At 65.0% G+C, this 108,404-nt stretch carries 93 protein-coding genes and 1 tRNA gene; 47 read left to right on the forward strand and 47 right to left on the reverse strand.

Features of this window, described 5'->3' with window-relative positions; translation table 11 throughout:
* The 5 genes from groL to AC4FIJ_RS06395 all read left to right on the forward strand — a co-directional run.
* On the forward strand, positions 1-1,405 hold a 1,405-nt coding region (groL, locus tag AC4FIJ_RS06375), incomplete at its 5' end, for a chaperonin GroEL (protein ID WP_490335878.1).
* A gap of 168 nt (positions 1,406-1,573) precedes the next feature.
* The gene (locus AC4FIJ_RS06380; protein ID WP_490335879.1) at positions 1,574-1,981 is read left to right on the forward strand and encodes a baeRF12 domain-containing protein; all 408 of its coding nucleotides are present in this window, start codon (positions 1,574-1,576) and stop codon (positions 1,979-1,981) included.
* Positions 1,982-2,000: 19 nt separating this feature from the next.
* Complete coding sequence (locus AC4FIJ_RS06385) at positions 2,001-2,648, forward strand: biliverdin-producing heme oxygenase (RefSeq protein WP_490335880.1); 648 nt, start codon at positions 2,001-2,003, stop codon at positions 2,646-2,648.
* Complete coding sequence (locus AC4FIJ_RS06390) at positions 2,645-5,233, forward strand: HWE histidine kinase domain-containing protein (protein ID WP_490335881.1); 2,589 nt, start codon at positions 2,645-2,647, stop codon at positions 5,231-5,233. The genes AC4FIJ_RS06385 and AC4FIJ_RS06390 overlap by 4 nt, the downstream gene beginning before the upstream one ends.
* A gap of 43 nt (positions 5,234-5,276) precedes the next feature.
* Complete coding sequence (locus AC4FIJ_RS06395) at positions 5,277-5,786, forward strand: hypothetical protein (protein WP_490335882.1); 510 nt, start codon at positions 5,277-5,279, stop codon at positions 5,784-5,786.
* Here the strand turns inward: AC4FIJ_RS06395 and AC4FIJ_RS06400 are convergent.
* Positions 5,783-6,778: an agmatine deiminase family protein gene (locus tag AC4FIJ_RS06400; RefSeq protein WP_490335883.1), complete on the reverse strand. Its 996-nt coding sequence runs from the start codon at positions 6,776-6,778 to the stop codon at positions 5,783-5,785. The genes AC4FIJ_RS06395 and AC4FIJ_RS06400 overlap by 4 nt on opposite strands.
* An 89-nt stretch (positions 6,779-6,867) precedes the next feature.
* Between AC4FIJ_RS06400 and AC4FIJ_RS06405 the strand changes: the two genes are divergently transcribed.
* Together AC4FIJ_RS06405 and AC4FIJ_RS06410 are read left to right on the forward strand one after the other, a co-directional pair.
* Positions 6,868-7,389 (forward strand): COG3650 family protein, encoded by a 522-nt coding sequence (locus AC4FIJ_RS06405; RefSeq protein ID WP_490335884.1) that lies wholly within the window; start codon positions 6,868-6,870, stop codon positions 7,387-7,389.
* Positions 7,390-7,792: 403 nt separating this feature from the next.
* The gene (locus AC4FIJ_RS06410) at positions 7,793-10,108 is read left to right on the forward strand and encodes a CDC48 family AAA ATPase (protein ID WP_490335885.1); all 2,316 of its coding nucleotides are present in this window, start codon (positions 7,793-7,795) and stop codon (positions 10,106-10,108) included.
* A gap of 47 nt (positions 10,109-10,155) precedes the next feature.
* Here the strand turns inward: AC4FIJ_RS06410 and AC4FIJ_RS06415 are convergent, their stop codons facing one another.
* Together AC4FIJ_RS06415 and AC4FIJ_RS06420 are read right to left on the reverse strand one after the other, a co-directional pair.
* Positions 10,156-11,274 carry a mechanosensitive ion channel family protein gene (locus AC4FIJ_RS06415; RefSeq protein ID WP_490335886.1) on the reverse strand — a complete coding sequence of 373 codons (1,119 nt, stop codon included), beginning with the start codon at positions 11,272-11,274 and terminating at the stop codon, positions 10,156-10,158.
* Positions 11,275-11,364: 90 nt separating this feature from the next.
* Entirely contained in the window at positions 11,365-12,738 is a 1,374-nt protein-coding gene (locus AC4FIJ_RS06420; RefSeq protein WP_490335887.1) for a sensor histidine kinase, read from the reverse strand.
* 137 nt (positions 12,739-12,875) lie between these two features.
* Here AC4FIJ_RS06420 and AC4FIJ_RS06425 point away from each other — a divergent pair, with 137 nt between their 5' ends.
* Positions 12,876-14,462 carry a helicase HerA-like domain-containing protein gene (locus AC4FIJ_RS06425; protein ID WP_490335888.1) on the forward strand — a complete coding sequence of 529 codons (1,587 nt, stop codon included), beginning with the start codon at positions 12,876-12,878 and terminating at the stop codon, positions 14,460-14,462.
* A gap of 264 nt (positions 14,463-14,726) precedes the next feature.
* On the opposite strand, the gene AC4FIJ_RS06430 is transcribed toward AC4FIJ_RS06425, so the two are convergent.
* The 4 genes from AC4FIJ_RS06430 to AC4FIJ_RS06445 form a co-directional block, all read right to left on the reverse strand.
* A complete protein-coding gene (locus AC4FIJ_RS06430; protein WP_490335889.1) occupies positions 14,727-16,196 on the reverse strand; it encodes an ATP-binding protein in 1,470 nt (489 codons plus the stop codon).
* The gene (locus tag AC4FIJ_RS06435) at positions 16,193-16,942 is read right to left on the reverse strand and encodes a response regulator (protein WP_490335890.1); all 750 of its coding nucleotides are present in this window, start codon (positions 16,940-16,942) and stop codon (positions 16,193-16,195) included. Before AC4FIJ_RS06435 ends, AC4FIJ_RS06430 begins: the two co-directional genes overlap by 4 nt.
* 39 nt (positions 16,943-16,981) lie before the next feature.
* The gene (locus AC4FIJ_RS06440) at positions 16,982-17,494 is read right to left on the reverse strand and encodes an EF-hand domain-containing protein (RefSeq protein WP_490335891.1); all 513 of its coding nucleotides are present in this window, start codon (positions 17,492-17,494) and stop codon (positions 16,982-16,984) included.
* 244 nt (positions 17,495-17,738) lie between these two features.
* Positions 17,739-19,541 carry an aminopeptidase P family protein gene (locus AC4FIJ_RS06445; RefSeq protein ID WP_490335967.1) on the reverse strand — a complete coding sequence of 601 codons (1,803 nt, stop codon included), beginning with the start codon at positions 19,539-19,541 and terminating at the stop codon, positions 17,739-17,741.
* 96 nt (positions 19,542-19,637) lie between these two features.
* On the opposite strand from AC4FIJ_RS06445, the gene AC4FIJ_RS06450 reads away from it, so the two are divergent.
* Together AC4FIJ_RS06450 and AC4FIJ_RS06455 are read left to right on the forward strand one after the other, a co-directional pair.
* Entirely contained in the window at positions 19,638-21,785 is a 2,148-nt protein-coding gene (locus AC4FIJ_RS06450; RefSeq protein WP_490335892.1) for a S9 family peptidase, read from the forward strand.
* A 23-nt stretch (positions 21,786-21,808) separates the two neighbouring features.
* Positions 21,809-22,219: an acyl-CoA thioesterase gene (locus AC4FIJ_RS06455; protein WP_490335893.1), complete on the forward strand. Its 411-nt coding sequence runs from the start codon at positions 21,809-21,811 to the stop codon at positions 22,217-22,219.
* 24 nt (positions 22,220-22,243) lie between these two features.
* Here the strand turns inward: AC4FIJ_RS06455 and AC4FIJ_RS06460 are convergent, their stop codons facing one another.
* Both AC4FIJ_RS06460 and AC4FIJ_RS06465 read right to left on the reverse strand, forming a co-directional pair.
* Positions 22,244-22,891 carry a CPBP family intramembrane glutamic endopeptidase gene (locus AC4FIJ_RS06460; RefSeq protein ID WP_490335894.1) on the reverse strand — a complete coding sequence of 216 codons (648 nt, stop codon included), beginning with the start codon at positions 22,889-22,891 and terminating at the stop codon, positions 22,244-22,246.
* Between the two features lie 152 nt (positions 22,892-23,043).
* Entirely contained in the window at positions 23,044-24,762 is a 1,719-nt protein-coding gene (locus tag AC4FIJ_RS06465; RefSeq protein ID WP_490335895.1) for a sensor domain-containing diguanylate cyclase, read from the reverse strand.
* A 201-nt stretch (positions 24,763-24,963) separates the two neighbouring features.
* Between AC4FIJ_RS06465 and AC4FIJ_RS06470 the strand changes: the two genes are divergently transcribed.
* Positions 24,964-25,584, forward strand: a complete 621-nt coding sequence (locus AC4FIJ_RS06470) for a flavin reductase family protein (protein ID WP_490335896.1) — start codon at positions 24,964-24,966, stop codon at positions 25,582-25,584.
* A gap of 30 nt (positions 25,585-25,614) precedes the next feature.
* Here AC4FIJ_RS06470 and AC4FIJ_RS06475 read toward each other — a convergent pair whose 3' ends face one another.
* A complete protein-coding gene (locus AC4FIJ_RS06475) occupies positions 25,615-27,063 on the reverse strand; it encodes a DUF1593 domain-containing protein (RefSeq protein WP_490335897.1) in 1,449 nt (482 codons plus the stop codon).
* Between the two features lie 193 nt (positions 27,064-27,256).
* Here AC4FIJ_RS06475 and AC4FIJ_RS06480 point away from each other — a divergent pair, with 193 nt between their 5' ends.
* The gene (locus AC4FIJ_RS06480; protein ID WP_490335898.1) at positions 27,257-27,811 is read left to right on the forward strand and encodes a fasciclin domain-containing protein; all 555 of its coding nucleotides are present in this window, start codon (positions 27,257-27,259) and stop codon (positions 27,809-27,811) included.
* Positions 27,812-28,066: 255 nt separating this feature from the next.
* On the opposite strand, the gene AC4FIJ_RS06485 is transcribed toward AC4FIJ_RS06480, so the two are convergent.
* Positions 28,067-30,451, reverse strand: coding sequence for an FtsK/SpoIIIE family DNA translocase (locus AC4FIJ_RS06485; RefSeq protein WP_490335899.1), 2,385 nt, complete (start codon positions 30,449-30,451; stop codon positions 28,067-28,069).
* A gap of 158 nt (positions 30,452-30,609) precedes the next feature.
* Complete coding sequence (locus AC4FIJ_RS06490) at positions 30,610-31,200, reverse strand: thiamine phosphate synthase (RefSeq protein ID WP_490335900.1); 591 nt, start codon at positions 31,198-31,200, stop codon at positions 30,610-30,612.
* Between AC4FIJ_RS06490 and AC4FIJ_RS06495 the strand changes: the two genes are divergently transcribed.
* Positions 31,199-31,855, forward strand: a complete 657-nt coding sequence (locus tag AC4FIJ_RS06495) for a YggS family pyridoxal phosphate-dependent enzyme (protein ID WP_490335901.1) — start codon at positions 31,199-31,201, stop codon at positions 31,853-31,855. The two genes, AC4FIJ_RS06490 and AC4FIJ_RS06495, sit on opposite strands and share 2 nt — an antisense overlap.
* An 81-nt stretch (positions 31,856-31,936) precedes the next feature.
* Positions 31,937-32,227: a GNAT family N-acetyltransferase gene (locus AC4FIJ_RS06500; RefSeq protein ID WP_490335902.1), complete on the forward strand. Its 291-nt coding sequence runs from the start codon at positions 31,937-31,939 to the stop codon at positions 32,225-32,227.
* Positions 32,228-32,313: 86 nt separating this feature from the next.
* On the opposite strand, the gene AC4FIJ_RS06505 is transcribed toward AC4FIJ_RS06500, so the two are convergent.
* Together AC4FIJ_RS06505 and AC4FIJ_RS06510 are read right to left on the reverse strand one after the other, a co-directional pair.
* Positions 32,314-32,643 (reverse strand): Flp family type IVb pilin, encoded by a 330-nt coding sequence (locus AC4FIJ_RS06505; protein ID WP_490335903.1) that lies wholly within the window; start codon positions 32,641-32,643, stop codon positions 32,314-32,316.
* A gap of 225 nt (positions 32,644-32,868) precedes the next feature.
* Positions 32,869-32,943: transfer RNA gene (locus AC4FIJ_RS06510), tRNA-Thr, on the reverse strand.
* Positions 32,944-33,069: 126 nt separating this feature from the next.
* Here AC4FIJ_RS06510 and AC4FIJ_RS06515 point away from each other — a divergent pair.
* Together AC4FIJ_RS06515 and bla are read left to right on the forward strand one after the other, a co-directional pair.
* The gene (locus AC4FIJ_RS06515) at positions 33,070-33,249 is read left to right on the forward strand and encodes a hypothetical protein (RefSeq protein WP_490335904.1); all 180 of its coding nucleotides are present in this window, start codon (positions 33,070-33,072) and stop codon (positions 33,247-33,249) included.
* Between the two features lie 89 nt (positions 33,250-33,338).
* Positions 33,339-34,421, forward strand: a complete 1,083-nt coding sequence (gene bla, locus AC4FIJ_RS06520; RefSeq protein WP_490335905.1) for a class A beta-lactamase — start codon at positions 33,339-33,341, stop codon at positions 34,419-34,421.
* 91 nt (positions 34,422-34,512) lie between these two features.
* Here bla and AC4FIJ_RS06525 read toward each other — a convergent pair whose 3' ends face one another.
* A complete protein-coding gene (locus AC4FIJ_RS06525; RefSeq protein WP_490335906.1) occupies positions 34,513-34,785 on the reverse strand; it encodes a hypothetical protein in 273 nt (90 codons plus the stop codon).
* Positions 34,786-35,056: 271 nt separating this feature from the next.
* On the opposite strand from AC4FIJ_RS06525, the gene polA reads away from it, so the two are divergent.
* From polA to arfB, 5 genes are read left to right on the forward strand one after another with little or no spacing between them, the layout of a single operon-like run.
* Positions 35,057-37,954 (forward strand): DNA polymerase I, encoded by a 2,898-nt coding sequence (polA, locus tag AC4FIJ_RS06530; protein ID WP_490335907.1) that lies wholly within the window; start codon positions 35,057-35,059, stop codon positions 37,952-37,954.
* A gap of 2 nt (positions 37,955-37,956) precedes the next feature.
* Positions 37,957-38,610, forward strand: coding sequence for an aminotransferase class IV (locus tag AC4FIJ_RS06535; RefSeq protein WP_490335908.1), 654 nt, complete (start codon positions 37,957-37,959; stop codon positions 38,608-38,610).
* On the forward strand, positions 38,607-39,821 hold the full coding sequence (locus tag AC4FIJ_RS06540; RefSeq protein ID WP_490335909.1) for a pyridoxal phosphate-dependent aminotransferase: 1,215 nt from the start codon (positions 38,607-38,609) through the stop codon (positions 39,819-39,821). Before AC4FIJ_RS06535 ends, AC4FIJ_RS06540 begins: the two co-directional genes overlap by 4 nt.
* Positions 39,818-40,519, forward strand: a complete 702-nt coding sequence (locus tag AC4FIJ_RS06545) for an RluA family pseudouridine synthase (protein WP_490335910.1) — start codon at positions 39,818-39,820, stop codon at positions 40,517-40,519. Before AC4FIJ_RS06540 ends, AC4FIJ_RS06545 begins: the two co-directional genes overlap by 4 nt.
* Positions 40,501-40,917 carry an alternative ribosome rescue aminoacyl-tRNA hydrolase ArfB gene (arfB, locus tag AC4FIJ_RS06550; protein WP_490335911.1) on the forward strand — a complete coding sequence of 139 codons (417 nt, stop codon included), beginning with the start codon at positions 40,501-40,503 and terminating at the stop codon, positions 40,915-40,917. Before AC4FIJ_RS06545 ends, arfB begins: the two co-directional genes overlap by 19 nt.
* 629 nt (positions 40,918-41,546) lie before the next feature.
* Here the strand turns inward: arfB and murA are convergent.
* Positions 41,547-42,830: a UDP-N-acetylglucosamine 1-carboxyvinyltransferase gene (murA, locus tag AC4FIJ_RS06555; protein ID WP_490335912.1), complete on the reverse strand. Its 1,284-nt coding sequence runs from the start codon at positions 42,828-42,830 to the stop codon at positions 41,547-41,549.
* Positions 42,831-42,971: 141 nt separating this feature from the next.
* Here murA and galU point away from each other — a divergent pair, with 141 nt between their 5' ends.
* Positions 42,972-43,853 (forward strand): UTP--glucose-1-phosphate uridylyltransferase GalU, encoded by an 882-nt coding sequence (gene galU / locus AC4FIJ_RS06560; RefSeq protein WP_490335913.1) that lies wholly within the window; start codon positions 42,972-42,974, stop codon positions 43,851-43,853.
* A gap of 155 nt (positions 43,854-44,008) precedes the next feature.
* Positions 44,009-45,823 (forward strand): PAS domain-containing protein, encoded by a 1,815-nt coding sequence (locus AC4FIJ_RS06565; RefSeq protein ID WP_490335914.1) that lies wholly within the window; start codon positions 44,009-44,011, stop codon positions 45,821-45,823.
* 79 nt (positions 45,824-45,902) lie between these two features.
* Here AC4FIJ_RS06565 and AC4FIJ_RS06570 read toward each other — a convergent pair whose 3' ends face one another.
* From AC4FIJ_RS06570 to hisS, 12 genes are all read right to left on the reverse strand, one after another.
* A complete protein-coding gene (locus tag AC4FIJ_RS06570; RefSeq protein ID WP_490335915.1) occupies positions 45,903-46,655 on the reverse strand; it encodes a M23 family metallopeptidase in 753 nt (250 codons plus the stop codon).
* Positions 46,656-46,871: 216 nt separating this feature from the next.
* Positions 46,872-47,660, reverse strand: coding sequence for a ferritin-like domain-containing protein (locus AC4FIJ_RS06575; protein ID WP_490335916.1), 789 nt, complete (start codon positions 47,658-47,660; stop codon positions 46,872-46,874).
* The gene (locus AC4FIJ_RS06580) at positions 47,660-48,157 is read right to left on the reverse strand and encodes a peroxiredoxin (RefSeq protein WP_490335917.1); all 498 of its coding nucleotides are present in this window, start codon (positions 48,155-48,157) and stop codon (positions 47,660-47,662) included. Before AC4FIJ_RS06580 ends, AC4FIJ_RS06575 begins: the two co-directional genes overlap by 1 nt.
* 2 nt (positions 48,158-48,159) lie before the next feature.
* Positions 48,160-50,886: a bifunctional [glutamate--ammonia ligase]-adenylyl-L-tyrosine phosphorylase/[glutamate--ammonia-ligase] adenylyltransferase gene (glnE, locus tag AC4FIJ_RS06585; protein WP_490335918.1), complete on the reverse strand. Its 2,727-nt coding sequence runs from the start codon at positions 50,884-50,886 to the stop codon at positions 48,160-48,162.
* 44 nt (positions 50,887-50,930) lie between these two features.
* Entirely contained in the window at positions 50,931-52,631 is a 1,701-nt protein-coding gene (locus AC4FIJ_RS06590; RefSeq protein WP_490335919.1) for a bifunctional metallophosphatase/5'-nucleotidase, read from the reverse strand.
* Between the two features lie 41 nt (positions 52,632-52,672).
* Positions 52,673-53,404 (reverse strand): lysozyme, encoded by a 732-nt coding sequence (locus tag AC4FIJ_RS06595; protein ID WP_490335920.1) that lies wholly within the window; start codon positions 53,402-53,404, stop codon positions 52,673-52,675.
* A gap of 76 nt (positions 53,405-53,480) precedes the next feature.
* The gene (gene metK, locus AC4FIJ_RS06600) at positions 53,481-54,740 is read right to left on the reverse strand and encodes a methionine adenosyltransferase (RefSeq protein ID WP_490335921.1); all 1,260 of its coding nucleotides are present in this window, start codon (positions 54,738-54,740) and stop codon (positions 53,481-53,483) included.
* Positions 54,741-54,806: 66 nt separating this feature from the next.
* Positions 54,807-56,441, reverse strand: coding sequence for an apolipoprotein N-acyltransferase (gene lnt / locus AC4FIJ_RS06605; protein ID WP_490335922.1), 1,635 nt, complete (start codon positions 56,439-56,441; stop codon positions 54,807-54,809).
* Positions 56,442-56,462: 21 nt separating this feature from the next.
* On the reverse strand, positions 56,463-57,107 hold the full coding sequence (locus AC4FIJ_RS06610; RefSeq protein WP_490335923.1) for a DUF4167 domain-containing protein: 645 nt from the start codon (positions 57,105-57,107) through the stop codon (positions 56,463-56,465).
* A 268-nt stretch (positions 57,108-57,375) separates the two neighbouring features.
* Positions 57,376-58,239 carry a peptide chain release factor N(5)-glutamine methyltransferase gene (gene prmC / locus AC4FIJ_RS06615; protein WP_490335924.1) on the reverse strand — a complete coding sequence of 288 codons (864 nt, stop codon included), beginning with the start codon at positions 58,237-58,239 and terminating at the stop codon, positions 57,376-57,378.
* A 3-nt stretch (positions 58,240-58,242) separates the two neighbouring features.
* Positions 58,243-59,310 (reverse strand): peptide chain release factor 1, encoded by a 1,068-nt coding sequence (prfA, locus tag AC4FIJ_RS06620; RefSeq protein WP_490335925.1) that lies wholly within the window; start codon positions 59,308-59,310, stop codon positions 58,243-58,245.
* A gap of 7 nt (positions 59,311-59,317) precedes the next feature.
* On the reverse strand, positions 59,318-60,541 hold the full coding sequence (gene hisS, locus AC4FIJ_RS06625; RefSeq protein WP_490335926.1) for a histidine--tRNA ligase: 1,224 nt from the start codon (positions 60,539-60,541) through the stop codon (positions 59,318-59,320).
* A gap of 111 nt (positions 60,542-60,652) precedes the next feature.
* Here hisS and AC4FIJ_RS06630 point away from each other — a divergent pair, with 111 nt between their 5' ends.
* Positions 60,653-62,626 (forward strand): M61 family metallopeptidase, encoded by a 1,974-nt coding sequence (locus AC4FIJ_RS06630; protein ID WP_490335927.1) that lies wholly within the window; start codon positions 60,653-60,655, stop codon positions 62,624-62,626.
* Positions 62,627-62,833: 207 nt separating this feature from the next.
* Positions 62,834-63,373, forward strand: coding sequence for an inorganic diphosphatase (gene ppa, locus AC4FIJ_RS06635; RefSeq protein WP_490335928.1), 540 nt, complete (start codon positions 62,834-62,836; stop codon positions 63,371-63,373).
* 62 nt (positions 63,374-63,435) lie between these two features.
* On the opposite strand, the gene AC4FIJ_RS06640 is transcribed toward ppa, so the two are convergent.
* Complete coding sequence (locus AC4FIJ_RS06640; protein WP_490335929.1) at positions 63,436-64,782, reverse strand: mechanosensitive ion channel domain-containing protein; 1,347 nt, start codon at positions 64,780-64,782, stop codon at positions 63,436-63,438.
* A 39-nt stretch (positions 64,783-64,821) separates the two neighbouring features.
* Entirely contained in the window at positions 64,822-66,165 is a 1,344-nt protein-coding gene (locus tag AC4FIJ_RS06645) for a TldD/PmbA family protein (protein ID WP_490335930.1), read from the reverse strand.
* Between the two features lie 64 nt (positions 66,166-66,229).
* Between AC4FIJ_RS06645 and lptB the strand changes: the two genes are divergently transcribed.
* From lptB to ctrA, 3 genes are all read left to right on the forward strand, one after another.
* The gene (gene lptB, locus AC4FIJ_RS06650) at positions 66,230-67,207 is read left to right on the forward strand and encodes an LPS export ABC transporter ATP-binding protein (protein WP_490335931.1); all 978 of its coding nucleotides are present in this window, start codon (positions 66,230-66,232) and stop codon (positions 67,205-67,207) included.
* A 39-nt stretch (positions 67,208-67,246) separates the two neighbouring features.
* On the forward strand, positions 67,247-68,719 hold the full coding sequence (rpoN, locus tag AC4FIJ_RS06655) for an RNA polymerase factor sigma-54 (RefSeq protein WP_490335932.1): 1,473 nt from the start codon (positions 67,247-67,249) through the stop codon (positions 68,717-68,719).
* Between the two features lie 233 nt (positions 68,720-68,952).
* Positions 68,953-69,648 (forward strand): response regulator transcription factor CtrA, encoded by a 696-nt coding sequence (ctrA, locus tag AC4FIJ_RS06660; protein ID WP_490335933.1) that lies wholly within the window; start codon positions 68,953-68,955, stop codon positions 69,646-69,648.
* Positions 69,649-69,733: 85 nt separating this feature from the next.
* On the opposite strand, the gene phbB is transcribed toward ctrA, so the two are convergent.
* Complete coding sequence (phbB, locus tag AC4FIJ_RS06665; protein ID WP_490335934.1) at positions 69,734-70,456, reverse strand: acetoacetyl-CoA reductase; 723 nt, start codon at positions 70,454-70,456, stop codon at positions 69,734-69,736.
* 190 nt (positions 70,457-70,646) lie between these two features.
* Positions 70,647-71,465, reverse strand: coding sequence for a hypothetical protein (locus tag AC4FIJ_RS06670; protein WP_490335935.1), 819 nt, complete (start codon positions 71,463-71,465; stop codon positions 70,647-70,649).
* Between the two features lie 627 nt (positions 71,466-72,092).
* On the opposite strand from AC4FIJ_RS06670, the gene AC4FIJ_RS06675 reads away from it, so the two are divergent.
* Genes AC4FIJ_RS06675 through holA form a run of 4 tightly spaced genes read left to right on the forward strand, consistent with a single transcriptional unit; the run spans position 72,093 to position 76,594 of the window.
* Positions 72,093-72,491, forward strand: a complete 399-nt coding sequence (locus AC4FIJ_RS06675) for a DUF3576 domain-containing protein (protein ID WP_490335968.1) — start codon at positions 72,093-72,095, stop codon at positions 72,489-72,491.
* A gap of 32 nt (positions 72,492-72,523) precedes the next feature.
* Positions 72,524-75,046: a leucine--tRNA ligase gene (gene leuS, locus AC4FIJ_RS06680; protein WP_490335936.1), complete on the forward strand. Its 2,523-nt coding sequence runs from the start codon at positions 72,524-72,526 to the stop codon at positions 75,044-75,046.
* Positions 75,046-75,573: an LPS assembly lipoprotein LptE gene (gene lptE, locus AC4FIJ_RS06685; RefSeq protein WP_490335937.1), complete on the forward strand. Its 528-nt coding sequence runs from the start codon at positions 75,046-75,048 to the stop codon at positions 75,571-75,573. Before leuS ends, lptE begins: the two co-directional genes overlap by 1 nt.
* Positions 75,560-76,594 (forward strand): DNA polymerase III subunit delta, encoded by a 1,035-nt coding sequence (gene holA / locus AC4FIJ_RS06690; protein ID WP_490335938.1) that lies wholly within the window; start codon positions 75,560-75,562, stop codon positions 76,592-76,594. The genes lptE and holA overlap by 14 nt, the downstream gene beginning before the upstream one ends.
* On the opposite strand, the gene AC4FIJ_RS06695 is transcribed toward holA, so the two are convergent.
* Genes AC4FIJ_RS06695 through AC4FIJ_RS06705 form a run of 3 tightly spaced genes read right to left on the reverse strand, consistent with a single transcriptional unit; the run spans position 76,591 to position 78,456 of the window.
* Positions 76,591-77,154 (reverse strand): LptA/OstA family protein, encoded by a 564-nt coding sequence (locus tag AC4FIJ_RS06695; protein ID WP_490335939.1) that lies wholly within the window; start codon positions 77,152-77,154, stop codon positions 76,591-76,593. The genes holA and AC4FIJ_RS06695 overlap by 4 nt on opposite strands.
* Positions 77,155-77,164: 10 nt before the next feature.
* Positions 77,165-77,809: an LPS export ABC transporter periplasmic protein LptC gene (gene lptC, locus AC4FIJ_RS06700; RefSeq protein WP_490335940.1), complete on the reverse strand. Its 645-nt coding sequence runs from the start codon at positions 77,807-77,809 to the stop codon at positions 77,165-77,167.
* A 26-nt stretch (positions 77,810-77,835) separates the two neighbouring features.
* Positions 77,836-78,456: a ribonuclease D gene (locus AC4FIJ_RS06705; protein ID WP_490335941.1), complete on the reverse strand. Its 621-nt coding sequence runs from the start codon at positions 78,454-78,456 to the stop codon at positions 77,836-77,838.
* Positions 78,457-78,574: 118 nt separating this feature from the next.
* Here AC4FIJ_RS06705 and AC4FIJ_RS06710 point away from each other — a divergent pair, with 118 nt between their 5' ends.
* Positions 78,575-79,252 (forward strand): uracil-DNA glycosylase, encoded by a 678-nt coding sequence (locus tag AC4FIJ_RS06710; protein ID WP_490335942.1) that lies wholly within the window; start codon positions 78,575-78,577, stop codon positions 79,250-79,252.
* 9 nt (positions 79,253-79,261) lie between these two features.
* Here the strand turns inward: AC4FIJ_RS06710 and AC4FIJ_RS06715 are convergent, their stop codons facing one another.
* The 4 genes from AC4FIJ_RS06715 to AC4FIJ_RS06730 all read right to left on the reverse strand — a co-directional run bounded on the left by AC4FIJ_RS06715 (position 79,262) and on the right by AC4FIJ_RS06730 (position 88,121).
* Positions 79,262-80,698, reverse strand: coding sequence for a glutamate synthase subunit beta (locus AC4FIJ_RS06715; protein WP_490335943.1), 1,437 nt, complete (start codon positions 80,696-80,698; stop codon positions 79,262-79,264).
* A gap of 11 nt (positions 80,699-80,709) precedes the next feature.
* Positions 80,710-85,362: a glutamate synthase large subunit gene (gene gltB / locus AC4FIJ_RS06720; protein ID WP_490335944.1), complete on the reverse strand. Its 4,653-nt coding sequence runs from the start codon at positions 85,360-85,362 to the stop codon at positions 80,710-80,712.
* A 202-nt stretch (positions 85,363-85,564) separates the two neighbouring features.
* Positions 85,565-86,713 carry a hypothetical protein gene (locus tag AC4FIJ_RS06725; RefSeq protein ID WP_490335945.1) on the reverse strand — a complete coding sequence of 383 codons (1,149 nt, stop codon included), beginning with the start codon at positions 86,711-86,713 and terminating at the stop codon, positions 85,565-85,567.
* A gap of 163 nt (positions 86,714-86,876) precedes the next feature.
* The gene (locus AC4FIJ_RS06730; RefSeq protein ID WP_490335946.1) at positions 86,877-88,121 is read right to left on the reverse strand and encodes a polyhydroxyalkanoate depolymerase; all 1,245 of its coding nucleotides are present in this window, start codon (positions 88,119-88,121) and stop codon (positions 86,877-86,879) included.
* A gap of 341 nt (positions 88,122-88,462) precedes the next feature.
* Between AC4FIJ_RS06730 and AC4FIJ_RS06735 the strand changes: the two genes are divergently transcribed.
* From AC4FIJ_RS06735 to AC4FIJ_RS06775, 9 genes are all read left to right on the forward strand, one after another.
* Positions 88,463-90,241 carry an ABC transporter transmembrane domain-containing protein gene (locus tag AC4FIJ_RS06735; protein WP_490335969.1) on the forward strand — a complete coding sequence of 593 codons (1,779 nt, stop codon included), beginning with the start codon at positions 88,463-88,465 and terminating at the stop codon, positions 90,239-90,241.
* Between the two features lie 65 nt (positions 90,242-90,306).
* On the forward strand, positions 90,307-90,561 hold the full coding sequence (locus tag AC4FIJ_RS06740) for a GlsB/YeaQ/YmgE family stress response membrane protein (protein WP_490335947.1): 255 nt from the start codon (positions 90,307-90,309) through the stop codon (positions 90,559-90,561).
* Positions 90,562-90,677: 116 nt separating this feature from the next.
* Positions 90,678-90,923: a hypothetical protein gene (locus AC4FIJ_RS06745; RefSeq protein ID WP_490335948.1), complete on the forward strand. Its 246-nt coding sequence runs from the start codon at positions 90,678-90,680 to the stop codon at positions 90,921-90,923.
* Positions 90,924-91,073: 150 nt separating this feature from the next.
* Positions 91,074-91,400 (forward strand): hypothetical protein, encoded by a 327-nt coding sequence (locus AC4FIJ_RS06750; protein WP_490335949.1) that lies wholly within the window; start codon positions 91,074-91,076, stop codon positions 91,398-91,400.
* Positions 91,401-91,605: 205 nt separating this feature from the next.
* A complete protein-coding gene (rpmG, locus tag AC4FIJ_RS06755) occupies positions 91,606-91,773 on the forward strand; it encodes a 50S ribosomal protein L33 (protein ID WP_047822680.1) in 168 nt (55 codons plus the stop codon).
* A gap of 130 nt (positions 91,774-91,903) precedes the next feature.
* Complete coding sequence (locus AC4FIJ_RS06760) at positions 91,904-92,554, forward strand: LolA family protein (protein ID WP_490335950.1); 651 nt, start codon at positions 91,904-91,906, stop codon at positions 92,552-92,554.
* Between the two features lie 334 nt (positions 92,555-92,888).
* The gene (xth, locus tag AC4FIJ_RS06765) at positions 92,889-93,683 is read left to right on the forward strand and encodes an exodeoxyribonuclease III (RefSeq protein ID WP_490335951.1); all 795 of its coding nucleotides are present in this window, start codon (positions 92,889-92,891) and stop codon (positions 93,681-93,683) included.
* Positions 93,684-93,686: 3 nt separating this feature from the next.
* Positions 93,687-94,760, forward strand: a complete 1,074-nt coding sequence (gene ribA / locus AC4FIJ_RS06770; RefSeq protein WP_490335952.1) for a GTP cyclohydrolase II — start codon at positions 93,687-93,689, stop codon at positions 94,758-94,760.
* A 246-nt stretch (positions 94,761-95,006) separates the two neighbouring features.
* Complete coding sequence (locus AC4FIJ_RS06775) at positions 95,007-95,537, forward strand: hypothetical protein (protein WP_490335953.1); 531 nt, start codon at positions 95,007-95,009, stop codon at positions 95,535-95,537.
* Positions 95,538-95,578: 41 nt separating this feature from the next.
* Here AC4FIJ_RS06775 and AC4FIJ_RS06780 read toward each other — a convergent pair whose 3' ends face one another.
* From AC4FIJ_RS06780 to AC4FIJ_RS06810, 7 genes are all read right to left on the reverse strand, one after another.
* Positions 95,579-97,060 (reverse strand): S41 family peptidase, encoded by a 1,482-nt coding sequence (locus tag AC4FIJ_RS06780; protein ID WP_490335954.1) that lies wholly within the window; start codon positions 97,058-97,060, stop codon positions 95,579-95,581.
* A gap of 70 nt (positions 97,061-97,130) precedes the next feature.
* Positions 97,131-97,619, reverse strand: a complete 489-nt coding sequence (locus AC4FIJ_RS06785; protein ID WP_490335955.1) for a Flp family type IVb pilin — start codon at positions 97,617-97,619, stop codon at positions 97,131-97,133.
* 94 nt (positions 97,620-97,713) lie between these two features.
* Positions 97,714-99,492, reverse strand: a complete 1,779-nt coding sequence (gene recQ, locus AC4FIJ_RS06790) for a DNA helicase RecQ (protein WP_490335956.1) — start codon at positions 99,490-99,492, stop codon at positions 97,714-97,716.
* A gap of 44 nt (positions 99,493-99,536) precedes the next feature.
* The gene (gene metH / locus AC4FIJ_RS06795; protein ID WP_490335957.1) at positions 99,537-102,170 is read right to left on the reverse strand and encodes a methionine synthase; all 2,634 of its coding nucleotides are present in this window, start codon (positions 102,168-102,170) and stop codon (positions 99,537-99,539) included.
* Positions 102,171-102,190: 20 nt separating this feature from the next.
* Positions 102,191-103,252 (reverse strand): homocysteine S-methyltransferase family protein, encoded by a 1,062-nt coding sequence (locus tag AC4FIJ_RS06800; RefSeq protein WP_490335958.1) that lies wholly within the window; start codon positions 103,250-103,252, stop codon positions 102,191-102,193.
* Entirely contained in the window at positions 103,249-104,187 is a 939-nt protein-coding gene (metF, locus tag AC4FIJ_RS06805) for a methylenetetrahydrofolate reductase (RefSeq protein ID WP_490335959.1), read from the reverse strand. The genes AC4FIJ_RS06800 and metF overlap by 4 nt, the downstream gene beginning before the upstream one ends.
* The gene (locus AC4FIJ_RS06810) at positions 104,184-105,230 is read right to left on the reverse strand and encodes an ArsR/SmtB family transcription factor (RefSeq protein WP_490335960.1); all 1,047 of its coding nucleotides are present in this window, start codon (positions 105,228-105,230) and stop codon (positions 104,184-104,186) included. The genes metF and AC4FIJ_RS06810 overlap by 4 nt, the downstream gene beginning before the upstream one ends.
* Before the next feature lie 112 nt (positions 105,231-105,342).
* On the opposite strand from AC4FIJ_RS06810, the gene AC4FIJ_RS06815 reads away from it, so the two are divergent.
* The 3 genes from AC4FIJ_RS06815 to AC4FIJ_RS06825 are packed head-to-tail and all read left to right on the forward strand — an operon-like array spanning position 105,343 to position 106,164.
* Positions 105,343-105,654, forward strand: a complete 312-nt coding sequence (locus AC4FIJ_RS06815) for a hypothetical protein (protein ID WP_490335961.1) — start codon at positions 105,343-105,345, stop codon at positions 105,652-105,654.
* Positions 105,654-105,863, forward strand: coding sequence for a hypothetical protein (locus AC4FIJ_RS06820; RefSeq protein WP_490335962.1), 210 nt, complete (start codon positions 105,654-105,656; stop codon positions 105,861-105,863). Before AC4FIJ_RS06815 ends, AC4FIJ_RS06820 begins: the two co-directional genes overlap by 1 nt.
* Before the next feature lie 46 nt (positions 105,864-105,909).
* Entirely contained in the window at positions 105,910-106,164 is a 255-nt protein-coding gene (locus AC4FIJ_RS06825; RefSeq protein ID WP_490335963.1) for a hypothetical protein, read from the forward strand.
* On the opposite strand, the gene AC4FIJ_RS06830 is transcribed toward AC4FIJ_RS06825, so the two are convergent.
* Positions 106,158-106,415, reverse strand: coding sequence for a ribbon-helix-helix domain-containing protein (locus tag AC4FIJ_RS06830; protein WP_490335964.1), 258 nt, complete (start codon positions 106,413-106,415; stop codon positions 106,158-106,160). The two genes, AC4FIJ_RS06825 and AC4FIJ_RS06830, sit on opposite strands and share 7 nt — an antisense overlap.
* An 82-nt stretch (positions 106,416-106,497) precedes the next feature.
* Between AC4FIJ_RS06830 and trmB the strand changes: the two genes are divergently transcribed.
* Entirely contained in the window at positions 106,498-107,196 is a 699-nt protein-coding gene (gene trmB, locus AC4FIJ_RS06835; protein ID WP_490335965.1) for a tRNA (guanine(46)-N(7))-methyltransferase TrmB, read from the forward strand.
* Between the two features lie 126 nt (positions 107,197-107,322).
* Positions 107,323-108,404: tyrosine-type recombinase/integrase (locus tag AC4FIJ_RS06840; RefSeq protein ID WP_490335966.1), on the forward strand; the 1,082-nt coding region annotated here is incomplete at its 3' end.

Consider the following 108,404-nt stretch of genomic DNA (forward strand, 5'->3'; position numbering starts at 1 on the left):
CGACGCCGCCGGTGACGGCACCACCACCGCCACCGTGCTGGCCCAGGCCATCGTGCGCGAAGGCATGAAGTCGGTCGCCGCGGGCATGAACCCGATGGATCTGAAGCGCGGCATCGACCTCGCCGTCGCCAAGGTGGTCGAGAACCTGAAGAACCGTTCCAAGGACGTGTCGGGCACTTCGGAAATCGCGCAGGTCGGCGTGATCTCGGCCAATGGCGACAAGGAAGTCGGCGAGAAGATCGCCGAAGCCATGGAAAAGGTCGGCAAGGAAGGCGTGATCACGGTCGAAGAGGCCAAGGGTCTCGAATTCGAGCTCGACGTCGTCGAGGGCATGCAGTTCGACCGCGGCTATCTGTCGCCCTATTTCGTGACCAATCCGGAAAAGATGACCGTCGAACTCGACGATCCCTATATCCTGATCCACGAGAAGAAGCTGTCGAACCTGCAGTCGATGCTGCCGATCCTCGAAGCCGTGGTGCAGTCGGGTCGTCCGCTCCTCATCATCGCCGAGGACATCGAGGGTGAGGCGCTCGCCACGCTCGTCGTCAACAAGCTGCGCGGCGGCCTGAAGATCGCGGCCGTCAAGGCTCCCGGCTTCGGCGATCGCCGCAAGGCGATGCTGCAGGACATCTCGATCCTCACCAATGGCGAGATGATCAGCGAAGACCTGGGCATCAAGCTCGAGAACGTGACCCTGAACATGCTGGGCCAGGCCAAGAAGGTCAGCATCGACAAGGACAACACCACGATCGTCGACGGCGCCGGCGATGCCGAGGGCATCAAGGCCCGCGTCGAGCAGATCCGTGCGCAGATCGAGTCCACCACCTCGGACTACGACCGTGAAAAGCTGCAGGAACGTCTGGCCAAGCTGGCCGGCGGTGTTGCGGTCATCAAGGTCGGCGGCGCTTCGGAAGTCGAAGTGAAGGAACGCAAGGACCGCGTTGACGACGCGCTGCACGCAACCCGCGCAGCCGTCGAAGAAGGCATCGTCCCCGGCGGCGGCACGGCGCTGCTGTACGCCACCAAGGCTCTCGAAGGGCTCAAGGGCGACAACGACGACCAGACCCGCGGCGTGGACATCATCCGTCAGGCCATCATGGCCCCGGTGCGCCAGATCGCGACCAATGCCGGCTTCGACGGTGCGGTCGTCTCGGGCAATCTGCTGCGTGAAAACGACGAAACGCAGGGCTTCAACGCCGCGACCGACGTTTACGAGAACCTCGTATCCGCCGGCGTGATCGACCCGACCAAGGTCGTTCGCACGGCGCTGCAGGACGCGGCTTCGGTCGCCGGCCTGCTGATCACCACCGAAGCGGCGATCAGCGAGTTCCCGGAAGACAAGGCTGCCCCTGCAATGCCCGACATGGGCGGAATGGGCGGCATGGGCGGAATGGGCGGCTTCTAAGCCAACCCTCCGTCCGACCGGACCAGCGAAGGGGCGCCCCGCCACGGGGCGCCCCTTTTCTTTTGAAAATCATAAATTAAGTTAAGCCGCGAAAGACCTCTCGGGCACAATTCGTCGCATCGCTCGTTGCATGTCCCTAGGTCTAATTTTTTTCCCGGAGAATAATCGATGCGACTCCCCCACAAGGCCCATCTGGCTATCGTAGACGGAGAGCGCTTCGTGCTGATGATCAACAACGGATCGCCCGACGAGCCCTCGCTGGGCGAGGTTGCCAGCCCCGAACTCGACGGCCAGAACTACAGTGCGGGCGTGCGCCATCAGGACGAGGTCGGCCAGCGCCACGGCCGCACCGATCTGGACGAGCTGGCCCATGCCGCCGCCGTCGCCGAATGGCTGAACCGGGCCGCACTCGACGGCATGTTCGAACGGCTGGCGATCGTTGCCGATCCCAAGTCGCTGGGCGAGATGCGCCGCCATTATCACAAAGCCCTGCAGGACGTGCTGATCGCCGAAGAAGCCAAGACCGTCGGCGGCGAACCGCTGTCGCGGATCGAATCCAAGCTTCTCTCGGCCTGATCGCAGGCAGGCCCGACCCATGCTCTCTGTCGATCATCAGCGTAGCGCGGGGCCCGATGGCCCACTGACGCACGGCCCCTCCCCGAAAGAGCGGGGCAGCCGTGAAGACGCGCCCGCCGATGGCGACAGAGGGCGGCAAACGGCGCGCATGATGCTGCGCGAACGCACCGGCGGGCAGCATCAGGCGACCGAGGATGCCTTCGCCAGTTACGATCTGGCCATCCCTGCCCATTACCGCGCCTTCCTCACCGCCCATGCGGTCGCGCTGCCCGGTCTGGAACTGGCGGTCACGGGCCGCGGCTGGACCGGTTTCACGCCGCGCCTGCCGCTGCTGGCCGACGACCTTGCCGCGATGGGTGCGTGGCTGCCGCCGCCGATGATCGCCAGCGATCTGGGCGATGCGGGCGTATGGGGCGCGCAATATGTGCTGGAAGGGTCCAAGCTGGGCGGGCGGATGCTGGCGCGCATCGTGCCCGAAAGCCTGGCGTCCAGCTATCTTTCGCCCGCCGACAGCATGAGCGCGGACTGGCAGGATTTCTGCGCGGCATTCGATGCTGCGGCCTTGGAAAAAGATGATATATGGCTGGAAGAGGCATGCGATGCGGCCATCGAAACGTTCCAGTTCTTCAGACGTGCTGCAATTGCTGTGGCGGAGGACCTTAATTGAATTTGCATGACCGTGGGACGGGCGCAGCTACTCTCACCGACACCGTCGACCTCACCAATTGCGACCGCGAGCCGATCCATATCCCCGGCGCGATACAGCCGTTCGGCTTCCTGCTGGCGCTGAGCGCAGAGTGGATGATCGAGCGCGCCGCCAATACCGAGGCCTATCTCGGATCGTCGCCGCGCGGGCTGATCGGCATGCCGGCCACGGAAATCCTCAAGACCAGCGCCGTCCGGCTGCTTCGCGACCGCATAGCCAATTTACGGGGCGAGGATTCGGTGGAGCGGATGTTCTCGGTCCATCTGCTGAACGACAACAGCCTGTTCGATGTGGCCGTCCACAGAACGGGGCGCACGATCATCCTCGAATGCGAACCGGCCAAGGGCGACGAGATCGAGGTGTCTTCGATGGTGCGCGGCATGGTCGCGCGGCTGGGCGCGACCGAACAGGTCGGCTCGATCCTGCGCGAAGGCGCGCGGCAATTGCGCATGCTGACGGGGTTCGACCGGGTGATGGTCTATCGCTTCGACCCCGACGGCAGCGGAGAAGTCGTCGCCGAAGCGCTGGAACCCGGCATCGACAGCTTTCACGGTCTGCATTTCCCCGCGACCGACATTCCTCAGCAGGCCCGCGCGCTTTACGTGCGCAATTTCTTCCGCATCATCGCGGATATCGACGACATGCCAAAGCCCATCGAACCGGTCGGCGCGTCCGAACCGCTCGACCTGTCGATGTCGCTGTTCCGCGCCGTCTCGCCGATCCATATCGAATATCTGCGCAACATGGGCGTGCGCGCGTCGCTGTCCGTCTCGATCGTCGTCGACGGCGAGTTCTGGGGCCTGTTCGCCTGCCACCATTACTCGCCCCGCCTGCCCAGCTTTGCCGAACGCAGCGCCGCCGAACTGTTCGGCCAGATGTTCTCGCTCCTGCTCGGCAATGCGCTGCGCAAGGAGGCGTCGGAATACGAGGAACGCGCCCGCAAGATTTCCGACCGGCTGATGGCCGCCGCCGCGCAGGACGCGGCGCGGCTGAACGACGCGGAATGGATGGGCGACCTCGTGCTCGAGGCGATTCCGGCGGACGGCGTCGGGGTCAGCATCGACGGCGGCGCCTCGCTGTCGGGCCTTACCCCATCGAACGACGAATTTCTGCGCATTGTGCAGGAACTGAAAAGGCGTGAGGTGACGCAGGTCTTCAGCACGCAGAACATCGATGCCATGCTGCCCGGCGCGGGCGATTACGCGCATCGCGCGGCGGGGCTGCTGGCAATCCCGATCTCACGGCGCCCCGGCGACTATGTCGTGCTGTTCCGCGCCGAACAGCTGCGCTCGGTCCGCTGGGCGGGCAATCAGGCCAAGCATGTCGAATATGGCCCGAACGGCGCGCGGCTGACCCCGCGCAAGAGCTTCGAGGAATGGTCCAATCTGGTGCGGGGCGAAGCCAAGCGCTTCGAAGGCCCTGAAGTCCGCGTGGCCGAGGCGCTTCGCACCAGCCTGCTGGAAGTCGTGCTGCGCCTGACCGAAGCGGCGAGCGAGGAACGTCGCCGCTCGGGCGAACAGCAGAAACTGCTGATCGCCGAACTCAATCACCGCGTGCGCAACATCCTCGCGCTGATCCGCGCGCTGATCGGCCAGACCAACCGCGAGGCGGTCAGCGTCAAGGAATTCGTCGGCACGCTCGACAGCCGGGTGCAGTCGCTGGCGCGCGCGCATGACCAGCTGACCGCGGAACAATGGGGTCCCGGCCCGCTGAAGGAGCTGCTTTCGACCGAGGCGTCGGCCTATCTCAGCGAAGCGGCCGATCGCCTGATCGTCGAAGGGCCCGATGTCACCGTCGCGCCCACCGCCTTCACCGTCATGGCGCTGGTGTTCCACGAGCTGGTGACCAATGCCGCCAAATATGGCGCGCTCAGCGACAGCGGATCGGTGCATGTGCGCTGGGCGCTGGACGATGCGGGCGATCTCAAGATCGAGTGGGATGAAAGCGGCGGCCCCGCGGTCATGCCGCCCAAGCGCCGCGGTTTCGGCACCACGATCATCCACGATTCGATCCCGCACGAACTGGGCGGAGAAGCGAATATCGAATATCGCACCGCCGGACTGCACGCCCGTTTCAGCCTGCCCGCCCGCTATATCGCGGGCATAGTGGAAGGCGGCAGCGCCAAGATCGAAAGCAAGCCCCGCGGAATGGAGAATCTCAAAGTGATCGAGGGCCGCCATGTCTTGCTGCTTGAGGACAGCGCTCTGATCGCGCTCGACGCCGAGGACAAGCTGCGCGAACTGGGCGCACGCGAGGTTACGGTGACGGCCTCAAACGCCGGTGCCGCCGCCGCGATCGATACGGGCGAGATCCAGCTTGCGATGCTCGACTTCAATCTCGGCAAGGAGAATTCGGTCCCCACCGCCACGCGGCTGAGCGAAGAGAAGATCCCCTTCGTCTTCGCATCGGGCTATGGCGGGGACGATACGATCCCGCAGCAGTTCGCGGATATTCCCGTGATCCTGAAACCCTATGCCCGCCAGCAGATCGCAGAGGCCCTCGCCAAGGTCCATCCCGCCGCGAATGAAACGCCGGACGACGAATAGGGCGCATCCCCTCGCGCGCATCGGGGCCCGTCTGGCGGCCCTGATGCTCGCGGCGGTCGCGGCACTGGCCGCGCTGCCCGCGTGGGCGGCGGTGACGGTCCATTTCCAGAGCTTCAACGGATCGGTGCTGTTCGGCCGCTATCCGCATACCTTTGTGGTGCTCGACGGCACGCTCGACGCGACGGGTCAGCGGATCCACGAAAATTACGGCTTCACCGCCAAACGGGTCAGCCCCGCGATCCTGTCCGGCCCGGTCGAACACGACATCAGCATCGAGAAAGAGAAATACATCACCTCGACCAATCGCCATTTCAGCGTGACCGTGCCCGACGAAACCTATTGGCGCATCCGCCGCGAAGTCGATGCGTGGCGCGACCTGCCGGGCAAGGGTTATGACCTCGAAACGCGCAATTGCATCCATTTCGTCGGCGCGATCGCCGAGATCGTCGGCCTGACGGTCAGCTTTCCCAAGGACCTGATGCGCAAGCCCAAGGCGTGGCTGAACCTGATGACACAGCGCAACCCCTGGCTGAACGCGCCGCAGATCGACTAGGCCGGTTCCGCCGCGGGCATCTGCTGGCTGGCGCAGTGAAAGCCCCCGCCGCCCGCCAGCACCGCATCGGCGGGCAGCCCCACCACCTGCCGCCCCGGAAACAGCGAGCCGAGCACCGCGATCGCTTCCTCGTCACGCACGCTGCCGAATACGGGAACCGCGACAAGATGGGTCGTGACGGTAAAATTCATGTAACTCGCTGGCTCGGCGAAATCGCCCGCGCTGATCAGGCCGGGCGACGGCATCTCGCACACCTCCAGCCCGGCGTCTTCGGCGCGCGCCCGCGCATCGTCATAGATCGCGCGATTGGGATCGTCCGCCATCGAAGCGCGCGGAATGGCGATCCGCCCCGGCCCGACAAAGCGCGCCAGATTGTCGATATGCCCATCGGTGTGATCGTTCAGCAGTCCCTCGCCCAGCCAGACCACCCGCGAAAAGCCCAGGTCGCGTTTCAGCCGCTCCTCGATTTCGCCCCGCGACAGCGCAGGATTGCGATTGGGGTTCAAAAGGCATTGTTCGGTCGTGACGACGGTGCCCGCGCCGTCATTGTCGATTGCCCCGCCCTCAAGGATCCAGTCCGACGTCTCGACCGACAGGCCCGCATCGCGCGCGATCTCGGCGCCGATGGTCTGGTCGCCCTCCATCTCGAACTTGCCGCCCCATCCGTTGAAGCCGAACCGCATCGCGCGCCGTCCACCCGCGCCGTCGCAGACCACCAACGGCCCGGTATCGCGCAGCCAGACATCGCCATAGGTGCGCCGCTCCAGCGTGACGGCGGCACTGGTCAATTGCCGCGCCCGCGCCTCGTTCGCGGCGTCGCGGACCAGCAGGCGCACCTCCTGCCCGCTTTCGGCGACGGCATTGGCAAAAGCGGCGATCTGCTCCTGCGCGCGCGGCAATGCTTCGGGCCACTCGACCGGATCGTGCGGAAAGCCGATCCACAGCCAATCCTGCTTCGCCCACTCGGGCGGCATGCGCCAGACATTCGCCATTCGTCACCTCTCTCGCGGAGGGCGGCATGGCGGCCGCGCGCCGCGCTTCGCCCTCGCCTGTGTCAGGCCGCGCTGCTAGAACAATGGCCATGATTGCGAAAGCCCCCGAACGTCCCGCCGCGCCCGCCATATTCGCGGCGCTGCTGCCGCTGGCCGTGCTTGCCGGATGCGGTCAGCCCGCCAGCCAGACCTCCGAAGAGGAGGCCGCGGCCGCCGAGCCCGCGCAGACCGCCTCTGCGACGCCATCGACCGCGCCGCCCGCCGAACAGGCCAGCGCGCCCGGCGACATCGAATCGCAGATCCCCGCCAATTTCCGCGCACTGGGGACCGAGCCGTTCTGGGCCGTCACCACCGGCGGCCCCGGCACGGCGGCGGGCCTGCGCTATTCGACGCCCGAAAACATCGAAGGCACCGAAGTGACCATAGAGGACGAGCGCGTGCAGCCCGCCATGCGGCGCCTGAGCGGCACGATGGACGGCAAGGATTTCAGCATCGAGCTGACCGTCGGGCAATGCTCCGACGGGATGAGCGATCGGGTCTATCCGTTCACCGCCCGAATCGTGCTCGACGGCGAATCGCTGTCCGGCTGCGGTCGTCCGATGGACGGATGATGCTGCACTGCACCATGACCGTGCCGATGCCATTCGAAATAGCGCCAATTTACATCTATGTCAGGACGCCGAACCGGCGCGAAACTGCGGCTCAGCGCCTCGGTTGCATGGAATGCAACTGCATTCGCCCTTTTCGCATTTGCGCAAGAGTCGGCCCTGACCTACATCGGAGGGGCCTTATAGGCATCCTCTCCCAAAACTTTCAGGCCCGGCCGGCAACGGTCGGGCCTTTTTTTTGTTCCGCGCCCCCTGCCCGCCGCCGCGTCCGGCCGGCACGGACGCTGACCATTCTTTCGCGCGCGAACCCTTTGCAACTCGCCCGGCCAGTCCCCATGTCGGCCTTTCCGGACGCCCCGCGCTCCGGGCGACATGACAAGCGAACGGCTGAACTGAGGAATCCTCGATGGCGGATGCGGATACGGCGCTGAATGCGCGCGAAGTGAAATTGCAGGTGGCGGCGGCCCGTCAGGAGGAATCGGGCCACGGCATCGCCCGCATCCCGCGCGAAGCGATGGGCAAGCTGGGCATTACCGAAGGCGACATCATCGAGATCGAGGGCAAGCGCACCACGCCCGCCCGCGCGCTGCTGCCCTATGCCGAGGACGAGGGGCTGGATGTCATCCGGCTCGACGGCCTCGAACGCGGCAATGCCGAGGTGGGATCGGGCGAGCATGTCATCGTCCGCAAGGCCGAGACGCGCCCCGCCACACGCGTCGTCTTCGCCCCCGCCCAGCGCGAGATGCGGCTTCAAGGCCCGCCGCAGGCCTTGAAGCGCAATTTCTTCGGCCGCCCGCTGACACAGGGCGACCTCGTCGCGACTCGCGGCCAGCAGCGCGTGCAGGACATGCCGCCCGAGGTGGCGCGCATGTTCAACGCGCCCGCCTTCGCGCTTACCCAGATCCGCCTCTCGGTTGTGTCGACCAGCCCCAAGGGCTTTGTCCATATCGACGAGAATACCGAGGTCGAGCTGAAGGCCGAGTTCGAGGAACCGCGCGATGCGCGCGCCTCGGTCAATTACGACGATGTCGGCGGCATGGAAGAAACCATCAAGCAATTGCGCGAGATGGTCGAACTGCCGCTGCGCTATCCCGAACTCTTCACCCGCCTCGGCGTCGATCCGCCCAAGGGCGTGCTGCTGCATGGCCCGCCGGGCACCGGCAAGACGCGGCTGGCGCAGGCGGTGGCGAACGAATCGGATGCCAATTTCTTCCTGATCAACGGACCCGAGATCATGGGCAGCGCCTATGGCGAATCGGAAAAGCGCCTGCGCGAGGTGTTCGAGGAAGCCGAAAAGGCCTCTCCCGCGATCGTCTTCATCGACGAGATCGATTCGATCGCGCCCAAGCGCCAGAACGTGCAGGGCGAGGCGGAGAAGCGCCTCGTCGCGCAGCTGCTCACGCTGATGGACGGGCTGCACGCGCGCTCCAACCTTGTCGTGATCGCCGCCACCAACCGCCCCGACGCGATTGACGAGGCGCTGCGCCGTCCCGGCCGCTTCGACCGCGAGATCATCGTCGGCGTGCCGGACGAGAATGGCCGCCGCGAAATCCTGGCGATCCACACCCGCGGCATGCCGCTGGACGAGGACGTCGACCTCAAGGAACTGTCGCGCACCACGCATGGCTTCGTCGGGGCCGACCTCGCCGCCTTGTGCCGAGAGGCCGCGATCGAGGCGGTGCGCAAGCTGATGCCCCGGCTCGACCTCGACGCGCGCACCATCCCGCCCGAAGTTCTCGACGATCTGTCGGTCACCCGCCGCGACTTCACCGATGCGCTCAAGGGCATTCAGCCTTCCGCCATGCGCGAAGTCATGGTGCAGGCCCCCACCGTCGGCTGGTCCGACCTCGGCGGTCTGGACGAGGCGGTCGAGATGCTGCGCGAAGGCGTCGAGCTGCCATTGAAGAACCCCGAGGCGTTCAAGCGTCTGGGCATTCGTCCGGCCAAGGGCTTCCTCCTCTATGGCCCGCCCGGCACCGGCAAGACGCTGCTGGCCAAGGCCGTCGCCAAGGAGGCGGAAGCGAATTTCATCTCGATGAAATCGTCCGACCTGCTGTCCAAATGGTATGGCGAGAGCGAGCAGCAGATCTCAAAGCTGTTCGCCCGCGCACGTCAGGTCGCGCCCTGTGTGATCTTCATCGACGAGATCGACAGCCTTGTCCCCGCGCGCGGCAGCGGCGGGGGCGAACCGCAGGTGACGGCGCGCGTCGTCAACACCATCCTCGCCGAAATGGACGGGCTGGAGGAGCTGCAATCGACCGTGGTGATCGGCGCGACCAATCGCCCCACTCTGGTCGATCCCGCGCTGCTGCGCCCCGGCCGCTTTGACGAGCTGGTCTATGTCGGCGCACCGGACGAGCCGGGCCGCCTGCACATCCTCAAGATCCACACCTCGAAGATGCCGCTGGGCAGCGACGTGGAGCTGGCCGACATCGCCGGCAAGACCGAGCGTTTCACCGGCGCGGATCTGGAAGACGTGGTGCGCCGCGCGGGCCTCAACGCCATCCGGCGTCAGGGCTCGAACGTGACCGCCGTCAGCGCGGCCGATTTCGCCGATGCGCTGGAGGATTCGCGCGCGACCGTCACCGCCAAGATGGAAAAGGAATATGCAGACATGCGCGGCGAGCTGAAGCGGCGCGCGGCGGAGACCAATCCCATCGGCTTCATCGCGCCGGGCATGCTGACGCCCAAACGCGACAGCAAGCACGAAGACGAAGGCTGACCTGAACGGGCGGCGGGGACTATCCTGCCGCCCTTTCCCCTGACGCCTTAGCCCATCGCCTGACCGCCGGGACTGCCGACCTCGGCCCCGCTGCTTTCCACCCGCAGCGGTTCGGGCGACGCGATGCGCTGGCGCACGATCGCCTCGGGCATTTCCTCGGCCAGCCACTGGATCAGCGCCTCGCGCACGTCGCAGCGCAGGTCGAACAATGTGGGCGAATCCTTGGCCGTCATCAGAAAGCGCACCTCGATCGCATCGCGGGTCAGCTCGGTCACCTGCATGTGCTTCACCCGCTTGTCCCAGCGGCGGTTGCTCTCGACAATCTCCATGAACTTGGCGCGGATCGGGTCCAGCTTGGTATGCGGATCGACATAGAGCATCACCGTACCCATCAACTGGGCCGTCTTCTTGGTCCAGTTCTGGAAGATCTCATCAAGGAACTTGGACGTCGGCACGACCAGCCGCCGCTCGTCCCACACCTTCACGACCACATAGGTCATGCGGATTTCCTCGATCCAGCCCCATTCGCCGCCGATGATGACGGCATCGCCGATGCTGATCGGCTCGGTCAGCGCCAGCTGGAAACCGCCGATCAGCGATTTCAGCGCAGGCTGCGCCGCAGCGCCCACCGCAAGACCCGCAAGCCCCGCCGAAGCCATCAGCGTGATCCCGATGTCGCGCACGCCGGGGATCGACAGCAGCATCATCGCGATCACGATGAACACGATGATGAATGTGCCGATGCGCGAGAAGATCACCAGCCGCGTCCGCTTGCGCCGCGCGCTCAGATTATCCTCGACCGAGACATCGGCGCGCAGGATCATCGTCTTGATCAGCGCATGGAACAGGGTGATCGCGATCCAGCCGATCAGCGCGGGCATCACGAAGCCCGCCAGCCGCTCCCAGATATGCTCAAGCGCGGGCAATTCGCGCGCAACCAGCACCAGCGCCAGCGCGACCAGCGCATAGCGCGTGGGCCGCGCGATCCGGCGCAGGACGATGTTGTCCGCCTCAAGATCGCTGGCATTGGCAAAGCGCAGGAGAACGTGAAACACCACGCGGTGCACCACCAGCGCCACCAGCACGGCCAGCGCCGCACCGCCAAGGGCAATGATCCATTCGGTCGCGCCATTGCTGCCGACCTGATCCCGGATCCAGCTACGCAATTGATCGAGGTTCATGGCCCCAAGCTAGCCCCAGTCATGCTGCAATGCAACATCGGCCGAAAGTTGGGCCAGCGGCGCTTCGGTCGCGCTTCAGTCCCGCTCGGGGATATGCATCTCGACCACCATGCGGCCCGGTTCGAAGCGGCGCTCGATCTCGCCGTCCAGCTGCCGCGCGGCGCTGCGCATCAGCATTGATCCGAAACCCTCGCGCCCGTCGGGCACCGCGATGGAAGCGCCGGTTTCGGTCCAGCACAGCACGATGCCGCCCTCCGACCGTTTCCAGTCGATGGTGATATGACCCTTGTCGGCGGAATCCCGCTCGCCGGACCAGGCACCGTATTTGACCGCATTGGTCGCCAGCTCGTGCAGCACCAGCCCCACGGGGGTCGCCTGCTTGGCGGTCAGCGACACCTCGTCGCCGCCGATCTCGGCCTTGTTGCCCTCGCTACGATAGGGGGCCAGCACCTTGTCGACCAGCACCGCCATGCGCGCCTCGCCCTCGCCCGCGCCGCCGTCGGGGCCCTGCGTCACATTATGCGCCTCCAGCAAGGCGTGGATGCGCGCCGCGATATTGTCGACCACGGGCGCGGCCTCGGGCTGTCCCCGCCCGCTCATGCGCACGATGGCCAGGATCACCGCGAACAGGTTCTTCACGCGGTGGTTCAACTCGCGCGCCAGCAGGTCCGCCCGGTCGCGCGCTTCCTCCAGTTCCTGCGCGCGTCCCGCCAGCGCCTCGGCCCGCGACGCCCGCATCGCCAGCACGATGCCGAAACCCAGCCCCGCCGCCATCAATACCAGCGTCACCACCAGCAAGGGCAGCACTTGGCGTTCGGAGCGGAACGCCTGCTGCGATGCATTGGACTGGAGGCCGCGCTCCACCGCTTCCAGGCGCGTCAGCGCATCGTTCAGCCGCTCCATGTAGAGCCGCCCCTCATTGCTCAGGATACGCTGCTGCGCGGCAACGATCTCGCCCGCCTCGATCAGCTCGACCGTCTGCGCCAGTTCCTCGATCTTGGCATCGCCTGCGTCCTCGACCTCGGCGACCAGCCGCTCGATCCGCGCATCCTCGCTGCTGCGCGACAGGGTCTTGAGCCGCTCTATCGCGCGCGGATACAGGTCGCGCCCGAATTCGTAGGACGCGCGGTACCGCCGGTCGAGCGTGATGAAATAGCCGCGCTGCCCCGTCTCCGCATTCAGCGCGGCCCGGTTGATGTCGCGCAGCGCCGACACGACCTCGGCATAGCGCGCGGTCTGCAGCCGCTCGGTCCGCTCCTTCGAAATGGTGGACCACACCAGCAGCACCGAAAACAAGATGCCCAGCGCCACCGCGCTGAGCACCAGCAGCGCGGACAGCAGGCGGCGGCGCTTGCCGCGCGAAGGCGGTTTCGGTTCGGGCACGGGGTTCAAGCAATCCTCCAGATGGCGGGCGCGGTTCTTGTGGTCGAGGCCCGCATCCCTTTGCATGGCATAAGTTAATCGCCCCTGCACCTTTTCCAATAGGCGCGGTTGCGGGGAAGCTGCCCGCTTGACCGCATGCCGCCAGTCGCGGCAAGCATCATGGCGTACCGGCAGGGGCCGGATCGGAACAGGCGGGGCACGACATGGCGGACAGTTCGGACAGCATCTTCATCGGCCTCGGCGCCAATGGCGAAAAACAATGGCTGAACCTGAAGCGTGCCAATCGCCACGGGCTGATCGCGGGCGCGACCGGGACCGGCAAGACGGTGACGTTGCAAGGTTTGGCCGAGAGCTTTTCGGCGCGCGGCGTGCCGGTGTTCGTCGCCGACGTGAAGGGCGATCTGTCGGGCATCGCCATGCCGGGCTCCGCAACCTTCAAACACGCCGCTTCGCTGGAAGGCCGCGCGAAGGAACTGGGCATGGACGATTATGCCTATTCCGACAATCCGGCGGTATTCTGGGACCTGTTCGGCGAGCAGGGGCACCCGATCCGCACCACCATTTCCGAAATGGGCCCGCTGCTGCTGGCGCGGCTGCTCGACCTGAACGAAACGCAGGAGGGCGTGCTCAATATCGCGTTCCATTATGCCGACGAACAGGGGCTGCTGCTGCTCGACCTAGACGATCTGCAGGCGATGCTGGTCCATTGCGCCGAGAATGCGTCCGAACTGTCGACGAAATACGGCAATGTCACCAAGGCCAGCGTCGGCGCGATCCAGCGCAACCTGCTGTCGCTGCGCACGCAGGGCGGCGACATGTTCTTCGGCGAACCCGCGCTTGAGATCGACGATTTCCTCACCGTGGACGAACAGGGCCGCGGTACCGTCAATGTGCTCGCCGCCGACCGGCTGATGCGCAGCCCCAAGCTTTACGCCACCTTCCTGCTGTGGCTGCTGTCGGAACTGTTCGAGACGCTGCCCGAAGTCGGCGATCCGGACAAGCCCAAGCTCGTCTTCTTCTTCGACGAGGCGCATCTGCTGTTCGAGGATGCCCCCAAGGCGCTGGAGGACAAGATCGAGCAGGTCGTGCGCCTGATCCGCTCCAAGGGCGTGGGCGTCTATTTCGTCACCCAGAACCCGATCGACATCCCCGAGGAAATCGCGGGCCAGCTGGGCAACCGCGTGCAGCATGCCCTGCGCGCCTTCACTCCGCGCGACCAGCGCGCGATCAAGGCGGCGGCGGAGACGTTTCGCATCAATCCCGACCTCGACGTGGCGCAGGCCATCACCGAGCTGAAGACCGGCGAGGCGCTGGTGTCCACGCTGATGGAGGACGGCGCGCCTTCCATCGTCCAGCGCACTTTGGTCAAGCCGCCGCGCTCACGCCTCGGCCCGATCACCGCGAAGGAACGCGCGATCATCCAGTCGGTCAGCCCGGTCGAGGGCAAGTACGACACGGCGGTCGACCGCGAAAGCGCCGAGGAAGTGCTGCTCGCCAAGGCCGCCGACGCCGCTGCCACGGCAGAGGAAGTCGAGGAAAAAGGCCGCGAAAAAGTGGCCGCGCGTCCGCGCAAGACCACCAGCCTGTGGGAACGCGCGGGCAAGGCCGCGGCAGGCGCCGCCGCCAGCAGCGCCGCCGTCGTGATCGCCGCCAAGGTCCGCGGCCGCAAGAGCAGCGCCAGCGCCACCCGCAGTGCCGCCACCGCAGCGGCCGGGACCATCGCCACCAGCCTCGGCGGCGCGGTCGCGGGGCGCTTCGTGCGCAATCTGATCGGCGGGTTGATGCGTTAGTTAGTTTTTGCGGCCCTCAGACGCCGGGCGGCGGGCATCCGCCCGCCTTGGTTCGACCATCGGCCATCTAAGCTTCGCTTCGATTCCCTCGCATAAGCTCGGGCGCGCGTTCGCGCTTGCCGGTGTCGCTTCCCGCAGGGCCGTAGCAGTTCAGCGCTGGAAACGGGGCGCGAAGCGACTCCCGCAAGGCCGAACGGCCGCCGCGCCTTATTGGCGCGAAGCCAAGCGGCCCGGATGGGCCGCGCCCGGCGTTTGAGGGCCCAATCAAACAGGCAACGCCAGTTCCGCCACGATCCCGCTCTTCCCGTCAGCCCTGTTCGTGATGCTCAGTGTGCCGCCGTGCTGCTCCGCGATCGCGCGGGCGAGCGTCAGGCCCAGCCCCGCGCCACCCGTGCCGCGGTTGCGTGACGGGTCGCCCCTGCGAAATGGCTCCAGCATGAAGGCGATGTCCGCGTCGGGAATGCCCGGTCCCTCGTCCTCGACCCGCACGATGGCCCGGTTGCCGCGGCGCTCCACGCACACCTCGCACCCGCCCGCATAGCGCAGCGCATTGCCGACCAGATTGCGCAGCGCCCGCCGCAGCCACGTGGCGCGCAGCGGCAGCACGATGCGGCTCGTCTCGCCCAGTTCGACGTTCTCGCCCATGTCCTCATATTCCTCGACCACGCTGGCGACGAGGGCGGAAAGTTCGGTCACTTCCAGCGGATCGGACGGACGGCCCACGCGGGCAAGCGAGAGGATGTCGTCCAGCGTCGCGGTGATGTCGGCAATGGTGGCGGACAGCGCCTCGCGCTCGGCATCGTCGTCGACGCATTCGATCCGCACGCGCAGCGCCGCCAGCGGCGTCTTCAGATCGTGCCCGATCGCGCCCAGCATCACGTCCTTTTCGTCCAGCAAAGCGCCGATCCGCGCTTCCATCCGGTTGTGCGCCGCGATCAGCCGCCGCGTGTCGAGCGGGCCTTGCGGCACCACCTGCCCGTCGGCTGGCAGCGCGGGATTGGCGGCAAACGCCTCCACGCGCTGCGTCAGCGCGCGCATCGGCCCGGTGATGCGGCGCAGCACCAGCGCGACCACGCCCACCAGCACCAGATAGATCAGCAAGGTCTGCGCGATCAGCGGCCAGCCCAAGGCGCGCAGCCGTGGCGGTTCGAATACACGCGCAAGGATCAGGCCTTCGCCGGGGGCCGTGCGCACAGCGGCGACGATGACCCGCGAGGGGCGCGTTTCGCTATCCAGCCGCCGCTCCGCAAAGCCCGAAGCGCGCTCGTCATCCTCCAGCCTACGCGAAAACACGGCCAGCTGCTGTGCCGCCATGCCCTGTTCGCGCAGGATCTCTCGCAGCCGCCTTGTCATGTCGCTGTCGGGCCGGTCGCCCTCGTACCGGTCGAGCGCGTCGACGCGTTCCAGCCGCATCGGACCCATGCCACGCCGCGGTCCCATGTGGCGCGGGCGCATGTCGGGACGCTCGCCGGGGTTCCGCTCGAATCTATCGCGCCGCAGCAGCCGGGCGAACCGGCGCTCGTCATCCGCCGACACCACTCGCCCCGCGACGATCCGGAACGCCAGCGCATGCGCGGTTTCCGCCTCGGCGCGCTCCATCTGCGCGCGCCAGACCAGCACCGCGCCGATGGCCTGCGCCACCAGCAGCGCCGCCGCAATGGCCAGCAGCACCTGCCCCTGAAGGCTGGTCGGCAGCACCCGCCGAAGGCCAATGCTGCGCAGCATGCGCCTCATGTAACGGAATCGTGGCGCGTCACGTCGCTGGCCAGCATATAGCCGCCGCCGCGCACCGTCAGGATCAGCTGCGGATCGGCGCGGTCGACCTCGACCTTGCGGCGCAGGCGGCTGATCGCATTGTCGATGCTGCGGTCGAACAGATGCGCCTCGCGCCCCTGCACCATGTCGAGCAGCCGGTCGCGGTCCAGCACCTGCCGCGGATGGTCGAGAAAGGCCTTCAGCAGCCGGAATTCGGCCGAGGAAATGGCGACAAGCGCGCCTTCGGGATCAGTCAGCCGCCGCTTCAGCGGATCCAGCCGCCAGCCTTCGAACATATAGTCGCGCTCGGTCGCCGGCGCGGCTTCCATGCGGCTGGCGCGGCGCAGCACGGAACGGATGCGCGCAACCAGCTCGCGCGGCTCGAACGGCTTGACCACGTAATCGTCCGCGCCGATTTCCAGCCCGACGATCCGGTCGGTCGCCTCGCCCCGCGCGGTCAGCAATATGACCGGCAGGCTGCGCGTCTCGACCAGATGGCGGCACAAAGACAGCCCGTCCTCGCCCGGCATCATGATGTCGAGCAGCACCAGATCGGCAGGTTCGTCCTGCAGCATGGACCGCGCCTGCGCGGCGCTCTCCGCCTCGCGCACGGTGAAACCCTGCTTGCCCAGATAGGCGGCCAGCGGTTCGCGCAGCGCCTTCTCGTCATCGACCAGCAGGACGCGGTCGGGCAGTGAACCAGCAGAAGGGGGCGCGGAAGCCATCAGCTTCCACGCCCCGTCTTAAGGTCGGTCCTGCAGGCCTTAGCCAGCACCACCCGCACCCCGCATGCTGCGCATCTTGTCACGCGCGGCCTTGCGTTCCGCGGCAGTGACGGTGCCATCGTTATCGGCGTCCATCATGGTGAAATGCTGCGTATGCATCGCGTCGAACTCGGCCTTGGTGATCGCGCCGTCGCCATTGGCATCGGCCATCTTCATCATACCGCCACCACGCTTGTCATGGCCGCGATGGCCCCGTTCGCCGTCGCCGCGCGCCATGCGGTCGCCGCGTGCCGCGAATTCCTCGGGGCTCAGCGAACCGTCGTTATTGGTGTCGAGCATGGCGAAACGTTCCTGCGTCCGCTCTTCGCGGTCGGCGGTGTCGATCTTCCCGTCGCCGTTGACATCCATCCGCTCGAACATCGAATCCGCGCGGGCCTTGGCGTCGGCCATCGTCATGTCGGCATTGCGGTCGTAACCGGCAGGCTGGGCCGCAAGGGCCGCGCCGCTGACCGCGATCAGGGCTGCACCGGCAGCCAGAATGGTCTTTTTCATGGGACTTGCCTCTCTCGTCTTCGCGCCGGCCGAACCGGCGCTTTCGAAATGGGTGAAGCCGCGGAAATAGAGACCATCAGGCTTGGGGGAGGGGGACATCAGGGACAAACCCGGTGGCGGTTCCACTCCGCGACTTCTGAGGATCGTTCTACACCCCCCGTGTCGCAGCATTATCCCCGCGCCCGGCCATTTTGTCGCAAATGGTATCAGCCGGGCGCATCCGTTCATTTCCCCGAAATCCGCCTCAGCCCAGCGGCGCCGTCTGCGCCTGCAGCCATACCAGATCCTCACCCGACAGCTGCGGCGCGACGATCTCGCGCACCTTCGCGTGATAGGCGTCCATCCACGCGATCTCGACATCGGTGAGCAGCGAGACATCGATCAGCGTCCGGTCGATCGGCACGAAGGTCAGCGTCTCGAACCCCAGCATGGCGTTCTCCGCGCCCTCGATGGCGCGCTGCTCGACCAGCACCAGATTCTCGATCCGGATGCCGTATTCGCCCGCCTTGTAATAGGCCGGCTCGTTCGAACAGATCATGCCCGCGATCAGCGCCTGATCGACCGCGCGGGTCGAGATGTTCTGCGGCCCCTCGTGCACCGCGAGATAGCTGCCCACACCGTGACCGGTGCCATGCGCATAGTCGAGGCCCACTTCCCACAGATATTGCCGCGCCAGCACGTCCAGCTGGTGGCCGGTCGTGCCCTCGGGAAACACCGCACGGTCCAGCGCGATATGGCCCTTCAGCACGCGGGTGAAACGTTCCTTCACCTCTTGCGGCGGCGCGTCGGGGCCGACCCAGATCGTGCGGGTGATGTCGGTGGTGCCATCGGGATATTGACCGCCCGAATCGACCAGATACACGCTGTTGGGCTCAAGGGTGCGATTGCTCTGCTCGCTCACCCGGTAATGCGGGCTGGCACCATTGGGACCAGAGCCGGAGATCGTGTCGAACGACAAATCGCGCAGCTGGCCCGTTTCCTCGCGAAAGCTCCGCAGCTTTGCGGCGGCGGACAATTCGCTGACCTTGCCCTGCGGCGCATCGTTCGACAGCCAGTGCAGGAAACGCGACACCGCCGCCCCGTCGCGGCTCTGCGCGCTGCGATGGCCGGCCTTCTCCGCCTCGTTCTTGACCGCCTTGGGCAGCACGACCGGATCGGTCGCCTTCACGACCTTGGCGCCCGCCGCGTTCAGCGCGGCGAAAATCGCCTCAACCCCGCGCACCGGATCGACCGCGACGGTCTTGCCCGCATAGTCCGCCAGCGCGCCTTCGAAATCCATGCGCGGGCGCAATGCGACATGGTTGCCCAGATGCGCCACGAGTTCGCCGTCCACCTTCTCGGGCGCGATGAACAGTTCGGCGCTGCCGTCGCGCTTCACCACCGCGAATGACAATGCGACCGGCGTGCGGTCCACGTCCTTGCCGCGCAGGTTGAACAGCCACGCGATCGAATCGAGCGCGGTGATCACCACCGCATCGGCGTCGTTCTCCTCCAGCCACGCGGCGACATCCTCGCGCTTGGCGCTGCTGGCCTTGCCCGCCAGATCGTCGGGATGCGGCACGGCGGCGGCGGCGGAGGGTTCGGGCCGGTCCTGCCACACCGCGTCGATGGGATTGTCGGCCACCGCGACCAGCGTGGCGCCCTTCTTCTCCACCGCCTTCTTCAATTGCTGCGCCTGCCCATGCGCGTGCAGCCACGGGTCGAAACCGATGCGCTGCCCCGCCTTCACGTTCCTGGCCAGCCAGTCGGCGGGCGAGGTCGCGGGCACGCCGACATAGTCCCACAGCTTCCCGTCCACCTGTTCGCGCACCTGCAGCGTATAGCGGCCGTCGGTGAAGATCGCCGCCCCGTTCCCGCCTTCCTTCGACGTCAGCACGATGGCCGACCCCGCCGACCCGCCGAAACCGGTCAGCCATTCCAGCCTTTGCGCATAGGCACCGACATATTCGCTCATATGCTCGTCGCACAAAGGTACGACGAAACCGTCGAGTTCGCGGCGCTTCAACTCGTCGCGAAGGGCGGCGAGTCGGGCTTCGTGGGTCTGCATCAACATGGGAAATTCCTGAAACGATAGGGGGTCTGCCTTGCGGCTTTCATGCACCGAACATAGTTTCATGCCGCGACGAGTTCCACCCGCAGACGCATGGCGCCCCTGCGGATCACCAGAATATCACAGAAAGCAGGCCGCCCCGTGACCGAGACCGCCAATAATGTTGCCCCGCCCCGTGTTCCCCTGGCCCCCAAGAAGCCGCACAGCTTCACCCATCACGGCATCACGGTCGAGGATCCCTATGCATGGCTGCGCGACCCCGGCTATCCCAAGGTGGAGGACGAGGAGGTCCTGAACCACCTCAAGGCCGAAAACGCCTGGTTCGAAAGCCGCATGGCCCCGCACGAGGGGCTGACCGAAAAGCTGTTCGCCGAGATGCGCGCCCGCATCAAGGAAGACGACAGCTCGGTCCCGCAGAAGGACGGCGACTGGTACTACTGGGTCGAATATGAAAAGGGCGCGCAATACAAGCAGTGGTGGCGCAAGCCCGCCGCCGGAGGCCGCGACGGGACCGAGGGCAAGCAATTGCTGCTGGACGAGGTCGCGCTGGCCGAGGGCAAGGATTACTTCAACCTCGGCAGCTTCTCGGTCTCCGCCGATGGCACGAAGCTGGCCTATTCCGCCGACACCGACGGCTCCGAACGGTTCGAGGCGCGGATCAAGGACCTCGCCAGTGGTGAACTGCTGCCCGACACGATTCCCGGCACTTTGGGCAGCCTGATCTGGACCGCGAACGACAGCAAGATCGCCTATTCGCTGGCGAACGAGCAATGGCGCACCGACAATGTCCGCCTCCACACGCTGGGCACGCCCATCGATCAGGACGTCGAGATCTTCCACGAGGACGACGAGGGCTTCCGCTGCGGCGCATCGCTGTCGGCCAACGAACAATGGCTGCTGATCGCCACCTCTGACCACGAGACGAGCGAGGTCCGCATCGTCCCCGCCGCCGACCCCACCGCCGATCAGCTGCTGATCAGGGCGCGGCAAAAGGGCGTCGAATACGAAGTCGACGTCAGGGGCGACACGATCGTCGTCCTGACCAACGACGACCACGTCAATTTCCGCCTCGCCAGCGCGCCGCTGGCAAGCCCCGACGAGTGGACCACGCTGATCGCCGGGTCGGACGAATTCTACATCACCGGCTTCGAACTGTTCGAGAAGTTCTACGTGGTCGAAGGCCGCCGCGCGGGCCTCGACCAGATCGAGATCCGCGATTACGCCGACCCCGCGAAGATCACCCCGGTCGATTTCCCCGAGGAAAGCTATGTCGCCGCCATGGGCAATAATCCCGAATGGGACATGGATGTGCTGCGCATCGGCTACAACTCGATGGTCACGCCCTCGACCGTCTATGATTACGACGTGGCGAGCGGCGAACTCACCGTGCTCAAGGTGCAGGAAATCCCCTCGGGATACGATGCCGCGCAATATCGCACCGAGCGCGTCGTGATCACCGCGCGCGACGGGACCGAAGTGCCCGTCTCGCTGATGATGCGCGCCGACACGCCGATGGACGGAAGCGCGCCGCTGCATCTTTACGGCTATGGCGCCTACGGCATCGCCATGCCGCCCTATTTCTCGACCGCGCGGCTGTCGCTGGTGGACCGCGGCTTCATCTATGCCATCGCGCATATTCGCGGCGGCGACGATCTGGGGCGCCAATGGTATCTCGACGGCAAGCTCGACAAGCGCACCAATGCGTTCAACGATTTCGTCGATGTCGCCAGGGGCCTGATCGAGCGCGGCTATACGTCCAAGGGCCGCGTCACCGCCTCGGGCGGATCGGCGGGGGGAGAGCTGATGGGCGCGATCCTCAATTCCGATCCCGACCTGTGGGGCGCAATCGTGGCGCATGTGCCGTTCGTGGATGTGCTGTCCACCATGCTCGACGCCTCGCTGCCGCTCACCCCCGGCGAATGGCCGGAATGGGGCAACCCGATCGAGGATGCCGCCGCCTTCGCCCTCATCCAGAGCTACAGCCCCTACGACCAGGTCCGCGCGCAGCCCTATCCGCCGCTGCTGGTGACCGCCGGCCTCAACGATCCGCGCGTCACCTATTGGGAACCCGCCAAATGGGTCGCCAAACTGCGCGAGTTGAAGACCGACGACAACGAGCTGCTGCTCAAGGTCAACATGGGCGCGGGCCACGGCGGCAAGTCGGGCCGGTTCGATTCGCTCAAGGAAACGGCTGAGGAATTCGCCTTCATCCTGTGGCAGATGGGCATGGCGGACGAATGAGCGCCCCTGGCTCGACTTGGCGCATGACATTCACCGCAGGCCCCGAACACATCGACTTCATGGGCCATGTGAACAATGCGATCTGGCTGACCTGGGTGCAGGAGATCGCGGGCGCGCACTGGGAAGCGGTCGCGCCCCGCGAACATGTCGATGCCTATCTGTGGGTCGCGCTGCGGCACGAGATCGACTACCGCGGCAACATCGCCGAAGGGGAGAGCGTCATCGCCGAAACCCGCATCGAACAGGGCCCGAAAGGCGCCCGCTTCGAACGCCTCGTCGACTTCTTCCGCGAGGAAGGCGGCGAGCCGGTTGGCAGGCCCATCGTCTCGGTCCGGTCCAACTGGGGCATGATCGACCGCGAAACCCGCCGCCTGCTTCGCATCCCGGCGGAGGTGGCCGCGCCCTTCGTGGCGCGGCCCTCCGGGCCGGACTAGAGCCGCCGGACTAGACGCCCCGGACTATACCCCGAAGTAGAGCGACCCCAGCCCCCAGATATCGACCAGCCCATGCGCGATGATCAGTGCGAAGAGATTGCGCCGCGTCTGGAAGAACAGCCAGCCAAGGATCAGGCCGGTCAGAAAGACCGTCACCATGCCGATCGGCCCCTGTTCGTAATGGGGAACCGCGAACACCGCAGCCGATACGATCACCGATATGGCCTTGGCCCCGCGCCCTTCGCCCAGCAGAGATGTCAGCACGTGAAGCAGATAGCCGCGAAAGACGATTTCCTCGGCAATCGCCGCGCTGACCATCGCAAAGGCGATCATCGTCAGCACTGCCTTCAGATTGCCTTTCAGCGCACCATAGCCCGAATAATCCGGCTCGATCCCCGCCGCCTTTTCGATCAGCGGCAGGACGATCTCACCGATGCCGACCACGATCAGCACCGCGCCCAGCAGCGCCCATGCGAATGTCGCGGACCAGCGCGCCGGCCTGCGCAGACCGGCAGCGGCCAGCCCGCCCGTCTCCAGCCAGACCACGATCAGCGCCAGCGCTGCAAGGATGGGAACCTTGAACGGAAAGGGAATGGGGGCAAACATGCCGCCCCCGACGATCAACGCCGCGACAAGAACGCGAACGACAGGATGCGCGAGCATCGGCACCATTTCGGATATCCTGGTAAAGCAAGGCACGAGGATCCGGCCCGCAACACCGTAATATAACGCGCCCCGCCGCTCAGCAATCGGTCCTGTCGCATGGTAAGGTCACAAGCCGCTGCTTTACCACAGCTATGATCGGCCCGCCGACACCTAGGGCGCTAACCCTCAGCCCCTGCGGCCCGCCGCTCCCCCGCACGCCGGTCGCTCTTGCGCCGCCGGACGGGCGCGTCGAACAGCTGGATGCGCTCGCTCAGCATGCGGTTGCGGCCGCTGTTCTTGGCTTCATAGAGCAGCCGGTCGGCATGGGCATAGACGCGGCGCAAGGTCGTCGCCACGCCCGGTGTCGTATCGACCAGCCCCAGCGAGGCGGTGATCGGCGCCTCGATCCCGTCGATCTCGTTCACGATGCGGATGGAGATCGCCCGCCGCATCCGCTCGGCCCGCTCGACGATGTCGGGGCCGCGCATCAGCATAAGGAATTCCTCGCCGCCCATGCGGAAACTGATCGTGTCGGGATCGCTCGACAACGCGGCGGCGGTTTCCTGCAACACGCGGTCGCCCATCGCATGGCCATAGCGGTCGTTGACCTTCTTGAAATGGTCGAGGTCGATCACCGCCAGCGCGGTATAGCCCTCGGCTCGCAGGTCCGGATAGCGCGCCTCCAGCGCGCGGCGATTGAACATGCCGGTCAGCGCGTCGCGGTCCACCAGCGAGGCCAGCGAATCGATCCGCGCCTCCGCCTTGTCGCGGTCGCGGCGCAGCACCTCGAACCGGTCCACCACGCCCAGCGCCGCCAGCACGATCTCGAACCCCAGCGTCAGATAGATCAGCTGATCGCCCCATGACGGCACCGCATACAGGCCAAAGCTGCGCACGATCCGCTCTATCCCGACGGCGATGATCGGCGCCCAGCCATAGATCTGGAACCACACCGCCCGGCTGCGCCGCCGGGCCGCGTGCCACATGGCGGCCAGGAACATCGCGATCATGGGCACGAAGCCCAGCAGGTAAAGCTTGTTGCCAAGGCCGCGCGTCGCCTCGATCGGCAGGCTGGCCCATGTGCCGAAGATCAGCGTGGCGACCCCCGTTCCGACCAGCAGGTCGCGCATCCGCCGGCTCATCGCATGCGGTTCGATGAAATTGGCGCAGAACGCCGCGCCCGCCGCGACCATGCACAGAAAGGTCATATGGTTGAGGAACGCCAGCGCCCCGATGCCAAGGTTCATGAACCGGTGGATGATCCCGCTCGACACCAGCAGATAGGCGTTCATGCCCAGCACCATCGCCATGTGCCACAGGATGAACCGCTCGCGCAGCACAAGATAGAACGCGTAATTGTAGATCAGCGGCGCGAACAGCAGGCCGATCAGCATCGCCAGCACGATGATGGTGCGCGGTGCCCAGCCCAGCGTGCCCTTGTCGCCCGTCGCCCGCTGCACCGCGCCCTCGGCCATCAGCGCGCTGCTGCCCGCGCGCTCGAACTCCACCAGCACCGATGTCGTGTCGCCAAGGTCGGGCAGCGGTATGGCGAAATTCGCGCCGTTCACGAACAGGCGGATGTCGTCCATCGCATAGCTGCGCCGATAGCTGACCCGCTTGCCGGAAAGGGCGATCAGCGTGACCCGTTCGAACCGCGCGATGCTGGTGACGAAATGGCTGGGGTTGTCCGCGGCCCGCAGATCCTCCTGCGAAAAATGCAGCCAGCCGCGCGTGGCCCCCGATCCATAATCCAGAGAGCCGCATTTCCATGGAATGGCGGGCAATTGTGCCGCGGAAACAAGCTGTTCCGCCGGAATGCCGCCGTCGGCATGGCAACTGGCGCGAATCGCCGTTTGCGCCCGCGCCTCTGCCGAGACGAAGAGCGCAATGACCAGCAATAACGCTGTCGGTGCGAATCTGCGAACCCGGCCCCACATGGCTGGATATTGGCATCACAGCCCTACGGACCGGTTAACGGGCGCACCTGTTTAAGTAACAATTGAACACATCAGCGCATTATCCGATAGTTTATTTCGTTTTCGGCCGCGCTCTGGTCATTGGGAAGGGCGCTCGCTACTTCCAGTTCCATGAAGTTCGACATGAAACAGATGGCCCCGGCCGATCGCTATCGCCTGCTGGTCAACACCGTCACCCCGCGCCCGATTGCCTGGGTGGTCAGCCGCAATGCGGACGGCCTGCTCAACGCCGCGCCCTACAGCTTTTTCAACGTGCTGGGCAGCGAGCCGCCGCTGTGCGTGCTGGGCATCGGCCAGCGCGCGGAAGGCGATCCCAAGGACACCGCGCGCAATATTGTCGAGGCGGGCGAGTTCACCGTGAACCTGGTGGGCGAACACGATACCCGCATCATGGTCGACACCGCCGCCGAAGCGCCGCGCGACGTCAGCGAGATTGACGTGCTGGGCATCGCCACCCGCCCCGCCAGCCTCGTCTCCACCCCGCTGATCGCCAGCGCCCCCGCCGCGCTGGAATGCCGCTTGTGGAAGCCGATCGACACCGGCGGCAATTTCACCATCATCCTCGGCGAAATCCTCGCACTGCATATCGGGGACGAATTCCTGTCCGGCCCCGACGATCGGCCCCGCGTGAACACCGAAGCCATGGGCCTGGTCGGCCGCGCATTCGGCGCAGGCGGCTATATCCGCAACAAGGACACGTTCGAGGAAGCCCGCGTCGGCTGGCCTCTTCCGGACAGGGATTAAGGCCGGACTGCGATTGAGGCGGGTAGAGGATCAAGGCTCCACCGTCACCACCACGCGCCGATAGCGGGTGAGCGGCGGGCTGCCCTTGTCGGTGACCGCCAGCACGATATGGATCGTCTCGCGCTGCGACACCTGCGGCGCGGTCACCCACACCCCGTCCGCATTCTCCGCACCCAGCGAGATTTCGCCGCGATAGCTGCCCGCTTCGGGATAGTGGAACCAGTAATAGGTCAGGCTGTCGCCATCGGGATCGGTTGTGCCGCGCGCGCTCAGCCACACCCCCTGCCCCGCCTTGACGGTCAGCCGGTCCGGCCCCTGCAGCATCACCTCGGGCGGGTGGTTCGCGGCAGCATAGGGCTTCACCGTCCAGTCCATCCGCGCAGCGAAATCGTTCTGAAACTGGTCGCGCCAGCGCCACAGGGATGCCCGCGCGCTTGTCTCGACCGGCTCACCCTTGCGGACCGACCGCCCGTATTCGGGCCGCTGCGGAGGCCCGAAGCTGTCCTCCGCATTGGTCCAGATCGGCCGCGTCTCCGCGCCGAACACCACTCCCGCAACCGCGTTCACCGGATCGTCCGCCATCGGTTCGGGGGTATAAAGCTCGTACCGCCCGCCCCAGCCGCCCCATGACGGCTGCGTCGGCACGCCCAGCCCGTTGGGTATCAGGCCAAGGAACGACGGCGTGTCGCCCTCCATGCCCCACGCGACATCGGGATAGGCCGCACCCAGCGGGCCGTGCCCCTGCTGGATATTCTCGGCCAGCCAGCGATTGCTGACGGTCTGATTGTCGATCCCGTCCACGACCTGGTTCATGCCGCCCCATGTCGCGCGGCCATAATCGCCGCCGGGCGTGACGATATAGTTCACTTGCGGAAACTGTGCGCGGATCCACGGACCCGCGTCATCCTGATCGGAAATCGCATAGACCCACAGCCTGCCCGACAGCCGCGCCACTTCCTCGGTAGACCGCGTCTCGCGCAGCCGGTAGAGCGCCTGCGCCAGCGTATTCGCCCCGCCCCATGCATTGATCCACAAGGGCCGCTCATCCTCACGCAGGATGGCGTTCAACAGTGCCCGCGATCCGGGCGAATCCATGCCGTCCCCCACGCCTTGCATGCCGTATAGCGGCTGGCTTTCACTGACGAGCGCAGCAAGTGCGTCGGCATCGGGATAGCCCGCATCGTGCAGCCGCAGACTGGGCAGCACCGCGCCATATCGCTCGATGATGTGGCGAATGGCCTCGGGCGCGACCGACGTGCGCTTGTGCACCGACGTCGTCGCGACCAGCCCCTCGATGTCGATCTCGTTGCTGTAGAGCAGCAGCCGGATCAGGCTTTGCGTGTCGTCGGGCTCGTTCTCAATATCAGTCAAGACGAACAGGCGGGACCTGCCCTGCCCGGGCGTATCGGCGCCCGCTTGGGCAATCGCGGCATCGGCGACCAGCAAGCAGGCCGCAGACATCGCAGCGCGTAAAAACATGCCCCCACCCCCTCGTTTTCTTGCCGCCATTGCTCGACCGGGGAAGGCGCGCTGTCAAGCGGATCGGCAGCGTGCCGCAGGACACGGTCCGATGGTGCCGCAAGTCCACCCACGACAGGTCCGGGGAACCTTAAGCAGTGGGCATGCTTGATAGGAGCGGGTGCGGAATACACATGCAAGAGGATACCGATCGATGAAGAATTCAATAGCACTGGCCGGCGTAGCGGCACTCTCGCTTGCGGCTTGCTCGCCAAGCGGTGACGACACCGCCGAGCCTGTCACCGAACAGGCCCAGTCCGACACGGATACGGCAGGCGGTGACATGACTCCTTCGAGCGTGGATGTCGTCGAAGCGGCCAGTGCCAACGGCAATCTGAACACCTTCCTGCAAGCAGCGATTTCGGCAGGCGTTGGCGAAACCTTGGCAAATGCCGATGGCGTGACCATCTTCGCGCCGATCGACGAAGCGTTTGGCGCGGTCGAAAACGTCGATCAGCTCCAGCAGAATCCCGACCAGATGGCGGCTCTTCTGAAACGCCACGCGGTTCCCTCGACCTATATGTCCAGCGCCATTCCGCAGGGTGAAACGCAGGTTCAGACGCTGTCAGGCGAAACCCTGACGATCAATAACAACAATGGCCAGATCGAGGTGATCGGACCGGGCGGAACCCGCGCCATGGTGGTCGAAGCCGACATCGAGGGCGAGAATGGCGTCGTCCATGCGATCAATACGGTCCTGACCGACTGAACGATCTGACACTGTCCTACACCGTCATCCAGCGATATGGCCGGTGCACGCAGCAATATGCATCGGCTCTTTCCAATCGTCCGATTTTCCGCACGCCGACTTTCCTCGGCCCCCGATTTTCCCGCACCCCGCGCGTGTCACTTTTGGCCCGTAGGCCCAGCATTTGCGTGGCATGGCGCAGGGTGACACCCCCTGTAGGACGTGTCACCTTTGTCACTTTTCAAACGGGGCTAATCGAAGGGGGCGAAGCGCGCCCTACAGCGCCTGCCCGTCGCGGTCGCGATAGATCTCGCGCCTTCCGACATGGTTGGCCGGGCCGACCAGCCCGTCCTTCTCCATGCGCTCGATCCACTTGGACGCAGTGTTGTAGCCGACGCCCATCTGGCGCTGGATCCAGCTGGCCGATGCCTTCTGGTTCTCGAACACCATCTGGCAGACCTGCATATATTTGCGGTCCTCCGGATTGTCCCCGGCACCATCCAGATCGTCGAAGGCGAAACCGCCGCCGTCCTCCGGCTCCTCGGTCACGCTGTCGACATAGGCAGGCTCGCCCTGACCGCGCCAGAACTCGGCCACGGCCTCCACTTCCTCGTCCGACACGAACGGGCCGTGGACGCGGGTGATGGGCCTGCTCGACGCCTTGTAGAGCATGTCGCCCTTGCCCAGCAGCTGTTCCGCCCCCTGTTCGCCAAGGATGGTCCGGCTGTCGATCCGGCTGGTCACATGGAACGAGATACGCGTCGGCATGTTCGCCTTGATCACGCCGGTGATGACGTCGACCGACGGGCGCTGCGTCGCCATGATCAGGTGGATGCCCGCCGCACGCGACTTCTGCGACAGCCGCTGGATCAGCACCTCGATCTCCTTGCCGACCGTGATCATAAGGTCGGCCAGCTCGTCCACCACCAGAACGATCTGGGGCAGCACCTCGTAGTCCAGCTGCTCTTCCTCGAACATCTCCTCGCCGGTCTCGGGGTCGAAGCCGGTCTGGACGCGGCGGCCCAGCGGCTTGCCCTTCGACGCGGCATTGCGGACGCGGTCGTTGAAGCTGACAAGGTTGCGCGCCCCGATGCTCGACATCATGCGATAGCGGCGCTCCATCTCCTCGACCGCCCATTTCAGCGCGCGCACCGATTTCGGCGGCTCGGTCACCACCGGCGAGAGCAGATGGGGAATGTCGTCATAGCTCTTGAGTTCGAGCACCTTGGGATCGATCAGGATCAGGCGCACTTCCTCTGGCGTGAAATTGTAGAGCAGCGAGAGGAGGATGCAGTTGAGACCCACCGACTTGCCCGACCCGGTGGTGCCCGCGACCAGCAGGTGAGGCATGGCGGCCAGGTCCGCGACGATCGGCTCGCCCGCAATATCCTTGCCCAGGATGATCGGCAGCATGCCCTTGTGATCGACGAAGGCCTCGCTGGTGATCAGCTCGCGCAGCGCCACGGTCTGCCGGTCGGCATTGGGCAGTTCGATGCCCATGACGGTCTTGCCCGGAATGGCCGAGACGCGCGCCGAAATCGCGCTCATGTTGCGAGCGATGTCCTCGGCAAGGCCGATGACGCGGGCCGCCTTGATGCCGGGCGCAGGCTCAAGCTCGTACATGGTCACGACCGGGCCGGTGCGCACCGCGGTGATCTCGCCCTTGACGTTGAAGTCCTCGAGCACGGTTTCCAGCAGGCGCGCATTGGCCTCCAGGGCGGACTTGTCGATCACCTTGCCGGTCTGCTCGGGCGGCTCGGCCAGCAATTCGGCGCTGGGCAGCTGGAAGTCCTGCCCGAAGAGTTCGCGCTGCTTGGGCTTTTTCGGCGCAGCGGCTGGCCTTGGCGCAGAGGACGGGTCAGCGATCTCCGGCGCGCGGCGAGGCGTCGGTTCGGGCGCGTCGAACGGCGGGCCGTCGTCCTCGTCGTCGGCCGCAGCGCCCCGGTCGACCGCCGGCTTAGGCTGACGCACGGGCTTGGCAGGCCGTGCCGGGACCGCATCATCGGCTGGTTCACGGCGCAGTGCGGCAGGCAGCGTCAGCAGGCCCGCCCAGTCGATGGCGAACACGCGTCCCGCCAGCCCGGCACCCGCCGCCAGCGCCACGATGGAAATCGCCAGCACCGCCCAGTCCGACCACGGCGCCGGCGCCAATCCGCCGAGCGACTGGATCGCCTTGGCCCCCAGCAGGCCCGACAATCCGCCCAGCCCCGCTGGCAGATCCCAGACCGGCCCGTCGAACAGCAGCGCCAGCACGCTGGACAGCAGCAACATCGCCGCCACCAGCATCAGCAGCGGAAGACCCCAGCGGCGTTTCCAACCGATCTGCGCATCCTCTTCCTCATGCTCCGCCATTTGCCACAGGCGGCGCGCAAACACGTAAAGCAGCGGCAGCAACAGCACCGCCATCGCGCCAAACAGCATGAACAGAAGATCGGCGGCCACCGCCCCCGCGCCGCCCATCCAGTTCTGCGCCCTTCCGCCCGCCGCCGTCGAAAGCGACGGATCGGTCTGCGAATAGCTGATCATCGCAAGCGCCAGAAACACGGCCAGCAACACCAGCGCCACCGCACCGACCAGCTCGGCGCTGCGGTTGAAGCTGGCCTTCATGGCCGAACGCCAGTCCAGATTGCTGGAAGACGCCTGATTTGCGCGTGTCGCCATCGCGCGGTCCCTTCAGTTGTGGCCTTCGATTGCGGCGGGTGAACAAAACGCGATTATCGGCGCTGGCGGAAACCCGGTCAATCATGCGGCGCGTTTCGCCGCGATCTGTGGATTACCGACACGGCCCCATGGTGGACAGGGCTGTGGATTGGCCGGGGTCAAATGGTGGAAAGCCCGTCGATAGCCGCCCAGCCGCCGATTTGAGGCGCCCGCGCCAGGGACCGGGCATTCCGCCGGTTCATGCCGCCGAGCAGGATCGTTTGACGGCCCGATCTTTGCGCAAGAAGCAATGCCCGTACCCGGCCAAGCGTCGACCCGCCCGGATGAGAGCGGGTCGGAAAGACCGGCGAAAGAAACAGGGCATCGGCACCGGCCCTCGCGGCAGCGGCGATCTCGGCAAGCGAATGGGCCGTCGCCAATCGCCAGAGCCCGTGGCCATGGGCAATGCGCGCAGGAGGCCCATAGACGGCATCCGCGCCCCATGCCCTTGCCTGCCGCACGCTACCGGACAAGGCAATGACATGCCCCCGCGCCCGTGCACGCCGCACGATGCGATCCCAGCGGGCGCGCCGCTTTGCCGGATCGAGATGGTAGTGCCGGAAGACTAGCCCCGATCCTCTTGGCAATCGGCGCAGCACGCTTTCCAGCACGTCATCATTCCGGGCATCGCTGATAAGCCAGATCGAGGGCAATTGGCGATGTCTGGGGGGCTGGCGGATCGTCACCTGCCCGCTATAGCAGCGCGCCATGACCGTGCCAGCACTTCAGGAAATCCGCGACAAGATCGCGCACGCCGCCAGCATCGCCAGGCGCAAGCCGGATGCCATATCGCTGGTGGCAATTTCGAAAACCCATCCGGCAGAGCGCATCCGGCCACTTTTGGACGCAGGACACCGCCTGTTCGGCGAGAACCGCGTGCAGGAGGCGCAGGATAAATGGCCTGCGCTTCGCGACCAGTTCCCGGACGTGAAACTGCAGCTCGTCGGACAGCTTCAGTCGAACAAAGCCGATGACGCGGTCGCCCTGTTCGACGCGATCCATTCGCTCGACCGATCAAGCCTGGTAAGGGCGCTGGCCAAGGCCATGGACAAGGCAGACCGGCGCGTGCCCTGCTTCGTGCAGGTGAATATCGGTGGCGAGGAGCAGAAGGGCGGCTGCGCTATTGCCGATACGCCCGCCCTTCTGGCGGAGGCGCGAGCGGCCGATATCGAAGTTGCGGGCCTGATGTGCGTGCCGCCCCTCGACGTCGAGCCTGCACCCTATTTCGCGCTGCTCGCAAAGATCGCGCGGGATAATGATGTTACCGGCCTGTCGATGGGGATGAGCGGCGATTTCGAGACGGCGATCATGCTGGGCGCCACCCATGTGCGTGTCGGGTCGGCCTTGTTCGGCCATCGTGGCTGACAATGAGCGGCTGACACGGCGTGGCTGACACGCCGGAACGTCGCCCACGCCCTGCCGTTCTGTTCGAAAGAAGGAGACAGTATGGCAGATCTGGAAATCACGCGTCATGATAGCGAGACAGGCGGCGAATATCGCGCGCATCCCGCCGACAGCGACGCCATCGGGCGCCTGACCTACAAGAAGCGCGGCGATGTCTATGTGGCCGACCATACGCTGGTGCCGCCCGAAATCGGCGGCCGAGGCATCGCGGCCCGTCTGGTCGAAGCGCTGATCGACGATGCACGGTCCGAAGGCTTCACCATCGTTCCGCAATGTTCCTATGTCGAGGCAGCCTTCCGACGGCATCCGGAGTGGTCTGACTTGCGGGCCTGATGGCCGCGGTCTGCAAAACGCAAGGCTTTGGGTGAGACAGATATCGTGCCGGCGATCTAGACATATATCTGTCTGACAATGTCGATCTACTTGTTCTTGCCGTTTCCACCGGCTTTCGGGTTGCCGCCACCGTTTCCGTTGCCGTTGCCATTGTTACCGCTGCCGGTATCGGTGCCGCCGCCCGTGCTGCCGCCCGTGCCGGAACCGCCATTACCGCCAGAGCCGTTGCCATTACCGCCGCCGGCGGAACCGGTGTCCGACCCGCCCGTAAAGCCGGGATCGAAGCTGGCCGCCTTGCCATTCATAGAGGCACCGACATTCGCGCCCAGCATAAGCGTCGCGGCACCGACGCCGACGCCGATCACGCCAAGGATCAGGGCATATTCTGACGAGCTTGCGCCGTGTTCATCGCGCACAAAGTCGCGGATGTTATCTGAGATCGTTTGAAACACCATACGCCCGCAATCCCCCCGGTCCCAAGCTGCGACCTGACGGCAATCCTAGTCGCGCAATGATGTTGATGGGGTTAAAGCCGCAGGCAGCGCGGAGGCAAAACGATTTAGGAAGGTGACCGGCATTGTCACCGAGCTAACGCCAAAAGCACGAACTTCTGCCCCGATACGGAACAGGTTGTTGCGCGATGGTGCTGCTGGGGAGGATTGAACTCCCGACCTCACCCTTACCAAGGGTGCGCTCTACCACTGAGCTACAGCAGCCCGGCGCGTGATGCGGCAAAGCACATCGGCGTCTTGCAGGGGCGCGCTATTGGCGGCGTCCCGTCCGCTTGTCAAGCAAAGCCGCGCATGCTTGTCACGAAGGGGGCCTGATGCGATGGAGACACCGTGACGAACGACCCGAAAAACGCCGGCAGCAAACCGGCCCAGAGCCGTGAGGAGCGGCTGGCCGCGCAGCTGCGAGCCAATCTGCGCCGCCGCAAGGCGCAGGCCCGCGCCATGTCGGGATCGTCTGCACATCCAGCAGATGCCGGCAACGATTCCGCAGGCGAAGACGATAAGGATTAGCCATCGTCCACAAGGCGTTGCGGGATGCTTGAGGAAAATGCCCGCTTCGTTCATCATGCGACAATGGGATTTATGCTAGGAAAGTGCGCATGAAGGGACTGTCATCGCATCATCTGCGCCGCGCAGGCGCTGTCATCCGTCGTTACGGGGTGGGCTTTCTCGCCGCCTCGGCACTGGGATTCGCGCCTGCTGCGCATGGTCAGTCTATTCCTGCCCAGTCGCAGCATCCCCAGGCCCAGTCGTTCGAGGAATTCCTGAACGGCCCCGAAGGCGCCATTCTCGATTCGCATCGGGCGCAGGACCCGGTGCCCGACAATTTCCGGCGTAAGCTGTTCGCGGTCGCTCCGCAATCGCAGGGCCGGATCGGCGTCGCCGCACTTGACCTGACAACGGGCCAGACCGTGTCCATCGAGGGGGACGAACCTTTCCCCATGGCCAGCACGTCGAAGATCGCGATCGCCGCGACCTTCCTCGCGGGCGTCGACGCGGGCAAGTACAGCCTGTTCGATCGCTATCCGCTGATGGTCCCTGTCGCCTCTGAGCCGTTTTCAAGCAAGGTCGCGCCGGTCCGCGCAGGTCAGACGATGACCGCCGAAACGCTGATCGAACGCATGATCACACGCTCCGACAACCAGGCCACCGATGCGCTGCTGGCTGTCGTCGGGGGGCCGCAGGCGGTCAATGCCTGGGCGCGCAAGGCGGGGCTGAACCGGTTCAGGATCGACCGCGACATTGCCACACTGGTGCGCGATCGTTGGGAATTCGACCTGTCCCGTCACGTCGACGTGCGCGACAGCACTCCGCCCGAAGAGATGGTGGAGCTGATCGCCGGACTGCATCAGGGCAAGTGGCTCTCCCCCGCCAGCCGAGGCCTGCTGATCGGCGCAATGACGCGCACCGTGACCGGCAGTTCGCGGATCAAGGCCGGCCTGCCCAGCGGCGTGACGTTCGGACACAAGACCGGCACTCTGAACAAGACCGCCAGCGATGTCGGCTTTGTCACCATGCCTGACGGGCGCGTGGTGGTGATGGCGATCTATGTCACCGGGCAAAGCGGCCCCGCCGCCCGGAACGCCAAGATCGCCGAGATTACGCGCACGATCTATAACGGGTTCTCGGTTCCGCCGGCCCGTCACGCGTCGAACGACAACGCGGTCTACGCGTCGAACTGACTGTAAAGACCGGACCAAAGAAAAGGGCGCGGAAGGATGATCCTTCCGCGCCCTTTCTGTTCGCGTGTCCCGAAGGACGGCGAAAGGTCGATCAGTCAGCCTGAGCTTCTGCGACGCTTTCGTCCTGCACGTCGGCTTCGACTTCAGCAGCAGCTTCGTCGGTCGCTTCGACGGCCGAATCGGCAGCCATTTCGGCATCCATGGCAGCGTCTTCAGCAGTCGCTTCGACGGCGTCCATGTTGGCGTCGGCGTCAGCAGCCATCGAATCCATGGTGGCTTCGGCGTTTTCCTCGGTGCCTTCCGAGCAGGCGGCGAGGGTGAGGGCAGCGCCGGCAGCGGCAGCGGCGAGAATGATCTTGCGCATGAAATGCATCCTTATTCCGAATGAACGTGAAGCTGGATTTATATGGCTTCACGCGAAGCCCGGTCTCCCGAACCTCGTGGCGCACAGATAAACCCATCCGCAAAGGGATGCAAGCGGCAACGCATGGCTCCGCATAATCCGTCTAAAACAGGAATATGGCCAGATTAGGGCGCGTCATCGCAAAAACCGGTGGGCACCCACAAAAATGGCGCCGCAATCGGCGCAGATGGGGCATGATTTCCACGCCCCTCGCTGCTACCGCCGAATGATCATGAGCGAAGCGATCGAAACAGCCCCCGCCCAGCCCGCCGACGGCGACGCGCGCAAGCCGCATCTCTATCTGGTCGACGGCTCGGCCTATATTTTCCGCGCCTATCACCGCCTGCCGCCGCTGACGAACCCGCAGGGAACGCCGGTAGGCGCGGTCTATGGTTATACCACCATGCTGTGGAAGCTGGCGCAGGATCTCGATGACGCCGATGGACCGACGCATCTGGCCGTCATCCTCGACAAGGCCTCGCAGAGCTTTCGCCACGATCTCTATGCCGATTACAAGGCGAACCGCCCGCCCCCGCCCGAGGATCTGGTGCCGCAATTCCCCCTGATCCGCGAGGCGACCCGGGCGTTCTCCCTCCCCTGTATCGAGGAGGACATGCTGGAGGCGGACGATCTGATCGCCAGCTATGCCCGTGCCGCAACGCGCAAGGGCTGGGACGTCACGATCGTATCGTCGGACAAGGACTTGATGCAGCTGGTCGGCAAATGCGGCGATCCCGATGACGGGGTCGAGGGCGGCTGCATAGACATGCTCGACACAATGAAGAACGCGCGGATCGAGATTGCCGAGGTGGTCGAGAAGTTCGGCGTTCCCCCAGAAAAGCTGGGCGATGTCCTCGCGCTGATGGGCGATTCGGTCGACAATGTGCCGGGCGTGCGCGGCATCGGGCCCAAGACCGCCGAAAAGCTGATCAACGAATATGGCGATCTCGAAAGCGTGCTGGCCGCCGCGCCCGAGATGAAGAAATCCAAGATGCGCGAGAATCTGATCGAGCATGCGGATATGGCGCGCCTCTCGCGCGAACTGGTGCAGCTGAAGGAAGACTGCCCGCTTCCCATGCCGCTCGATGATTTCGCGCTCGACGGCATTCCCAAGGAGCCGCTGGCCGACTTCCTGTCGACGCACGGCTTCACCAGCCTGCTGAAGCGGCTGGGCGCAGGCGCAGGCAGCCCTTCGCGGCCGACCGAATTAAACCCTGCGAAACCGGCGAACGCCGCAGCCGACAACGCAGCAGGAACCCGTCAGCCGCTGCCCGAATGGCCCGCGGTCGATCTCGACGCCTATGAATGCGTGACCACGCTCGAGCGTCTCGACGCATGGATCGCGCGCGCCTTCGCGGCGCATGCGGTGGCGATCGATACGGAAACCAGCTCGCTCGATTCGATGCAGGCGGAGCTTGCCGGGATCAGCCTGGCGCTGGGTCCGAACGATGCCTGCTACATCCCGCTTGCCCACGGCAGCGACGACATGTTCGCCGAGAAGCCGCAGCAGATTCCGAAGGCAGAGGCGCTCGCCCGGCTGAAGCCGCTGCTGGAAAGCGATGCGGTGCTGAAGATCGGCCAGAACATCAAATACGACCTGACCGTGCTGCAGCGCTGCGGCATCGAAGTCGCGCCGGTGGACGACACGATGATCCTGTCCTTCGACCTCGACGCCGGGCGCGGCGGCGGGGGCATCGGGCAGGCGCATGGCATGGATTCGCTCAGCCAGACGCATCTTGGCCACACCACCCTGACCTTCAAGGACATCTGCGGAACGGGCAAGAAGCAGATCCCGTTCAGCGCCGTGCCGCTCGACAAGGCGACGCGCTATGCGGCCGAGGATGCGGATGTCACCTGGCGCCTGCACCGAGTGCTCCGCCAGCGGCTGTCGGACGAAGGCGGGACGCGCATCTACGAAAACGTAGACCGCCCGCTGATCCCCGTCATCGCCATGATGGAACGCAACGGCATCAATGTCGACCGCGAGCATCTGGCGCGCCTGTCGGGCGAATTCGCCGAGCAGATCGCAACGCTCGAGGCCGAGGTGCACGAAATGGCGGGCGAAAGCTTTGCCATCGGCAGTCCCAAGCAGCTGGGCGACATATTGTTCGACAAGATGGGCCTGAAAGGCGGGCGAAAGGGCAAGAGCGGCCAGTTCTCGACCGACCAGACCGTGCTGGAAAAGCTGGCGGGCGAAGGCGTGCCGATGGCCAGCAAGGTGCTGGAATGGCGCGGCCTGTCGAAACTGCGCTCCACCTATACCGAGGCTTTGCAGCAGGCGATCAACCCGAACACGGGCCGCGTGCACACCAGCTATAGCCTGGTCGGCGCGCAGACGGGACGGCTGTCCTCCACCGATCCGAACCTGCAGAACATCCCGATCCGCACCGAAACCGGCCGACAGATTCGAGAGGCTTTCGTGGCGGAAGAGGGCAATGTGCTGCTTGCCGCCGACTATTCGCAGATCGAACTGCGCCTTGCCGCGCACATGGCCGACGTCCCGCCGCTGAAGGAAGCCTTCGCCAATGGCGAGGACATCCACGCCCGCACCGCGAAGGAGATGTATGGCGAGGTCAACCGCGATACCCGCGCGCAGGCCAAGACGATCAATTTCGCCATCCTCTACGGCATTTCGCGCTGGGGCCTTGCCGGCCGCCTCGGCACCGATGCGGATGAGGCGCAGGCCGTGATCGACCGCTATTTCGACCGCTTCCCCGGCATCCAGAAATATATCGTGCACACGCTGGAGCGAGTGCGCGAGACCGGCTATTCCGAAACGCTGTTCGGGCGGAAAACCCATTTCCGCAATATCAACGCCAAGAACCCCAACGAACGGCAGGGCGCCGAACGCGCCGCGATCAACGCGCCGATCCAGGGGACCAGCGCCGACATCATCAAGCGCGCGATGGTGCGCATGATGCCCGCGCTGCATGACGCCGGGCTCGGCCATGTCAGGATGCTGCTGCAGGTGCATGACGAGCTGGTGTTCGAACTGCCCGAAGGCGATGTGGCCGCCGCCTCTCCGGTGATCGAGCGGGTGATGGCCGAAGCCGCGCTGCCATCGGTCGAATTGTCGGTGCCGCTGGGTATCGAGATCGGCACCGGCCACAGCTGGGGGGCCGCGCATTGAGCGTGAGCGACGCTGCGCGAGCCCGTGCCCTTGCGCCCGACACGATGCTCATCGAGACGATGGGCTATGATCCGCAAAAGGGCGTCCCCATGATCGAGTTCCATCTCGAGCGGATGAAGCAGAGCGCCGCCGAACTGGGTTTCGAGTGCGACCGCCATGCGATCCGCAACGAGGTGCAGGCGGTGTGCTTTACGCACCGCGAACCGGCGCGGCTGAAGATCGAACTGCAGCGCGGCGGTCAATTCGCGATCCGCCTAAGCAAATATCCCGACCCGCTGATCGAGCCGGTGCCCGTCGCGCTCGTCAGGCTGGACATCGAAGCGAACGATCCGCGCCTGCGTCACAAGACCAGCGACCGGGGCTTTTACGACGAAGCCCGCGTCGAGGCCGAAAACCGGGGCGCGAAGGAAGCGATCCTCATCCGGGAAGACGGGCTGGTGACCGAGGGAAGCTTTACCAGCGTGTTCGTCGATCGCGGCGATTGCCTGCTGACCCCGCCCCTGTCGCTGGGCCTGCTGCCCGGCGTGCTGCGCCGTTCGCTGATCGAGGAAGGCCGCGCGAAAGAGGCGGAATTGCGCGCAGGCGATTTGCAGGAGGGGCTGATTATCGGCAATTCGCTGCGCGGACTGGTGCACGCGAAACTGGTGTCCGCATGAAGAGCCATCCTTCCCTCTCAGCGGCCCTTCAGCGCATCGAGCCGTCGCAGACCACCGCCATGACCGACTGCGCCACCAGCCTGCGCGAGGCCGGGCGCGACATCATCTCGCTGTCGGTGGGCGAACCCGATCTGGCCACGCCGGACCATGTGGTAGAGGCCATGCAGCAGGCCCTGCGCGACGGCCGCACCCGCTATACGCCCGTCGGCGGCACGAGCGAGGCAAAACGCGCCGCGGCGCTGCATTTCACCCGCGATCTGGGCATCGAGGCCAGCCCCGCCAATGTCACGATCAGCGCGGGCGGCAAGCAGGCGATCTTTCATGCTCTATGCGCCACGATCGATCCCGGCGACGAGGTGGTGATCCCCGCCCCCTGGTGGGTTAGCTATCCTGAGATCGCGCGTTTCGCGGGCGCCAGCGTCGTGCCGCTGCCGACCACACCCGCCAGCGCCTTCCGCTTTACCGCCAAGGCGCTAGAAGCGGCGATCACCCCGCGTACCCGCTGGCTGCTGCTCAACAGCCCCGGCAATCCCACCGGCGCGGTCTTCCCGGCGGACGAATTGCTGGCAATAGCCGATGTGCTGGACCGTCATCCGCATGTTCTGGTGATGAGCGACGATATCTATGCGCCCTTGCGCTATAACGGCGGCGACCATGCCACGCTGGCGGCACTGCGGCCCGATCTGGCGGCCAATGGTGACTCGGGGCGCGTCCTGACGGTGTCGGGCGTATCGAAAAGCCACGCGATGACCGGGCTGCGGATCGGGTTCGCGACCGGGCCCGAATGGCTGATCCTCGCGATGGAGCGGCTGCAATCGCATAGCAGCGGCAATCCCTGCTCGATCAGCCAGGCAGGCGCGGTCGCGGCGATGGAGGGATCGCAGGCATTCCTCGGCGACTGGCGCGACATCTTCCGTGCGCGCCGCGATCTGGTGTGCGCGGCGATCAATGCCATGCCCGGCCTGTCGACGCCGGTGCCCGATGGCGCGTTCTATTGCCTTGTCGAAGCCGCGCCCCTGATTGGAGGTAAGATAGCGGACGACGGCGCGCTGGCGCTCCATCTGCTCGAACACGGGGTTGCCGTGGTGCCCGCCTCGGCATTCGGCGGGGCGCATTGCGGGCTAGCGGGATTTCGCATCAGTTTCGCGGCAAGCGAAGACACATTACGCACGGCGCTGCAGCGCATCGAAACGGCGGTCAAAGCATTATGAAAGATATCGATATAGTGTTCGAGGACGGCGAAGCGCTGGTCATCGACAAGCCCGCCGGACTTCCCATCGAACGCCCCCGCGCGGGCGGGCCGAGCCTTGAGGATCATCTCGGCACGCTGCGGCTGGGCTTTCAGCGCGATCCGGTGCCGGTCCACCGGCTCGACACCGATACGTCGGGCTGCCTGCTGCTGGCGCGTAATCCCAAGGCGCTCAAGCGCTTCAACGCCGCGTTCGAGGCGCGCGCGGTGACCAAGCATTACATCGGGCTCGTCGCGGGCGAACTGGCGGAGGAAGAGGGCACCATCGCGCTGTCGCTGTCCAAGATCAGCAGCGCCGAAAAGGGCTGGCGCATGATCGCGGCGAAGAAGGGCAAGCCTTCGGTGACGCATTGGAAGAAGCTGGGCGTGAAGGATGGCGTCACCGCGGTTGCCTTCGCCCCGGAAACCGGCCGCACGCACCAGATCCGCATTCATGCGCTGGCGGGGCTGGGTTTCCCGCTGCTTGGGGATCCGGTCTATGGGGACGGAAAAGGCGCGGGCCGCACCATGCTGCATGCCGCCGAACTGATCGTGCAACGCGACGGCAAGGACCCGATCAGCGCCGCCGCGCCTCTGCCCGCCGATTTCGCGCGGCTGTGCCCCGAATTTCCGGAAACGATAGAATGGCCAGTGGGTAAAGAATGGCCGGCGGAGGAATAATCGACCGCGCTCACGCCTTGGCCGAGGAGCGGTTCGTCACCGCCTCCGGCCCCGGCGGGCAGAACGTCAACAAGGTGGCGACCGCGGTGCAGCTGCGCGTCAATATCTATGCGCTGAACCTGCCGCAGCCGATCTTCCACCGCTTGCAGCGCATCGCGGGCAGCAAGCTCACCGCCAGTGGCGACCTGCTGATCGAGGCGAAACGCTTCCGCACGCAGGACGCCAACCGCAGCGACGCGCGCGACCGGCTGACCGAATTGCTCGAACAGGCGATGGTCCAGCCCAAGAAACGCGCCAAGACCCGCGTCAACTGCGTGGGCAAGGTGAAGCGCCTGAAGTCGAAGAAGGAACGCGGCGAGGTGAAGGCGAAGCGTGGGGCGGTGAAGAGTTGGGATTGAGCAGGGCCGGTTTCGGGGCTTCGGCTAGCGCACTTTTGAGTCAGCTATGGGGTGGGAAGCTGACGTTAGAAGCAATCCTTTATAAGGCGGCATCTTGCTGTATCCGACTACATTTGGAGTCACGATATGGACCAGCGTCGTCGAACTCATTCACTGATTTTTCTCAGCTTGGTTTGTTCGGCTTGCGGGAGATCCCCCAACGATGATGTAGCAGATCGAATGGAGGAAGCTGTTCGGGACAGTGATATATCTTTCACTGAAATTGAAGATTATTCTCAATATTTCTTCGAACGGGAAAACGGCGCGATTATCGGTGTCTTCGTGCGACACTATCCAAACAGTAGCGAGCGGCGAGACTTAGTAAGCGCGGACTGCCTCAGCCGGCACCCAACCGAATATCCTTGTAACGAGCCTAATTATGGCGTTGCCGATCCGGGTGAACGAGAGTGGGTCCCAAGCGAATTCAACCTTCCTGCCGTGGCTGGGGGAGGTTGCAGCGTTATTACGTTCCAAACCGACGCGTCGCGGAACAACATCTCACAGCCGGAATGCAACGGACCCTATTAAAGGTCCGCAATCGGTCGTTGGCAGACGCCCGGCCTTTAACGACCGGCCCTCTAAAGCCCCAATCAATCCCCACCAACCCGCTCCACCTGCGCGCCGACTAGTTGCAGCTTCTCCTCCAGCCGCTCATATCCGCGGTCGAGGTGGTAGAGCCGGTGCACCGTCGTCTCGCCCTCGGCGGCGAGCCCCGCAATCACCAGCGACATCGAGGCACGCAGGTCGGTCGCCATCACTTCCGCGCCGGTCAGCTTCTTCACGCCATGGACCACCGCCGTGTGGCCATTGGTCTCGATATGTGCACCCATGCGGTTCAGTTCGGGCACGTGCATGTAGCGGTTCTCGAAAATCGTCTCGTTCAGCACGCTGGTACCCTCGGCCAGACACAGCAGCGCCATCATCTGCGCCTGCATGTCGGTGGCAAAGCCGGGAAACGGCGCGGTCGAGATGTTGACGGCTTTCAGCGGGCCGTTGGGCGAAATCTGGATGCCGTCCTTGCGCTCTTCCACAACGACGCCCGCATTGCGCAGCGCATGGGTTGTGGCGCGCATGTCATGCGCATCGGCGCCTTTCAGAAACACTTCGCCCCCGGTGATCGCGGCGGCGCAGGCATAGCTGCCCGCCTCGATCCGGTCGGCCATTACGCGATAGGTCGCGCCGTGCAGCCGGTCGACGCCGTGGATCGTCAGTTCGGATTCGCCGATCCCCTCGATCTCCGCGCCCATCGCGGCCAGCAGCTTGCAAAGGTCCACGATCTCCGGCTCGCGCGCGGCGTTTTCCAGCCGCGTGGTGCCCTTGGCGAGCACCGCCGCCATAAGCGCGTTCTCGGTCGCGCCGACGGAAACGACGGGAAAGGTGAAATCACCCCCCGGCAACCCGCCATCGGGCGCATGGGCGCGCACATAGCCCGCCGCCAGTTCGATTTCCGCGCCCATCGCTTCCAGTGCCTTCAGGTGCAGGTCGATAGGCCGGTTGCCGATCGCGCAGCCGCCGGGCAGCGAAACGGTCGCCTCCCCCGCGCGGGCCAGCAGCGGGCCGAGCACGAGGATCGAGGCGCGCATCTTGCGCACGATGTCATAGGGCGCGACCGTGCTTGTCAGCCGGGTCGCCTGCAGCGTCATCACCCGCCCGAAATCCTCGGGCCGCGAACCGGCGATGGCGGTGGATACGCCGAAACCGTTGAGCAGGTGCTGGAACTGGTCGATATCCGCCAGTCGCGGCAGATTGCGCAGCGTCACCGGCTCCTCGGTCAGCAAGGCGCAGGGAAGCAGCGTAAGAGCGGCATTTTTCGCGCCCGAGATCGGCAGCGTACCCGAAAGGCGCTTGCCGCCTTGAATGACAATTTTATCCATCGGGCCGCTTTAGCCCGAAATAGACTGATCGCAAGCCGTATGGGAGCACCGATCCACCGGACACGGACTTGAAACCTTGCGGGCCCAATGCCTAGAAAACGCAAGACTTCGCTTTTGCAGCACAAAGGAATGATGGCACTTATGGCCGAAACCTCTCGCAAGCCGATCCGCAAGGCTGTTTTCCCCGTTGCCGGTCTTGGCACGCGCTTCCTGCCCGCGACCAAGGCGATCCCCAAGGAACTGCTTCCGATCGTCGACCGGCCGCTGATCCAGTATGCCGTCGACGAAGCGCGCGAGGCGGGGATCGAGCAGATGATCTTCGTCACTGGCCGCGGCAAGACCGCGCTGGTCGAGAATTTCGATATTGCCTACGAACTCGAAGCGACCATGAAGGAACGCGGCAAGGATCTTTCGGTCCTCGACCCCACCCGCTTCACGCCCGGCAACCTGATCACCGTGCGCCAGCAGGAACCGATGGGCCTGGGCCACGCGATCTGGTGCGCGCGCGCCATCGTCGGCGACGAGCCTTTCGCCATCCTGCTTCCCGACGAGCTGATGTGGGGCAAGCCCGGCTGCATGAAGCAGATGGTCGAGGCCTATAACGAAGTCGGCGGCAATCTGGTGTCGGTGCTGGAAGTGCCGCACGATCAGGTCTCGTCCTATGGCGTGATCGATCCGGGTGCCGAATCGGGCGCTCTGACCGAGGTGAAGGGGCTGGTCGAAAAGCCGCCCGTCGCTGAAGCGCCATCGAACAAGATCGTGTCGGGCCGCTATATCCTGCAGCCTGAGGTGATGAAGACGCTGGAAACGCAGGGCAAGGGCGCGGGCGGAGAGATCCAGCTGACCGACGCCATGGCCAAGATGATCGGCAACCAGCCGTTCCATGCTGTCACGTTCGAAGGCAAGCGTTACGACTGCGGGTCCAAGACCGGATTTGTCGAAGCAACGCTGGCACTGGCGCTGGAACGCGACGACATGGGCGCCGAGGTGCGCGCCATTGCCGAACGCCTGCTGGCGGAATAATCGCGGGCGGCGGCGGGCAGACAATCCGCCGCCGCCTGTTCGCTTTCGGGACTTAGGGGGTTCCCCTTAGGCCTGCATTCGTACCCTGTTCGTTCCCATCAACCAGCATGGTCCTGCATCGCATAAGGCGCGATGAGCGATCGAAGGGTATCGGCATGGCTATGCCGGAAGGGAAACGGGCGGCGGTGTCGCCCTTGCGAAACGACATCTGGGCAAAGCTGGCGGCCATAATCCTGCCAGCCGCCGCCGCAGGGCTGATGGCGCTTGCGACTCATGCGTGGGCGACCTGGCCTGCGCCGTTCTGGGCGGCCAATGGCTGCGCGGTGGTGGTCGCGGCGTCGCTTTGCAGGCGAAGCGGCGCTGTGTCGGCGGCACTGGGTCTTGCCATCGCGCTGGGATGCGGCGTGTCGCTCATGGCGGCGCAATGGATGGCGGGTGGATGGGCAAGCGGCCCGATCCCGGCGCTGGCTAATGGAGTCGAGATAGCCGCCGCCCTCTCGGCTGCCGAGGCATGGCGCAAGCACGACCGTACCCGCATCGGATCTTTCGTGCTGCTTTTCGCAGGCCTGCTGGGCGCGGCCACCCTGTCCGGTCTGGTGATGTTCGCCGGGGGGGCGGATGCGCTGTTCTGGTGGCCGTCTCACGCTGCCGCGCTGATGGTGATCGTACCCATCGGACTGGCGGGCCTGTCGCCGGAAATGGTGCCACAATCGGCAAGCCGGACCTGCAACAAACGCGCCAGAATGGCTGAGCTTGCGATCCTCGCCGCCGTTGCGGCTGGCGCAGCGGCCATATTATGGCTGGCGCCGCTCCCCGGTGTGCTGCTGCTCTTCCCGCTTGCGCTCTTCGCAGGCTGCGCATTGCCTCCGCGCGGGACGGCTCTAGCCCTGGCAATAATTATCGGCATGGCTTGCTTCTCAAACCTGACAGGGCATGGCCCCATCGAAGATGCCGCGACGCTGCAATTGCTGTGCGCCGCCCTTGTCGCATCCGCACTGCCGGCAGGCGTCCTGCTCGGCCAGACGCGCGGGGAAAACGCCCTTCTCCGGCGGCGTCTCGACGAGAAGGCGCGCATGCTGGACACGGTGGACGAAGGGATCTTCCGCATCGACAACGCTGGCCGCTGGACCATGCTGAACGCGGGGTGGGAGCGCATCACGGGCTATGACCGAACCGCAAGTCTGGGCCGTCCGGTGGTCGATTTCCTCGATGCGCTGGGCGGGCGGGCTGAGCGGGAGAAATTCATCCGGCTCGTCCGCGGCGAACGCGGCCTGATCACCTCGCTGCATACGATTCGGCGGCCCGACGGCGAAACGCGTCATGTCGAGGTGCGCATGCAAGGGGCTTTTGACGAACGGCAAAGGCCGATCGGGCTGGAAGGCCATATTCGCGATGTCACCCAGTCGGCCCGCTATGGCCATGCGCTGGAGGATGCCGAACGCCGGTTCGCGACGCTGGCGGATGCGGCGCCGGTCGGGATCTGGCGCACCAATGCGCGCGGCGACACTCTGTTCGTCAACAGCGCTTTCAAGCGGATGACCGGGCTATCCGACGGACAATGGGAAGGATCGCACTGGATCACCGCCATCCACCCAGACGATTTCGAACGGGTCATGGCCGACTGGAAGGAGATCCTTGCCGCGAAGGCCCCGTTTGAAGCAGAATGGCGCTGGCGCAGGCCCGATGGCGAAATCCTGTGGGTCTCGACGACCGGGGCGCCGCAATATGATCACCACGGCCGCGTCACGGGCTATATCGGCATTAACATCGACGTTTCACGCCAGCGAAGCGCCGAAGCACAACTGGCCGACCAGAGCAGCCGCATGCAGGCTATGTTTGACCGGATGAGACTGACGGGCAGCGTAGCGGCGGACGATTTGACCGACTGGGATGTGATCGCGCGGCAATTGCGCCCCACGGCCGCACCTTCGCGGCGATGGAGCAGACCGCGCAAGAGCGAAGCCGCCTGAACCATACCAACTGAGCCCATACGAAAGGGCCCGGCAGAACCGATCTGCCGGGCCCTTTGTTAAACCGGGATGCGGACGCTTACTCGGGCCCGCCGGCAGCGCTGCTGTCGGAAGACGCGAAGGCTTCGCCGAAGCTGTCGGCATGCAGATAGGGAGTCGGATCGACTGCCTCACCCGCGATACGCACTTCGTAATGCAGATGCGGGCCGGTCGAACGTCCGGTGCTGCCGACGAAGCCGATCAGGTCGCCCTTCTTCACTTCCTGGCCGGGGCGCACGTTCAGCTTGGACAGGTGCCCGTAACGGGTTTCCATGTCGCCGCCATGCTCAAGCTTGATGAAATTGCCATAGCCGCCGAACCATTGCGCCATGTCGACGGTGCCGTCGGCGGTGGCGAAGATCGGCGTGCCCGTGGGCGCGGCCATGTCGATACCCTTGTGATTGGCGCGGCGGCCGGTCACGGGATGAACGCGCGAGCCATACTCGCTGCTGAAGCGCGCGGTGCTCAGCGGCATGCGCGAAGGAATATTGACGGCCTGCCGACCGGCGGCGCGCTGCGGCAGTTCCTGCGCCACTTCGACCGACTTCCAGCGGGCGAAGAGATTGCGATAGCGCGGGTCGGACTTCGCGGCGCTGGTATCTGCGGTGCGGATATCCGCGCCGGCAACATTGGAAGCGACCTCGGTCGAAGCGGTCGCGGCAACGGTCGTTGCATTGGTCCCGGGCTGCGCCAGCGCCGCGGTCGGGCTCATGGCCGCCGAGAACGAGGCGATGGTACCCATGGCGACAAAGCGCATGGTACCGGGAAGAAAGAAACGACTAAAACCTAGCATACTGCCGAACCTCTGTTTCTCGGCACCGCGCCCCATAGTCCGTCCGGGCTGACGATGCCGGGTGATCCCTCCGGCACAGCCTTTCGCATCCCTGCTCTTCCGGTCCCGTCTAAGGGTACGCATCCGGAACAGCGCGACTGGCTGCTTCAAAAATTCTGAGATCGTCGGAACCCCCCGCCGCTCTCATGCGTTACTGGCTAGGGTAAAAAAGGTTAATCAGACAATACCAGCGCGGTAGCTGCGCGGTAGACCGGCTGCCTCACGCGCTGAGTCGTTGAACGGTGGCTTAAGGCTGCCGCCGAAATACGTTTCCACCAAAAATTGCCATTTTTTCACAGGGTCTTCGTCGACAGCGCGGCACAACTCGCCGAAATGCCTTGTTCCGAATCGAACATGGCGAATCTCGTCGTCAAGGATTCGCGACAGGATTCGGGCACCGTTCTCGTCGCCTTGCGCCCGCACTCTTTCCAGCATCACGGGCGTGATATCCAGCCCGCGCGCCTCAAGCACCATGGGCACCACCGCCAGCCGCGCCGCCACGTCATGCGCGGTTGCGCGCGCCGATTCCCACAGGCCGCCATGCGCGGGCAGCGCGCCGTAATGGCTGCCCATTTTGCGCAGCTTGCGGTCCAGCAGCGCGAAATGCATCGCCTCGTCCGCCGCGACCGCCAGGAAATCGGACACGAAGTCGCGGCCCATGTCCTTTCCGAACCGCCCTGCCATGTCGAGCGCGAGGTCGAGCGCGACGAACTCGATATGCGCCAGCGAATGCCACAACGCGATGCGCGCGCGTTCCGATCCGCCGCGTCCGCGTTTCGGCATGCGGTTGGGGGGCAGCAATTCGGGGCGTTCGGGCCGGGCCGGCTCGTCAGGCATGTCGACATCGAACGCCCAGTCGAGCCGCCCCAGCCGCCATTCGCGCGCGACCCGGCGCGTTGCCATCACCTTGCCATGCGGATCGCCGGTCAGCAGCGCATCGCGGATCGCCCGCGCGACGCTGCGCATCAGTCCAGCGCCTTCGCGGCCTCCAGCACGGCCTCGGCGTGGCCCTTGACCTTCACCTTGCGCCAGACCTGCGCGATCGTGCCGTCGCCCTTCATCAGAAAAGTGGTGCGCTCCATCCCCATATAGGTGCGGCCGTACATGTTCTTCTCGGTCCAGATGCCCAGTGCCTCGGCAAGGCCGTCCTTGCCCGAATCCGGCGCGGTGTCGCTTGCGAGGGGCACGGTCAGCTCCTGCTTCTCGATGAATTTCACATGGCTCTTGGCCGGGTCCTTGCTTACGCCCAGCAGCGCGATTCCCGCTTTGTCGAATTCGGGCTTCAGCGCGCTGAAGTCCTTCGCCTCGTTCGTGCAGCCCGGCGTATTGTCCTTGGGGTAGAAGAACAGCACGGCCGGTTTCCCGGCAAAATCCGCAATCGACACGCTGCCGCCGTCTGGCGTCTCCAGCGCATGGCCGGGAAATGCATCACCGATATCGGGACGGGTGCTGGTCGCGTTCATCGTCAAAGCTCCAAAGTCTCGCCAAAGATCTCGGCCCAGGCCTCTGCCACCGCATGGCGTGCCTTGTCGAGCGCGGCGAGCAGCACTTCCCAATCGCCTTCGCCGCCCAACGCATTGGCAACCAGCACGGCCCGCGCCGCATCGGGCAGTTCCCCGGTATCGGGCGCGACCAACCGCAGCGATACCAGCAGCCGCGTGAGCAGATCATGCGCGTCCACCAGTTCGGATGGCACCAGCCCCGCGCGGCCCAGCGCCGCGACCGCCGCGCGCAGATCGGGCGTCAGGAACGCCCCATCCGGGCCGCCGCCTTCGCGCAATTGCAGAAAATGGGTCAGGAATTCCAGGTCGACCAGCCCGCCGCGCAGCAGCTTGACGTCCAGAGGGCCCGCAGGCGGCTTGTGCCGCGCCATCTCGCCGCGCATTTTTAGCACCGCGCTGCGCAATTCGTCCGGATCGCGCGGGGCCGAGACCAGATCGCGCACAAAACCTGCCAAAAGCGCGGCAGACTCTGGCGGACCATGCAGAACCCGTGCGCGCATCAGCGCCATATGCTCCCACGTCCATGCCTGTTCGCGCTGATAGCGTGCAAAGCTGTCGGTGCTGACGGCCAGCAATCCCTGCGCGCCCGATGGCCGCAGCCGCGTGTCCACTTCATACAGCGCGCCTTCCGCCGTCGGCACCGACAGCGCCGCGCTCACCCGCTGGGCCAGACGGTTGAAATATTGCGTCGCGCCCAAGGGCCGGCGGCCATCCGATTCCGCTTCGTGGTCGCCGGTGAACAGGTAAACCAGATCGAGATCGCTGGCATGGGTCAGCACCCCGCCGCCCAGCCTGCCGAAACCCAGCACCACCAGCCGGCTCCCCTCGATCCGCCCATGATCCTCGGCGAAATGATCCGCCGTGCCGGTCGCCAGCACGTCGATCGCCGCCTCCGCGATGCGCGAAAGCCCCGCGGCGATGGCCAGCGGATCATGCGCGTGGTCGATCAGCTGGACGCCCATCGCAAAGCGGCGCTCGCTGACCTCGCGGCGGACGCGGTCGAGCAGCGCCTCGTAATCCGGCGCATCGACGGCATAGTCCTGCGCCAGCTCCTCCACCGAGGGGGGCAGCGCAAACGCCGTGCGGTCGATCAGCGCGTCGAGCAGGTCGCTCCGCCGCGCCAGTGCATCGGCCAGCGCCGGCGACAGCGCCAATACGCGCGCCAGCGTATCGAGCAGACCCGGACGCGCCGCCAGCAGCTTGAACAGGTTGAACGCCGACGGCAGCCGCGCGAGCATCTGCTCCCAGCGGGTGATTGCGCGTTCGGGCATGGGCGCACCGGCCAGCGCCGTCAGCAATGCGGGTTCGATCTCTGCAAAGGCGGCCAGCGCCGCGTCGGAGCGCAGCGCCTTTACCCGCCCGTCCTTCCATCCGGCGATGCGTTCGGCCAGCCTTGCCGGATCGTCGAAACCCAGTTGCGCCAGATTGGCAGGAGTCGAGGCGGCAGGCGCGTCGCCTTCCGCCGAATGCCCGCCATGCGCTTCCAGCAGCCGGTCGAACCGTTCGCCGACCCGCGCGGTGACATCCTGCAATTCGGCGATCAGCGCCGCGCCATCGGGCAATCCGTCAAGCCGCGCCACATTGTCGATATCCTCTGCCGCATCGGGCAAGGCGTGGGTCTGGCGGTCGCGCACCATCTGCAGGCGGTGTTCGATCACGCGCAGCCGGTCATAGCTTTCGCCCAGTTCCTCCGCGTCCGCCGCGCCGATCAGACCTTCCGCCGCCAGCGCATCCAGCGCCGCGCGCGTGCCGCGCACACGCAGCGCCGGTATGCGTCCGCCATGGATCAGCTGATGGGTCTGCGCATAGAATTCGACTTCGCGAATGCCCCCGCGTCCGCGCTTGAGGTCATAGCCCGGACCGGGGCGGACCGGCCCCGAACAGCTTTCGCGGATCCGCCGGACAAGACGCGAAATCTCGTCGATCGCGCCAAAGTCGAGCGACTTGCGCCAGACGAAGGGCTTGATCGCATTCAGGAAGCGCTGCCCCGCGGCGACATCGCCCGAGGCACTGCGCGCGCGGATGAAGGCGGCCCGCTCCCACGCCAGTGCAGAGCTTTCGTAATGGGTCAGCGCCGCGTCATAGCTGATCGCCAGCGGGCTGACTTCGGATGCGGGGCGCAATCGCAGATCGACGCGCAGCACATAGCCCTCGGCCGTGTTGGCGCCCATCGTCTGCACCAGCCGCCGCGCCGCCATCTGCGCCGCCTCGCCCGGCTCGTCACGCTCTCGCCGCAGCAAGGTCTTTGGATCGTAGAGCAGGATCGGATCGATGTCGGAGGAATAGTTGAGCTCGCCCGCGCCCTGCTTGCCCAGCGCCAGCGCCACCATGCCGACGGGCGCGTCGCCCCACACGTCATGGTCGGGAAGGCGGTGGCCGATCGCCTCGCGCATCGCGGTGTCGAGCGCGCGGTCGGCGAAGGCGCTGAGTTCCTGCATCACGCGCGTCAGCGGAAAGGCGCCCGCCAGATCGCCAATGCCCAGCACCAGCGCCAGCCCCCGCCGCTGGCGTCGCAGGCGTACCGCGACATCCGCATCGTCGCGGGCCAGTGCCTCTCGCAGGGCCGCTTCGCCTTCGCCCCTGCCCAGCAATTCGGCAAGGTCGGCTTCGCGGTTCAGCAGGTCCGAGAGAAAGGGCGAATGCGCTCTCGCCCGTTGCAGCGCGTCATCCCATTGCGATTGATCGGTCATCGGTCCGATGTGGCGCGGCTGCCGATGTCAGGCAAGGCCCGCGCTTACTCCCCGACGATCGTGATCCGGTCGGTCGCGGGCAATTCACGGCCGCCCTCGCCATCGATCCATGCCTCGAACGCGTCGAGATCGACGGGGCCGACAGTCTTGTCGCCGGGCTGCGTAAACACGCTGAACCGGTCTCCGCCATTGGCCAGAAAGCTGTTTACCGTGACGCGGTAGCGGGTTTCCGGTTCGATCGGCTGGCCATCCAGCCGCATGTCCGACACGCGCTGCCCTGCCGGAGCCCCGGGATTCAGCCGATAGGAAAAGCCGTCCGACACGGAGAGGATTTCCGGCGAATCGGGCACGGTGAATTGCTGTTCCAGCGCTGCGGCAATCTGCGCGCCGGTCAGATCCATCGTCATCAGCACATTGCCGAACGGCTGCACCGCATAGATCTGACCGAAACTTACCGTTCCATCGTCTGCTTCCGGGATAAGGTCGGCGCGGACGCCGCCCTCGTTCATGAAGGCGATCCGTGCGCCATTCGCACGCGTCGCGGCAAGCTGTGCGTCGGCGATCATGTTGCCCAGTGCATTCTCCCAACCGTCCTCGCGTGCGGGGCCCGAGATACGCCCGGCGGGCCGATCCGCCTCGGCCCGCGACGCGTCTTCGTAACGGGCGACATAGGCGGCGATCTCGGGATCGGGGGCAAAGCGGCGGTAATTCGGGTCGTCCGACTGCACCAGCACCATCTCGGCCGCCTTGACCCGCACGTCATGTTTCGCGGGATCGACGGTGATAATCATATCGGTCACCATCCCCGATCCATAGCCCGCGCTGGTCACCAGGAAATCGCGCGCGGGGTCGAACTGGCTGTATTCGCAGATATAGCTGCGATGCGTATGACCCGAGATGACAAGGTCGACGCGCGGATCGAGCCTGCGCAATATATCGTTCAGCGGGCCGATCGCCCCGCCGCAATCGTCTCCAGAATCGTAGAAGCCGTCGCGTTCGAACCCCTGATGGATGGCGACGATGATCGCATCGACGCCCTCGTCCAGCAGTCTCGGCACCAGCGCGTTCACCGCCTCCGCCTCGTCCCCGAACCGCAGACCTTCGATTCCGGCTGGCGACACCAGCGTGGGAACGTCGCGCAGCGGCAGGCCGATCACCGCCACGGCGATCTCGCGCTCACCCGATCCAAAGCGCTTGATGCCATAGGCGGGCAAGATCAGCGATCCGTCGGCGCGCGTCACATTGGCCGCCAGAAAGGTGAAATCGGCGCCCGCGAACGGGTTCTCGATCCGGCAGGGCTCGCGCAGGCCGAACCGGTCGCAACCGCCGTTCTGCATGCGCAGCAATTCCTGCCATCCGCGGTCGAATTCGTGATTGCCCACCGCGTTGAAGTCCAGCCCGATGCGGTTCATCACCTCGACCGAAGGCTCATCCAGAAACAACGATGACACCAGCGGGCTCGCGCTGATCAGGTCGCCCGCCGAAATGACCAGCGAATCGCTGTTCTGCGCCCGCAATTGCCGCACCGCGGTCGCCAGTGCCGCCGCGCCGCCGACGGGGGCATCGAAAGCCGGGCCATCGGGAGTCAGCGGTCCTGCGTCGCTCTTGCGCTTGTGCGGCAAGAGATTGCCGTGGAAATCATTGATCCCGATCACCCGCACGGTGAGCGGCGGCGGACCGGGATCAATACTGGCACAAGCCGAAAGGGCCAGCGCCGCCAGCGATGTGAAGAGCGCGCGAATCATAGCGTCGTCTCTAGCCGCATCGGATGGCGGCGCGAAGATCGTCAACCGATGCCGAGGATCCGGCGCAGCCAACCCGTCTGCTGTTCGGCCTTGCAAATTGAGCCCGGCGCGTCGGTCGGTACCGGGCTCTCTGCGGGTTCCGGCTCAGCCCGAACCGGGTCGGCAATGGTATCGGCTGCCGGTGCGAGGATATCTCCCAGCAGCAAGTCGATCGCGACGCGCCGTCCGCCGATGGGCCGGTAGGAAGGTTTCGCCACGCCATAGACCAGCGCCGTACCATCATTGCTCCACACTCCGTCGAAGAACAGCGACTGTTCCTTGCGGCGCCTGCCCAGCAGAGAGGCGGGTTTGGCCCAGTTGAGCATGGCCGCCCGCGCCCGTTCCCGATCCCCCGCCACCGCCAGTCGCATCCATTCCGCGCGTGCTATGCCGCCCGTGTTCCAGTGGAATGACAGTGCGGCGGCAAGTTCACGCTCGGCCACCGGACGGTCGCCGAACGCTGCAATTACGGGCGGCAGATAATTGCGGCGCAGGGCCCAGATGAACACCGCCATGCAATGCGACAGGGACTGCGGATTATCCCGGTAGCGTTCGACCTTGTGGCCCGAGGCGTCGGTCAGCCCGACGCTCCAGGTCCAGACGCCGACCGAATCGCGATAGGCTTCGCCGACGATCCCCTCATGCGCGATCAGCTCGGCGACGATGCGCGGGGTAAGATCGGGCGCGGCGGGATCGTAGGGCGCGGCGGGGGCGGTTTGAGCGGGAACGGGCATGAAGGACGGCTCCTGTTCTGGAAAACCGCCCTGCTGCCCGTTCCGGCAAAAGTAGGAAAATAAAAGCTGGCGCCGCTCAGGCGGTTACGGGAACGGCCAGCGCCTGCTTCAGCTCTTCGACCAGATCGGTCTGTTCCCACGGGAACATGCCGTCCGCAGCGGTCCGGCCGAAATGGCCATAGGCCGCCGACGAGCGATAGATCGGGCGGTTGAGCTGCAAACGGGTGCGAATCGCGCGCGGCGTCAGACCGCCCAGCGATTCGATGCTGCGGATCGCATCTTCCAGTGCCGCATCGCTGATGCCGTCGGCGCAAGTGCCGTGCGTGTCGACATAGATCGACAGCGGATGCGCCACGCCGATGGCATAGGACAGCTGAATCGTGCAGCGCCGTGCCAAGCCGGCCGCGACGATATTCTTGGCAAGATAGCGCGCGATATAGGCTGCCGAGCGGTCGACCTTGGTCGGATCCTTGCCGCTGAATGCGCCGCCGCCGTGCGGAGCCGCGCCGCCATAGGTGTCGACGATGATCTTGCGGCCAGTCAGGCCGGCGTCGCCATCGGGTCCGCCGATCTCGAACGCGCCTGTCGGATTGATGTGATAGACCGTTTCGTCCGACAGCAAATTATGCGGCAGAATATCGGCCACGATGCGGCGCACATAGGCCTTGAGTTCGGCTTCCTTATCGCCGGTGTGATATCCTGGCTTGTGCTGGGTCGACACGACGATCGCGGTGCAGGCGGCGGGCTTGCCATCCTCGAACCGCAGGGTCACCTGGCTCTTGGCGTCGGGCTCAAGGAACGGCGCCGCGCCGGACTTCCGGTCCTCGGCAAGGCGCTGCAGGATCTTGTGGCTGTAATCCAGCGTCGCGGGCATCAGGTCGGGAGTCTCGTCGCAGGCAAAGCCGAACATGATGCCCTGGTCGCCCGCGCCTTCATCCTTGTTGCTCGCCTCGTCCGCGTCGACGCCCTGGGCGATTTCGGCCGACTGGCCATGCAGGTGATTTTCGAAGGTCAGCGTTTCCCAGTGGAAACCGGCCTGCTCATAGCCGATCTCGCGCACCGTGCGGCGCACCGCCGCCTCGATCTCGTCACGCGCGCCGGGGGCCCAGTAATTGTTGAACTTCCACTCGTCGCGGTCCTTGTCGTACATCGGCTTGCAGCGGATTTCGCCCGACAGCACCACGCGCTGGGTCGTCGTCATGGTTTCGCACGCCACGCGCGCCTCGGGATCCTTGGCGAGCATGAGGTCGACGATGGCATCGGAAATTTGGTCCGACACCTTGTCGGGGTGACCCTCGGAGACGCTTTCCGAAGTGAAGAGGAAATTCTGACGCATGGAGTATCCCGGTATCTTGGGGGCCGGCGGCCCGGATGCACGTATAAAGAGTTCTTTATATCGTCATTAACCCCCGCGCCGCCGCAACGCAACTAGCGCAATTGCGAACAGCAATGCGCCCCACGCCAGAGAGAGCCAAATGCCCATTCGCGCGAACGGCGTGGGTGCCAGCGCAGGCGGCACGTTTCCTTCGATCGACGCCGCGACATGGCGCGGAACATGGGCGCGAACCACGCCGCCCGCGTCGATCACGGCGCTGATACCGGTGGTGGTGGCACGGAGCACGGGAAGGCCTTCCTCGATAGCGCGCAGCCGCGCCTGCGCCAGATGCTGGGGCGGGCCCCATGCGCCGAACCAGCCATCGTTCGACGGGTTCATGATGTAATCGGGGCGGTTGGCGGGATCGACGACCTCGCCCGAAAAGACGATTTCATAGCAGATCTGGATGCCCGCCTTGCCCCATCGCCCCAGATCGAGGGTGCGCGCACCCGGCCCGGCCCGAAAATCGAGCGTGCCCGGCACCAGCCGCGTGAAACCCAGCGGTTCCAGCAATGCGCGAAGCGGGAGATATTCGCCGAAAGGCACCAGATGCGCCTTGGCATAGCTGCCGACGATATCGCCATCGGGTGCAATCGCGGTCACCACATTCTCGGCGCCGGTCGCGCGGTCCCCGCCCGGCGGGATCACGAGGTCGATTGTTCCCGTCAAAAGCAGCGAGCCCGGCCCCAGCAAATTCGCGATCCGCGCGCGGGCAATTTCAGGGTCGGCGGCAAAGGTAGCCTGCCGGTAATAACGGTCGGGATAGCCGGGCTGCAGGAAATCGGGGACGCCCGATTCCGGCCAGATCACCAGCCGGGTCTCGGCCTCTTCGGCCGGCATGCCGGACAGCTGGATCGTCTTGACGAAATTGCGCTCGTAAAATTGCGGCTCGTTCAGCACTTCCTGCCGGATGTCGGGCTGGACGAGGTGGAAAGGCAGGTCGCCTGCCCGCTGGCCGACCACGGGCCATGGAGCCAGCATCAAGGAGGCGGGAAGCACGATGAGCAGCAGGGATGCTATCCGGCGCCGGCGCCACATGATGGCCAGCCACCAGCAGCCCGCCATCAGGACGACAAGGCCCGAAAGCGCATAGGTACCAAGGAATTGGGAGAGGATCGCAAGGCCCGGACGATCAAAGCCGCCCAGCGTGACCGCTGCCAGCGGATTCCAGGCAAAGCCCGTGAATATCGTCGCCCGCAGGAACTCGCACCCGATCCACAAGGCCGCAAAGGCAAGCAGGAACGCGGCGGGCGATCGATCCTCTGGCGCTCGCCCGTGCAGCGTGACCGCCCATGCGGCCAGGACTGCAAGACCGGGATAGATCGCCAGGAAAAGCGAAAGCAGGAAAACGCCGACCCAGCCGAGCCAACCGGGCATGGCCGCCTGATAGGTAAAGGCGGTGGCAATCCAGTTCAGGCCAAGCGTGAAATGCCCGACCCCGAAGAACCATCCGCTGCGAAACGCGCTGCCTGCCGAAGTGGCCGAAAAGCCGAGGGCCGTCAGGCCCGCCAGCGCGGCGAGGCACAGAGGCCACCAACCCAGCGGCACGAAACCGGTTGCCGCCGCAACGCCGCACAATAATGCCGCAGCCGGCCGGAACCATCGCGCGTCGACGACAGGCATCAGGCGCGCGGGCACGGCTATGGCTTTCGCCGTTTGCATCGCCGGACCCGCTCGCTAAATTCAGCCGTTGACGGCCTGCTGCATGTCGCTGTCGCCGCTTTCGGATTCCTCCGCCTTGGGCTTGCGCGGACGGCGGGTGCGCTTGGGCTTTTCGGGCGCGGCCTCTGCCGCACCGGTGTCGCCGATCGCAGGGGGAAGCGCCTGCGGATCGAGACCGCCGCTGTTCTTCACCGAACCCTCGGTCTCGTCGCCATCGGAGGATTGCTCCTCGTCGCGCGAACGGCGCGAGCGGCGCTGGCGGTTGTCGCGAACGAAAGGATTGTCGTCGCACGAGCTTTCACGGCGCGAGCGCGGCTCACGCTCGTTCGCGGTTTCATTGCCGCGGTTGTCGCTCTCGTCCTCGTTCGAATCGTCATCCGAATCGCGGCTGTCTCGATTGTCATCACGCCGCTGCCGCTGCTCGTCCTGACGGGTCTTCCCGTCGGCGATCACGCGGAAATAATGGTCTGCGAACTGCAGGTAATATTCGGCCTGGACACGATCGCCGTTACGCGAAGCTTCCTCGGCAAGCTTTTTATACTTGTCGAGCAGCTGCGGCGCGTTGCCGCGTGCCCGGCTGTCGATCCGGTTCATATGCTGTCCGCCACCCTGCGACCGATTATTGCTGCGGCCACGGCGGCGATTATTGCCACGATTGCTGTTCAATTGAGTTGTTTCCTCTGTCCGGCGCGCTGCGGTTAGCACCGCTCGCGTCGCTAACTCAGCCGGAAAACCCGGGGCCTAATGCACCGGGAATGCCCCCTCTTTCAGCGGCAAACGCCAACAAGAGCGTAAGCCGCCCTCTCCGTCTTGCCGGGCCCGCCTTCTTGCGGACGCGGGCTCACAGATAAAGAGGAGTGAAAAGCGATGGGACTACCTCCGATCGCTCGTCACAGGCAGGACTATCGACAAAACCTGCCAGTGCCAAGTCTTTTTACCGGTCATCACCGGTTTCGTGCCACATCGCTACAGCGCGTGGGCGGTGGGCAAGGTCGTCATGCGCTGTCGCCCGAAGGCCCGATTCGCGCGCCATCGCCATGACAGCGGGTGCCTGCCGGGATCCGATCTCGAAGATCGCCAGCCCGCGCGGAGCAAGCAGCCGGGGCAATGCCGGGATCAGGATACGATAATCGGCCAGCCCGTCCTCGCCTGCGAACAATGCCTCGTGCGGATCGCTGGCTGCGACATCGGCGGCGAGGTCCGGGTCGTGCGTTGCGACATAGGGCGGATTGGACAGCACGAGATCGAATTGACCCAGCCCGTCCGACCAGTCGGGCACAGTCCAGTCGCCAGCCCGCATATCGGCACGGTCACCGATGCCCAAGTCAGTCGCGTTCGTCTTCGCGATGTCCAGCGCAGGGGCGCTGCGCTCCAATCCGGTCCCTTGCGCATTCGGCCAGACTGACAACGCCGCCAGCAGCATGGCGCCCGACCCCGTGCCGCAATCGAGGATCCGCTTCGGCGGATGGTCCGCGAAATGCTGGCGCGCAAGATCGACCAGCAATTCGGTGTCCGACCGGGGGACCAGCACGTCGCGGGTGACCCGCAAACGCAGCCCATAGAACTCGGTCTTGCCCGTCACGTGGGCAATCGGCTCTCCCGCCGCGCGCCGCGCCAGAAGCGGCGCAAAACCGGTCGGAGCGGGGTCACCCATGTGCCGCAGCAAGAGATTGGAGCGCGAACAGCCCAGCGCGTGGGCCATCAGCCATTCCGCTTCCAGCCGGGGCGCGGGGGTCACGCCGGAGAGCGCCAGCGCCGCATCGCGAAGCGCGGACGACACGGTTTCAGGCACGGTCATCCATCAGCCATTCTGGGCAGCGAGGCGCTTGGCCTGATCCTCGGCAATCAGCGCATCGACCAGTTCGCCCAGACCGGGACCTTCCAGCACCTCGGGAAGCTTGTGCAGCGTGAGGCCGATGCGGTGGTCGGTCACGCGGCCCTGCGGAAAATTATAGGTACGGATGCGTTCGGACCGGTCGCCGCTGCCGACCATCGCCTTGCGCGCCTCGGCTTCCTCGCCGTGGGCTTCCTCGCGCATCTTCTCGTACAGACGGGCGCGCAGCACCTGCATCGCCTTGGCGCGGTTCTTGTGCTGGCTGCGCTCGTCCTGCTGGGTGACGACGAGCCCGCTGGGCAGATGCGTGATGCGCACCGCCGAATCGGTGGTGTTGACGTGCTGGCCGCCCGCGCCGCTGGCGCGGTAGATGTCGATCTTGAGGTCGCCCGGATCGATCTGCACATCGACCTCGTCCGGTTCGGGCAGCACGGCGACGGTGGCGGCGCTGGTGTGGATGCGCCCGCCGCTTTCGGTGACGGGCACGCGCTGGACGCGGTGCACGCCGCTTTCAAACTTCAGCTTGGCGAACACCCCCTGCCCGCTGACATTGGCGACCACTTCCTTGAAGCCGCCGATGTCGCTGGCGTTCGCGCTGATCGTCTCGACCTTCCAGCCCTGTTCCGCCGCAAAACGTTCGTACATGCGGAACAAGTCGGCGGCGAACAGGGCGGCCTCGTCCCCGCCGGTCCCCGCGCGAATTTCCAGCATGGCGGGACGGCTGTCGGCGGCATCGCGCGGCAGCAGCGCGACCGCCAGCTTCGCCTCGGCACCGGGCAGTTGGCGCTCGATCCGATCGATATCGTCGGCGGCCATCGCCTTCATCTCGGGGTCGGACAGCATGCCGCGCAGTTCGGCGAGTTCGGCGCGCATCGCCGCCACGTCCGCCGCCTCGCGCGCGACGGGCTCCAGCTCGGCGTAATCGCGGCTGGCGGTCACGAAGGCCCCGCCCTCCAGCGTGCCGGACGCGAGCCGCGCCTCAAGCTCGGCAAAGCGCTGTGCGATCTGGGACAGGCGTTCGTCGGAGACGTTCATGGGCAGATCAGTCCGCCAGCGCCTGTTCGATGAGCGCGGTCACATCGCCTTCCGCCCGAATGCGGCGGGCCACCTCGCCCTCGCGCAAGGCGAAAGCGACGATGGCCTCGGCTCCGATCTTCACCGCCTTGTCGAAGCGCTTGCGGGGGCTGCCACTGGCCATCATCTCCGCCGAAATGCCGGCGCGGCGCAGCCTGCCGATCGCGGCGGTCGCATCGGGAATCGCGGCATCGTCCTCGGCCACCACGATGGCGTCGGCGACGGCGTCCGTGTCCCGCTCGCCCACCAGCATCGCCAGCCGCTCAATACCCGCGGCCCAGCCGACCGCCGGGGTCGGCGGACCGCCCAAGGCTTCCATCAGACCGTCATAGCGGCCGCCGCCCAGCACGGTGCCCTGTGCGCCCAGCCGGTCGGTCACGAATTCGAACGCGGTGTGGCGGTAATAATCCAGCCCGCGCACCAGCGAGGCCGCGCGCGTCCACGCCACGCCCGCCGCATCCAGTCCGCTGGTAACGGCGCCGAAGAAATCCTGCGCCTCGCCCGACAGATAGTCGTCGATCCGGGGCGCGTCGGCAACGAAGGCCTTGTCGCGCGGATCCTTGGAATCGAGGATGCGCAGCGGATTGCGCTGCAGCCGGTCCTGCGAATCCTCGGACAAATCCGCGCGGTGCGCCTCGAAATACTCGACCAGCGCGGCGCGCCATGCATCGCGGCTGTCGGCATCGCCCAAGGTGTTGAGCTGCAGCGTCACGCCGTCGGCGATGCCCAATTCCTTTAGCAACTGGTCGGCAAAGGCCAGCAGTTCGACATCTGCCTGCGGTTCCGCCGCGCCGATGATCTCGGCATCGATCTGGTGGAACTGGCGGTAGCGACCCTTTTGCGGGCGTTCGTAGCGAAACAGCGGCCCGTGGGTCGCCAGCCGGACCGGCGCGTACTGCTTCCACCCATTGGTCAGATAGGCGCGCGCGATCCCGGCGGTGAATTCGGGCCGCAAGGTCAGCGATTCGCCGCCGCGATCCTCGAACGAATACATCTCCTTCGACACGACATCGGTCGTCTCGCCCAGCGAGCGCGAAAAGACGGGCGTCTTTTCGAACACCGGCATCTCGACGCGGCGGAACCGGTACAGCCGCCTCAGCCGCTCGAACGTGGCGACGACGAAGGCGAAGCTTTCGGCTTCCTCGAAGATGTCCTGGGTGCCGCGAATGGCCTGAGGTATTTCAATGGTCATGATGGCTGCGCCCTTAGCGGCAAGCGGGGGCGGTGAAAAGCCGAACTGCCCGCGACCCGGATATGCGATGAAGGTTGCATTTGATACGATGAAGCGTCAATTCAGCACGCCATGACGACCAAGACCCTTCGCGCCCGTGCCGCGCTGCTCGCCTCCGCCCCCCTGCTCCTCGGCGTTCTTCCGCTCTCGATCGCGCCTGCCCATGCGCAGGCCGTCCGCTCGGCGCCGACCGCGATGCCGATCGCGCCCAGCGTGCCCGATGCGGTCGACACCCCTTATCCCGGCACGATCCAGATCGACGTCGACGCGACCGACCTTGCCCACCGAGTGTTCCGTACGAAGCAGGTCATCCCCGTCGCTCCGGGGACCCAGACGCTGACGCTGCTCTATCCCGAATGGCTGCCCGGCCATCACGGCCCCGACGGCACTATCGATGCGCTGAACGGCCTGCGCTTCTTCGTCGACGGCAAGCCGGTTCCGTGGACCCGCGACAATGTCGAGGTCTATGCCTTTTACATCGCTCTGCCCGCTGGCGCGCGCGAAGTGACGGCAGAGATCGTCTATACCTCGCCCGTCACCGGCAGCGAGGGGCGCGTGGTGATGACCGACGATCTGATGAACCTGCAGTTCAATCAGATGACGCTTTATCCCGCGGGCCATTACGTGCGCCAGATCCGCGTGAAGCCCAGCGTCACCATGCCCGAAGGCTGGGCGACCGCCACCGCGCTCGACGGGCAGACGCAGGCGGGAAATGTCGTCAGCTTTGCCGAGACCGATTACCAGACGCTGGTCGACAGCCCGATCTTTGCCGGCAAGCACCACAAGAGCTGGACCATCGCCGACGACGTCACGATCGAGGCCTTCGCCCACGATCCCGAAGACCTCGTCATGCCCGAGGGCGAGCAGGAAGCGATGAGCGCCATGATGACCGAGGCGAATATATTGTTCGGCTCGCGCCCCTTCGATCATTACGAGTTCCTGATCGCGCTGTCGGACGAGCTGGGCGGCATCGGGCTCGAGCATCACCGCTCGACCGAGATCACGCTCAGCCCCGGCACGTTCAAAAGCTGGGAAGACGGCCAGTATCCCGACAAATACGGCTTTTCGGTCGATGTCATCCCGCATGAGCTGGTGCACAGCTGGAACGGCAAGTATCGCCGCCCGGCGCTGACCTGGACGCCCGATTACCGCCAGCCGATGCGCAACGACCTGCTGTGGGTGTACGAGGGCATGACCCAGTACTGGGACCTGCCGCTGGCCGCCCGCTCGGGCATCAACACCAAGGACATGACGCTTGCCGAGATTGCCGACGCGGCCGGCAGCTATACGATCGAACCGGGCCGCGAATGGCGAGCGCTGATCGACACCACCCACGATCCGATCACCGCCAATCGCAAGCCTAAACCCTACACCACCTTCTCGCGCAGCGAGGAATATTACAACGAGGGCGCACTGATCTGGCTTGAGGCGGACATGATGATCCGCACCGAGACCAATGGCGCCAAATCGCTGGAGGATTTCGCCCGCCGCTTCTTCGCGGCGCAGGACGGCGATTATGGCGAGCGGACCTACAGCTTCGACCAGCTGGTGGCCGATCTGAACGCGGTCTATCCGCATGACTGGGCCAGCGTCCTGCGCGAGCGGGTCTATACCGCGGGTGCCCCCGCCCCGACGCGCGGCATCGAACTGGGCGGATACGAACTGGTCTTCAAGGAAGAGCCCAACGCGTTCCGCGCGGGCATCCAGGAAGAATACGATTATCTGAACCTGTATTATTCGCTTGGCATGTCGGTGAACGACGACGGCACCGTGCGCGGCGTGTTGTGGGACGGCATCGCCTTCGACAACGACATCATCACCGGACAGGTGATCGAGGCCGTGAACGGCAAAGCCTATTCCGCCGAGGTCATTCAGGACGCAATCACCAAGGCGAAAGACGGCACCCCGATCGAACTGCTGGTCAAGCGGGGCGAGGATTATCGCACCGTGTCGATCGACTACACCGGCGGGCTGCGCTGGCCTTGGCTGGTGAAGAAGGGCGAAGGCGAGACCTTGCTCGACCGGTTCCTCGAAGCGAGGCGCTGAACGCGCACGCGGCTGCGGACGCCCCCGATGGAGCGTTCGCAGCTGCGGCAATTCGGTGGGGCGATGGCGCAGCGGGGTTAACCCCCTTGGCCGGAGCCCTCCACGGCGCTAGAGCCCGCGGGCAATCCTGCGACCTTGGGACCGGCTTGTGCAACGCAGCGCGGCCGGTTCCGGTGACAAGATCATAACAACGAAGGCCCAGAACCCATGCGTATCGACATGATTCCCACCGGTGACAATCCGCCCAACAGCCTCAATGTCGTGATCGAGGTTCCGACCGGCGGTGAACCGGTGAAGTACGAGTTCGACAAGGAATCGGGCGCCCTCTTCGTAGACCGCATCCTGCATACGCCGATGCGCTATCCCGCCAATTACGGCTTCGTGCCGCACACGCTGTCGCCCGACGGCGATCCGCTCGATGCGCTGGTCGTGGCGCGCAGCCCCTTTATTCCGGGCTGTGTCGTGCGCGCCCGCCCCATCGCCGTGCTGAACCTCGAGGACGAGCATGGCGGCGACGAGAAGCTGGTCTGCGTGCCGGTGGATTCGACCTTCCCCTATTACACCAAGGTGGAAGAACTCGACGATCTGCCCGAGATCGTGCTGAAGCAGATCGAGCATTTCTTCACGCACTACAAGGATCTGGAGAGCGAGAAGTGGGTGCGCGTCGGCACCTGGGGCGGGGCGGAAGAAGCGCGCCGTGTCATCCGCGAGGCGATCGAACGCGCCAAGGAAGCAAAGTCCGCCTGATCGGCAGATCAAAGCCATTCGCATGGGGCCGTCCGGAACAATCCGGGCGGCCCTTTTGCGTATCACTCGATGGGCCGTCCCGAATCGAGCAGGTCGCCGCCCGTTTCTGCGCGCTCGCGCTCCACCATTTGCGCGACATGGCTTTCGGGGCGCAGGTCGGTGGCTTCCGCGTCTGCAGGGCGCTGGCCCCTTCCCATGGAAGCCTTCTCGCGGTCCGCATCCTGCGACGTGGCCGTCGTGACGGGGGCGCTGCGCGGATCCATGCGCAGGCGATAGATCGGTTCGGGCAAGGCAAAGCCCGCATCCTCCAGCGCCACCTTGCCGGCCCGGATCGCAAGGCTGCGGCCCTTGTAGAAGTCGGTCTGCTCCTGATCGAGCCATGCGAGGAATCGCAGCACGATGTTCGAATCGCCCACCTCGACGATGCGTGCGACGGGTTTGGGATCGTCGAGCACATAGTCGAGCGCGCTGACCGCCTTCACGCCCACTTCCATCGCATCGACCGGATCGTCATCGGCATCGACGCCTAGGTCGAATTCGAAGCGCCGCTGGGGATTGCGCGTATAATTCAGGATCACCGCCTTGAAGACGGTGGAATTGGGGATGCGCAGATGATTGCCGTCCAGCGTCATCAATATTGTCGCGCGGCTGGTCAGCCGCACCACGCGCCCCTCGTCCTCTCCGATGACGACATGGTCGTTGGCCCTGAACGGCTGGCGCAGCGACAGCATGACCGACGAGATATAGTTGTCGATCGTGTCGCGCACGGCAAAACCGATGGCGATGCCGATGACGCCGCCGATGCCCAGCAGCGCGCCCAGCAAGGCGGTTGCCCCAAGGATCTTGAGCGCAAGGTAGATGCCGAAAAGCACCCCCACGAACTGCACCGCGCTCGACAGCAGTTCGGCGACGAAACCGTTGGGGGACACCCGCCGCCATAGCGCCTTGCGGTTCGAAAGCCACGCGCCGAGCCAGAACACCAGCGCGGCGACGACCAATGCGACTGCCAGCAGGGGCAGCATGCGCACCAGACCCTTCGACTGGGCCACGATATTGTCGACGGCAGGCGCGATATTGGTTGATACGGCGACATCGCGCTCGATCCGGTTGTCGACCGTTACCACCCCGGCCACGCGTCCGGCGATGGCGGCAGCCTGCTCGACCTGTTCCGGCTGGGCGACGGTTCCGCTCAGGCTGACGACGCCCTGTTCTACTGCCACCTCGATATGCGACAGCGAATCGATTGCCGCAAAAATGCCGCGGATCCGTTCGGCTATGCGCTGGTCTTCGTTCGCGTCGCGCTCGGCCTCGATCGCGCCGGTGACCGCCGGTTCGGCCTCGGCAGCCGGTTCCTCGGCGGCGGCGCCCAGTATGGCCGCCGCGCTGGCGGGCAAGGACGGGATCAGCATCAGCGGCGCCATGAGGGATAGAATCACGCGCCGCATCGCCTAGTCTCCCGCCACCGTCATCCCGTCGATCCTGAGGCTGGGCACGTTGAAGGCCTGCACCATTTCCAGATCGTCGGCCGCCCGCATATTGGCGAACATGTCGCGCATGTTACCCGCGATGGTGATTCCCGCAACCGGGCCTGCAATCTCGCCATTGACGATGCGAAAGCCCGATGCGCCGCGGCTGTAGTCGCCGGTCACCACGCTGAACCCCTGTCCGATCAGCTCCGTCACCCAGACCCCGTCGGCAATGTCGGCGATCATGTCCGCAACGGTCTCGCCGCCGGGCAGCAAGGTCACGTTGGACGCCGACACGCCCGGAGACCCGCCGCCGCCGCGCGCCGCATGGCCGGTGGGCCTGCGCCCCAGCTTGCGCGCCGACGCCGAATCGAGCAGCCAGCCGGTCAGTACCCCGTCATCGACAAGGCGGCTGGCGGCGACCGGCAATCCCTCGCCGTCGAACGGGTGCGAGCGCAGACCGCGCTTCAGCAGCGGATCGTCGGTGATCGTGATGCCGGGCGCGAAAATCCGCTTGCCCTCGTCATCGGCCAGAAAGCTGGCCCCACGCGCGATTTCAGAACCGGAGATCGCGTGCACTAGATGACCGATCAGCGACCGGCCAGCCCGGCGGTCGAACACCACGGGCATGGGGCCGCTCTTCATCTTGCCGGGGTTGAGCCGCTCCACCGCCCGGCTGCCGGCCAGACGCCCGATCTCGGCGGGCGAGAGCATGTCATCGACATGATGGGCCATGCGCCACGCCATGCCGCGCTCCATCCCGCTGCCCTTACCCGCGACCACTGCGCCCGACCGCGAATGATGCGATTGTTCGTAGCCACCGGAAAATCCGTGACTGGTCGCCAGCGCGACGACGCCCCTGCCAAATGACGCGCTCGCCCCTTCGCTATTGGTCACGCCCTCGACGCTGCGGGCCGCGTCCTCGACCTCAAGCGCCGTATTGCGCAGCGCTTCCGGCTCCGGCGCCGGGGAGATCAGGTCCAGGTCGGCGGGCGGCCCCTTCATCAGCATATCTTTGGGAGCAAGCCCGCCATAGGGATCTTCTGGCGCGCCTTTCGCCATGACGACGGCGCGCTCGGCCAGCTCGTCCAGCGACGCGGAATCGAGCGCGCTGGATCCGACGGTGGCGCTCCGGCGGCCCACGAAGACGCGAAGACCCAGATGCTCCGATTCGGATCGATCCACGCTTTCCAGATTGCCCAGCCGCATCTCCACCGATTGCGAGCTTCGGCCCAGATAGACCGCATCGCCCGCATCGGCACCCATCGCGCGCGCCTTCGCCATCAGATCGGCGCAGCGTTGTTCGGCTTCCTGCGTGCTCAGCATGTCGTCTTTCCTGTCATGGCAACGCGGATAGGGACATGCGGCCGTGTGGGCAATGGGGCGGGCAATGGGATGGATGGCAGACCGGGCGGGTGCCAATCGATCGGGGGAGGATGCAATTATCCTGCCAAATGATCCACCATGGCCGGGATCGGGGCTTCAATCGGCGCGCCAAGATGGTATTGTCGGCCCATTCGATGCGCCTTCGTCAGGCGGCGCTGACAGGCTGGATCAAAAAGGTGGAGGCCCGATCATCGACACGCAGACCACTCTCGACCCCTCGGTGGACCCGGCGGAAACCGCGGCCCCTCCCATTCCGCCAAGCGGCGGGCTGGAAGTGGTGTCGATCGCGAAAAGCTATGACAAGCGGGTCGTCCTGTCGGACATCTCGCTCAGCGTGGCCAAGGGTGAAGTGCTGGGTCTGCTGGGTCCCAATGGCGCTGGCAAGACGACCTGCTTCTATTCGGTCATGGGTCTGGTCAAACCCGATTCGGGACGAATCCTTCTAGACGGCGAAGACATCACCAACCTGCCGATGTATCGCCGCGCGATCCTGGGCCTGGGTTATCTGCCGCAGGAAACCTCGATCTTTCGCGGCATGACGGTCGAGCAGAACATTTCCAGCGTGCTCGAACTGTCGGAACCCGACGCCGCCAGCCGCTCGCGCGAGCTTGAGCGCCTGCTCGACGAGTTCGGGCTGACGCGGCTGCGCGAAAGCCCCGCGATGGCGCTGTCGGGCGGCGAACGCCGGCGGTGCGAGATTGCGCGCGCGCTGGCCGCAAAGCCGTCGATCATGCTGCTGGACGAACCCTTCGCCGGCATCGATCCGCTGTCAATCAGCGATATCCGCAGCCTTGTCATCGATCTGAAGGACAGGGGCATCGGCGTGCTCATCACCGACCACAATGTGCGCGAGACGCTCGAAATCGTCGATCGCGCGGCGATCATCTATGGCGGACAGGTGCTGTTCGCGGGCAGCCCCGAGGACCTCGTCGCGAATGAGGATGTGCGCCGGCTCTATCTGGGCGAAGGCTTCACGCTGTGATGTGATGCGAATGCGCAAGACGATGACCAGCCCTTCCCCATGACACTCGCACCCCGCCTCGACCTCAGACAATCGCAATCGCTGGTGATGACGCCCCAGCTAAAGCAGGCGATCGGCCTGCTGCAATTGTCGAATCTAGAGCTTGAGGCCGTGCTGATGGACGCCGCGGCCGCCAATCCGCTGCTGCGCGTGTCGGGTCAGGAAGGCGAGGTCGAGAAGAAGATCGATCCCAAATCGGAAGAGCCTGCCGAAGCGGGCGCCCCCGGCGGCGAAAGTGCGCTCGATCTCGCGCCCGAATCGCTCGACCGCGATCGAGATACCGGCGATTTCGGCGACTTCTCCTCATCGGGCGCGGGCGGCAGCGGCTTCGATGGCGATTTTTCCGATTTTGCGTCCGGCGGCGGGCCGACGCTGTCCGAACATCTGCACGAACAGCTTTACCTCGTGCATGGCACGCCGGAGCAGATGTTCATCGCCCGCCAGATTATCGGGCGGCTGGACGAGGCGGGCTATCTGACCGTTCCGCTCGAGGAACTGGCGAACGATCTTGGCGTATCGCGCGGCGATGCCGAAACGGCCCTGCGCATGGTGCAGTCGCTGGAACCCACGGGCGTGGGCGCGCGCGATCTGGCCGAATGCATCTCGCTGCAACTGGCCGAGCGGGACCGGCTGGATCCCTGCATCACGCTGATGCTCAACAATCTCGATCTGCTGGCGAAGGGCAATTTTGCGCAGCTCAAGCGCATGTGCCGCGCCGATGACGAGGATCTGGCGCAAATGATCGCCGATATCCGCAGCTGCGATCCGCGTCCCGGCCATATGTTCGGGGTGGAGCCTGCCCCGCCCGTCGTGCCGGACGTGCTCGTTCGCGGCGGCGGCGTGTCGGGATGGCTGGTGTCGCTGAACCGCGAAAACCTGCCACGGCTGGTCGTCGACAGGGCCTATCATGCCCGCGTCAGCCCGTCCTGCCGCGACAAGGCAGCCAGCAGCTGGCTGGGCGAGCAGCTGGCCGATGCCAACCGCCTCGTCCGCGCGCTGGATCAGCGGCAACGCACGATCCTGACGGTGGCGCGTGAAATCGTGCGCAGGCAGGAAGGCTTCTTCCTGCGCGGCGTGTCCGCCCTCGTCCCGCTGACGCGGCGCGAGGTGGCCGAGGCGACCGAGCTGCACGAATCGACCGTCAGCCGCGTCACCGCCAACAAGTTCCTGCACTGCCCGCGCGGCTGTTTCGAATTGCGCTTCTTCTTCGCCTCAGGCGTCAGCTCTTCGGGCGGAGCGGACCCATCAATCGATCAGGGCGCGGCCTCTGCCGAGGCGGTCAAGGCGGCGATCAAGACGCTGATCGATGCCGAACCGGCCGATGCCATCCTGTCCGACGACGCGCTGGTCACCGAACTGAAGAAACAGGGTTACGAAATCGCTCGCCGCACCGTCGCCAAATATCGCGAGGCGGCGGGACTGGGTTCGTCGGTACAGCGGCGGCGTCAAAAGGCCCTGGCCCGCGCAGGCTGAACGCCGAGCTTTCGTCGAAAGATTGCCAGGTCCGATTCGGATCGTGCCGCGCGCGATTCAAAAACGGGTTTTGCGGCCGGAAACTGTTGCAATCATAACTCAAAATTCTCCGTTAAGACCTTTTAAGCTTTATTAACCTTTCTGGGTCACCTTTCGTATGGTTAATTGAACATCGCGTTTACGGTTGGCTCCCGACAGGGTGGATGAGCCGACCTTCAAGGGGGCTAAACCATATGCGTATCCTGCTGATCGAAGACGAGCCGACGACGGCAAAGGCCATCGAACTGATGCTCACAACCGAGGGGTTCAACGTTTACCAGACCGACCTTGGTGAAGAGGGCCTCGATCTCGGCAAGCTCTATGATTACGACATCATCCTGCTCGACCTGAACCTGCCCGACATGCATGGCTATGACGTGCTCAAGAAGCTGCGCGTCGCCAAGGTGCAGACGCCGGTGCTGATCCTGTCGGGCATTGCCGAGATGGATTCCAAGGTCCGCAGTTTTGGCTTTGGTGCCGACGATTACGTGACCAAGCCTTTCCACCGCGAGGAACTGGTCGCCCGCATCCACGCCGTGGTGCGCCGTTCCAAGGGCCACTCGCAGTCGGTGATCCGCACCGGCAAGCTCTCGGTCAATCTCGACACCAAGACGGTCGAAGTCGACGGTGCTCGCGTGCATCTGACCGGCAAGGAATATGCGATGCTGGAGCTGCTCTCGCTTCGCAAGGGCACGACGCTGACCAAGGAAATGTTCCTCAACCATCTTTATAATGGGATGGACGAGCCCGAACTCAAGATCATCGACGTCTTCATCTGCAAGCTGCGCAAGAAGCTGGCGACGGCCTGCAGCGGCGACAATTACATCGAAACGGTCTGGGGCCGCGGCTATGTGCTGCGCGATCCGGGTGCGGAGGCGCAGGCGGCCTGATCGCTCGCCAACGGCTGGACAAACGAAAAGGGGCAGGCGCCGGACGCCTGCCCCTTTTTCCTTGCGCCCTTTCGGCGAAAGGCAATCAATACATGTGCTGGCCGCCGTTGATCGACAGCGTCGCGCCGGTCACGAAGGTGGCCTCTTCCGCGCACAGGAATGCGACACCGCGCGCGATCTCGTCGGCATGGCCCAGCCGGCCGACGGGGATCTTCGCGATGATCTTCTCAAGCACCGGCTCGGGCACAGCCGCCACCATGTCGGTATCGATATAGCCCGGAGCGATGGCGTTGACCGTAACGCCATATTTCGCGCCTTCCTGCGCCAGCGCCTTGGTGAAACCGTGAATGCCGGACTTGGCAGCGGCATAGTTCACCTGGCCGTACTGGCCCGCCTGCCCGTTGACCGATCCGATATTGACGATGCGGCCCCACTTGCGCTCGCGCATGCCGGGAAAGGTCGCCTTGGCCATGTTAAAACAACCGCCGAGGTTGATACGCATCACCTCGTTCCAGTCGTCCCAGCTCATCCTGTGGAGCACGCCGTCGCGCGTGATGCCCGCATTATTCACGACGATGTCGATTTCGCCGACGTCGGATGCAATCTGCTGGCATCCCGCCATGACGGCATCGTGATCGCCGACGTCGAATTTGTAACTGGGAATGCCGGTATTCTCAGTGAATTCCTGCGCCTTCTGCTCATTCCCGCCATAGTTCGCGACCACGGTATAGCCCATATCTTTCAGGGCAAGGCTGATACCTTCGCCAATACCGCGCGTGCCGCCCGTGACGACTGCCACTCTGCTCATCCGTGCTTCCCCTTCAGTTCTGCACCCTCTCCGACCACGAGCCTAGGCACTCGTCAAAAAGGCGGCAAGCGGAATTCCGTTGCGCCGTAAGCCCCGATGGATCAGCAATTTGACGAAGAGGCGACGTTGCGGTCGCAAGCCCCGCAGGTCGACGCAGGTAGACGGCGGTCAGGACAATTGTCCCGCACCTTTAGAAGCGGAAACGGGTCCCGACATAGACGGACTGGTTGTCCTGCTGGCCATCAGCGATGGAGCCCAGTCGCTCACGCTCTGCCGAATAGCGAACGCCGGCCGTCACGCGCAGATTGCCCGTCACGCGATAGGAACCGCTGACATCGACCGATTGCTCACCATCCGCAAAGGTGCGCGGTGCGCGGCCGGGAACGACGCCTTCGTTCAGTTCCACGACACCGCCAAAGCGGCTTTCGCCCGACTTCTTCTTGGCGGGCGTAAACCGCGACAGATCGGGCGCATCAATTTCCTTCACCCCTTCGGGAAGGAAACTCTTGCCCAGACCGGGTTCGATGGCGTCTGAAATCTTCGCCGACTGCGAGAAGCTTTGATAGCCGCGTGCCATGCCCAGGTTGAAGGCGACCGGCGCAACACCGGCGACACCCAGCCCCGTCTCACCCGAAGCGGCGGTCTTGCGCAGCGAATTGGACCGCGCGATCGACGAATCGACGCGAACGGCAACGGTCACCGCACGACTGGCGGCTTCCTTCACCCCGGCGGGCGTAAAGCGGAACATACCTGCATCGCCCTTCGCGCCCTCACGAATGGAAGCCAGCGAGGCGAGCAGGCGCGGATCGGCAGAAGCAGGCGTAAAACCGCCAAGATCACCGCCGGCGGCGATGCTGAGGGAACGGCGCGAATCATCGGCGGCCACAAGATCGGAAACGGCGGCTACGGCGGGCGGCAGAGCGGCACCGAATGCACAGACTGCCGCAGCGGCCATCGCCGCATGCGCCACGCGCTTTCTGCCAAGAGCCCCCAACACGGTCACGTCCACCTCAATCCAATTCCCTGCGATCCCGACGGGTATCGCCCCGCCTTGGACCTAGTTCAGTCGCGGCTCTCACGAACCGCCTGACCGGCACGTTAACCACCTTGCGAATATGCCGATGTGGCCATCAGCCGCGGCGATCGCAAGACCCGCACCCCGCGGTCGTTTGCGAGATTTGCGTCGACTCGACAAGCCAAACGCAAGATGCGGTGTGCAGGTCTGTGTATAAAACGAAAAACCAAAGCCTGCAAAGCGATTTAGGCCGCCACATGTGACTCTTGATTGTTGCTGTTGCATGAAATCGACAGCATGTCCGAGCGGGGCGCCGACGAAACTTACATGCGGGCGTGATAGCGCTCCCATGGATTCCCCTCGCGACTCGTTCAGCCCCGTGTCACACAGGCTCGTGCTGAAAGCTTGCCCGCCGTGCGATCGCGGTGATAGAGCAACCCCCGCCCAGCCGGATGCGCATGCCACAAGGACATGCATTCGGCCGACCGCAAGCAGAACAGGAAGAATTTCGCCATCATGACCGCGACCCCGTTGCACCCCGCCCCCATGGCCGACTCCATGGACGCCGCCAGCGGCCTTAACCTGCGCCGTGCATCGGTCCGCGCCATCGTGGCCGCCGGGATGATTGCAGCACTCGCCGCTTGTGGCGGTGGCAACAAGCGGGTCGAGACGGACCTCGCCGCCGCGAATGTCACCACCATCGGCATCAACGCCTATCTGTGGCGCGCCAGCCTGGACACGCTGTCCTTCATGCCCATGCTGCAGACCGACAGCACCGGCGGGGTGATTGTCACCGACTGGTACACCAATCCGAACAATCCGGCCGAGCGCATGAAGGTGACCGTCACCATCCTCGATCAGGACCTGCGCGCCGACGCGCTGCGCGTGAACGCCAGCCGCGAGGTGATGAGCGGCGGCCAGTGGGTCGGCGCTCCGGTGCAGGCCGCGACGGTGCAGAAGCTGGAAGACATCATCCTGACCCGCGCCCGCGAGATGCGCCGCGACGCGTTGATGGGCTGACGCTTGCAAGTATCAGAGGCAGGCATCAGGCAATGACCGAAGAGCGTTTCGAACCGTCCAGCGCCGACGGACGCTGGCAGCGCGCCTGGGACGAGGCGGGGATTTTTCGCGCCGACAGCGCGAGCACCAAGCCCAAGAGCTATGTGCTGGAGATGTTTCCCTACCCCTCGGGCCGTATCCATATCGGCCATGTGCGCAATTACACGATGGGCGACGTGCTGGCGCGCTTCAAAGCGATGACCGGGCACGAAGTGCTGCACCCGATGGGCTGGGACGCATTCGGCATGCCCGCCGAAAACGCCGCCATGGAAAAGGGCGTGCACCCCGGCGGCTGGACCCGCGACAATATCGCCAACATGAAGGCGCAGCTGCAGCGCCTGGGCTTTGCGCTGGACTGGAGCCGCGAATTCGCGACCTGCGACGCGGAATATTACGGGCAGGAACAGGCGCTGTTCCTAAAGCTGTACGAAGCGGGCCTGGTCTATCGCAAGGAATCGGCGGTGAACTGGGATCCGGTCGACATGACCGTGCTGGCGAATGAGCAGGTGATCGACGGGCGCGGCTGGCGTTCGGGCGCGCTGGTCGAAAAGCGCAAGCTTTCGCAGTGGTTCCTGAAGATCACCCAGTTCGCGGACGAGCTGCTGGAAGGGCTGGATGGCCTCGACAAATGGCCCGAGAAGGTCCGGCTGATGCAGGAAAACTGGATCGGCAAGTCGACCGGCCTGCAGGCCCATTTCAAGGGCAGCAATTTCGACGAGACCATCGAGGTCTATACCACGCGACCCGACACGATCTTCGGCGCAAGCTTCGTCGCCGTTGCGGCCGAGCATCCGATTGCGCAGGCCGTCGCCGCGACCGACCATCTCGCACAGGAATTCATCGAGAAATGCCGCGCGGGCGGGACCACGGCAGCAGAGCTGGAGACGGCGGAGAAGCTGGGTTACGACACCGGCCTGACCGTCGCGCATCCCTTCACGGGTAAGGATCTGCCTGTCTGGATCGCCAATTTCGTGCTGATGGAATATGGCACCGGCGCGATCATGGCGGTGCCCGGGCACGACCAGCGCGACTTCGAATTCGCGACCAAATACGGCCTGCCGATCCCGCGCGTGGTCGCGCCGAACGCCGATGAAGCGGACAAGCCTTTCGCCGGCGAGGCGGAATCGGGCGAAGGGGTGATCGTCAATTCCGATTTCCTGACCGGCCTGCCTGTGGACGAGGCCAAGCGCGCGATCATCACACGCGCTGCCGAGGACGGCTGGGGCACGCCCAAAACGCAGTACCGCCTGCGCGACTGGGGCGTTTCGCGCCAGCGTTATTGGGGCACGCCGATCCCGTTCATCCACTGTGACACCTGCGGCGTGGTGCCGGTGCCCGAAGACCGGCTTCCGGTGGTCCTGCCCGAAGATGTGGACTTCAAGACGCCGGGCAATCCGCTGGAGCGCCATCCGACGTGGAAGCACACCGACTGCCCGAAATGCGGCGGCGCGGCGCGGCGCGAGACCGATACGCTGGACACATTCGTCGATTCCAGTTGGTATTTCCTGCGCTTTGCCAGCCAGCCGGGCGACAAGCCCTTCGACAAGGACGAGATCGCGCAGTGGCTGCCCGTGGGCCAGTATATCGGCGGGATCGAGCATGCGATCCTGCACCTGCTCTATGCAAGGTTCTGGACGCGGGCGCTGGCGCATTGCGGGCTGATCGACGTGAAGGAGCCCTTCGCGCAATTGTTCACGCAGGGCATGGTCACGCATGAGACCTATAGCCGCGAGGAAAACGGCCGGACCGTCTATTATGCCCCGTCAGAGGTGAACCGGTCCAGCGACAGCGCGGTGCTGGTTGATGGCGGCCAGCCGGTCGAGATCGGCCGCGTGATCAAGATGTCCAAGTCGAAGAAGAACGTCGTCGACCCGGACGAGATCATCGCCCAGTACGGCGCGGATGCGGTGCGCTGGTTCATGCTGTCGGACAGCCCGCCCGAACGCGACCTGCCGTGGAGCGAAGCAGGCATCGAGGGCTGCGGCCGCTTCGTGCAGCGCCTGTGGCGCCTGTTCGGCCAGTATGACGCCGAGGCGGCAGGCGACGACAAGGCAGTCGCGCGCAAGCAGCATCAGACCGTCGCCGCCGTGGCCGAGGATATCGAGGCTTTGTCCTTCAACAAGGCGGTCGCCCGCATCTACGAACTGACCGGCGTGGTCGAAAAGGCCGCCCCCAGCGCAAGCCTTAGCGAAGCGATCCTGTCGCTGATGAAGCTGGTCTCGCCGATGATGCCGCATCTGGCCGAAGAGGCTTGGTCGCGCGCCGGACAGGCCGGGCTGGTGGCGGAAGCCGCATGGCCCAAGGTCGATCCCGCCCTGCTGGTGGAGGACGAGGTGACCGTCGCGGTGCAGGTCAAGGGCAAGCTGCGCGACACGCTGACCGTGCCCAAGGGCCTGCCGAAAGAGGAACTCGAGGCGCTTGCCCTCGCCAGCGAGAAAGTTCAGCGCAACCTTGAAGGCGCCGAAATCCGCAAGGTGATCGTGGTGCCCGATCGCCTGGTCAATCTGGTCATCTGATGCGCTGGAACGCCCTTCTGCCGGCTCTTCTTCTCGCATGCTTCGCCGCGCCCATGCTGGGCGGCTGCGCGCTACAGCCGGTCTATGCAGGCGGCGGATCGGGCGCGGTGGCGCAGGGCCTTTCGGCGGTAGAGATCGCGCCCATTCCGGGGCAGAGCGGCTGGCTGATGCGCGATGCCTTGCAGCAGCGCATGGGCACGGACGGCGGGGGGTCGCGCTATCGGCTGGACGTCGTGCTCGACGATCAGCTGACCGGATTGGGCCTGCTGGGCGACGATACGATCGGCCGCGAACGCCGAACGTTGCGCGCACGCTATCGCCTTGTCGATCTGTCGAGCGGCGAGACGCTGCTGGATGCGACCGACGGAGCCGACGCGGGCATCGACGTTGTTTCCAGCGAATATGCCACCATCGCGGCCGAGCAGACCGCCTTGGAAAATCTGACGCGCGACGTGGCGGACAGCATCGTCACCCGCATATCCACCACCCTTCGCCAGCAGATGCAGGCCCCAGTTGAAGATCAATAACGGCAAGTTCGCCCAGACCGCTCCGCGCGCCGCCGGTTCGGTCAAGGTCTTCTTCTTCTGCGGACCGGACGAGGCGGGCGCCCACGGGGCCGCTGCCCGTATCGTCGAATTGCTGCCCGATCCCGGCGAGCGCGTGGAGATCGAGGGCAGCGAGCTCAAGCGCGATCCTGTTCGCTTGTCCGACGAAACCCGCTCCACCTCGCTGTTCGGCGACCGGCGGCACATCATCGTGCGCGCGCAGGGCGAGGAAGCGCATGACGCGCTGAAAATCCTGACCGACGCGCCCGAGGCCGATGTCGCGCAAGGCTGGCCGGTGATCGTCATCGCCAGCGGCGCGACCGACAAGTCACGCAGCGCGAAACTGCTGGAAAAGCGCGACGATTCGCTGGTCGTGATGTTCTATCCGCCCGACCTGCGCTCGGTAACGGCGGAGGTACGCAGGCTGGCCGATACGGCGGGGCTGCGCATGGGTGCGGAACTGGCGCAGCGGATCGCCGCCTCGGTCGCGCTCGACACGCGCATGGCGGCGGCCGAGGTGCAGAAGCTGGCGCTGTATCTCGACGCCGACAGCCATGCGCCCCGCAATGTCAGCGCCGAGGACATCGACGCCATCGGTGCCGAGACCGAGGACGACGGCATGATGCCGCTGGTCGACGCGGTCATCTCGGGCGATGTGATGCGCCTGCCCCATGAACTGGCGCGGTTCCGGCAGCATGGGCTGAACCCCGTGGGCACGGTGCTGGCGATGGAGCGGCGCGTGGCGCAACTGGCGCAGATCGCCGCGCGCATCCGTCCGGGCGAGAATGTCGCGAAGGCGGTGGAGAACGATCCACGCATCTTCTTCAAGGAACGCGCCGCGATTTCGCGTCAATTGCAGCAATGGCACGGACCCAGGCTTGCGCGGCTCAGCGACCGGCTGATGGCGCTGCACCGCGCTTTGCTGGCCGACAGCCAGGCCGCGCCGCTTCTGTTCGCGGCGGGCTGTACCGAAATCGCCCGCGCTGCCGCGGCGCGCCGCTAATTTTCCGGAACCGAGAAGCTGCCCGAAACGCGGCCCCTGGAATTGGTCGCGCCCCCGACGGCGGAGGAACTGCCGGCACTGCTGCCGTCCACGCTCGACACGCCGGTATCAAGATCGATAACCAGCCGCCCGCCGTTGAGCGTATCCGACCCGCGCCGCAGCGCGACGTCGCCGACCAGCGTGATGGTGCGGCGGTTGAAGTCATAGACGCCGACATTGCCGCGCGCCGTCTCCCCCCCGCGCATGACCGAAACGCCGCCGGTCGCGGTGATGCGCTGGATGCGCAGCGTTCCGGCATCGGTGTAATCGACGATGGTCCGCCCCGCCGTCAGCCGCAGATCGCCTTGGTTTACGACCACATTGCCCGACAACACGACGCGGTCGGCCCGGTCCTGCAATTCGATCCGGTCCGCCGCGTAATCGACGGGCTGGCGCGAATTGAAACCGGCGATCGACTGCGCGGACAATTGCTGCGCGCCAAGGATCGCGGCGGCCGACAGGGCAAAGCCGGTGGCGGCGCGAATGGCGATCTTGCGGATGGAGGATGGCTTTGGTGTCATGTTCTTTCCGTCACCGCGTGGTCAGCGCGCCGGGCTCCATGCGAAGCCGTGCATCGCCGATAAGCGAAACCGTGCGCTCCTGCAAATCGGCTTCGAGCCGGTCCGCCGAAAAGGTCCCCGAAGGAACCCGGCCATTGACCCGCCCGTCGCCCACGATCCGCTGTTCGGGAAGCAACACCGAGACATTGCGCGCAATCATGCGATAGCCGTCGGATGCGGTGAAATTGACCGCGCCGGGAAAGCGCACGCTTTCCGCGTCGAGATTATAGGTGCCGTTCTGCGCGGTCAGGACCGCGGGCCCTTCGTTCAGCAGTATGCGGGCGGTGAGATCGTTCATCTCAACCATCTGCCGCTGCTTCGTCCGCTGCAGCGCGCTGCCCGCCTGTACCGAGAACGGGCGGCCGTCATTATCGGCTCCGCGATACATCGCATTGTCGACGGTCATGCGGTTCTCGGTCAGTTCGACTTGGTTGCGATCCAGCAGAAAGCTGACCTCGCCCTGCGACGCGACCGGCGCGAGCACCATCAGCGCCAACAGAACGCCGATGCAGATCGGCAGCGCCACCAGCAGAAAGTGGATCAGTCGGTCGTGCGATCCACCGGGCACCGCCTGTTCGCGGCGCTTGTGGCGGGCAATAGTGGCCTCGACGCTCATGTTTGATCCGTTATCGCCTCAAGGCCTCATGCCTCGTGACTGAAGATGTCCTTTTCGCTCCAGCCTTCAAGGTCCAGCAGTGCGCGCGCGGGCAGGAAATCGAAACAGGCCTGCGCAAGGCCGGTGCGATGCTCGCGCTCCAGCCGCTCGCGGAAGATCGCGACCATGTCGTGCAGATAGCGCACATCGCTGGCGGCATATTCGCGCTGCGCCTCGTTCAATTCGGGCGCGCCCCAGTCGCTGGATTGCTGCTGCTTGGAAATGTCCTTGCCCAGCAATTCGCTGACGAGGTTCTTGAGCCCGTGGCGATCGGTATAGGTGCGCGTCAGCTTGCTGGCGATCTTGGTGCAGAACACCGGCGCGGCCATCACGCCCAGATAGAACTGGATCGCCGCAAGATCGAAGCGGGCAAAGTGATAATATTTCTCACGCGACGGGTCGGCCAGCACCGCACACAGGTTTGGCGCGTGATAGGGGCTGTCGGGGCGAAAACGAACCAGATGCTCGTCCCCGCGGCCATCGCTGATTTGCACGAGGCACAGGCGGTCACGCGGCGTGATCAGGCCCATGGTCTCCGTATCGACGGCGACCGGCCCCGGTCCCAGCACGCTCTCGGGCAGATCTTCTTCGTGGAGGTAGACTGTCATAATTATGTCCTTAGGGGCGATCGGGAATTTGGGAAAGGGGCGAGAGCGGGTCTCGGCAGGGGAAATTGAACATGCGCCGTCTGGCGGCGCGAGTGCGGTAGGCCCTACACAGGCCAGTATGAATGTAAACGTACCCGCCAGCTGGGCCAAAGCACTTGCCCCCGCACTCGCCAGCCCCGACGCACGCGCACTCGATCGGTGGCTGGGCAAACAGGACGATGCGGGCCGAACCGTCTATCCCCCGCGCGAGGAGCGGTTCGCGGCCCTCACCCTGACGCCGCTGGACGAGGTGAAGGTGGTGATCCTTGGGCAGGATCCCTATCATGGACCGGGTCAGGCACACGGGCTGGCCTTTTCGGTGCCCGATGGGATGCGGCTGCCCCCTTCGCTGAGGAACATCTACAAGGAGCTTGAGAGCGATCTGGGCGTGCCTGCGCGGCAAGATGGCGACCTGACGCGCTGGGCCACGCAGGGCGTGCTGCTGCTCAACACCTCTCTGACGGTCGAGGCGGGCAAGGCCGGATCGCATGCTGGGCGCGGTTGGGAGGCGATTACCGATGCCTGTGTCCGCGCCGTGGCCGCGCGGCATCAGTCCAGCGTGTTCATACTGTGGGGCAGCCATGCGCAGCAAAAGGCGCGCCGCATCCCCGAACTCGGTGCCGGCTCACCCCATCTGGTGATCGAAAGTCCGCATCCCAGCCCGCTGTCGGCCTATCGCGGATTCTTCGGATCGCGGCCCTTCAGCCGAGCAAACGCGTTTCTGCGCGACAGCGGCCGCGATCCGATAGATTGGTAGGCGCGCGCCTCAGCGCGGCAGTTCGCTGACGCCCATCAGGGCCTCGTCCACGGAACGCGCGCACTGACGCCCTTCGCGAATGGCCCAGACGACAAGGCTCTGCCCACGGCGCATGTCGCCGCACGCCCAGACCTTGTCCTCGCTGGTCGCGTAGCTTTGCGTATCGGCCAGCACGTTGCCGCGCGCGTCATATTCGACGCCCGCCTGGTCCAGCATGCCGCCCTTGCGCGCGCCGACGAAGCCCATGGCCAGCAGGATGAGATCGGCCTTCAGCGTAAACTCGCTGCCCGGCACTTCCTTCATCTCGCGCCCCTGCCATTCCAGGCGGACGCATTCGAGGCCGGTTACCTTGCCGTTCTCGCCCACCACGCGCTTGGTCAGGATCGCCCAGTCGCGGTCGACGCCCTCCTCGTGGCTGGACGATGTACGCAGCTTGAGCGGCCAGTTCGGCCAGGTCATCAGCTTGTCCTCTTTTTCGGGAGGCTTGGGCATGATCTCGATCTGCGTGACGCTCTTCGCGCCCTGCCGGTTGGACGTGCCGACGCAGTCCGAACCGGTGTCGCCGCCGCCGATCACGATGACATGCTTGTCGGTCGCCACCAGCGTGCCGCGCGGGGCCGCGCGCTCTTCGCTGTCGCCCGCATTGCGCTTGTTCTGCTGGGTCAGGAATTCCATCGCGAGGCGTACCCCGCTCATCTCCGCGCCCGGAATGTCCAGCGTACGCGCGTCTTCCGCGCCGCCCGACAGCACCACCGCGTCGAAGTTTTCCTTCAGCGTCTTCATCGAGATGTCGACGCCCACCTCGGTGCCGGTGCGGATCGAGACGCCTTCGGCCTCCATCTGCGCCGCGCGGCGATTGATGAGATGCTTCTCCATCTTGAAGTCGGGAATGCCATAGCGCAGCAGGCCGCCGATCCGGTCGCTCTTCTCGAACAGCGTAACCGAATGACCCGCCCGCGCCAGTTGCTGGGCGCAAGCCATGCCCGCGGGACCCGATCCCACGACCGCCACCGACTTGCCGGTCTTCTTTTCCGGCGGCTGCGGAACGATCCAGCCTTCTTCCCATCCCTTGTCGACGATCGCGCATTCGATCGACTTGATGGTCACCGGCTGGTCCACGATGTTCAACGTGCAGCTCGCCTCGCAAGGCGCCGGGCAGACGCGGCCGGTGAATTCGGGGAAGTTGTTGGTGGAGTGCAGGTTGACCAGCGCCTCCTTCCAGTTCCCTTCATAGACCAGGTGGTTCCAGTCCGGGATGATATTGTTCACCGGACAGCCGTTGTGACAATAGGGAATGCCGCAGTTCATGCAGCGGCTCGCCTGCCCCTGAAGGGCCTGCGGGTCGTGCGGTACCACGAATTCCTTGTAGTGCTGCAGGCGCTCCGTCGGCGCCTCATAGCTGCGGTCCTGGCGGTCGAGTTCCAGGAAGCCGGTTTCCTTACCCATGTGAGCCTCCCTTATTCCGCCGCAACCGATTCGGCTTCAAGCCGTTCGGATTCCAGCATTTTCAACGCATTCTCATAGTCGCGCGGCATGACCTTGACGAACTTGCCGACCGCATTGTCGAAATCGTCGAGGATCGCCTTTGCCCGGCTGCTGCCGGTGTGCAGCACATGCCGCTCCAGCAGGATGCGGATGCGCGCGCTGTCGTAATAGAGCGGATCGCCCATGCCGAAGTCCTCGACCGAACGGCCGCGCTGTTCGGGGCGGCGGCCATGCGGCACGTCCTCGTCCGACAGTTCGACCTCGCGCAGGTTCACCATCTCGGTGTTGCAGCGCTTCGCGAACTGGCCGTCCTCGTCATAGACATAGGCAATGCCGCCCGACATGCCCGCGGCGAAGTTGCGGCCCGTCGGGCCAAGCACCATCACCACGCCGCCGGTCATATATTCGCAGCCGTGGTCGCCAGTGCCCTCGACAATCGCGATCGCGCCCGAATTGCGGACTGCGAAACGCTCGCCCGCGACGCCGTTGAAGAACGCCTCGCCCGCAATCGCGCCATAGAGCACCGTGTTGCCGACGATGATGTTGTTCGTGGGATCGCGGTCCATGCCTTCAGGCTGCTTCACGATCACACGACCGCCCGACAGACCCTTGCCGACATAGTCGTTGGCATCGCCCGTCAGCTCCAGCGTGACGCCATGCGCCAGCCACGCGGCAAAGCTCTGCCCCGCGACGCCGGTGAAGCCGATGCGGATCGTGTTGTCCGGCAGGCCGGCATGGCCGTAACGCTTGGCCACTTCGCCCGACAGCATGGTGCCGACCGTGCGGTTGACGTTGCGAACCGTGCGTTCCAGCCGCACGCTTTCGCCATTCTCCAGCGCTGGACGGGCTTCCCTGATCAGCTCCTGATCCATCGCGGCTTCGAGGCCATGGTCCTGCGTCTCGGTCCGGTAAAGCTCGTGCCCGGGGACCGGCTTCACCTGATGGAGCAGCTTCGACAGGTCGACGCCATGTGCCTTCCAGTGCGAAACGGCGCGCTTCATGTCGATTCGGTCGACGCGGCCGACCATTTCCTCGACCGTGCGGAAGCCCATGTCCGCCATGATCTGGCGCAGCTCTTCCGCGACGAAGAAGAAATAGTTGACCACATGCTCGGGCAAGCCGGTGAAGCGCTTGCGCAGTTCGGGGTTCTGCGTCGCCACGCCGACCGGACAGGTGTTGAGGTGGCACTTGCGCATCATGATGCAGCCCGCGGCGATCAGCGGGGCGGTGGCAAAGCCGAACTCGTCCGCGCCCAGCAGCGCGCCGATGGCGACGTCGCGGCCAGTGCGCAGCCCGCCGTCGACCTGCACCGCGATACGCGCTCGCAGATCGTTGAGCAGCAGCGTCTGCTGCGTTTCGGCAAGACCGATCTCCCACGGGGAACCCGCATGGGTCAGCGAGGTCAGCGGGGAGGCGCCCGTGCCGCCCTCGTAACCCGAGATGGTGACATGGTCGGCGCGCGCCTTGGACACGCCCGCGGCCACCGTGCCGACGCCCACTTCGGACACCAGCTTGACCGAGATGCGCGAGGTCGGGTTCACGTTCTTCAGATCGTGGATCAGCTGCGCCAGATCCTCGATCGAATAGATGTCGTGATGCGGCGGCGGCGAGATCAGGCCCACGCCCGGCGTCGAGTGGCGGGTCGCGCCGATGGTCTTGTCCACCTTGTGCCCGGGCAGCTGGCCGCCCTCGCCGGGCTTTGCGCCCTGCGCCATCTTGATCTGGATGTCGTCCGCATTGACCAGATACTCGGTCGTCACGCCAAAGCGGCCCGATGCGACCTGCTTGATCGCCGAACGCATCGAATCGCCATTGTCCATCGGCGTGAAGCGCTTGGGATCCTCGCCGCCCTCACCCGTGTTCGACTTGCCGCCGATCCGGTTCATGGCCATCGCCAGCGTCGTATGCGCTTCCCAGCTGATCGAGCCATAGCTCATCGCGCCGGTGGCGAAGCGCTTCACGATCTCGGCGGCGGGCTCCACCTCGTCCAGCGGGATCGCCTTGTCGGCCTTCTTCAGATCCATCAGCCCGCGGATCGTCAGCAGCCGTTCGGACTGCTCGTTGATCGACTTGGCGAACTCTTCATAATTCTTGAAGTCGTTACCGCGCACGGCGTGCTGCAGGTTCGCGATATTGGTCGGCGTCCAGGCGTGTTCCTCGCCCCGGATGCGATACTGGTAGATACCACCGACATCGAGCATCTTCTGATATATCTGCTCTTCCGAATAGGCGGCGGTGTGACGGCGCACCGTCTCTTCCGCCACTTCGGCAAGTCCGACGCCCTCGATCGTGGTCGAGGTGCGGGTGAAGTACTTGTCGATGAACGCGGTCGAAAGGCCGACGGCGTCGAAGATCTGCGCCCCGCAGTATGACTGATAGGTGCTGATCCCCATCTTCGACATCACCTTGCGGATGCCTTTGCCGATGGCCTTGATGTAGTTGTACTCGACATCCTCGGCCGAGAGCGGCGCCTCGCGGTGGACGCGAATGCTCTCCAGCGTCTCGAACGCCAGATAGGGGTTGATCGCTTCGGCGCCGTACCCTGCCAGCACGCAGAAATGATGCACTTCGCGCGCTTCGCCGGTTTCGACGACCAGCCCGGTCTGCATGCGCAGACCCTGCCGGACGAGGTGATGGTGCACCGCCGACGTCGCCAGCAGCGCGGGCATCGCGATGCGATCCGGTCCCTGCGCGCGGTCCGACAGGATCAGGATGTTTTTGTCGGCCAGCACCGCCTCGGTTGCGGCCCAGCACATTTCCTTGATCGCCATCTCCAGCCCCTCGGCGCCGGTGCTGGCGTCCCAGGTGATGTCGATGGTCCCGGTGCGGAACGCGCCGTCGAGGCCCGATTCGACCGAGCGGATCTTGGCGAGATCGCTGTTGGTCAGGATCGGCTGCGTGATTTCAAGCCGCTTGTGCGTGCCGGCGTCGCGGCCCAGCAGGTTGGGGCGAGGGCCGATCATCGACAGCAGGCTCATGACCAGCTCCTCGCGGATCGGGTCGATCGGCGGGTTGGTCACCTGCGCGAAGTTCTGCTTGAAATAGTCGTAGAGCAGGCGCGAACGCTTGGACAGGACGGCGATGGGCGTGTCGGTGCCCATCGATCCGATCGGATCGTCGCCATTATACAGCATCGGCTCGAGGAACTTGGACACGTCCTCCTGCGTGTAGCCGAACGCCTGCTGACGGCGCAGGAACAGCTCGCTGTCGGCGGTGGGATCGACCGGCACGTCGTCCGCCTCGATCTCGACGATGTCGAGGTCTTCCAGCTTGTACTGCGCGTCGCGCAGCCATTTTTCGTAGGGATGCGCGTTCGAAAGCTCGGCCTTCAGCTCCTCATCCTCGACGATGCGGCCTTCCTCGAGATCGATCAGCAGCATCTTGCCGGGCTGTAGTCGCCACTTGCGCGTGATGTCCTCTTCGGCGAACGGCAGCACGCCGCTTTCGGATGCGAGGCAAACGAGATCGTCCTTGGTCACGCAATAGCGCGCCGGACGCAGCCCGTTGCGGTCGAGCGTGGCGGCAATCTGGCGGCCATCGGTGAAGGCGACCGACGCGGGGCCGTCCCAAGGCTCCATCAGGGCGGCGTGATATTCGTAAAAAGCGCGGCGAGCCGGATCCATCTCATGGTTCTTGGCCCATGCCTCGGGGATCAGCATCATCATCGCATGGGCAAGGCTGTAGCCACCCGCCAGCAACAGCTCGAGCGCATTGTCGAGGCACGCAGTGTCGGACTGACCATGCGGAATGATCGGCCACATCTTGTCCAGATCGGCGCCCAGCAGCGGCGATTCCATGGTGCGGCGGCGCGCATTCATCCAGTTCACATTGCCGCGAACCGTGTTGATCTCGCCATTATGGGCGATCAGGCGGAACGGCTGCGCCAGCCTCCAGCTGGGGAAGGTGTTGGTGCTGAAGCGCTGATGCACCAGCGCCAGCGCCGAGGTGCAGTCCGGATCGCGCAGATCGTCGTAGAAGCTGCCGACCTGGTTCGCCAGCAGCAGCCCCTTGTACACGATGGTCCGGCTGGAGAAGCTGGGCATGTACAATTCGGTCAGGCCCGGCAGGCCGTGCTTTTCGGCCAAAGTCGCAAGCGGGTTCTGCGTCTGCTTGCGGATCGAGAGCAGCTTGCGCTCGAACGCGTCCTGGTCCTCGCAATTGCCGCCGCGCGCGATGATCGCCTGGCGGATGACCGGCATCTGTTCCAGCACGGTCTTTCCCAGACCGTCGAGCGTGGTCGGCACATCGCGCCAGCCAATCAGCTGCTGGCCTTCCTTGCCGATGAACTTTTCGAACTGCGCCACCACAAAGTCGCGCGAAGGCTCGTCCTGCGGCAGGAAGCACATCGCGACGGCGTAATCGCCGGCGGGCGGCAGCGTCTTGCCCTCACCCTGCGCCCACTTGCGCAGCAGCGCGTCGGGCATCTGGATCAGAATACCCGCGCCATCGCCCAGAAGCGGGTCGGCCCCCACCGCGCCGCGGTGGTCCAGATTTTCCAGAATGGTCAGGCCTTGTTGAATAATCGCGTTCGATTTCTGCCCTTTGATATGGGCGACGAAGCCCACACCACAATTGTCGTGTTCGTTACGCGAGTCGTAGAGGCCTTGAACCGGCGGAAAACCCATTTTCACCTATCCTGTCGGGGCCGGGCAACATTACCCGTAATGTAAACGCGAATCAGCCCGCCCCAGTGGGGCGCAGTTATTGCGCGTTCGCTCCCAATGACGACAGGAAGCTGTCTTTGCAACTATGCAATGAGAAATCTTGCATCCATTGCCGACGTGGGAGCCAGCTTGTCGCCTAGCCCAGCGGCCTATGGGCGGTCAATCAGACGCGCTTCAATTCCTCGAGAGCCTCTCGCAGCCGGAAATCCTGAGGGCCCGCGCCATTCGGGATGATGTCCCGGCCACGATCGATGTCGAGCAAGGGCATTGGCGAAAGATTCGCTTCCCCCGGACGATGGGTGGCAGGCTGCGCGCGCGGCTTGTGCGTCTTGCCCAGCCCGATTGCCATCAACGAGCCATAGCCCGCCCCGTCGTCATCCGCGTCCTCTTCCTCGTCCGCCTCGCCGGCGAACCAGTCGGCTTCCATGCCGCCGGTCAGGCCGGGTGCGAAGCGCGGGGCGCTGTGGCCGTCATGCCCTGTATCGCGCCGCAGGGAATGGATCTGGGCCGGTGCAGGTTCGAAATCCGGATGAAAGGGATCCTGCCCGGCTTCGGGGCGATCCTGGGGCGGCATGTCGGTCGCCGGCGCCCAATCGCCTGTGTCCGCCCAGTCACCTGCGTCCAGAGCCTGCTCGACCTCATCGCGCGCCGCCGCGCCATCGCGAACGAATTCGGCATCAACATGATCGCGTTCGGCAAACTCAGGATCGTCGGCATGGTCGTCGCCTGCCGTGAAAACAGGCTCTTCGTCACTGACCTCATCCAGAGATTCCGCAGTGGGCGCATCGTCCGGCATCGTCGCGAAGCGGGCAAGATCGTCGTCATCCTCATCGAACCGCACGGGCGATTCAATATCGGCATAAAATCCCGTGTTGGGAATGCGGTCGAAGGTGATCTCGTCATCCTTGGGCGCGGGCGGAATATGGCTGAGGTCGTGCTTGGGCAACTGCTGCCCGGCAGGCGGCGCCGACAGGCGCTCCAGCGGCGTTCCCGTGCGCGAGGCCTTGCCCTGGTTCTCTGCCAGGTGACGGCGCAGGCGCGGCACCGAGGCCGCCGCTTCCTCGCGCGTGCCGACCGGTTCGGTCATCTCGCCGGGAAGGATGCCCGCGATGGCGGAACCGAACAAAAAGCCGAACACCCCGCCCAGCAAGGCGAGTGCGACGCCGGCGGTGACCGGCGTCAATCCCGCCTCTGCGCCGATGCCCACGTCGGCCAGCAGATCCATGAGAATATCGGGCGGCATCTGCAAACCTGCAAACACCCCGCCGACAGCTCCGCCGACACGCAATACGACTGCAATTATGCGACTCATTCCGTTCATTCTTCCAGCATGCACCAAGGCGCGCGAAGGCATCTTAAACGGAAAGGGTAAACACAGGCATAACCCGGCGGCCCCCTCCCCCATGGCAGAGGGGAGAGGATGCGTCAGGAAAGGTGAACGGCGGTCATGCGTGCAAGGGGCTGACCCCGCGGCGTTAGGCCACCGCCTTCAGCCGGGCGCGGGGATGATCGGCCATCCACGTCTCGACGATCGGCGCGATCTGTGCGCGCCATTTCGATCCGTTGAAGATGCCGTAGTGACCGACGCCGGGATGCAGGTGATATTTCTTCAGTTCGTCGGACAGGCCGGGCGTCAGCTTCAGCGCCGCCTTTGTCTGGCCGACACCGGAAATATCGTCGCGCTCGCCTTCGACGCACAGGATGGCTGTATCGGTGATCTTGTCAAGGTCGACCTTCTTCCCGCGGTGGGTCAGCAGGCCGCGCGGCAGCAGATATTCCTTGAACACCGCATTCACCGTCTGAAGATAGAATTCCGCCGTCATGTCGCAGACCGACAGATATTCGTCATAAAAGGTCTTCGTCGCATCGGCGCTTTCGCCATCGCCCGCGACCAGATGTTTGAACATGCCGTACTGGCTCATCATGTGGTTGCTGAGATTCATCGACATGAAGCCCGACAATTGCAGAAAGCCGGGATAGACCTGCCGCCCGCCGCCGGGATAATGCATCGGCACGGTCTGGATCAGATATTGCTTGAACCAATGCATCGGACGGCTCACCGCCATCTCGTTCACTTCGGTCGGGCCTTCGCGCGTGTCGATGGGGCCGCCCATCATGGTCAGCGTGGCCGGACGGCAGGGATTGCCCTGTTCGGCCATGATCGCGGTGGCGGCAAAGGCCGGGACCGAAGGCTGGCACACCGCCATCATATGCGCGCCGGGGCCAATATGCTCGAGGAACTCGACGATATAGTCGATATATTCGTCGAGATCGAAGCGCCCGGCCGTCAACGGCACCATCTTCGCGTCGGCCCAGTCGGTGATATAGACCTCGGCGCCGTGAAGCATGCGTTCGACAGTGCCCCGCAGCAGGGTCGCGTAATGCCCGCTCATCGGCGCGACGATCAGCAGCTTGGGCGCGTCTTTCGGCAGCCCGGTGTGGGTGAAGCGCTTGAGATTGCCGAACGGACGAAACAGCACATCGTCTTCGGTCACCTCATGCGTCTTCCCATCGACCTCTACGGTACCGATGCCGAAGGCCGGCTTGCCACGCGGTTCGGCGGCATGGGCGAATACCTCCAGCGCAGAGGAAAGGCTTGGACCGAAACCCACAGAGCCCATCGGATTCTTGGGGTTGTTCAGCCATTCGACCGTCACCGAAGCCATCGCGGTCGCCGACGAACGCCAAGCCTGCTGAATCTCGTAGAGTGAATAAAGCAAATTCAAATCTCCTCGCCGTGTCATCGCTACAAACGCGTCACGCCAGTGCAGCAATGCTGGCAGCTGATTGGCCGAACGGCCTTTCGCATATTGCCAGTTACGGTACTTGTGGGCCCTTAATAGATCGCCAGAGCCCTACGTTGCAATGCAGCAATCTCGATCTTTATCCCGCATTGCGAGTCCTTCGGGCTCGATTGCACGGGGATCAGCACCTTAACCCGCTTCAATCGACGTGCGCTTTGCTCTACGCGCCTGTCATGACCGAGCAGACCAGCCTATCGAGTCCGCCAAAAGCAACGCCAATAGCTACGGACGAATCGGCCGAGACCGAGGGTATCGCCATGGCGGGCGAGCAGGCCGCTGCCGGCGAAGAGAGCGGCTCGCGCCGCTCGATGGGGTCGCTTTGGACGCTGCTCGGCATGGCCACGCGCTATCCCGGCCACATGGCGGGCGCCGGTCTGGCCTTGCTGACGACATCGGCCGCGACGCTTGCCATTCCGTCCGGGTTCAAGCTGGTGATCGACCGCGGGTTTGGCGATGGTGAAATCGGACGCTGGTTCCAGTATCTTCTCGTCCTCGTCCTCGTTCTGGCGATCGGCACCGCGTTCCGGTACTACCTCGTATCCTGGCTGTCGGAGCGGGTCGTCGCCGACCTGCGGCTCAAGGTCTATGACAATCTCGTCACCCTTCCGCCGTCTTTCTACGAGGAAAACAACCCGCGCGAGATCTCGTCGCGGATGACATCGGATACGGCGATCATCGAACAGGTGGTCGGATCGACCATTTCGGTCGCGCTGCGCAATGCGCTGACGGCGCTGGGCGGCACGATCTACATGTTCTTTCTTGCGCCCCGACTGACGATATGGCTGCTGCTGGCGATCCCGGCCGTCATCATTCCGCTGGTGCTGATGGGCCGCCGGGTGCGGGGGTTATCGCGATCCAGCCAGGACCGCATCGCCGATCTGGGCGCCATGGTCAGCGAGGTCCTGGGCGGCATCCGCATCGTGCAGGTCTTCAACCAGGAATCGCGCGAGGCGATCCGCTTTGGCGGCGCGGTCGAACGGTCGTTCGATACTGCGAAAAAGCGCATCTTGATGCGCGCCCTTCTGACCGCGTTGGCGATGGGGCTGGTGCTGGGCGCGCTTGTGATGCTGATGTGGCGCGGCGCGCTGGACGTGCAGGCCGGCGAGATCACGGGCGGCACCATCGCGGCCTTTGTCATCACGGCAGGGCTTGTCGGAGGCGCCTTCGGGTCGCTGGCCGAAGTCTATGGCGATTTGCTGCGCGCTGCCGGTGCCGCGCAGAGGCTGGGCGAGCTGCTCGCGACCCGCCCCGTCATCGCGGCTCCTGCGCGCCCGCAGGCCCTTCCCAGCCCGCCGCGCGGTTCGGTCGCGTTCCAGAACGTGACCTTCCGCTATCCGACCCGGCCGGACGACAAGGCGCTGAACGATTTTACGCTGACGGTCGAGCCAGGCGAGACGGTTGCCATCGTCGGCCCATCGGGCGCCGGCAAGTCGACCTTGTTCCAACTGATCGCGCGCTTTTACGATCCGCAGGCCGGCAGCGTGCGGATCGACGGCATCGACCTTACCCGCGCCGATCCGCAGGACGTGCGCCAACGCCTCGCGCTGGTGCCGCAGGAAAGCGTGCTGTTCGCGGCGAGCGCACGAGACAACTTGCGCTATGGCGCATGGGATTCCAGCGATGAGGCTATCTGGGAAGCCGCGCGGGCTGCCAATGCGGAAGAATTCCTGCGCGCGCTGCCCGAGGGTCTCGACACCTTCATCGGCGACAGCGGCGCGCGGCTTTCAGGCGGACAGCGCCAGCGGGTGGCGATCGCCCGCGCCTTGCTTCGCGATGCGCCGCTGCTGCTGCTGGACGAGGCGACCAGCGCGCTAGATGCGCAAAGCGAGCGACTGGTGCAATCGGCGCTTGAAACGCTGATGAAGGGGCGCACCACGCTGGTGATCGCGCACCGGCTGGCCACGGTGCGTGCCGCCGACCGGATCGTAGTGATGGAACAAGGCGCCATCGCCGAGCAGGGAACGCATTCGCAGCTCGTCTCGCGCGGCGGCCTGTATGCCAATCTGGCTGCGCTGCAGTTCGATCAGGAACAATAGAACAGCGGAACCAAACAAGCGGCCCCATCGTTTCCAGAACAAACGCAATTGAAGGAAATGTTACGATGGGCATCATTATTATGATCATCGTCGGCGGCATCATCGGCTGGCTTGCCAGCATCGTCATGCGCACCGACGCACAGCAGGGTATCCTCCTTAATGTCGTGGTCGGCATTGCCGGCGCTCTCATCGCCGGTCTTGTGGTCGGCGGCAACACCATCATGAACGGCTTCAGCCTCTCGGCGCTGCTCTTCTCGTTCCTTGGTGCCGTTGTCCTGCTGGCGATCGTCAACCTGTTTCGCCGTGGAACCGTGCGATAACAGCCTGAACACCGGATAGACACGAGTAAATGACGGGGTGGCGGAACTTTTCGTCACCCCGTTTATTTTGGCTTGATGCCGCCTGACAGGCGGAATTTTTCAAAAGGGGAAACCAGATGAAGAAGCTTATTGCCACCGCCAGCGCCGCAGCGGTCGGCCTTGCCCTTGCTGCTTGCGACAGCCCTGCTGAAAACGCGATGGAAGACCAGGCCGAAGCGGTCGAGGACCAGGCCGAAATGGAAGCGGATGCGCTGGATGACGCCGGCATGGAAGAACAGGCCGACATGGTCGAGGAACAGGGCGAAGAACGCGCCGACGCCATGGAAGAGCAGGCCGACGACATGGACGCCGCTCCGGAATAGGCTTTCGTCTTGACGAGTTTGGCGGCGCCGGATCGTTCCGGCGCCGCTTTTCGTTGGTTTGGCGGAACCAACCTTTTCCCAGCGGCTTGATGTGGGAAGGCGAGCATCGGGCTTCTCCGTTCTCGCGACCATTTTGGGAGAAGGTGAGCCATGGTCAGCAATGTCACGGAAATCGTGCGCGGAGAGCGCGAAATGGAAGAGGTGATCGCCTCGCGCTATCGCTCGTTCGAAGCTACGTCGCCTGACAAGGCCGTCGATATCGTGCCGACCGACCCGGTCGAGGCCGATCGTTTCGATTCCATGCGGGCCGATGGCATCATCCGCGGCGCGGAAGGCGGCTTTTACCTCGACGAGAACGAATTGAACCGCGTCCGCAAGTCGCGCAAGAGCTGGCTGTTCGGCGGGGCGGGCACGGCGGCCATTCTGGGCATCGTCGCCGGTGTGCTGATCGGACGGCGGGGCAGGAATTCGGCCTGACGGTTTAAGCTCTGGGCGCCGTGCGGCTTGACTTGCCCGGCCAATTGCAGCAAAGGCCCCCACGCTTTGGCAAGGGCTGGCGCGTGATTCCCGATTGCGGTCACCGACGGGCCCTGCCACGAGATTCGAATCTCAGACTTGAACCGGAACATCGCGCGGTAACGCCAACAGGTGCTGCCCGCTTTAGGATATTTAGGAATACGCCATGGCGAAGCCCGCAACCGTCAAGATCCGGCTGGTCTCCACCGCCGACACCGGCTTCTTCTATGTCACGAAGAAGAACCCGCGCAACATGACCGAAAAGATGGTCCAGCGTAAGTACGACCCCGTCGTGCGCAAGCATGTCGACTTCAAGGAAGCCAAGATCAAGTGATCCTGCGCGCGGGTGGCTTTCAGCAAACCCGCGACCTTGTTTTTACGGGGCTTTTTTCGAAAGCGCCGGAACTCGCCGGTTCACCACGGGTTCAATGGCGACACGCCATGATGCCTGGATGATCTCCGCAATGTTCTCTCGAATCCGTAGCGGGCGCCTGCTCGCTTGTGCCGCCCTTGCCTCGCTGGCGGCGCCTGTTGCCATGTCCGCTGCGGTCACACCCGCATCCGCGCAGCCCAGCGATGAGCTCAGCCGCGCCGTGGCCGCCCTCAGGGCGATCAGCACGATGAGCGCCGATTTCGTGCAGGTCGATCGCAACGGTCAGCAACTGACCGGCAAGATGGTGCTGAAGCGCCCCGGCAAGATCCGGTTCGAATATCAAAAGGACGTCCCTGTCCTGATCGTATCCGATGGCTCGCGCCTGACGATGCTGGATTATGAAGTCCGGCAAAAGCAGGTCTGGCCGATCAGCAACAGCCCGCTTGGCGCGCTGCTCGATCCGGGGAAGGACGTCATGCGCTATGGCAAGCTGATGCCCGTGCGCCACCCCGATCTTGTCAGCGTGCAGGTCAAGGATCCCAAGCATCCCGAATACGGCACGATCACGCTGATCTTCAATCGCGACGCCTCGGCTCCGGGCGGATTGCAGCTTGAAAGCTGGGTCTCGGTGGATTCGCAGAACAAGATCACCAAGATCTTCCTCAGCAACCAGCGCTACGGCATCCCGGTGAGCGACGGGACATTCACCTTCAAGGATGTCCGTCCGAGGAAGAAACGCTGACCGATTCGGCTCTTAAGGGCTAATTAACGGTCAATTGTGCGGGTATAGCGACGAACGGCCCTTCCCCTGTACCTGCCGTTCATCTAATCGACAGGCGTTCGGGCGTAGAAATATCCGAACAAGATGCGAGGGAATCGGGTTTCCCCCCTGTTGCCCGCCCCAACAAACCGCATCTTGCCGAGCGTGACGAACGCGAATGGCAACCCCCGACCCAATGCCCCCGGGTCGGGGGTTTTGCGTGTCTGGCGTCCGTTTCCTGCAACGGCCTTCCGGCGGCGGCTTCTCACTTTCAGACAGATTGGACTTTGCCGCCGAAGGCCTTATGGCGCGCTGCATGGTCACGATCGCAACCTGGAACATCAACTCCGTCCGCCTCCGCCTCGATCAGGTCGAGCGCTTTCTTGCCAAGCAGCAGCCCGATGTGCTGTGCCTGCAGGAGATCAAGGTGGCCGAGCATCTGTTTCCGCATGCCGCCTTCGAACGCCTTGGCTACACCCACCGCGCGGTGCATGGGCAAAAGGGCTATCACGGCGTCGCCACCGTCTCGAAGCTGCCCCTTACCGAACTCAGCCGCCACGACTGGCAGGACAATGGCGAGGCACGGCATGTCGGCGTCGAACTGGGCGGTGCGGGCAAGGGCCTTCTGCTTGAGAATGTGTATATCCCGGCCGGCGGCGACGAACCCGACCGCGAGATCAACCCCAAGTTCGGCCAGAAACTCGATTTCCTCGAACGCATGGCGCATTGGGCCGATACCGTCGACCGCCCCAGCCTGATCGTCGGCGATTTCAACGTGGCCCCGCTGGAACACGACGTGTGGAGCCACAAGGCGCTGCTGAAGGTCGTCAGCCACACCCCGGTCGAGGTGGAGGCGCTGGACCGGTTTCGCCATGCGCATGGCTGGGTCGACCTTGGCCGCGAATATGTCCCGGCCGAGGAAAAAAGCTATAGCTGGTGGAGCTATCGCAACAAGGACTGGAAGGCGTCCAATCGCGGGCGGCGGCTGGACCATATGTGGGCCTCGCCCGATCTGGCGGCGCAGGCGCGCGAGCATCGCGCCCTGCTGGAATGCCGCGACTGGGAGCGGCCTTCGGACCATATTCCGCTGGTCACCCGCTTCGAGATCTAGGCGATGACCGCCCCCTCACCCTCTCGCCGGACTGCGCAGGCGGTCGATGCGCTGCGCCATGGCTGGCCCGTGCGCGTGTCGGGCGGGGATGGCGCGTTGCTGCTGCTGCCTGCAGAGACGGGGCATGACGCGGGCGGGTCGGCGGCGCGGCGGCTGCTGATCTCGGCGGCGCGGGCGGCGACGCTGAAACTGATCAACCAGAAGGACGCTGCCGTCCCCGATGCGCCCGCGCTGATCCGCGCGGCGGAGCCGTTCACCCTGCAGGCTGCGCGCGAACTGGCCGATCCCTCGCGCGATCTGGCCAATCCGCTGTCCGGTCCGTTTCGCGCCGACCCGCTGGAGGCGTCGGAAGCGGCCAAGGCGGCGATGGCGCTGGCGCGGATTGCGGGGATCCTGCCTGCCTTCCTCGTTGCGCCCGAACCGGCGGGCGAAGCGGTGGAATTGTCCGCCAGCGACATCGCCGCGTTCGAGGATCCGGCCCGCCTTACCATTCAGGCCCGCGCCCATCTGCCCACACATGCGGCGGAGCAGGCCGAGATCGTCGCCTTTCGCGCCCCCGACGATCTGCGCGAGCATGTCGCGCTGGTCATCGGCCGGCAGAACGGCGAACGCGTGCCGCTGGTGCGCCTGCATAGCGAATGCCTGACGGGCGACGTGCTGGGCAGCCTCAAATGCGATTGCGGGCCGCAGCTCGACGCGGCGCTGGCCGCGATGGCGGACGAGGCCGCCGGGGGCGGCTGGGGCGTTTTGCTCTATCTGCGGCAGGAAGGGCGCGGGATCGGGCTGATCAACAAGCTGCGCGCCTATCGCCTGCAGGACCAGGGTTTCGACACGGTGGACGCCAACAACCGGCTGGGCCTGCCGACCGATGCGCGCGATTTTCCGGTGGCGGCGCGCATGCTGGAACTGCTGGGCGTGCGGCGGATCCGGCTGCTGACCAATAATCCGATGAAGGTCGAGACGCTGGACGCACTGGGGATAGAAGTGGCGGAGCGGGTGGCGCATGCGCTGCCGGCGAACCCGCATAATGCGCGCTATCTGGATACCAAGCGGGACCGGACCGGGCACCTGCTGTAAGCCGCGAAAAGTGACAAAGGTGACACGTCCTACAGGGTCTGTCACCCTTCTGTGGGCCGCGGAATTGGCGGGTTTGCGGGCCAAAAGTGACACCATGGGGTCCCGCGGGAATTTCGACGATGGGAAGGAGCCTTCGCGCCAACGGCTAGCGCGGCGATGGCGTGTAGGACAGGAAAAGCTGGCGGGCCGCTGCCCCACCGCGATTCGATAATCATTCGGAAACCGGTCAGGAATTAAGCAGGCGGGATGAACGCAATCCCGGACCATTCGGCGCTCACGTCCTTCTCGGTTGACTGGGATGCGATCTATGCAGCCGTCAACGCGTGGCGCGGTGAGTGCATGCATCACTTTTCTGCCGTTGAACTTGCCGTCACCAAGACATTGCTGGCCTTGTCGCAAGCCAGCCCGGATCCGTCCGCGATTGGCTTGCGCCATTTTATCGGCCAGCGCCTGGAAGATCTGGCGGAGGCGATCGGACCGGACGGTCCGTTTGCAGATGCGGGGAAATCCGCTTCAACTTGTCTGGCGGAGTATCGCGAGCGACACGAGGCTTTTCGGAGGCAGCTTTGCCACGGTCTCGTCGTGGTGACGGTGGCACAGAACGGCCATTGGATGATGGTTCTTCGCACGCTGTCGATCCGGGCGCGACAGGGGGAAGAGCGGGAAATCGTCATCGAACAATCGGCAGCAGCGTCACGACTGGTGCAACTGAAGCGCGACGGGCAGAAGCTGGCCGCTTTGCTAGGGCAAGTGCGCAAGGCGGCCGAAAAGACCTAGTCCCTCCCGGCAGGCGCGCGGTTCACCCGAAGCATCCCGCTCTATTCACCCTCTCTCATCGCCAATACGCGCTCGATCGCGGCCAGGTGGCCCGTGACGGGCGCGTTGGCCGGATAGACGTCGAACGGCACCTGCGGGGCAAGCCCGGTCTCCTCGTAAACACTGCCATCGAGGGCGGCGAAGATCTCGTTCGAGAGTTCGAGCAGCCAGCCGTTGGGCAGGCGCTTGGCGAGCGGGGTGGAGAAGGCGCCGCGGGTCGTCCCGCCAAGCTGGATCACGCGCGGGTTCTGGCGCAGCGCCAGCGTGGCCAGCTCTCCGCCGCTGACCGTCACGTCGCTGGTCAGCAGATAGACCGGTCCGGTGAAGCGCAGGCCGTCCGCGGGTTCGATGACATGGTCGAAGGGCGCGAGGCCGGACCCAAGCGCCACCGTCGTATATCCGGTATAGGGCCGGTCGGTGAAGCGGCTCGCGACCGCCTTGGCGATGCGGTCCCATCCGCCGCGATTGTTCGACAGGTCGAGGATGACGGCCCCCGCCCGCGCCCCCGCCCCCGCTGCTTCGAACGCCGCGAAAGCCTCGTCCATGATGCGGTCGAATTCGGCCAGCTCGGCCTCCGCCCATGCGTCGCTGCCGAAATCCTCGCGGTCGGTGAAGCCGCCCATCTGGAAGATCTGCACATAGCCGGTGCGCCCGTCCAGCATCCCCCAGACGATCCGATCGCGCCCCGCCTGATGCGCGCTGTCGCCAAGGCGGGCGAGCGTCTGGTCGATCAGCGCGACCAGCCATTCGCTCTCTCCCCCTTGCGTCGCGCGCATGCGCGGCAGCGTGGTGCCCTGCCCGTCCTGCATGCGGCGGCGTTCGCCTGCGTCACGGCCCGGGATGGCGACCTCGCCGATCAGCTTGGTGTGGCTGTCGGACAGGCCGTGCATATAGGCCGCGAGTGCATCCCACAGCTGCGCCTCGCTCATGTCCGGCGCGATCCGGCTGCGGACCCGCGCGGCCCGCGTCGCATGATCGGGCGGGCGGCGGCCGAAAAAGGCGTAATGCCGCTCGAACGCGTCGAGGAAGGCGTCGGCCACCGTTTGCGGAGTGACGGCGGGTGGCTGGCGGCACGCTTCGGGCAGCGCGTCGAGCCGGTCGAACATCACGTTGGTGTCGCCGCGCAGCAGCTGAAAGATCGCGCTGCGCCCGCCCGGCAGCATGCGGAAATAGCGATAGGAGATCGCATCCATTTCGCTGAAACTGTCGCCCGTGCGCGGCGTTTCGTAGCATGTGGCGCCGATTTCATATTGCGTCACGCCGTCGTCATCGATGTCGAGGATGCGGCCATAGCCCCGGCTTTGCCACACGCCGCGGATCTGCGGGTCGGTCTGATTTGGCGCGTTGGCGATCGGCCTTGCCTCGGCGGCGTCGAGCCAGGGTCTTGCGGCATGCGGAGAGGATTGTGGCGCCAATGATGGCGGCGCACAGCCTGCCGCGAAGAACAGCGCGATGACGAGGAGATGTCGGAGCGGTCCGGGCATGCCGGCCTTGCTGGCAGGCGGGGCGGCCAAATTCAAACGATCCGCGCGTAACGGTCTGCGATTGTGGGGCTCAATCCTCGCCTTCTTCGGGATCGGGTTCGGGGTCGGGGTCGGGCGTTATGTCGCCGTCATCGCCGGGAATGATATCGCCGGGTCCGGAGCCGCCGCCGCTGCCTCCGCCGTCACTGCCCCCGCCGTCATTGGCGCCATCCGATCCGTCCGGCGCGTCGGTTCCGCCGCCCGAAGCCGCCCCGCCCCCGGAATCGCCGCCGCCTGAACCGCCGCCACCACCGCCCGAGCCGTCTCCCGCCGTGCCGCCGCCATCCGAATACGCGCCGCCCGGACCCGCCCCGGTGCCTCCGCCCGATCCGTCCGCGGGTGACGTCTGATCATGGATTCCGTTCGCCGCATTCCCCAGCGCATGTTCGATATTGCTGCCCAATTGGAAGGTCGCATAGCCGAGGCCGAGCACAATGACGCTGAGAATAAGTGCGTATTCGGCCGACGCCGCGCCGCTGCGTTCAAGGAAAAACCTTTGAATTGACGCGCTTGGCTTCAACGACTCACTCCTGCGACAAGTGGGAACTTCGTTATGCCACAAGTTGTCGCCTTATGGGCAATTGTCCCGGTGCCGCCGGACGGGCCGCACGATGTCACGAATGCTGCTGGATCACGTCGAGGAAGTCCTCGCCATATTCGTCCAGCTTGCGCGCCCCGATGCCGGGAAGCTCGCCCAGCTCGTCCAGCGTCTGCGGGCGCAGGCCACACATGTCGCGCAGCACGCTGTCGTGGAAGATCACGTATGGCGGGACGCCGTTGTCCTTGGCGAGATCGCGGCGAAGGCTGCGCAAAGCCTCGAACAAAGGGTCGCCGATGGGGTTGGACGTGGCGTCGCCGCCGCGTCTTTTGGTGCGCTGGCGCTTGGGCGGAAGGACGAGGTCGAGCGGCACCTCGCCCTTCAGAAACGCGCGCGCGTCGGGGCCGAGCATCAGCCCGCCATGCTCGGTCGGGAGCAGCGCGCCGCGGACCTGCAGCGCGCGGCTGACGGGTTTCAGCATCGCAGCTTCCTCCCCCTCGACGATGCCGAAGACAGAGAGGCTTTCGTGCCCGTTCTGGCGGCTGCGATCGGTGGACTGGCCGGTCAGGATGCTCTCCACATAGCCCGCGCCGAACATCTGGCGCGTGCGCGCTACGGCGGAGAGATATTTCTGCGCGATCACCGTGGCGTCGATGGATTTGGGCGGGGACAGGCAATTGTCGCAATTGCCGCAGGTCTCGGGCGGGTTCTCGCCAAAATGGCGCAGCAATATGGCGCGGCGGCAGCCGGCGGTTTCGACCAATGCGCCCAAGGCGCCGAGGCGGGTGCGCTCGCCCGCGATCCGGTCCTCGCCCATTTCGCCCAGCCGCATGCGGGCGCGGGCGAAATCATCGGCGCCCCAGAACAGATGCGCGACCGAAGGATCTCCGTCGCGGCCTGCGCGGCCGGTTTCCTGGTAATAGGCCTCGATCGACTTGGGCAGGCCTGCGTGGATCACGAAGCGCACGTCGGGCTTGTCGATGCCCATGCCGAAGGCGACGGTGGCGACCATCACCATGCTCTCGCTCGCGACGAAATCGTGCTGGTTGCGGGCGCGGGTCTCTGCCGGAAGGCCCGCGTGATAGCAGCGGGTTTCGCGGCCCGCCTTCCCCAGCGTTTCGGCCAGCCGCTCGGTCGCGGCGCGGGTCGGCGCATAGACAATGCCGGGACCGGGCTGCGCATCCATGATCTGCTGGATCTGGCGGGCAAGGCTGTCGCGCGGGGTGATGTGATAGCGGATGTTGGGCCGGTCGAAGCCAGCGACGATCAAACCGTCTTCGGGAATGCCGAGCTGGGCGAGGATGTCGGCCCGCGTATGCGCGTCCGCCGTCGCCGTCAGCGCAAGGCGCGGGACCTGCGGAAACGCATCCATCATCGGGGCCAGCAGGCGGTAGTCGGGCCGGAAATCGTGGCCCCATTCGGAGACGCAATGCGCCTCGTCTATCGCGAACAGGGCGAGGCGGCACTGGGACAACAGTTCGCGGAAATGCGGCTGGCTGGCGCGTTCAGGCGCGACATAGAGCAGGTCGAGTTCGCCGTCCCGCAGGCGCTGCACGGTTTCGGCGCGGTTCTCGTCCACGCTGGTGAGGGTAGCGGCGCGGATGCCGTTCGCTTCGGCGCTGCGCAGCTGGTCGTGCATCAGCGCGATCAGCGGGCTGACGACGACGCAGGTACCCTCCAGCATCAGCGCGGGCAGCTGGTAGCACAGCGACTTGCCCGCGCCGGTCGGCATCACCGCCAGCGTGGAGCGACGGTCCAGCACGCGGTCGACCACCTGGCTCTGCACCCCGCGAAAGGCGGAGAAGCCGAAAGTGCGTTTGAGGGTGTCGAGCGCGCCTGCCATGTTCTGGGCCATGACAGATCGCGCCCCCGCATGGAACGGCTGCGGGCGGATATTCCTCAGTCCAGGTTGGGGCGCAGCCAGCGTTCGGCGGTGGCGATGTCGACGCCGCGCCGCGCCGCATAGTCCTCAAGCTGGTCGCGGCCGATGCGGGCGACTCCGAAATACTGGCTTTCGGGATGCGCGAAGTAGAAGCCCGACACCGCCGAGGTCGGCCACATCGCGTTGGATTCGGTCAGCGTGATGCCGGCCCTGTCCTCGACCTGCATCAGGTCCCACAATATGGGTTTCAGCGAATGGTCGGGGCATGCCGGATAGCCCGGAGCGGGGCGGATGCCGCGATATTGCTCCTTGATGAGCGCCTCGTTTGTCAGCTGCTCCTGCGGGGCGTATCCCCACAGCGCAGTGCGGACATGCTGGTGCAGGCGTTCGGCGAAAGCCTCGGCAAAGCGGTCCGCCAGCGCTTTCAGGAGGATGTCGGAATAATCGTCATGCGCCGCGCGGAAGCGGGCGGAGTGGTCGTCGATCCCGTGGATGGCGACCGCGAAACCGCCCAGCCAGTCGCCCGCGGGGTCCACGAAATCCGCGAGGCAGAAGTTCGCCCTCTCCCGCGATTTCTTGACCTGCTGGCGCAGGAAGGGAAGCCGCGTGCCGCCGTCCAGAACGACGTCATCGCCCTCGCGCCGGCAGGGCCAGAATTCGCACACGCCGCGTGCGGTAAACCATTGTTCTTCGATGATTTGCTGCAGCATTTTCCGGGCATCGGCGAAGAGGCTGCGCGCGCTTTCGCCCACCACCTCGTCGTCGAGGATCGCGGGGTAATTGCCCGCCAGTTCCCATGCACGGAAGAACGGCGTCCAGTCGATATATTCGGCGAGATCCGCCAGGTCCCAGCTGTCGAATACGTGATTGCCGGGCTGCGCCGGTGCGGCGGGCTTGTCGGCCATGTCGGCGGCAAAGCCGTTCTCGCGCGCTTCGGCGATGGGCAGCAGCGCGCTCTGCCCCTTGCCCGCGCGCTTGACGCGCACGTCTTCGTATTCGTCGGCGATCTTCACGACATAGGGGTCGCGCTGGGTGTCGGACAGAAGCTGCGAGGCGACGCCCACCGCGCGGCTGGCATCGAGCACGTGGATCACCGGCCCCGCATAGGCGGGATCGATGCGCAGCGCGGTATGCACCTTGCTGGTGGTCGCGCCGCCGATCAGCAGCGGGATCGCCATTTCGGCGCGGGCCATTTCCTCGGCCACGGTCACCATCTCGTCCAGCGAAGGCGTGATCAGGCCCGACAGGCCGATGATGTCGGCGTCGTTCTCGTTCGCGGCCTTGAGGATATCGGGCCACGGCACCATGACGCCCAGGTCGATGACTTCATAGCCGTTGCACTGCAGCACGACGCCGACGATGTTCTTGCCGATATCGTGCACGTCGCCCTTCACCGTCGCCATGACGATGCGGCCCTTCGCCTTGGCGCCCTCTTCCTTCTCCGCCTCGATATAGGGAATCAGGTGGGCGACGGCCTTTTTCATGACGCGGGCGGATTTGACCACCTGCGGCAGGAACATCTTGCCGCTGCCGAACAGGTCGCCGACGACATTCATCCCGTCCATCAGCGGGCCTTCGATGACCTCGATCGGGCGGCCGCCGCGTTCCGCCACGGCGGCGCGCATTTCCTCGGTATCGTCGACGATATGCGCATCGATGCCCTTGACCAGCGCGTGTTCCAGCCGCTTCTCGACCGCATAGCCGCGCCATTCGGCGGCCTGTTTCTCGGCCTCCGGGCTCTTGCCCTTGTAGCTTTCGGCCAGCGCAATCAGCCGTTCGGTCGCGGTTTCGAAACCGCTGTCCGCCGGGGGATCGCGCATCAGGATCACGTCTTCGCACGCATCGCGCAGCACGTGATCGATCTGGTCATAGACGTCGAGTTGCCCGGCATTGACGATCGCCATGTCGAGCCCCGCGGGGATCGCATGATAGAGGAACACCGAATGCATCGCGCGGCGCACCGTCTCGTTCCCGCGGAAGCTGAAGGACAGGTTCGACAGCCCGCCGCTGAAATGCACATGCGGGCAGGTTTCGCGCAGCACCGACACCGCCTCGATGAAGTCGAGCGCGTAGCGGTCATGCTCCTCGATGCCGGTCGCGACCGCGAAGACATTGGGGTCGAAGATGATGTCCTCAGGCGGGAAGCCGATGCCGGTGAGGAGCTTGTAGGCACGCTCGCAGATCTCGATCTTGCGCTGCTTGGTGTCGGCCTGTCCGGTTTCGTCGAAGGCCATCACCACGACCGCCGCGCCGTAATCCATGCATTTGCGCGCAGAATCCAGGAAGGGCGCCTCGCCCTCCTTCATGCTGATCGAATTGACGATGGGCTTGCCCGACACGCATTTGAGGCCCGCCTCGATCACTTCCCACTTGGACGAATCCACCATGATCGGCACGCGCGCGATATCGGGCTCGGCGGCGATCAGCTTGAGGAAGGTGGTCATCGCCTCGACCGCGTCGAGCAGGCCTTCGTCCATGTTGACGTCGATGATCTGCGCGCCGTTCTCGACCTGCTGGCGCGCGACTTCGACGGCGGCGGGATAGTCGCCCGCCATCACCAGCTTCTTGAAACGTGCAGAGCCCGTGACATTGGTACGCTCGCCAATATTGACGAAGCGGCTTGCCGCTGCGGCAAAGTCCTGATCAGACATGATATTTCCTGTTTGGCCGCTCAGGCAGCCATGATGAAGGGTTCAAGTCCCGCCAGCCGCGTCTTGCGGGTCGGTTCGGGGATCTGGCGCGGGGCGATTCCCTCGACAACCTTGGCCATGGCCGCAATATGCTGCGGCGTCGAACCGCAGCATCCGCCCAGCACGTTGACCAGCCCGCGCTTCGCCCAGTCGAGCACGAAGCCCGCGGTGGTGTCGGGCATTTCGTCATATTCGCCCAGCTCGTTCGGCAGGCCCGCATTGGGGTAATGCATGGTGCAGCAATCGGCGATCTTGGCGAGCGTCGCGACATGCGGCGCCAGCTGCGTCGCGCCGAACGAGCAGTTCAGCCCGACGGTCAGCGGGTTGGCGTGGCGCGCCGCGTACCAGAACGCCTCGACCGTGTGGCCCGACAGGTTGCGGCCCGACAGATCGGTCAGCGTCATCGACAGCATGATCGGCACCTCGCGGCCCAGCGCCTGTTCCATCTGGCGCACGGCCATGATGCCCGCCTTGGCGTTGAGTGTGTCGAACACCGTCTCGATCAGGATGAAGTCGGCTCCGCCCTCGACCAGCGCCTCGCACTGTGCGCGGTAAACCTCTGTCAGATAATCGAAATCGATCTCGCGATAGCCGGGATCGTTGACGTCTGGCGAGAGCGAAAGCGTCTTGTTGGTCGGCCCGATCGCGCCCGCCACGAAGCGGGGACGTCCGTCGCGATCGGCAAACTCGTTTGCCACGCGCCGCGCCAGCGCCGCGCTTTCGCGGTTGATGTCGGCGACGAGGTCTTCCGCCGCGTAATCGGCCTGGCTGATCTTGTTGGCGCTGAACGTGTTGGTCTCGGCGATGTCGGCCCCCGCCTCGAAATAGGCGCGGTGGATCGATTCCGGCACCTCGGGCTTCGTAAGCGCGAGGATGTCGTTATTGCCCTTCTGGTCCTTGGTGAGGCCCAGATCGCCCGCGTAATCGGCCTCGACCAGTCCCTTGGTCTGGATCTGCGTGCCGAACGCGCCATCGGTGATGAGGATGCGCTGCGACGCCTGTTCGAGGAACGCGGCGCGCGCCTTGCTTGGGGTAATCGTCATGCTGCGGTCTCCTGCAATCCGGAAGCGTTCCGGGCGCTTTCCTTCGGGCGCATGCCGAGAAGATGGCACACCGCGTAGGAAAGCTCAGCGCGGTTGAGCGTGTAGAAATGGAAGTCGCGCACGCCCTCTGCATACAAAGAGCGGCACATTTCGGCGGCGATGGTGGCCGCCACCAGCTTGCGCGATTCGGGCCGGTTGTCGAGCCCTTCGAACAGTTCCTCCATCCACTTGGGAATCTCGGCTCCGCAGGCCTTCGCGAACTTGCGCGTCTGGGCCACGTTGGACACCGGCAGGATGCCCGGCAGGATCGGTGCGTCGATCCCTTGCGCGGCGGCAAGGTCGCGGAAGCGCAGGAACTTCTCGGGCGCGAAGAAGAACTGGGTGATCGCGCGCGATGCGCCCGCGTCCAGCTTGCGCTTGAGGTTGTCGAGATCGGATTCGGCGCTCGCCGCCTCGGGGTGGGTTTCGGGATAGGCGGCGACCGAGATGTCGAAGGGCGCGATGTCCTTAAGCCCCGCGACAAGGTCGGCGGCGCTGGCATAGCCGTCGGGATGCGGCACGAATTTCTGGCCCATCGTCGGCGGATCGCCGCGCAGCGCGACGATATGGCGCACGCCCGCTTCCCAATAGGCTTCGGCCACTTCGCGGATCTCGTCCTTGCTCGCCTCTACGCAGGTAAGATGCGCGGCGGTGGGGAGGCCGACTTCGCGGATGATGCGCGCGACGATGTCATGCGTGCGGTCGCGGGTGCTGCCGCCCGCGCCATAGGTGACCGACACGAAATCGGGCCGCAGCGGGGCAAGCGCGAGCACGGTTTCCCACAAATGCTGCTCCGATTTCTCGGTCTTGGGCGGGAAGAATTCGAACGACACGTCGATGTCGCCGGGAAGCGAGGCGAAGAGGGGCCTGCCGATTGTCGAGACGGTATCGTTCATGGTGTTGTCCGCGCTGTGGTGTCGGCCCGCCGGGTTCCGGCCTTACGGGCGACGATATGGGGAATTGGGTTGCGGCGGGTGCCGGTCCAGATGCGGACCGTCAGTTCCTCGCCTTTCAGGGATGCTGTGTCGCCTAGTGCGAAACCGGCATCGCCCAGCAGCTTGTCCATCTGCGCATCGGTAAAGCCGAGGCGGGCGTGGGCGTCGCGTTCGCGCAATTCCTCGAACGCATGGGCGGCGAAATCGACGATGGCGACGCGCCCGCCGGGGCGGGTGACGCGGGCCGCCTCGGCCAGTGCGAGTTCGGGCAGTTGCGCGTAATGCAGCACCTGGTGGAACAGCACGGTGTCGAAGCTGGCGTCCTCGAACGGCAGATCGGTGAAGTCGCCCTGCAGCAGGTTGAGCCGCGAGGGCGGCAGGTCCTGCAGCCGCGCGCGGGCGACGCGCAGCATGTCGTTGCTCTTGTCGATGGCGCTGACATGGCTGGCAAAGGGCGCGAAGAGTTCGGCGATGCGGCCCGTGCCGGTGCCGATGTCGAGCATCCGGCCCAAGGGCGCGTCTCCGTCGCCGCTTTCCACATCGAGCAGTGAAGCCAGCTTTGCCTCGACCAGCGCGTCGTCGCTGTGGAGGGTGCGCAGCCGGTCCCATTCGTCGGCGTGGCGGGCGAAATAATATTCGGCGCTGGTTTCGCGCGCGGTGCGGATCGCGGACAGGCGGCGCATGTCGCCATCGCACAGCGCGGCGAAATCCTCGTCCTCTCCTTCCGCCGCGGCCAGCATCCGGTCCGCCGCAGCCAGCATCGGCGAATCGCTGCCCGCCATCCGCGTTTTCAGAAACACCCAGCTGCCTTCCTTGCGCTTTTCGACAAGGCCTGCTTCGGTGAGGATGCGGATATGGCGCGAGATGCGCGGCTGGCTCTGTTCCAGCACTTCCGCCAGTTCGCCCACCGCCAGCTCCATGCGCGAGAGCAGGCGCAGCAGCCGCAGGCGCGACGGATCGTCGATCGCGCGCAGCAGTTCCACGAGAGGCGGAGCGGTGGTCATGGCGGTGCATATAAAGAAAGCTTTATATGTTGGCAATCATTGCCTGCCCGCCTTCTCGCGCCTAGATTCCCGCCGCGCCCCATGGCGTCCAGACGAGGGAGTTACCCGTAACATGAAGATGATTATCGCCCGTGCCGCGCTTGTCGCCGCACCCGCCCTGCTGCTTGGCGCATGCGGTTCGACCGATGAAGCCGATGCCCCTGCCGAAGCCGACAATGTCGAAATGCCCGCCGCCGAAGTGATGGCGCAGCCCGGCATGGAGGACGATGCCGCCGTCGATCCGATGGCTGCCGACGTGATGGACGAACCGGCGATGGCTCCGGCCGAGCCTGCGCCGCCGATCGTCGACCCGACGGCCGAGGACGCCGCAGATGCGGCCGACGACGCCGCCGCCGATCTGTCGGCAGCGATGGAAGGCGAATAATGCGCCTGCGCCTCGCCGCGCCGGGCATGGCGGCCCTGATGGCCGTGCTGCTGCCCGGCTGCGGCGAGGCGATTGACGATCCGCGTCCCGCCGACGCCACCGAGCGGCAGGTGCTGTCCGATGCCGCCGAGATGCTGCCGCGTGCAGACAACGAGCCAGAGCGTTCATCCGCTGCGCCCGCCGATGCGGAAACATCGCGAACCGATTGAAACGAAGCCCTGCGCCGAGCGTTGATCTTCCAAAAGGAGAATTTCAATGGCTTTGCTTAAACTCGCCGCACTGGGCGCAATCGGATATGCCGGTTACCGCTATTTCCAGAACAACCAGACGGGTTCGTCGCCCGCCTATGCCGGCGGTACGCCGCGCGACAAGAGCACGAGCGACGAAATCACACCGATCCGCGATGCCGGTCCGTCCTCGATGCGCGACACGCCGCGCCGCAAGTGGACCGAAACCGACGAGGCCAGCGACCAGAGCTTTCCGGCAAGCGACCCGCCGGCGAATTACTGATCGGGTGATGAGTCGGCGGGTTCTGCCTTCCGGCTCGCCAGCCATAATCTGATCGCGCTGGCGAGGCCCGGAGGGGTTTCGCTCGCGATTCTTTCGGCGTCGATCCGCGCGACAATCGCGTTGATCGGCGCCTTTTCGCGTTCGGCGGCCTCTCGCAGCATGTCCCAGAACAGCGGTTCGAGGCTGATCGAGGTCTTGTGCCCGGCGATTTCGACCGAGCGTTTGACCGGCGGATGGTAGAGCGACGTCATATCCGTGGCGAATAGCGCAAACCCGATTTCGACGCACGCTCGCTCTCGACGCAGGGGCGTTCGGACGCTAACGGCCTCGCCCATGACTGCGCACAAGGAAGGCGATCCCACCACGCTCAGCCGGCTGTATGGCCGGTCGAAAGGCAAGGCGCTGCGCGCGTCGCAGCAGGAGCTGGTCGACCGGCTGCTGCCGCAGATCGCGGTGCCGGACGAAGGGCCGGTGTCGTCGCAGACGCTGTTCGGCGATGACCGCCCGCTGCATTTCGAGATCGGTTTTGGCGGGGGCGAGCATCTGGCTTATCGCGCCGACATGCTTCCCGACCACGGCTTCGTGGGGTGCGAGCCGTTTTTGAACGGCGTCGCGCAGGCGCTGACCCATGTGCGCGACGATGCGCTGGGCAATGTGCGGCTGCACATGGGCGATGCGCTGCAGGTGCTGGCGCGGGTGCCGGACCGGGCGCTGTCCTTCGCCTATCTGCTGCATCCCGATCCCTGGCCCAAGGCGCGCCATGCCAAGCGGCGCATGATGAACGACGGCCCGGTCGAAATGATCGCGGCAAAGCTGAAACCCGGCGGCGAGTTTCGTTTCGGCACCGATCACCCCGTCTATCTGCGCCACGCGCTGATGGTGATGCAGCGGCATACGGACGCATTCGAGTGGCTATGCGAGACGCCGCAGGACTTCCTGACCCGCCCCGGCGGCTGGCCCGAAACCCGCTATGAGGCCAAGGCCCGCAGGCTGGGGCACGAGGTGTGGTACTTTCGATTCAGGCGACGCTAGACTACGCTGATGTTGTAAAAACAACGACTTAGCTCAAAACACTTACGCCAGAATTGCCTCCAATTCGCCCCTTTTTCCGCTTGCGTGATTACCCGGTGATTGCCAGAAAAGGCCACGAGGTATCGCATGGCAACAGGAAAAATCAGCAAGCGCACGGTCGATTCGCTCCCGGTTGGACCAAAGGAAAACTATCTTTGGGACACCGATCTCAAGGGCTTTGGCGTCAAGATTACAGCTGCTGGATCAATCAGTTACATAATCCAGTTCCGAATGGGCGGACGAGAAACGAAGACCCGTCGTTTCACGATCGGATCCCATGGATCGCCTTGGACACCGACTACGGCACGCTTGGAAGCTGAGCGATTGTTGGTGATTGTTGCGCAGGGCATTGATCCGGTTGATGCGGAAAAGCAGCGCCGCCGGGAAGCTGTCGACCTCGCCTTCTCGAATTACGCTGACCTCTTCACTCGCTCCTGCAAACGCGAGGGATGGCGTCGCCTCGTGGAGCGATCCATTCGCCTCTACCTCAAGCCCACATTCGGAATGAAGGCGCTGCCAGCGATTACGAAGATCGACGTCGTATCGGTTCTCGATCAGATGCCGCCCAAGCAGGTGGCAAACCGGCGAAATGTCTTTGCCGTTATGCGCCGCCTGTTTCGCTGGGCCGTGAGTCGCGGAGATATTGATCGCAGCCCGATGGAGGGCATGGAAACTCCGCCTCCGGTCAAGCCACGAGAGCGCTGGCTCAAGGATGGCGAACTCCGCCATATCTGGAATGCGGCGCCGGAATGTCATCGCTGCTTTGGTCCAATTGTCAGGCTTCTGATCGTAACCGGACAGCGCCGTGAAGAAGTCTCCGGGATGCACTGGCAGGAGCTCAGTCGCAGCGAAAGATTATGGACCCTGCCCGGATCTCGAACCAAGAACGGAGAACCTAACTCCATTCCCCTCAACGATCTTGCAATCGCCGAGCTCGACCGGGAGGCTCGCGGCGAGAGGTGGCCGCGTAAGGGCCGTGTTTTCGCGACAGCAAGCGGGGCGGGCTTTACGGGATACGCCAAAGGGAAGGTGAAGCTCGACAGCCTGATCGAGGAACGTTGCGAAGAGCCGCTCGAAGCCTGGCGCCTTCATGATCTACGACGAACCCTCGCAACGAACTTCCAGCGGCTTGGCGTTCGGTTTGAAGTCACCGAAGCCGTTCTCAACCA

Source organism: Croceicoccus sp., from assembly GCF_983967925.1.

Coding starts and splice junctions, on each gene's coding strand:
- AC4FIJ_RS06460 (WP_490335894.1), bottom strand. CDS start 22,891: ATGGTGCCGATGCTCGCGCATCCTGTCGTTCGCGTTCTTGTCGCGGCG.
- metK (WP_490335921.1), bottom strand. CDS start 54,740: ATGCGTCAGAATTTCCTCTTCACTTCGGAAAGCGTCTCCGAGGGTCAC.
- AC4FIJ_RS06385 (WP_490335880.1), top strand. CDS start 2,001: ATGCTCTCTGTCGATCATCAGCGTAGCGCGGGGCCCGATGGCCCACTG.
- metF (WP_490335959.1), bottom strand. CDS start 104,187: ATGAACGATACCGTCTCGACAATCGGCAGGCCCCTCTTCGCCTCGCTT.
- AC4FIJ_RS06545 (WP_490335910.1), top strand. CDS start 39,818: ATGAAAGATATCGATATAGTGTTCGAGGACGGCGAAGCGCTGGTCATC.
- AC4FIJ_RS06695 (WP_490335939.1), bottom strand. CDS start 77,154: ATGACACCAAAGCCATCCTCCATCCGCAAGATCGCCATTCGCGCCGCC.
- galU (WP_490335913.1), top strand. CDS start 42,972: ATGGCCGAAACCTCTCGCAAGCCGATCCGCAAGGCTGTTTTCCCCGTT.
- AC4FIJ_RS06780 (WP_490335954.1), bottom strand. CDS start 97,060: ATGCCCGGACCGCTCCGACATCTCCTCGTCATCGCGCTGTTCTTCGCG.
- AC4FIJ_RS06445 (WP_490335967.1), bottom strand. CDS start 19,541: ATGCAGACCCACGAAGCCCGACTCGCCGCCCTTCGCGACGAGTTGAAG.
- prfA (WP_490335925.1), bottom strand. CDS start 59,310: ATGAACGTCTCCGACGAACGCCTGTCCCAGATCGCACAGCGCTTTGCC.
- leuS (WP_490335936.1), top strand. CDS start 72,524: ATGACCGAAGAGCGTTTCGAACCGTCCAGCGCCGACGGACGCTGGCAG.
- ctrA (WP_490335933.1), top strand. CDS start 68,953: ATGCGTATCCTGCTGATCGAAGACGAGCCGACGACGGCAAAGGCCATC.
- lptC (WP_490335940.1), bottom strand. CDS start 77,809: ATGAGCGTCGAGGCCACTATTGCCCGCCACAAGCGCCGCGAACAGGCG.
- AC4FIJ_RS06595 (WP_490335920.1), bottom strand. CDS start 53,404: ATGCCCGTTCCCGCTCAAACCGCCCCCGCCGCGCCCTACGATCCCGCC.
- gltB (WP_490335944.1), bottom strand. CDS start 85,362: ATGGGTTTTCCGCCGGTTCAAGGCCTCTACGACTCGCGTAACGAACAC.
- AC4FIJ_RS06745 (WP_490335948.1), top strand. CDS start 90,678: ATGAAGAAGCTTATTGCCACCGCCAGCGCCGCAGCGGTCGGCCTTGCC.
- AC4FIJ_RS06440 (WP_490335891.1), bottom strand. CDS start 17,494: ATGAAAAAGACCATTCTGGCTGCCGGTGCAGCCCTGATCGCGGTCAGC.
- rpoN (WP_490335932.1), top strand. CDS start 67,247: ATGACACTCGCACCCCGCCTCGACCTCAGACAATCGCAATCGCTGGTG.
- AC4FIJ_RS06410 (WP_490335885.1), top strand. CDS start 7,793: ATGGCGGATGCGGATACGGCGCTGAATGCGCGCGAAGTGAAATTGCAG.
- prmC (WP_490335924.1), bottom strand. CDS start 58,239: ATGACCGTGCCTGAAACCGTGTCGTCCGCGCTTCGCGATGCGGCGCTG.
- murA (WP_490335912.1), bottom strand. CDS start 42,830: ATGGATAAAATTGTCATTCAAGGCGGCAAGCGCCTTTCGGGTACGCTG.
- AC4FIJ_RS06435 (WP_490335890.1), bottom strand. CDS start 16,942: ATGGCTTCCGCGCCCCCTTCTGCTGGTTCACTGCCCGACCGCGTCCTG.
- rpmG (WP_047822680.1), top strand. CDS start 91,606: ATGGCGAAGCCCGCAACCGTCAAGATCCGGCTGGTCTCCACCGCCGAC.
- AC4FIJ_RS06830 (WP_490335964.1), bottom strand. CDS start 106,415: ATGACGTCGCTCTACCATCCGCCGGTCAAACGCTCGGTCGAAATCGCC.
- AC4FIJ_RS06425 (WP_490335888.1), top strand. CDS start 12,876: ATGGCGGACAGTTCGGACAGCATCTTCATCGGCCTCGGCGCCAATGGC.
- AC4FIJ_RS06500 (WP_490335902.1), top strand. CDS start 31,937: ATGGCAGATCTGGAAATCACGCGTCATGATAGCGAGACAGGCGGCGAA.
- AC4FIJ_RS06800 (WP_490335958.1), bottom strand. CDS start 103,252: ATGACGATTACCCCAAGCAAGGCGCGCGCCGCGTTCCTCGAACAGGCG.
- AC4FIJ_RS06645 (WP_490335930.1), bottom strand. CDS start 66,165: ATGCTGAGCACGCAGGAAGCCGAACAACGCTGCGCCGATCTGATGGCG.
- AC4FIJ_RS06575 (WP_490335916.1), bottom strand. CDS start 47,660: ATGCGCAGCGTCGCGCGGGCGATCCGCGATGCGCTGCTGACCGGCGAT.
- AC4FIJ_RS06630 (WP_490335927.1), top strand. CDS start 60,653: ATGACGACCAAGACCCTTCGCGCCCGTGCCGCGCTGCTCGCCTCCGCC.
- AC4FIJ_RS06455 (WP_490335893.1), top strand. CDS start 21,809: ATGACATTCACCGCAGGCCCCGAACACATCGACTTCATGGGCCATGTG.
- AC4FIJ_RS06405 (WP_490335884.1), top strand. CDS start 6,868: ATGATTGCGAAAGCCCCCGAACGTCCCGCCGCGCCCGCCATATTCGCG.
- AC4FIJ_RS06495 (WP_490335901.1), top strand. CDS start 31,199: ATGACCGTGCCAGCACTTCAGGAAATCCGCGACAAGATCGCGCACGCC.
- AC4FIJ_RS06810 (WP_490335960.1), bottom strand. CDS start 105,230: ATGACCACCGCTCCGCCTCTCGTGGAACTGCTGCGCGCGATCGACGAT.
- AC4FIJ_RS06710 (WP_490335942.1), top strand. CDS start 78,575: ATGAATGTAAACGTACCCGCCAGCTGGGCCAAAGCACTTGCCCCCGCA.
- AC4FIJ_RS06640 (WP_490335929.1), bottom strand. CDS start 64,782: ATGCTGATCCCGTCCTTGCCCGCCAGCGCGGCGGCCATACTGGGCGCC.
- AC4FIJ_RS06735 (WP_490335969.1), top strand. CDS start 88,463: ATGGCGGGCGAGCAGGCCGCTGCCGGCGAAGAGAGCGGCTCGCGCCGC.
- bla (WP_490335905.1), top strand. CDS start 33,339: ATGAAGGGACTGTCATCGCATCATCTGCGCCGCGCAGGCGCTGTCATC.
- AC4FIJ_RS06715 (WP_490335943.1), bottom strand. CDS start 80,698: ATGGGTAAGGAAACCGGCTTCCTGGAACTCGACCGCCAGGACCGCAGC.
- AC4FIJ_RS06400 (WP_490335883.1), bottom strand. CDS start 6,778: ATGGCGAATGTCTGGCGCATGCCGCCCGAGTGGGCGAAGCAGGATTGG.
- AC4FIJ_RS06475 (WP_490335897.1), bottom strand. CDS start 27,063: ATGTTTTTACGCGCTGCGATGTCTGCGGCCTGCTTGCTGGTCGCCGAT.
- AC4FIJ_RS06580 (WP_490335917.1), bottom strand. CDS start 48,157: ATGAACGCGACCAGCACCCGTCCCGATATCGGTGATGCATTTCCCGGC.
- AC4FIJ_RS06540 (WP_490335909.1), top strand. CDS start 38,607: ATGAAGAGCCATCCTTCCCTCTCAGCGGCCCTTCAGCGCATCGAGCCG.
- polA (WP_490335907.1), top strand. CDS start 35,057: ATGAGCGAAGCGATCGAAACAGCCCCCGCCCAGCCCGCCGACGGCGAC.
- AC4FIJ_RS06740 (WP_490335947.1), top strand. CDS start 90,307: ATGGGCATCATTATTATGATCATCGTCGGCGGCATCATCGGCTGGCTT.
- phbB (WP_490335934.1), bottom strand. CDS start 70,456: ATGAGCAGAGTGGCAGTCGTCACGGGCGGCACGCGCGGTATTGGCGAA.
- AC4FIJ_RS06485 (WP_490335899.1), bottom strand. CDS start 30,451: ATGGCGACACGCGCAAATCAGGCGTCTTCCAGCAATCTGGACTGGCGT.
- AC4FIJ_RS06590 (WP_490335919.1), bottom strand. CDS start 52,631: ATGATTCGCGCGCTCTTCACATCGCTGGCGGCGCTGGCCCTTTCGGCT.
- metH (WP_490335957.1), bottom strand. CDS start 102,170: ATGTCTGATCAGGACTTTGCCGCAGCGGCAAGCCGCTTCGTCAATATT.
- arfB (WP_490335911.1), top strand. CDS start 40,501: ATGGCCGGCGGAGGAATAATCGACCGCGCTCACGCCTTGGCCGAGGAG.
- recQ (WP_490335956.1), bottom strand. CDS start 99,492: ATGGCCCAGAACATGGCAGGCGCGCTCGACACCCTCAAACGCACTTTC.
- AC4FIJ_RS06480 (WP_490335898.1), top strand. CDS start 27,257: ATGAAGAATTCAATAGCACTGGCCGGCGTAGCGGCACTCTCGCTTGCG.
- trmB (WP_490335965.1), top strand. CDS start 106,498: ATGACTGCGCACAAGGAAGGCGATCCCACCACGCTCAGCCGGCTGTAT.
- AC4FIJ_RS06570 (WP_490335915.1), bottom strand. CDS start 46,655: ATGCTAGGTTTTAGTCGTTTCTTTCTTCCCGGTACCATGCGCTTTGTC.
- ppa (WP_490335928.1), top strand. CDS start 62,834: ATGCGTATCGACATGATTCCCACCGGTGACAATCCGCCCAACAGCCTC.
- AC4FIJ_RS06815 (WP_490335961.1), top strand. CDS start 105,343: ATGAAGATGATTATCGCCCGTGCCGCGCTTGTCGCCGCACCCGCCCTG.
- glnE (WP_490335918.1), bottom strand. CDS start 50,886: ATGACCGATCAATCGCAATGGGATGACGCGCTGCAACGGGCGAGAGCG.
- AC4FIJ_RS06450 (WP_490335892.1), top strand. CDS start 19,638: ATGGCGCCCCTGCGGATCACCAGAATATCACAGAAAGCAGGCCGCCCC.
- AC4FIJ_RS06565 (WP_490335914.1), top strand. CDS start 44,009: ATGGCTATGCCGGAAGGGAAACGGGCGGCGGTGTCGCCCTTGCGAAAC.
- AC4FIJ_RS06725 (WP_490335945.1), bottom strand. CDS start 86,713: ATGAGTCGCATAATTGCAGTCGTATTGCGTGTCGGCGGAGCTGTCGGC.
- xth (WP_490335951.1), top strand. CDS start 92,889: ATGGTCACGATCGCAACCTGGAACATCAACTCCGTCCGCCTCCGCCTC.
- AC4FIJ_RS06420 (WP_490335887.1), bottom strand. CDS start 12,738: ATGCAAAGGGATGCGGGCCTCGACCACAAGAACCGCGCCCGCCATCTG.
- AC4FIJ_RS06490 (WP_490335900.1), bottom strand. CDS start 31,200: ATGGCGCGCTGCTATAGCGGGCAGGTGACGATCCGCCAGCCCCCCAGA.
- lnt (WP_490335922.1), bottom strand. CDS start 56,441: ATGCAAACGGCGAAAGCCATAGCCGTGCCCGCGCGCCTGATGCCTGTC.
- AC4FIJ_RS06430 (WP_490335889.1), bottom strand. CDS start 16,196: ATGAGGCGCATGCTGCGCAGCATTGGCCTTCGGCGGGTGCTGCCGACC.
- AC4FIJ_RS06760 (WP_490335950.1), top strand. CDS start 91,904: ATGTTCTCTCGAATCCGTAGCGGGCGCCTGCTCGCTTGTGCCGCCCTT.
- lptE (WP_490335937.1), top strand. CDS start 75,046: ATGCGCTGGAACGCCCTTCTGCCGGCTCTTCTTCTCGCATGCTTCGCC.
- hisS (WP_490335926.1), bottom strand. CDS start 60,541: ATGACCATTGAAATACCTCAGGCCATTCGCGGCACCCAGGACATCTTC.
- ribA (WP_490335952.1), top strand. CDS start 93,687: ATGACCGCCCCCTCACCCTCTCGCCGGACTGCGCAGGCGGTCGATGCG.
- AC4FIJ_RS06705 (WP_490335941.1), bottom strand. CDS start 78,456: ATGACAGTCTACCTCCACGAAGAAGATCTGCCCGAGAGCGTGCTGGGA.
- AC4FIJ_RS06775 (WP_490335953.1), top strand. CDS start 95,007: ATGAACGCAATCCCGGACCATTCGGCGCTCACGTCCTTCTCGGTTGAC.
- AC4FIJ_RS06675 (WP_490335968.1), top strand. CDS start 72,093: ATGATTGCAGCACTCGCCGCTTGTGGCGGTGGCAACAAGCGGGTCGAG.
- AC4FIJ_RS06380 (WP_490335879.1), top strand. CDS start 1,574: ATGCGACTCCCCCACAAGGCCCATCTGGCTATCGTAGACGGAGAGCGC.
- AC4FIJ_RS06825 (WP_490335963.1), top strand. CDS start 105,910: ATGGCTTTGCTTAAACTCGCCGCACTGGGCGCAATCGGATATGCCGGT.
- lptB (WP_490335931.1), top strand. CDS start 66,230: ATGGGATGGATGGCAGACCGGGCGGGTGCCAATCGATCGGGGGAGGAT.
- AC4FIJ_RS06470 (WP_490335896.1), top strand. CDS start 24,964: ATGAAACAGATGGCCCCGGCCGATCGCTATCGCCTGCTGGTCAACACC.
- AC4FIJ_RS06395 (WP_490335882.1), top strand. CDS start 5,277: ATGCTCGCGGCGGTCGCGGCACTGGCCGCGCTGCCCGCGTGGGCGGCG.
- AC4FIJ_RS06750 (WP_490335949.1), top strand. CDS start 91,074: ATGGTCAGCAATGTCACGGAAATCGTGCGCGGAGAGCGCGAAATGGAA.
- AC4FIJ_RS06525 (WP_490335906.1), bottom strand. CDS start 34,785: ATGCGCAAGATCATTCTCGCCGCTGCCGCTGCCGGCGCTGCCCTCACC.
- AC4FIJ_RS06820 (WP_490335962.1), top strand. CDS start 105,654: ATGCGCCTGCGCCTCGCCGCGCCGGGCATGGCGGCCCTGATGGCCGTG.